The 115,343-nt window shown below is 47.8% G+C and carries 112 protein-coding genes, 1 pseudogene and 3 riboswitches (2 of these 116 only partly in view); of the genes and pseudogenes, 27 read left to right on the plus strand and 86 right to left on the minus strand.

Annotated elements, in window-relative coordinates; genetic code table 11:
- Both pcrA and pcrB read right to left on the minus strand, forming a co-directional pair.
- Positions 1-821, minus strand: partial view of a DNA helicase PcrA gene (pcrA, locus tag AC5W14_RS09270; RefSeq protein ID WP_496194200.1) — the beginning only. The gene continues 1,405 nt to the left of window position 1, outside the view; 821 of the gene's 2,226 nt are visible here — the first part of the coding sequence; it begins with the start codon at positions 819-821; its stop codon lies beyond the left edge, outside the window.
- A 76-nt stretch (positions 822-897) separates the two neighbouring features.
- Positions 898-1,584 carry a heptaprenylglyceryl phosphate synthase gene (gene pcrB / locus AC5W14_RS09275; RefSeq protein ID WP_496060309.1) on the minus strand — a complete coding sequence of 229 codons (687 nt, stop codon included), beginning with the start codon at positions 1,582-1,584 and terminating at the stop codon, positions 898-900.
- Between the two features lie 250 nt (positions 1,585-1,834).
- On the opposite strand from pcrB, the gene AC5W14_RS09280 reads away from it, so the two are divergent.
- On the plus strand, positions 1,835-2,476 hold the full coding sequence (locus AC5W14_RS09280) for an ABC transporter ATP-binding protein (RefSeq protein WP_496060308.1): 642 nt from the start codon (positions 1,835-1,837) through the stop codon (positions 2,474-2,476).
- On the plus strand, positions 2,469-3,248 hold the full coding sequence (locus AC5W14_RS09285; RefSeq protein ID WP_496060307.1) for an ABC transporter permease: 780 nt from the start codon (positions 2,469-2,471) through the stop codon (positions 3,246-3,248). The genes AC5W14_RS09280 and AC5W14_RS09285 overlap by 8 nt, the downstream gene beginning before the upstream one ends.
- A 32-nt stretch (positions 3,249-3,280) precedes the next feature.
- Here AC5W14_RS09285 and AC5W14_RS09290 read toward each other — a convergent pair whose 3' ends face one another.
- From AC5W14_RS09290 to ureA, 8 genes are all read right to left on the minus strand, one after another.
- Complete coding sequence (locus AC5W14_RS09290) at positions 3,281-4,612, minus strand: TrkH family potassium uptake protein (protein WP_496194201.1); 1,332 nt, start codon at positions 4,610-4,612, stop codon at positions 3,281-3,283.
- A gap of 102 nt (positions 4,613-4,714) precedes the next feature.
- A complete protein-coding gene (locus AC5W14_RS09295) occupies positions 4,715-5,512 on the minus strand; it encodes an urease accessory protein UreD (RefSeq protein ID WP_496060305.1) in 798 nt (265 codons plus the stop codon).
- A complete protein-coding gene (gene ureG, locus AC5W14_RS09300) occupies positions 5,502-6,140 on the minus strand; it encodes an urease accessory protein UreG (protein WP_496194202.1) in 639 nt (212 codons plus the stop codon). Before ureG ends, AC5W14_RS09295 begins: the two co-directional genes overlap by 11 nt.
- 18 nt (positions 6,141-6,158) lie before the next feature.
- Positions 6,159-6,833 carry an urease accessory protein UreF gene (locus tag AC5W14_RS09305; RefSeq protein WP_496060303.1) on the minus strand — a complete coding sequence of 225 codons (675 nt, stop codon included), beginning with the start codon at positions 6,831-6,833 and terminating at the stop codon, positions 6,159-6,161.
- On the minus strand, positions 6,823-7,272 hold the full coding sequence (locus AC5W14_RS09310) for an urease accessory protein UreE (RefSeq protein WP_496060302.1): 450 nt from the start codon (positions 7,270-7,272) through the stop codon (positions 6,823-6,825). The genes AC5W14_RS09305 and AC5W14_RS09310 overlap by 11 nt, the downstream gene beginning before the upstream one ends.
- Positions 7,273-7,290: 18 nt before the next feature.
- Positions 7,291-9,006, minus strand: a complete 1,716-nt coding sequence (gene ureC, locus AC5W14_RS09315) for an urease subunit alpha (RefSeq protein WP_496194203.1) — start codon at positions 9,004-9,006, stop codon at positions 7,291-7,293.
- Positions 9,006-9,368: an urease subunit beta gene (ureB, locus tag AC5W14_RS09320; protein WP_496060300.1), complete on the minus strand. Its 363-nt coding sequence runs from the start codon at positions 9,366-9,368 to the stop codon at positions 9,006-9,008. The genes ureC and ureB overlap by 1 nt, the downstream gene beginning before the upstream one ends.
- 18 nt (positions 9,369-9,386) lie before the next feature.
- Positions 9,387-9,689 (minus strand): urease subunit gamma, encoded by a 303-nt coding sequence (ureA, locus tag AC5W14_RS09325; protein WP_496060299.1) that lies wholly within the window; start codon positions 9,687-9,689, stop codon positions 9,387-9,389.
- A gap of 259 nt (positions 9,690-9,948) precedes the next feature.
- Between ureA and urtA the strand changes: the two genes are divergently transcribed.
- Genes urtA through urtE form a run of 5 tightly spaced genes read left to right on the plus strand, consistent with a single transcriptional unit; the run spans position 9,949 to position 14,700 of the window.
- Positions 9,949-11,250, plus strand: a complete 1,302-nt coding sequence (urtA, locus tag AC5W14_RS09330) for an urea ABC transporter substrate-binding protein (protein ID WP_496060298.1) — start codon at positions 9,949-9,951, stop codon at positions 11,248-11,250.
- Positions 11,251-11,264: 14 nt separating this feature from the next.
- The gene (gene urtB / locus AC5W14_RS09335; protein WP_496060297.1) at positions 11,265-12,167 is read left to right on the plus strand and encodes an urea ABC transporter permease subunit UrtB; all 903 of its coding nucleotides are present in this window, start codon (positions 11,265-11,267) and stop codon (positions 12,165-12,167) included.
- 20 nt (positions 12,168-12,187) lie between these two features.
- Entirely contained in the window at positions 12,188-13,276 is a 1,089-nt protein-coding gene (gene urtC / locus AC5W14_RS09340; protein WP_496060296.1) for an urea ABC transporter permease subunit UrtC, read from the plus strand.
- A complete protein-coding gene (urtD, locus tag AC5W14_RS09345; RefSeq protein WP_496194204.1) occupies positions 13,227-14,018 on the plus strand; it encodes an urea ABC transporter ATP-binding protein UrtD in 792 nt (263 codons plus the stop codon). Before urtC ends, urtD begins: the two co-directional genes overlap by 50 nt.
- A complete protein-coding gene (gene urtE / locus AC5W14_RS09350; RefSeq protein WP_496060294.1) occupies positions 14,011-14,700 on the plus strand; it encodes an urea ABC transporter ATP-binding subunit UrtE in 690 nt (229 codons plus the stop codon). Before urtD ends, urtE begins: the two co-directional genes overlap by 8 nt.
- A gap of 73 nt (positions 14,701-14,773) precedes the next feature.
- On the opposite strand, the gene ggt is transcribed toward urtE, so the two are convergent.
- Both ggt and allB read right to left on the minus strand, forming a co-directional pair.
- Positions 14,774-16,384, minus strand: a complete 1,611-nt coding sequence (ggt, locus tag AC5W14_RS09355; protein ID WP_496194322.1) for a gamma-glutamyltransferase — start codon at positions 16,382-16,384, stop codon at positions 14,774-14,776.
- Between the two features lie 16 nt (positions 16,385-16,400).
- Entirely contained in the window at positions 16,401-17,747 is a 1,347-nt protein-coding gene (gene allB, locus AC5W14_RS09360) for an allantoinase AllB (protein ID WP_496194205.1), read from the minus strand.
- A gap of 172 nt (positions 17,748-17,919) precedes the next feature.
- On the opposite strand from allB, the gene AC5W14_RS09365 reads away from it, so the two are divergent.
- The 4 genes and pseudogenes from AC5W14_RS09365 to AC5W14_RS09380 all read left to right on the plus strand — a co-directional run.
- Complete coding sequence (locus tag AC5W14_RS09365) at positions 17,920-19,542, plus strand: PucR family transcriptional regulator (protein ID WP_496194206.1); 1,623 nt, start codon at positions 17,920-17,922, stop codon at positions 19,540-19,542.
- A 165-nt stretch (positions 19,543-19,707) separates the two neighbouring features.
- Positions 19,708-20,232 carry a 2-oxo-4-hydroxy-4-carboxy-5-ureidoimidazoline decarboxylase gene (uraD, locus tag AC5W14_RS09370; protein ID WP_496194207.1) on the plus strand — a complete coding sequence of 175 codons (525 nt, stop codon included), beginning with the start codon at positions 19,708-19,710 and terminating at the stop codon, positions 20,230-20,232.
- 34 nt (positions 20,233-20,266) lie between these two features.
- Positions 20,267-20,623: a hydroxyisourate hydrolase gene (gene uraH, locus AC5W14_RS09375; RefSeq protein WP_496194208.1), complete on the plus strand. Its 357-nt coding sequence runs from the start codon at positions 20,267-20,269 to the stop codon at positions 20,621-20,623.
- 89 nt (positions 20,624-20,712) lie between these two features.
- A pseudogene (locus AC5W14_RS09380) lies at positions 20,713-20,974 on the plus strand (NCS2 family permease); the annotation flags it as partial.
- Between the two features lie 54 nt (positions 20,975-21,028).
- Here the strand turns inward: AC5W14_RS09380 and AC5W14_RS09385 are convergent.
- From AC5W14_RS09385 to AC5W14_RS09555, 35 genes are all read right to left on the minus strand, one after another.
- Positions 21,029-21,955: a metal ABC transporter solute-binding protein, Zn/Mn family gene (locus AC5W14_RS09385; protein ID WP_496060289.1), complete on the minus strand. Its 927-nt coding sequence runs from the start codon at positions 21,953-21,955 to the stop codon at positions 21,029-21,031.
- Positions 21,956-22,107: 152 nt separating this feature from the next.
- Positions 22,108-22,623, minus strand: a complete 516-nt coding sequence (locus AC5W14_RS09390; RefSeq protein ID WP_496194209.1) for a (2Fe-2S)-binding protein — start codon at positions 22,621-22,623, stop codon at positions 22,108-22,110.
- Entirely contained in the window at positions 22,607-24,874 is a 2,268-nt protein-coding gene (gene pucD / locus AC5W14_RS09395) for a xanthine dehydrogenase subunit D (RefSeq protein WP_496194210.1), read from the minus strand. Before pucD ends, AC5W14_RS09390 begins: the two co-directional genes overlap by 17 nt.
- Entirely contained in the window at positions 24,858-25,736 is an 879-nt protein-coding gene (locus AC5W14_RS09400) for an FAD binding domain-containing protein (RefSeq protein WP_496194211.1), read from the minus strand. The genes pucD and AC5W14_RS09400 overlap by 17 nt, the downstream gene beginning before the upstream one ends.
- Complete coding sequence (locus AC5W14_RS09405) at positions 25,709-26,320, minus strand: nucleotidyltransferase family protein (RefSeq protein WP_496194212.1); 612 nt, start codon at positions 26,318-26,320, stop codon at positions 25,709-25,711. The genes AC5W14_RS09400 and AC5W14_RS09405 overlap by 28 nt, the downstream gene beginning before the upstream one ends.
- Complete coding sequence (locus AC5W14_RS09410; RefSeq protein WP_496194213.1) at positions 26,317-27,291, minus strand: XdhC family protein; 975 nt, start codon at positions 27,289-27,291, stop codon at positions 26,317-26,319. Before AC5W14_RS09410 ends, AC5W14_RS09405 begins: the two co-directional genes overlap by 4 nt.
- A gap of 19 nt (positions 27,292-27,310) precedes the next feature.
- Positions 27,311-28,657, minus strand: a complete 1,347-nt coding sequence (locus tag AC5W14_RS09415; RefSeq protein WP_496194214.1) for a 5'-deoxyadenosine deaminase — start codon at positions 28,655-28,657, stop codon at positions 27,311-27,313.
- Positions 28,658-28,892: 235 nt separating this feature from the next.
- Positions 28,893-29,243 carry a Na-translocating system protein MpsC family protein gene (locus AC5W14_RS09420; RefSeq protein ID WP_496060282.1) on the minus strand — a complete coding sequence of 117 codons (351 nt, stop codon included), beginning with the start codon at positions 29,241-29,243 and terminating at the stop codon, positions 28,893-28,895.
- A gap of 122 nt (positions 29,244-29,365) precedes the next feature.
- Positions 29,366-29,668, minus strand: a complete 303-nt coding sequence (locus AC5W14_RS09425; protein ID WP_496060281.1) for a YerC/YecD family TrpR-related protein — start codon at positions 29,666-29,668, stop codon at positions 29,366-29,368.
- 131 nt (positions 29,669-29,799) lie between these two features.
- Entirely contained in the window at positions 29,800-31,542 is a 1,743-nt protein-coding gene (locus tag AC5W14_RS09430; protein WP_496060280.1) for an adenine deaminase C-terminal domain-containing protein, read from the minus strand.
- A 249-nt stretch (positions 31,543-31,791) separates the two neighbouring features.
- Entirely contained in the window at positions 31,792-33,048 is a 1,257-nt protein-coding gene (purD, locus tag AC5W14_RS09435; protein WP_496060279.1) for a phosphoribosylamine--glycine ligase, read from the minus strand.
- A gap of 16 nt (positions 33,049-33,064) precedes the next feature.
- Complete coding sequence (gene purH, locus AC5W14_RS09440; RefSeq protein WP_496194215.1) at positions 33,065-34,603, minus strand: bifunctional phosphoribosylaminoimidazolecarboxamide formyltransferase/IMP cyclohydrolase; 1,539 nt, start codon at positions 34,601-34,603, stop codon at positions 33,065-33,067.
- A gap of 5 nt (positions 34,604-34,608) precedes the next feature.
- Positions 34,609-35,190 (minus strand): phosphoribosylglycinamide formyltransferase, encoded by a 582-nt coding sequence (gene purN, locus AC5W14_RS09445; RefSeq protein WP_496194216.1) that lies wholly within the window; start codon positions 35,188-35,190, stop codon positions 34,609-34,611.
- Positions 35,187-36,224: a phosphoribosylformylglycinamidine cyclo-ligase gene (gene purM / locus AC5W14_RS09450; RefSeq protein WP_496194217.1), complete on the minus strand. Its 1,038-nt coding sequence runs from the start codon at positions 36,222-36,224 to the stop codon at positions 35,187-35,189. Before purM ends, purN begins: the two co-directional genes overlap by 4 nt.
- Positions 36,225-36,243: 19 nt before the next feature.
- A complete protein-coding gene (gene purF, locus AC5W14_RS09455; RefSeq protein WP_496060275.1) occupies positions 36,244-37,665 on the minus strand; it encodes an amidophosphoribosyltransferase in 1,422 nt (473 codons plus the stop codon).
- Positions 37,641-39,866, minus strand: coding sequence for a phosphoribosylformylglycinamidine synthase subunit PurL (purL, locus tag AC5W14_RS09460; protein WP_496194218.1), 2,226 nt, complete (start codon positions 39,864-39,866; stop codon positions 37,641-37,643). Before purL ends, purF begins: the two co-directional genes overlap by 25 nt.
- Entirely contained in the window at positions 39,850-40,533 is a 684-nt protein-coding gene (gene purQ / locus AC5W14_RS09465; protein ID WP_496194219.1) for a phosphoribosylformylglycinamidine synthase subunit PurQ, read from the minus strand. The genes purL and purQ overlap by 17 nt, the downstream gene beginning before the upstream one ends.
- Entirely contained in the window at positions 40,530-40,781 is a 252-nt protein-coding gene (gene purS / locus AC5W14_RS09470) for a phosphoribosylformylglycinamidine synthase subunit PurS (RefSeq protein WP_496060272.1), read from the minus strand. The genes purQ and purS overlap by 4 nt, the downstream gene beginning before the upstream one ends.
- Positions 40,774-41,493, minus strand: coding sequence for a phosphoribosylaminoimidazolesuccinocarboxamide synthase (gene purC / locus AC5W14_RS09475; RefSeq protein ID WP_496194220.1), 720 nt, complete (start codon positions 41,491-41,493; stop codon positions 40,774-40,776). The genes purS and purC overlap by 8 nt, the downstream gene beginning before the upstream one ends.
- Positions 41,494-41,515: 22 nt before the next feature.
- Positions 41,516-42,811, minus strand: a complete 1,296-nt coding sequence (gene purB / locus AC5W14_RS09480) for an adenylosuccinate lyase (protein WP_496194221.1) — start codon at positions 42,809-42,811, stop codon at positions 41,516-41,518.
- 31 nt (positions 42,812-42,842) lie between these two features.
- Entirely contained in the window at positions 42,843-43,976 is a 1,134-nt protein-coding gene (gene purK / locus AC5W14_RS09485) for a 5-(carboxyamino)imidazole ribonucleotide synthase (RefSeq protein ID WP_496060269.1), read from the minus strand.
- Positions 43,973-44,461, minus strand: coding sequence for a 5-(carboxyamino)imidazole ribonucleotide mutase (gene purE, locus AC5W14_RS09490; RefSeq protein WP_496060268.1), 489 nt, complete (start codon positions 44,459-44,461; stop codon positions 43,973-43,975). Before purE ends, purK begins: the two co-directional genes overlap by 4 nt.
- Before the next feature lie 139 nt (positions 44,462-44,600).
- A riboswitch (purine riboswitch) is annotated at positions 44,601-44,702 on the minus strand.
- Between the two features lie 81 nt (positions 44,703-44,783).
- Entirely contained in the window at positions 44,784-44,975 is a 192-nt protein-coding gene (locus AC5W14_RS09495) for an NETI motif-containing protein (RefSeq protein WP_496060267.1), read from the minus strand.
- 227 nt (positions 44,976-45,202) lie between these two features.
- On the minus strand, positions 45,203-48,025 hold the full coding sequence (locus AC5W14_RS09500) for an ATP-binding protein (protein WP_496194222.1): 2,823 nt from the start codon (positions 48,023-48,025) through the stop codon (positions 45,203-45,205).
- Entirely contained in the window at positions 48,018-48,383 is a 366-nt protein-coding gene (locus AC5W14_RS09505) for a response regulator (protein WP_496060265.1), read from the minus strand. Before AC5W14_RS09505 ends, AC5W14_RS09500 begins: the two co-directional genes overlap by 8 nt.
- 25 nt (positions 48,384-48,408) lie before the next feature.
- Positions 48,409-49,818 carry a glycosyltransferase family 2 protein gene (locus AC5W14_RS09510; RefSeq protein ID WP_496194223.1) on the minus strand — a complete coding sequence of 470 codons (1,410 nt, stop codon included), beginning with the start codon at positions 49,816-49,818 and terminating at the stop codon, positions 48,409-48,411.
- Positions 49,815-50,870 carry a HEAT repeat domain-containing protein gene (locus AC5W14_RS09515; RefSeq protein WP_496194224.1) on the minus strand — a complete coding sequence of 352 codons (1,056 nt, stop codon included), beginning with the start codon at positions 50,868-50,870 and terminating at the stop codon, positions 49,815-49,817. Before AC5W14_RS09515 ends, AC5W14_RS09510 begins: the two co-directional genes overlap by 4 nt.
- Positions 50,871-52,475 carry a diguanylate cyclase gene (locus tag AC5W14_RS09520; RefSeq protein WP_496194225.1) on the minus strand — a complete coding sequence of 535 codons (1,605 nt, stop codon included), beginning with the start codon at positions 52,473-52,475 and terminating at the stop codon, positions 50,871-50,873. It lies immediately after the preceding gene.
- A 182-nt stretch (positions 52,476-52,657) separates the two neighbouring features.
- Positions 52,658-53,653 (minus strand): NADPH:quinone oxidoreductase family protein, encoded by a 996-nt coding sequence (locus tag AC5W14_RS09525; protein ID WP_496194226.1) that lies wholly within the window; start codon positions 53,651-53,653, stop codon positions 52,658-52,660.
- A 105-nt stretch (positions 53,654-53,758) separates the two neighbouring features.
- Positions 53,759-55,072 (minus strand): NCS2 family permease, encoded by a 1,314-nt coding sequence (locus tag AC5W14_RS09530; protein ID WP_496194227.1) that lies wholly within the window; start codon positions 55,070-55,072, stop codon positions 53,759-53,761.
- A gap of 129 nt (positions 55,073-55,201) precedes the next feature.
- Positions 55,202-55,302: riboswitch (purine riboswitch) on the minus strand.
- Positions 55,295-56,833, minus strand: a complete 1,539-nt coding sequence (gene guaA, locus AC5W14_RS09535; RefSeq protein WP_496194228.1) for a glutamine-hydrolyzing GMP synthase — start codon at positions 56,831-56,833, stop codon at positions 55,295-55,297. Its footprint overlaps the riboswitch before it by 8 nt.
- A gap of 129 nt (positions 56,834-56,962) precedes the next feature.
- A riboswitch (purine riboswitch) is annotated at positions 56,963-57,062 on the minus strand.
- A 69-nt stretch (positions 57,063-57,131) separates the two neighbouring features.
- Positions 57,132-59,255 (minus strand): transglutaminase TgpA family protein, encoded by a 2,124-nt coding sequence (locus AC5W14_RS09540; RefSeq protein ID WP_496194229.1) that lies wholly within the window; start codon positions 59,253-59,255, stop codon positions 57,132-57,134.
- 12 nt (positions 59,256-59,267) lie between these two features.
- Positions 59,268-60,464 carry a DUF58 domain-containing protein gene (locus AC5W14_RS09545; protein WP_496060257.1) on the minus strand — a complete coding sequence of 399 codons (1,197 nt, stop codon included), beginning with the start codon at positions 60,462-60,464 and terminating at the stop codon, positions 59,268-59,270.
- Positions 60,461-61,426 carry an AAA family ATPase gene (locus AC5W14_RS09550; protein WP_496060256.1) on the minus strand — a complete coding sequence of 322 codons (966 nt, stop codon included), beginning with the start codon at positions 61,424-61,426 and terminating at the stop codon, positions 60,461-60,463. Before AC5W14_RS09550 ends, AC5W14_RS09545 begins: the two co-directional genes overlap by 4 nt.
- A 307-nt stretch (positions 61,427-61,733) precedes the next feature.
- On the minus strand, positions 61,734-63,095 hold the full coding sequence (locus AC5W14_RS09555; protein ID WP_496194230.1) for a sodium-dependent transporter: 1,362 nt from the start codon (positions 63,093-63,095) through the stop codon (positions 61,734-61,736).
- 236 nt (positions 63,096-63,331) lie between these two features.
- On the opposite strand from AC5W14_RS09555, the gene AC5W14_RS09560 reads away from it, so the two are divergent.
- On the plus strand, positions 63,332-63,721 hold the full coding sequence (locus AC5W14_RS09560) for a hypothetical protein (RefSeq protein WP_496060254.1): 390 nt from the start codon (positions 63,332-63,334) through the stop codon (positions 63,719-63,721).
- A 34-nt stretch (positions 63,722-63,755) separates the two neighbouring features.
- On the opposite strand, the gene AC5W14_RS09565 is transcribed toward AC5W14_RS09560, so the two are convergent.
- The 15 genes from AC5W14_RS09565 to AC5W14_RS09635 all read right to left on the minus strand — a co-directional run bounded on the left by AC5W14_RS09565 (position 63,756) and on the right by AC5W14_RS09635 (position 80,739).
- Positions 63,756-64,697: a 2-hydroxyacid dehydrogenase gene (locus AC5W14_RS09565; RefSeq protein WP_496194231.1), complete on the minus strand. Its 942-nt coding sequence runs from the start codon at positions 64,695-64,697 to the stop codon at positions 63,756-63,758.
- A gap of 176 nt (positions 64,698-64,873) precedes the next feature.
- Entirely contained in the window at positions 64,874-65,890 is a 1,017-nt protein-coding gene (locus AC5W14_RS09570) for a TAXI family TRAP transporter solute-binding subunit (protein ID WP_496194232.1), read from the minus strand.
- Positions 65,891-65,914: 24 nt separating this feature from the next.
- Positions 65,915-67,510 carry a long-chain-fatty-acid--CoA ligase gene (locus AC5W14_RS09575; protein WP_496194233.1) on the minus strand — a complete coding sequence of 532 codons (1,596 nt, stop codon included), beginning with the start codon at positions 67,508-67,510 and terminating at the stop codon, positions 65,915-65,917.
- Positions 67,511-67,604: 94 nt separating this feature from the next.
- Positions 67,605-69,575 carry a TRAP transporter permease gene (locus AC5W14_RS09580; protein ID WP_496194234.1) on the minus strand — a complete coding sequence of 657 codons (1,971 nt, stop codon included), beginning with the start codon at positions 69,573-69,575 and terminating at the stop codon, positions 67,605-67,607.
- 36 nt (positions 69,576-69,611) lie between these two features.
- Positions 69,612-70,799, minus strand: a complete 1,188-nt coding sequence (locus AC5W14_RS09585) for a thiolase family protein (protein WP_496060249.1) — start codon at positions 70,797-70,799, stop codon at positions 69,612-69,614.
- A gap of 11 nt (positions 70,800-70,810) precedes the next feature.
- Positions 70,811-71,587 (minus strand): 3-oxoacyl-ACP reductase FabG, encoded by a 777-nt coding sequence (gene fabG, locus AC5W14_RS09590; protein ID WP_496060248.1) that lies wholly within the window; start codon positions 71,585-71,587, stop codon positions 70,811-70,813.
- Positions 71,587-72,735, minus strand: a complete 1,149-nt coding sequence (locus tag AC5W14_RS09595) for an acyl-CoA dehydrogenase family protein (protein ID WP_496060247.1) — start codon at positions 72,733-72,735, stop codon at positions 71,587-71,589. The genes fabG and AC5W14_RS09595 overlap by 1 nt, the downstream gene beginning before the upstream one ends.
- Positions 72,732-73,592 (minus strand): 3-hydroxyacyl-CoA dehydrogenase family protein, encoded by an 861-nt coding sequence (locus tag AC5W14_RS09600; protein ID WP_496194235.1) that lies wholly within the window; start codon positions 73,590-73,592, stop codon positions 72,732-72,734. Before AC5W14_RS09600 ends, AC5W14_RS09595 begins: the two co-directional genes overlap by 4 nt.
- On the minus strand, positions 73,537-73,998 hold the full coding sequence (locus AC5W14_RS09605; protein ID WP_496194236.1) for a PaaI family thioesterase: 462 nt from the start codon (positions 73,996-73,998) through the stop codon (positions 73,537-73,539). Before AC5W14_RS09605 ends, AC5W14_RS09600 begins: the two co-directional genes overlap by 56 nt.
- Before the next feature lie 12 nt (positions 73,999-74,010).
- Entirely contained in the window at positions 74,011-74,790 is a 780-nt protein-coding gene (locus AC5W14_RS09610; protein WP_496060244.1) for an enoyl-CoA hydratase/isomerase family protein, read from the minus strand.
- A 16-nt stretch (positions 74,791-74,806) separates the two neighbouring features.
- Positions 74,807-75,664 (minus strand): 3-hydroxyacyl-CoA dehydrogenase family protein, encoded by an 858-nt coding sequence (locus AC5W14_RS09615; protein WP_496194237.1) that lies wholly within the window; start codon positions 75,662-75,664, stop codon positions 74,807-74,809.
- 4 nt (positions 75,665-75,668) lie between these two features.
- On the minus strand, positions 75,669-77,294 hold the full coding sequence (locus AC5W14_RS09620) for a long-chain-fatty-acid--CoA ligase (RefSeq protein ID WP_496194238.1): 1,626 nt from the start codon (positions 77,292-77,294) through the stop codon (positions 75,669-75,671).
- An 11-nt stretch (positions 77,295-77,305) separates the two neighbouring features.
- Positions 77,306-78,451: an acyl-CoA dehydrogenase family protein gene (locus AC5W14_RS09625; RefSeq protein WP_252314892.1), complete on the minus strand. Its 1,146-nt coding sequence runs from the start codon at positions 78,449-78,451 to the stop codon at positions 77,306-77,308.
- Between the two features lie 264 nt (positions 78,452-78,715).
- Positions 78,716-80,374 (minus strand): sigma-54 interaction domain-containing protein, encoded by a 1,659-nt coding sequence (locus tag AC5W14_RS09630; protein ID WP_496194239.1) that lies wholly within the window; start codon positions 80,372-80,374, stop codon positions 78,716-78,718.
- A gap of 209 nt (positions 80,375-80,583) precedes the next feature.
- On the minus strand, positions 80,584-80,739 hold the full coding sequence (locus tag AC5W14_RS09635; RefSeq protein ID WP_496194240.1) for a hypothetical protein: 156 nt from the start codon (positions 80,737-80,739) through the stop codon (positions 80,584-80,586).
- Positions 80,740-80,939: 200 nt separating this feature from the next.
- Between AC5W14_RS09635 and AC5W14_RS09640 the strand changes: the two genes are divergently transcribed.
- A complete protein-coding gene (locus AC5W14_RS09640; protein ID WP_496060239.1) occupies positions 80,940-81,236 on the plus strand; it encodes a hypothetical protein in 297 nt (98 codons plus the stop codon).
- Positions 81,233-81,592 carry a hypothetical protein gene (locus AC5W14_RS09645; protein WP_496060238.1) on the plus strand — a complete coding sequence of 120 codons (360 nt, stop codon included), beginning with the start codon at positions 81,233-81,235 and terminating at the stop codon, positions 81,590-81,592. Before AC5W14_RS09640 ends, AC5W14_RS09645 begins: the two co-directional genes overlap by 4 nt.
- Before the next feature lie 9 nt (positions 81,593-81,601).
- Here AC5W14_RS09645 and AC5W14_RS09650 read toward each other — a convergent pair whose 3' ends face one another.
- From AC5W14_RS09650 to AC5W14_RS09680, 7 genes are all read right to left on the minus strand, one after another.
- Positions 81,602-81,784, minus strand: a complete 183-nt coding sequence (locus AC5W14_RS09650; RefSeq protein WP_496194241.1) for a hypothetical protein — start codon at positions 81,782-81,784, stop codon at positions 81,602-81,604.
- Positions 81,785-81,802: 18 nt separating this feature from the next.
- On the minus strand, positions 81,803-82,990 hold the full coding sequence (locus AC5W14_RS09655) for a patatin-like phospholipase family protein (RefSeq protein ID WP_496194242.1): 1,188 nt from the start codon (positions 82,988-82,990) through the stop codon (positions 81,803-81,805).
- Between the two features lie 198 nt (positions 82,991-83,188).
- The gene (locus tag AC5W14_RS09660) at positions 83,189-83,830 is read right to left on the minus strand and encodes a response regulator transcription factor (protein WP_496060235.1); all 642 of its coding nucleotides are present in this window, start codon (positions 83,828-83,830) and stop codon (positions 83,189-83,191) included.
- The gene (locus AC5W14_RS09665; protein ID WP_496060234.1) at positions 83,823-84,869 is read right to left on the minus strand and encodes a sensor histidine kinase; all 1,047 of its coding nucleotides are present in this window, start codon (positions 84,867-84,869) and stop codon (positions 83,823-83,825) included. Before AC5W14_RS09665 ends, AC5W14_RS09660 begins: the two co-directional genes overlap by 8 nt.
- Positions 84,866-85,588 carry a cell wall-active antibiotics response protein LiaF gene (gene liaF / locus AC5W14_RS09670; protein ID WP_496194243.1) on the minus strand — a complete coding sequence of 241 codons (723 nt, stop codon included), beginning with the start codon at positions 85,586-85,588 and terminating at the stop codon, positions 84,866-84,868. The genes AC5W14_RS09665 and liaF overlap by 4 nt, the downstream gene beginning before the upstream one ends.
- Positions 85,589-85,650: 62 nt before the next feature.
- Positions 85,651-86,262, minus strand: a complete 612-nt coding sequence (locus AC5W14_RS09675; protein ID WP_496194244.1) for a PspA/IM30 family protein — start codon at positions 86,260-86,262, stop codon at positions 85,651-85,653.
- 13 nt (positions 86,263-86,275) lie between these two features.
- Entirely contained in the window at positions 86,276-86,623 is a 348-nt protein-coding gene (locus tag AC5W14_RS09680; RefSeq protein ID WP_496194245.1) for a lmo0954 family membrane protein, read from the minus strand.
- Between the two features lie 173 nt (positions 86,624-86,796).
- On the opposite strand from AC5W14_RS09680, the gene AC5W14_RS09685 reads away from it, so the two are divergent.
- The 4 genes from AC5W14_RS09685 to AC5W14_RS09700 all read left to right on the plus strand — a co-directional run bounded on the left by AC5W14_RS09685 (position 86,797) and on the right by AC5W14_RS09700 (position 91,331).
- Complete coding sequence (locus AC5W14_RS09685; protein ID WP_496194246.1) at positions 86,797-87,582, plus strand: SDR family oxidoreductase; 786 nt, start codon at positions 86,797-86,799, stop codon at positions 87,580-87,582.
- 124 nt (positions 87,583-87,706) lie between these two features.
- Positions 87,707-88,378 (plus strand): TVP38/TMEM64 family protein, encoded by a 672-nt coding sequence (locus AC5W14_RS09690; protein WP_496060229.1) that lies wholly within the window; start codon positions 87,707-87,709, stop codon positions 88,376-88,378.
- Between the two features lie 326 nt (positions 88,379-88,704).
- Positions 88,705-89,667, plus strand: a complete 963-nt coding sequence (locus AC5W14_RS09695) for an L-lactate dehydrogenase (RefSeq protein ID WP_496194323.1) — start codon at positions 88,705-88,707, stop codon at positions 89,665-89,667.
- A gap of 35 nt (positions 89,668-89,702) precedes the next feature.
- The gene (locus AC5W14_RS09700; protein WP_496194247.1) at positions 89,703-91,331 is read left to right on the plus strand and encodes an L-lactate permease; all 1,629 of its coding nucleotides are present in this window, start codon (positions 89,703-89,705) and stop codon (positions 91,329-91,331) included.
- Positions 91,332-91,391: 60 nt separating this feature from the next.
- Here the strand turns inward: AC5W14_RS09700 and AC5W14_RS09705 are convergent, their stop codons facing one another.
- From AC5W14_RS09705 to AC5W14_RS09725, 5 genes are all read right to left on the minus strand, one after another.
- Positions 91,392-92,369, minus strand: a complete 978-nt coding sequence (locus AC5W14_RS09705; RefSeq protein WP_496194248.1) for a ring-cleaving dioxygenase — start codon at positions 92,367-92,369, stop codon at positions 91,392-91,394.
- A 106-nt stretch (positions 92,370-92,475) separates the two neighbouring features.
- A complete protein-coding gene (locus tag AC5W14_RS09710) occupies positions 92,476-93,771 on the minus strand; it encodes an acetamidase/formamidase family protein (RefSeq protein ID WP_496060226.1) in 1,296 nt (431 codons plus the stop codon).
- 172 nt (positions 93,772-93,943) lie between these two features.
- Positions 93,944-94,999 carry a polysaccharide deacetylase family protein gene (locus AC5W14_RS09715; protein ID WP_496194249.1) on the minus strand — a complete coding sequence of 352 codons (1,056 nt, stop codon included), beginning with the start codon at positions 94,997-94,999 and terminating at the stop codon, positions 93,944-93,946.
- A gap of 258 nt (positions 95,000-95,257) precedes the next feature.
- Positions 95,258-95,824, minus strand: coding sequence for a DUF4256 domain-containing protein (locus AC5W14_RS09720; protein ID WP_496194250.1), 567 nt, complete (start codon positions 95,822-95,824; stop codon positions 95,258-95,260).
- 47 nt (positions 95,825-95,871) lie between these two features.
- A complete protein-coding gene (locus tag AC5W14_RS09725) occupies positions 95,872-96,357 on the minus strand; it encodes a VOC family protein (protein ID WP_496194251.1) in 486 nt (161 codons plus the stop codon).
- Between the two features lie 105 nt (positions 96,358-96,462).
- Here AC5W14_RS09725 and AC5W14_RS09730 point away from each other — a divergent pair, with 105 nt between their 5' ends.
- Together AC5W14_RS09730 and AC5W14_RS09735 are read left to right on the plus strand one after the other, a co-directional pair.
- Positions 96,463-96,621 carry a hypothetical protein gene (locus AC5W14_RS09730; protein ID WP_496060222.1) on the plus strand — a complete coding sequence of 53 codons (159 nt, stop codon included), beginning with the start codon at positions 96,463-96,465 and terminating at the stop codon, positions 96,619-96,621.
- 104 nt (positions 96,622-96,725) lie between these two features.
- Positions 96,726-97,085, plus strand: a complete 360-nt coding sequence (locus AC5W14_RS09735; RefSeq protein WP_496060221.1) for a SpoIIAA family protein — start codon at positions 96,726-96,728, stop codon at positions 97,083-97,085.
- Positions 97,086-97,128: 43 nt separating this feature from the next.
- On the opposite strand, the gene AC5W14_RS09740 is transcribed toward AC5W14_RS09735, so the two are convergent.
- Complete coding sequence (locus tag AC5W14_RS09740; protein WP_496060220.1) at positions 97,129-97,593, minus strand: NUDIX domain-containing protein; 465 nt, start codon at positions 97,591-97,593, stop codon at positions 97,129-97,131.
- 265 nt (positions 97,594-97,858) lie between these two features.
- Here AC5W14_RS09740 and AC5W14_RS09745 point away from each other — a divergent pair, with 265 nt between their 5' ends.
- Positions 97,859-99,607, plus strand: coding sequence for an amidase (locus AC5W14_RS09745; protein ID WP_496194252.1), 1,749 nt, complete (start codon positions 97,859-97,861; stop codon positions 99,605-99,607).
- A gap of 29 nt (positions 99,608-99,636) precedes the next feature.
- Here AC5W14_RS09745 and AC5W14_RS09750 read toward each other — a convergent pair whose 3' ends face one another.
- Together AC5W14_RS09750 and AC5W14_RS09755 are read right to left on the minus strand one after the other, a co-directional pair.
- Positions 99,637-100,206, minus strand: coding sequence for a flavodoxin family protein (locus tag AC5W14_RS09750; RefSeq protein ID WP_496060219.1), 570 nt, complete (start codon positions 100,204-100,206; stop codon positions 99,637-99,639).
- 260 nt (positions 100,207-100,466) lie between these two features.
- A complete protein-coding gene (locus tag AC5W14_RS09755; RefSeq protein ID WP_496060218.1) occupies positions 100,467-101,324 on the minus strand; it encodes a YusW family protein in 858 nt (285 codons plus the stop codon).
- A gap of 171 nt (positions 101,325-101,495) precedes the next feature.
- On the opposite strand from AC5W14_RS09755, the gene cls reads away from it, so the two are divergent.
- Complete coding sequence (gene cls / locus AC5W14_RS09760; protein ID WP_496194253.1) at positions 101,496-102,950, plus strand: cardiolipin synthase; 1,455 nt, start codon at positions 101,496-101,498, stop codon at positions 102,948-102,950.
- 54 nt (positions 102,951-103,004) lie between these two features.
- Here cls and AC5W14_RS09765 read toward each other — a convergent pair whose 3' ends face one another.
- Positions 103,005-104,180, minus strand: coding sequence for a GTP-binding protein (locus tag AC5W14_RS09765; protein ID WP_496194254.1), 1,176 nt, complete (start codon positions 104,178-104,180; stop codon positions 103,005-103,007).
- A gap of 152 nt (positions 104,181-104,332) precedes the next feature.
- Between AC5W14_RS09765 and AC5W14_RS09770 the strand changes: the two genes are divergently transcribed.
- Positions 104,333-104,698, plus strand: a complete 366-nt coding sequence (locus AC5W14_RS09770) for a SpoIIAA family protein (RefSeq protein ID WP_496194255.1) — start codon at positions 104,333-104,335, stop codon at positions 104,696-104,698.
- Between the two features lie 62 nt (positions 104,699-104,760).
- Positions 104,761-105,813, plus strand: coding sequence for an SDR family oxidoreductase (locus tag AC5W14_RS09775; RefSeq protein WP_496194256.1), 1,053 nt, complete (start codon positions 104,761-104,763; stop codon positions 105,811-105,813).
- 210 nt (positions 105,814-106,023) lie between these two features.
- Here AC5W14_RS09775 and AC5W14_RS09780 read toward each other — a convergent pair whose 3' ends face one another.
- The 7 genes from AC5W14_RS09780 to AC5W14_RS09810 form a co-directional block, all read right to left on the minus strand.
- Positions 106,024-106,788: a LamB/YcsF family protein gene (locus AC5W14_RS09780; RefSeq protein ID WP_496060212.1), complete on the minus strand. Its 765-nt coding sequence runs from the start codon at positions 106,786-106,788 to the stop codon at positions 106,024-106,026.
- 4 nt (positions 106,789-106,792) lie between these two features.
- Positions 106,793-108,145: an acetyl-CoA carboxylase biotin carboxylase subunit gene (locus tag AC5W14_RS09785; protein WP_496194257.1), complete on the minus strand. Its 1,353-nt coding sequence runs from the start codon at positions 108,143-108,145 to the stop codon at positions 106,793-106,795.
- Between the two features lie 19 nt (positions 108,146-108,164).
- Positions 108,165-108,398 (minus strand): acetyl-CoA carboxylase, encoded by a 234-nt coding sequence (locus AC5W14_RS09790; protein ID WP_496060210.1) that lies wholly within the window; start codon positions 108,396-108,398, stop codon positions 108,165-108,167.
- 19 nt (positions 108,399-108,417) lie between these two features.
- Positions 108,418-109,395 carry a 5-oxoprolinase subunit C family protein gene (locus AC5W14_RS09795; RefSeq protein WP_496060209.1) on the minus strand — a complete coding sequence of 326 codons (978 nt, stop codon included), beginning with the start codon at positions 109,393-109,395 and terminating at the stop codon, positions 108,418-108,420.
- Positions 109,388-110,275, minus strand: a complete 888-nt coding sequence (locus AC5W14_RS09800) for a 5-oxoprolinase subunit B family protein (protein ID WP_496194258.1) — start codon at positions 110,273-110,275, stop codon at positions 109,388-109,390. The genes AC5W14_RS09795 and AC5W14_RS09800 overlap by 8 nt, the downstream gene beginning before the upstream one ends.
- A gap of 43 nt (positions 110,276-110,318) precedes the next feature.
- Positions 110,319-110,978 (minus strand): GntR family transcriptional regulator, encoded by a 660-nt coding sequence (locus AC5W14_RS09805; protein WP_496060207.1) that lies wholly within the window; start codon positions 110,976-110,978, stop codon positions 110,319-110,321.
- Between the two features lie 161 nt (positions 110,979-111,139).
- Positions 111,140-111,352: a hypothetical protein gene (locus AC5W14_RS09810; RefSeq protein WP_496060206.1), complete on the minus strand. Its 213-nt coding sequence runs from the start codon at positions 111,350-111,352 to the stop codon at positions 111,140-111,142.
- A gap of 156 nt (positions 111,353-111,508) precedes the next feature.
- Here AC5W14_RS09810 and AC5W14_RS09815 point away from each other — a divergent pair, with 156 nt between their 5' ends.
- A complete protein-coding gene (locus AC5W14_RS09815; RefSeq protein ID WP_496060205.1) occupies positions 111,509-112,384 on the plus strand; it encodes an AraC family transcriptional regulator in 876 nt (291 codons plus the stop codon).
- 67 nt (positions 112,385-112,451) lie between these two features.
- Here AC5W14_RS09815 and AC5W14_RS09820 read toward each other — a convergent pair whose 3' ends face one another.
- Positions 112,452-112,904, minus strand: coding sequence for a hypothetical protein (locus AC5W14_RS09820; RefSeq protein WP_496060204.1), 453 nt, complete (start codon positions 112,902-112,904; stop codon positions 112,452-112,454).
- Between the two features lie 177 nt (positions 112,905-113,081).
- Between AC5W14_RS09820 and AC5W14_RS09825 the strand changes: the two genes are divergently transcribed.
- The gene (locus AC5W14_RS09825; protein WP_496060203.1) at positions 113,082-114,515 is read left to right on the plus strand and encodes an amidase; all 1,434 of its coding nucleotides are present in this window, start codon (positions 113,082-113,084) and stop codon (positions 114,513-114,515) included.
- Positions 114,516-114,537: 22 nt separating this feature from the next.
- Positions 114,538-115,343: the 5' portion of a M20 metallopeptidase family protein gene (locus AC5W14_RS09830; protein ID WP_496194324.1), read on the plus strand. 406 nt of this gene lie beyond the right edge of the window; only the first 806 of its 1,212 coding nucleotides appear in the window; the start codon lies at positions 114,538-114,540; the stop codon falls past the right edge of the window.

The following is a 115,343-nucleotide window of genomic DNA, read 5'->3' on the forward strand; positions in this document are numbered from 1 at the left end:
TCGGATTCAAACGAAAGGATATTTGAAATGTCGGCTCCGCGCCACTTATAAATGGACTGATCGGAATCCCCTACGACACAGATGTTGTGGTGTTTTTCAGCGAGCATCTGCACGATCGTATACTGTGCTTTGTTTGTATCCTGGTACTCATCTACATGAATGTACTTAAATTTACGCTGGTAGAATTCCAGCACTTCCGGCACCTGACGGAACAAACGGATCGTTGTCATAATCAGATCGTCAAAATCAAGCGCATGGTTGCGGCGCAGACGCTTCTGGTATTCGCTGTATACTTTTGCCGCTGTTTCTTCAAACGGGCCATACGCGCGTTCTGTCAGCTTTTCCGGAGATTCAAGCACGTTTTTGCTTGATGAAATAACACTCAGCATACTGCGGGCATCGAATTTTTTGGAATCAATATTTTCATCTTTCAGGATCTGGCGGATCACGGAAAGCTGATCGGTACCATCTAAAATAGAAAAGTTGCGGTTGTATCCGAGCCGGTCGATGTCTCTGCGCAGGATGCGGACACACATGGAGTGAAACGTGGACATCCAGATATCTTCCGCTACCGGTCCGACCAGTTTCCCGACCCGGTTCTTCATCTCCCGTGCCGCTTTATTCGTAAACGTAATCGCCAGAATAGCATAAGGCGGGATGCCCTTTTCTCTCATTAAGTATGCGATCCGATGGGTTAGTACTCTTGTTTTTCCACTTCCTGCGCCGGCCATTACAAGCAATGGACCGTCCGTATATAGAACGGCTTCTTTTTGTTCGGGGTTCATGCCCGCGAGCATTTTTTCAATTATTTCTTTTTGCATGCCGATTCCTCCGTATTAATCAGGATAACGATTTGAAACAAACGTGCCGTTTCATTTACCTGCCCCTGGTATCGTTTTATTTTTTTACTGCTTTCACTGTGGAAAGAGCGGCTTTCATGTTTTCATAAATAATATTGCCTACGACAATTGTGTCTGCAAAAGCGGCCATTTCTGCGGCTTCCTCTTTCGTCCGGATGCCTCCCCCATAGAAAAAGCGGGCCTGCTCCAATGCTGCGGCGGTTTTTTTTACGGTTTCTACAGGGCCCAGTACTCCGCTGTACTCAAGATAAAAGACGGGAATGCGGAACAGCTTGTCTGCAAGCTGTGCATAGGCCAGAATATCTTCCTCGTCCAGGCTGTTATTTACGCCGGTGCGTCTGGCTGCTTTCGAATCCGGATTGGCGATACAGTACCCTTCCATAATCATCTCTTCCCATTGTATCAGAGGACCGAGTGCTTTAAGCGCTTCGTGATGGGCTCCGGTGATCCACTTCGGGTCACCTGCATTCAGCACGCTCGGAATGAGGTAATAATCAAATCCCGGCGTTACTGCCTCGAGTTCTGATATCTCCAGGGCACACGCGACCGAATACCTGCGGATTCTGGCCAGAAGATCGAGCGTGTTATCAAGCGTCACACCGTCGGTTCCGCCTACGATGACTGCATCCGTTCCCGATTCACAAAGCTTTTCCAAATTTTCGTCCGATATTTCTTTAGCGGGATCTAATTTAAACACATGCTGCCATTCTGTATATAAAAGCATTTCTGCTCCTCCAAATTCACGCTTCAAAGTAATAAGTCTCAGCCATTAATTATACCAAAACCAAACGCATATTCCTAAGATAATTTCACCCGCCGCTGCAGAGAAAGCCTTATCATTTACCGCTTTTCTCTTTCCGGCGGCTTTTAGTCCCAGGAGCTCTGCGCGCAAAGCCGAATGTTCGACACGTTTGTGTTCCTGCTTTATACTTTTTTCGTTCTATGTAAAAATAAATACCTGAAAGGAGCCGCTTATGTTCACATGCCAAAATGTACAGTATAAAGATATCCTGCAAATAGACAGCCTTACGATAGAGAGCGGTGCCATCACCTGTATTGTCGGAGAAAGCGGCAGTGGAAAGTCTACTTTTTTAATGCTTCTTAACCGTATGATCGAAGCCGACCGCGGGGAGATCTCTTACAATGGAAACCTCCTTTCTTCGCTTGATCCGGTTATGCACAGGCGGGAAGTCGCGATGCTTCCCCAGCACCCGGTGTTATTTGGGGAAACGATACGTGATAATGTTAACGCCGGCCGACGGTTTGCCGGCAAACCATCCGCTGAAGATGAAGCCATTAAACTAATTATGAGCGATTTTTACTTATCTAAAGACCTGGAAACCGAAGCGGAAACTCTTTCCGGAGGAGAAAAGCAGCGGCTCGCGCTCGTAAGGGCTGCTGTATTGGACAGCCCGGTTCTCCTGCTCGATGAGCCGACTTCTGCTCTCGATGACAATCTCGAGCATGAAGTGATGGATCGTTTTGTCAGCTGGGCCCGCCAGCATCAGAAAACCATTATTTTTGTTACCCACTCCCGTTCTATCGGTGAAACATTTTCTGATACATTAATCGACTTTAATCAATATACGCTGCAGGGAGGTGCGCTCAATGGATGACGGCATGATAAGCCTGACCATTTACCAGCTTCTCGCAGCCTATGTGTTTATTATTCTGCTGCTTGTTATCGTACGCATTCGAAAAATACCGCGTGATAAAGAGATTCTTATCGCTACGCTGCGCATGACCATTCAGCTCCTTATTGTAGGCTATGTGCTCATGTATTTATTTGAGAACCCGCACCCTCTTTTCACTATTGGTGTCGTATTATTCATGACGGCTTTTGCTATTCATAACGTTCATAAAAGAGTTCGCGGCACATTGAATAAAGAGCTGAAAAAAGCAGTGGCTGTCTCTATCAGCGTCGGCACATTGACCAGCCTGGTTTACTTTAACTTTATTGTCATCCAGTTTTCTCCCTGGTATGACCCGCGCTACACGATTCCTATTGCCGGAATGATTATCGGCAATTCCATGACCGGCGTGACACTAGGGGTGCAGACGCTTCTGGACAATATGAAAAACCAGCGCCGGCAGGTAGAAGCCGCGCTTATGCTTGGGGCCGATCCAAAAGAGGCCAGCCGGGAAATTGTGAATCAGTCGTTTGATTCCTCCATCCTTCCGACCATTAATTCCATGGTGGGAATGGGTATCGTTTTTCTTCCCGGCATGATGACCGGCCAGATTTTAGCAGGCGCCGATCCGGTCACTGCGATTGAATACCAGATTGCGATTCTGCTCGGCATTACCGGAGCCGTTGCGCTTACCGTTATTATCTTTGCCCGGATGGGGTACAAAGTATTTTTCACGGAAAACAGCCAGCTGAAATAGAAAAAAATCTCCCGTTTCTGCGGGAGATTTTTTTAACCAGTGTATATATCCGCTCTTGGATAACGGACGTTTGATTTTTCCGTTCTTGCCAGGGCAAAAACGATGGTAAGCGGGCCGATTCGGCCAAAAAACATCAGCAGCATCAGAATATATTTGCCCGGCTCCGTCAGCTCATAGGTCAGCCCCATCGAAAGCCCAACGGTACCAAACGCTGAGAACACTTCGAATACGATCACTAAAAACGGCGCCTGTTCTGTGAGCGTTAATAAAAACAGAGCGGTAAATACAAGCATCAGGCTCGTCACCGTAATAATAAACGAGCGGGCAATAACGGCCTGGGGAATCGAGCGCTTAAACAGGACCGGCTCTTCATCCCCTTTAAAAAAAGTAATCATCGCCCAGATGATAACGACAAAGGTGGTTAATTTAATGCCGGAAGCGGTTGAGGCGCTCCCTCCCCCTATAAACATCAATAAAGACATTAATAAAGCCGTTCCTGGTTCTATCTGCGTGATGTCGATCGAGTTAAATCCAGCCGTTCTCGGTGTAACCGCCTGGAAATACGAAGCCCATATTTTATCGCCGAGTGATAAAGAAGCCATCGTGCCGGGATTATTTGTTTCCAGCAGAAAAATGATGACCGCAGCAGACGCGTTTACAATCAACGTGCCGATGATCATGATTTTGGAGTGAACCTGCAGCGACTTGAACCGTTTGTTTTCTATTACGTCATACAGCACGGTAAATCCAATACCGCCTGTAATAAACAGGCCGGTAATAATAACGTTGACGAGCGGGTCCCCAACGTATTTGGTAAGGCCGTCCGGCCATAGGGAAAAGCCGGCATTGTTAAATGCAGAGATAGAATGAAACAAACTCGCAAATAAGCCGTACCGCCATCCATACTCAGGCACCCAGTCAATCGCCAGAAGGGCTGCAGCGAGCGCTTCCATGCTGACTGAAAAAATAAACAGCACTTTCACGAGCTTAACGATGCCGCCAATGGACGTTTGATTAAAGGACTGCTGAATGCGCAGCCTTTCCTTCAGTCCAATCTTTCTACCAAGCAGAATAACAATCATCATCGCAACCGTTAACAGCCCGAGCCCGCCTATTTTTATTAAAATCATAATAACTACCTGGCCGAAAGTGGTATACACGGTTCCCGTATCCACCACAATCAGACCAGTCACCGTCGTAGCGGAGACAGCTGTAAATAGAGCGTCCGTAAAGCTTACCGGTTCAACCGCGGATACTGGAAGCAGCAAAAGCAGCGTGCCTGCCGCAATAGCCGCCAGAAAACTCAACGCTAATATCTGCGGCGGTGTCATATTAATTTTATGGCGGTGCATATACGATGCCATAAGGCAGCCTCTCTCTTCGTCTCATGCTTTCTATTTGAAAGATGTGTCAATTGTATACATATTAAAGACCCATTCACTATAAATGTAAATGGGTCTTTATGACTATATAAAATAAGCAGCTGCGTGCTGCCAAAGCTTTTTTAATGCTATTAAATCTGAAGAGAGGATCCGCATATGAATAATATTATATTCCGGCTTTGTTACGGCAGCGCGCGTTCCTTCCGGAATCGACAGATAACGTTGGAACGTTTCTGCCTCTATCTTTTCTGCCACCGCCCCAGCGGCCCAGAATGATGCATAGTAGTCGCTCCCATCCAACACGCCTATATGATGGGGATGACAAACATCCGGCTCCAGACGCAGGCGGTCCAGGCATTTAAGTTCCTGGTCCATCCATAGAGTAAAAGAAGTATCCAGCTTCTGATACTGCCAGGCTTCCCGGCGTTCCCGCCGTCCCGGGGTTAATATCTCCCCCCAGATTATTGAGGCCTTCTCGTCCATCTTTACTATAGTCCGGCTTGTAAAGGACGCATCTTTATACGGAATTAATGTGTCCGGCTGCAGAATGAGAACGGCTCCCTTTTCTATATTCACCGAAAATTCCTGAATCGTATCCTGCGCTTTCGTCTGCGGGTATACTTTTACCGCTGACTGGGGAATCAGCGTCACCTCCGCGTCTTCTTCCAAATAAATGCGGTAGATGTACGTATCACCCGACACCATTCCGCCGGAAGTCTCCACTAAGTAGGCCACCGCCCGTTCCGGGCTGTCCGGATAAAGCATCCGGCTTACCTTGAGCGGCGGCGACTGATAGGCATCTTTTAAAATCGTGCGTCCTGATTTACGTGAAAACCGAAGATCCAGCTCTCCCTGAAGAGCCAGGCTTGTCTCAGGCCCCACTTTTCACTTCAGCATCAAGCTTGACGTCTTCGAGCAGCAGTGAATGGCGGATCCAGGAAATAACCCCATCCAGGCCCGATCCATCTTTTTGGTTAGCAAAGACGAAAGGTCTTTTGCCTCTGGCATTGCGTGCATCCTGTTCCATCATCTCAAGGTCCACCCCGACGTAGGGAGCCAGGTCTTTTTTATTGATAACGAGAAAATCCGAACGTGCTACACCCGGTCCACCTTTACGGGGGATGTCCTGGCCTTCCGCTACATCTGTTACGTAAATAAACCCGTCTACAAGCTCCGGACTGAACGTCGCTGATAAGTTATCACCGCCGCTTTCAACAAAAATGATATCCAGACCGGGAAATGATTCATTCAGTTCATCAATGGCTGCGAAGTTCATGGAAGCATCTTCACGGATAGCCGTATGCGGGCATCCGCCCGTTTCTACGCCGATGATGCGCTCTTCCGGAAGCACGCCGTTTTTTGCTAAAAACTGGGCATCTTCTTTTGTGTAAATATCGTTGGTAATAACGGCTATATAGTAATCTTCATGCATTCTTCTTGTCAGTTGTTCGATTAAAGCTGTTTTGCCGGATCCCACAGGACCCGCCACTCCAATACGTACTGGACTCATTTCTGAACCTCTCCTTTATTATGAGCTGAATAAGCGTACTTTAATATGTTCGTGTTCCATGGAAGCAAGTTCTATGCCAACCGCCTGATTTCTTACATCTGCAAGCGACAGCTCTTCTACTGCTGCAGCTGCTTTTATGACGGAAGGAAGAAGCGCGGAAATCGTCCGCATGCCGCTTTTCTGTCCCAGAGGAACTGCCCGGACGGCATTGTGTACGAGCGATGTCGTGGTTGAATACAAAAATCCCGTTACGGCTTCCTTTGTGCCAATATTTGTCTGCAGCATATAGAGGGCGTAGACGACACTGTAGTGACGTCTCAGCTGATGAGATTCCATCGTTCTTTTTAGTTCATCGGCCGCCGCCTGCCCTTCTATAGATTCCACCGTCTGCAGAAACTGGCTGCCCATGCGCAGGCTTGCTTCTTTTGTTTCTCTTGCGATTTTCACAGCGTGTGCAACGGCTCCGGCATAAGCAAGGCTTTCCCCGGTGCCGTTCATAATTTCCTGAACGATAATGGCATCACCGTAGACGACATTTTCAAACAAGTAGGATTCACAGAACGCAAGAAGCTCACCGCCGTTTGTAATCCAGTCTGCCTGAATATAGGTTTCCATCCCAAACGACTGCGTATACGATCCAATCGGAAACGCACTGTCATGAAGCTGCATCAGCTTCAAAAAATCAATGTGCATGCGCGTGGCCTTTATATTTGAACGGACGGTCAATCCGTCTCTGCTCCAGCTTATAGGCAACTCCTGTATCTTTAAAAATCGTTTCCAGTGTGCTGTCGTACCTTACGGTTATATTATCGTCTTCTACGAGGCAGGGCGTATGACGGTTGCCCAGTTCAAAAGCAACCTTTCCCATTTCCGTCATTGAAGCCGGCGTGATGACATATACATCTTCCAGCGTGGTGCGGACGGCAATCTGCAGATTCTCGTCTTCATACAGCAGGCCTCCCGTTTCCAAATGCTCACCCGCCTCCAGGGAAATAGAGATATCCCGTCCGGCGGCGGTATCTTTTCTTAAAATACGTTTAGCCAGCTCTTCCCACTCTACTTCCAGCCAGTCCACCTCTTTGGAAGAAGCATCTTTTTCATTAAATCGTCCAGCCATTTTTGTGATTTTCATAACAGGTCTCTCCTCTTTTTAAAATAAAAAATACCGCTGGGCCATCGCTACTTCTTTCAAGGGCTCGCACGTCAGCAAGACGCCGTCGGCCTTTACTTCATAGGTTTCCGGATCGATTTCAATGTTCGGCATTTTATCGTTGGCTTTCATATCCTGTTTGCCGATCGTGCGGCAGTTTTTTACATAGGAGATATTCTTCTGGAGGCTGAGTTTTTCTCCTATTCCATCATCATAGGCCGCCTTTGATACAAATGTCAGACAGGAAGAATACAGGGCACGGCCAAAGCTTGCAAACATAGGGCGTTGAAAGACGGGCTGCGGCGTAGGAATAGACGCATTCGGATCTCCCATCTGAGCGTGGGCGATATGTCCGCCTTTAATGATGATTTCCGGTTTGACTCCGAAAAAAGCCGGGTCCCATAACACAAGATCCGCCCACTTGCCCGGTTCCACCGATCCTATTTCATGGCTGATACCATGGGCTACGGCCGGGTTAATCGTGTATTTGGCTACATAGCGCTTTGCACGCTCATTGTCATTTCCCTGCGCTTTGTCTTCTGCTATAAAGCCAAACTGCTTTTTCATTTTATCTGCCGTCTGCCATGTCCGGATAACTACTTCCCCAACCCGCCCCATTGCCTGGGAATCGGAGGATATAATGCTCATGGCTCCCATATCATGCAGAATATCTTCTGCAGCAATCGTTTCCGGCCGGATCCGGGAGTCAGCAAAAGCTACATCCTCCGGGGAGTTATGATCCAGATGATGACACACCATCAGCATATCCAAATGTTCATCTATTGTATTGTGGGTGAACGGCCGCGTCGGGTTGGTTGAAGAAGGAAGCACGTTCGGGTATCCTGCAATTTTCATAATATCCGGAGCGTGGCCTCCGCCCGCACCTTCCGTGTGATACGTATGAATCACGCGTCCTGCAATTGCATGGATCGTATCTTCTACAAATCCCGCTTCATTCAGCGTATCTGTATGTATTGCTACCTGCACATCCATATCATCCGCTACGCGAAGCGCAGCATCAATCGCAGCCGGCGTTGTTCCCCAGTCTTCATGAAGCTTCAGGCCGATCGCCCCGGCTCTTACCTGTTCTTCAAGCGGCTCCAGGGAAGCTCCATTTCCTTTGCCCAGAAAGCCCAGATTAACTGGAAACCCTTCAGCTGCTTCCAGCATCCGGTGAATGTTCCACTCACCCGGCGTGCAGGTCGTCGCTTTCGTACCTGTCGCAGGACCGGTGCCTCCGCCAAGCATCGTTGTAATACCCGAAGAGATAGCTACATCAATCTGCTGGGGGCTGACAAAGTGAATATGGGCATCAATTCCTCCCGCTGTAACGATCATTCCTTCAGCGGCAATCACTTCTGTAGAAGCCCCTGCTGTCAGCTCCGGATGGACGCCGTCCATTATATCCGGATTCCCGCTTTTTCCGATGGCTTTAATACGACCGTCTTTTACGCCGATATCAGCTTTGTAAATACCGGTATAATCGACAATCAGCGCGTTTGTAATTAATAAATCCACGACTCCCTGGTTCCGAACAGCCCGAGAGCTCTGCCCCATTCCTTCCCGAAGAACTTTGCCCCCTCCGAATTTTGCTTCTTCTCCATAAATCGTATGATCCTTTTCCACTTCTATCCAAAGATCGGTATCTGCGAGCCTGACCTGGTCCCCTGTTGTCGGGCCGTACAGTCCGGCATAGCTTTTTCTTGAAATATCCATTACCGCTCTCCTCCAAACCCTTTTTTCTCTGCAGCTGCCGCCAGCTGTCCCGGCTGATTCACGGCGCCGTTTGTCAGTCCGTTAAGCCCGTAAACCTCTTTTCGTCCGCCGATTTCCACAAGTTCCACTTCATGTTCTTCGCCCGGTTCGAACCGGACAGCTGAGCCGGAGGAAATGTTAAGCCGCATACCAACAGCCAGTTCTCTATCAAAAAACAGGTTGCGATTCACTTCAAAAAAATGAAAATGCGACCCAACCTGTATAGGACGGTCGCCTTGATTGGCTACGCGGATCGCTGCTGTGCGCCGGTTTTCATTAATCGTGACCGGCTCTGTTTTCAATTTATATTCTCCAGGAATCATAACAACGTCCTCCTTTTCTTATTGGATAGGCTGATGAACGGTCACAAGCTTTACTCCATCTGGAAATGTTGCTTCAATTTGTACATTGTCGATCATTTCGGGAATACCCTCCATCACTTCTTCAGCAGTAAGCACATGCTTGCCTTCCTGCATAAGCTGGGCTACCGTCTTTCCTTCTCTTGCGCCCTCCATTAAAAAAGAGCTTAAAATAGCCATGGCTTCCGGATAATTAAGCTTCAGCCCTTTTTCCCTGCGCTGCTTGGCGAGTTCAGATGCCATAAAAATAAGCAGCTTCTCTTGTTCAGTTGGCGTCAATTTCATTTTGTCACGTCCTTGGACTATTTTCAGAATCATAAGACTTTCTTATACGTCGATATTATACCTATCATCACATGTGAACTTCAAGCTGTATGTAAGATTATTTAACATCCTTTATATAGGAGAAACTGTTCATGAATTTTTCTTCTTTTGTGCAACCTGCCTAAATAAATTCTGTGTGATGTAATCTGACAATGACCTCCAAACCCCCTCGTATATATGCTACTTTTACAAACATACATGTTAAGGGGGTTTACATAGAATGTTATATTTTCCCAAAAAGACAGCACTTGCTCTCAGCATGGCCGCTTTATTAACAGCCGCCGGATGCTCCGGCGAAGATGAAGCTGCTGTAGAAGATAGTACCGCAAGCGGGGAAGCCGGCACCTCTACTGAGGCGGATCCCGAGGAAGAAGCAGTGGAAGTTGACGAGGATCAGATTCCGGTAGGCATTCTTCATTCCTTAAGTGGAACAATGGCGATGAGTGAATCGTCGGTCCGCGACTCCGAATTGCTCGCTATTGAAGAAATTAACGAAGCCGGCGGCGTCCTCGGTAAAGAACTCGTCCCGGTTGTGGAAGACGGTGCGTCCGACTGGCCGACATTTGCAGAACGTGCGTCCAAACTGCTTCAGCAGGATGACGTTCCCGTTATATTCGGCGGCTGGACATCGGCCAGCAGAAAGGCGATGCTGCCGGTCGTCGAAAATAACAACGGACTGTTATTTTATCCGGTCCAGTATGAAGGAATGGAATCTTCCCCGAACATATTTTATGCGGGCGCCGCTCCCAATCAGCAGATCACTCCTGCGATTGACTGGCTGATGGAAAATAAAGGCGATGATATCTTTCTGCTTGGCTCGGACTATGTATTTCCACGTATTGCCAACCAGGCCGTCATATCCCAGGTGGATGATGCCGGCGGGACGATCGTAAGTGAGCAGTACACGCCGCTCGGCCATACAGACTACAATACGATTATTTCCCGCATTAAAGAAGAAGAGCCTGATGTTATTTTCAACACATTAAACGGGGACAGCAACGTTGCTTTTTTTAAACAGCTGTATGATGCCGGTATTACATCGGAGGATATTCCGGTATTGAGCGTCTCGGTAGCGGAAGAGGAAATTCAGGGGATCGGCGCCGACGTGCTTGAAGGGCACTACGCCAGCTGGAACTATTACCAGAGCACCGACACCCCGGAAAATGAAGCATTTGTAGAGTCTTTCAAAGACACCTACGGAGACTCCCGGGTAACGGGGGATCCGATAGAAGCGGGATATTTCATGGTTCATCTCTGGGCGAAAGCCGTAGAGGAAGCCGGGACAACAGATGTGGACGCGGTCCGGGAAGCAGCCGATGGTATCACTTTTGATGCTCCCGGCGGTCCAGTTGAAATTAATGGTGACAATCAGCACGTAAGCAAAACGGTACGGATTGGCGAAGTACAGACGGACGGCCAGTTTGAAGAAGTCTGGAATTCCGGCGATCCGGTAGTGCCGGATCCTTATCTGGAAGAATATGATTGGGCAGCCGGTTTAAGCGACGTGCTCACCGACGAATAAAAGGAGGACTCACTGTGGAAGGTATTATTTCTCAGCTGTTCAACGGCATCAGTCTCGGGTCTATCCTGCTGCTGATCGCCCTTGGTCTAGCTATTACATTTGGTTTAATGAACGTTATTAACATGGCACACGGTGAACTGATTATGATTGGCGCCTACGCCACGTTTGTGGTGCAGAGCCTGTTTATCGATTACCTGCCTGAATCTATGTTTAACTGGTATTTTGTTTTAGCGATTCCGGCTGCGTTTTTGACGGCGGCTCTTATCGGCTGGCTCCTCGAATGGACGGTCATCCGTCATTTATACGGCAGGCCTCTTGACAGCCTGCTTGCCACATTTGGCGCCGGCCTTATTCTGCAGCAGGCCGCCCGCTCTATTTTCGGCGCTCCCAATGTTGGCGTGCAGAGCCCGGCCCTGCTATCCGGGGCTGTGGAAATCTTTTCAATCAGTTTTCCTAAATCACGGATTTTCATTATCCTGCTTGTGAGCGCCTGCGTTCTGTTTATGTTTTATTACTTTTACAAAACATCCAACGGCAGAAGAATCCGTGCTGTTATGCAGAACCGCGATATGGCTTCAAGCGTCGGTATTTCTACACGCCAGGTCGACTCTACTACGTTTGCTCTTGGGGCAGGATTTGCCGGCATCGCCGGGATGGCCCTTACCTTAATCGGCCCGATCGGCCCGACATTGGGTACAGCTTACATCATTGATGCATTTATGGTCGTCGTAGTCGGAGGCGTCGGAATGCTTCTCGGCACCGTCATCGCCGCTCTCGGTATCGGGGTATTTAATACCGGCTTTGAATACTTTACGAATGCGTCGATGGGACGCGTACTGTTATTTGTGATTATTATCCTATTTCTGCAGTGGCGCCCGAATGGTTTATTCAACCTTAGGACCCGCAAGCTTGATTAATACAAGAACGGAGGGAAGACATGGGATTATCGAAATGGATTGGGACTAAGCAGGGCATCTTTGCCGTACTGCTTCTCCTATTGGCAGTACTGCCTTTTATACTTAATGATTTTCATACAAATCTGCTGGGCCGCTACCTGGCTTTTGCGATACTCGTTATCGGCCTGGACCTTGTCTGGGGCTATACCGGTATATTAAGCCTTGGCCACGGCATCTTCTTTGGACTTGGCGCCTACATTATGGCGGTTTACGTCACGATTGAGTCAGCCGGCGGTGCGCTCCCTGACTTTATGATGTGGAGCGGGATGACCGAGCTGCCTTTCCTTTGGGAACTGCTCTCCAATCCTGTGGCCGCTATTCTTCTCGGGGTACTCGTACCAATGGCTATTGCCTCGCTGCTTGGATTCTTTACGTTCCGCAACCGGATAAAAGGCGTATACTTCACTATCCTGACGCAGGCTCTTGTACTCGTGACCGTCACGCTTATTGTCAGCCAGCAGCGCTACACCGGTGGATCGGACGGACTGAGCAGCTTACACACAATTTTTGGATTTTCTTTGTCCAATCCACAGACTCAGCTGTTTCTATACTTTCTTACCCTCGTTGTGCTGGCAGCCGTCTTTTACTTCTGCTTCAAGCTCGTAAACAGCCGGTTTGGGAAAGTGCTGATCGCGATACGGGACGGGGAAAACCGCCTCCGCTTTTCCGGTTACAACACAGCGTATTACAAAATGGTTGTGTTCACTCTATCCGCTGGAATTGCCGGACTTGCCGGCATGCTGTTCGTGCTGCAGATCCGCATCATTACGCCGACGATGATTGATATTATTCCATCGATTGAGATGGCCCTATGGGTTGCCATCGGCGGACGCGGTACGCTGCTCGGCCCTGTATTCGGCGCTATTCTAGCAAATGTCGGAACTACATTTTTCAGTGAAACGTATCCGGAGCTGTGGACATACTTTATCGGCCTTGTCTTCATTGTCGTTATCGTATTCCTGCCCGGAGGCCTGATGTCGATTGGAAATAAACTAAAAAGAAAACGGAGGTTATCTGATCATGAAAAAGCAGAACAGCAGGCAGGAGCAACCACTGACAAGCATTCTTAAATGCCAGGATGTCCTCGTAAAATTTGGTGATTTCACCGCATTAAACCGCTTTTCATTCGGTATGGCCGATAAAGAAATCCACTTTCTTATCGGACCAAATGGTGCTGGAAAAACTACGTTTCTTGATGTCCTCTGCGGACTGACAAAAATGAGCGATGGCAGCATTACTTTTCAGAAAAACTATGCACTCGAAGATAAAAAAGAATACGAAATTGCCAGAAAAGGAATCGGGCGGAAGTTTCAGGCCCCTTCCATCTTCCCTCACCTTACCGTGCAGGAAAACCTCGAAGTCGCCATGAAACAGGAGAAAGGCGTATTCTCGATGCTTCGCGCCAAAATGAAAAAAATGGAAAAAGAAAAGATAGACCGTCAGCTCGAAATTATCGGCCTGGCCGGCAAACGCGATATCCTCGCGGGCGGTTTATCTCACGGCCAGAAACAGTGGCTCGAAATAGGGATGGTGATGATGCAGGAGCCGGAACTGCTTCTGCTCGATGAGCCGATCGCCGGCATGACCGAAGAAGAGGAAGAAAAAACAGGCAGCCTTCTCCGGGAACTAAAGCAGGACTGCTCTCTTATTGTCGTAGAACATGATATGGATTTTGTCCGTGAGTATGCCGAAAAGGTAACCGTCATGCATGAAGGCACCCTCCTCAGTGAGGGCACGATGGAGCAGATCCAGCAAAACGATAAAGTACGGGAAGTTTACCTCGGCAGCAAAGGAGCCGATGCTCATGCTTAGTGTGGAAAGCATCGATGCCGCCTACGACGAGAGCACCGTTCTGCGCGGCGTCTCTATTCAAGCAGATAAAAACCAGGTGATCTGTATTCTCGGCCGCAACGGTGTTGGCAAATCAACGCTTATTAAATCGATTATGGGTGTGCTTAAAGTCCAGGAAGGCCGGTTAACATTTAACGATAAAGACATTACAAAAACCGTGCCCGCCAAGCGTGCCCGGGCCGGCATGAGCTATGTGCCGCAGGGCCGTGAGATCTTTTCAAGCCTGACCGTAGAAGAAAACCTGCTGCTCGGACTCGAAGCAAACCCAAACAAAAAAACGACTATATTTGAAACCATTTACAGCTACTTCCCTGTACTCAAAGAAATGAAAAACCGTAAAGGCGGTGATTTAAGCGGCGGTCAGCAGCAGCAGCTCGCTATCGGCCGTGCGCTTGCAGCTGAACCTTCCCTTCTTCTGCTTGATGAACCGGCGGAGGGCATTCAGCCCAACATTGTAGAAGACATTCAGCAGGTGATTATCGACTTAAAGCAGAACACGGAAACGGCGATGATTCTTGTCGAGCAGAATATTGAATTTGCCCGTGCTGTCGGTGACTACTTCTATGTAATGGACCGGGGCCGCATTATGTTTGAAGGACCTGAGCTCATCCAGGAAGAACTTGAAGAGTATCTCAGTATTTGAAAAAGCGCAAAAGAGATTCCCGAAAACTATCGGGAATCTCTTTTGCGCTGCGGATAATAATAAAAAACTATTTTCAATATACCGATATATGGCCGTCCGCACGGGATTCCGTACCCCCGATGTACACTCCGCTTTCCGAATCCTTCCAGATAACCTGCCCGCGTCCAAAGCCGGTTTCATCCGCTGCTTTTCGAATATGATGCCCTTTTCGTTCCAGCGCCTGGGCAATATGGTCGGGAAACAACGGTTCAATTTCAATCGTTTTCTTTTCCGACCATCTCCACCTCGGTGCATCCAACGCTGTCTGTGGGTTAAGGCCGAAATCAATGGTGCTCGTCAAGACCTGCAGATGCCCCTGGGGCTGCATAAATCCTCCCATGACGCCAAAGGCTCCTGCTGCCCGGCCGTCCTTAGTCAAAAAGCCGGGAATAATCGTATGATAGGTTCGTTTAGCGGGCCCTGCTGCATTTACTGCGTGTTCATCCATACTGAAATTACGCCCTCTATTCTGCAGGTTAATCCCCGTTCCCGGAACGACAAGCCCGGAGCCAAAATCCATATAGTTGCTTTGAATATAGGACACCATATTTCCTTCTTTATCGGCAGCCGCTAAATACACAGTTCCTCCCTTTTGCGGTTTCCCCGGTTTCGGCAGCATCGCTTCTTCACCGATAGCTTCTCTGCGTTCTGCTGCGTACTCTTTAGACAGCAGCTCCTCCACCGTTACGTTCATGTCTTTCGGATCTGTAATATAGTGCAGGCCGTCTGTATAGCCGAGTTTCATCGCTTCCATCAGTACGTGATAGGTATCCGGCGATTCTTTTTCCTTCAGCTCCATCTCTTCGAGAATATTCAGCGCCAGAAGAGTGTTTAAGCCATGTCCATTCGGAGGAATTTCCCAAACATCATAGCCTTTGTAGGAAACAGAAATAGGATCCACCCAGTCTGCCTGAAAAGCACTCAGATCTTCTTCTGCGATTAATCCTCCGTACTGTTTTGAAAACGCATCTATCTTCCCGGCCAGCTCCCCTTTATAAAAAGACGCAGCTTTCGTTGCGGCAATATCACGAAGCGTGCGGCCATGATCAGGAAAAGTCCATATGTCTCCTGCCTGCGGGGCGCGCCCGTTTTTCGTGAAAATGCGGAACCATTCCTCAAATTCGGCCCCTTTTAATGTGTCGCTGAATAACTGCACCCCGCGCTTCCAATACTTTGCGACTGCCGCACTGACGGGAAATCCTTCTTCTGCCAGCTTTACTGCCGGAGCCAGCACCTCTTTAAGCGGCAGTACACCAAACGCTTCAGAAAGCTCCGCCCAGGCGCCGGGCGCCCCCGGAACTGTCACTGGAATAAACCCATGGTCCGGCACGTCTGTCAGCCCTTTTTCTTTCAGCTTTTCGAATGTAAAAGCTTTAGGAGACCGCCCGCTCGCATTTAACCCGTACAGTTTTTCCTTCATCCAGACAAGAGCAAAAGCATCCCCGCCTATCCCGTTGGATGTTGGCTCTACTACCGTAAGAGCAGCAGCAGCGGCAATCGCTGCGTCTACGGCATTCCCTCCCTTTTCAAGCATCTGCCGGCCGCAGTCAGCAGCCTGCGGCTGGGATGCGGCTACCATGCCGTTTTTTGCGTATACCGGAAGTCTTGCCGTTCGGTAAGGCTGGTACAGTTCATCAAATGTCATCATGCAAATCCTCCTTTTATGATTCAGGCTGAATCCATTTTCCAATGCCTGTGACCGGCTGGGCCGGTGCCGGAAAAATGGTGTTTCCTCCAAGAATAGTCTGTTCAATCGATGCAGAAAAAGTCATGCCTTCATAGGCACTGTGTTTGTTTTTCATATACATGTTTTCCTTCGTAACGGTGTAGCCTTTATTCATGTTGACGAGCACGAGATCCGCTTCTTTTCCTTCTTTAATTTCTCCTTTCCGGCCAGCAAGGCCGAAGCGTTCCGCAGGAGCAGCTGCCAGCCACTGCGCGACCTGCGGGAGTTCTATATTGTGGACCGCCGCCAGTTCCAGGACGGCCAGAAACGTATACTGCCCCCCGCTGATCCCGCCCCAGGCCGCAAACATGTCGTCTGTAGCCTTCATGTCAGCAGGACACGGAGAATGATCAGAGGAGATCATATCAATTTTTCCCTCAAGCAGCACCTGAATCAATTTCTGCTGCTGGATTTTGGAACGAAGCGGCGGGGCGCATTTAGCTTCCGCTCCTTTTTCAGCGAGCGTTTCTTCTGTAAACAATAAATAATGCGGACATGTCTCCAGAGTCACATCCACTCCTTCCTGCCTCGCCTTCTGTATGTTTTCTACCGCTTCCGCTGTGCTGATATGCACAAAATGAAGCGGACAGTTTGTTACTTTGGCGTAGGAAACAGCCCGGTTCACCGCTTCAATTTCCGCTTCTTCCGGCCGGCTTTTAGAAAAAGAAGCCGCGTCTGTTTGATCTTTGTACCGCTTCTCCAGCCCGTTTACAATCGCTGCACTTTCGGAATGCAGAGCCAGCAGCCTGCCTGTCGGAGCAATCCTCTGCATGCCTTCAAATAGTACAGCGTTATCGGAGCGCTCAAATTCTTTATTTCCTGTAGGGGACATAAACGCTTTAAAACCGATGACACCGGCAGCTGCCAGCGCTTCCAGTTCGTCTTCATTGCCAGGAACAAGTCCTCCCCACAAGCCGAAATCCGCCGCAGATTTCAGTCTGCCTCTTGCCACCTTTTCCTGGAGCGCCTCTACGGAAATAGTGGAAGGTATTCCGTTCAACGGCATGTCGAAATATGTAGTCATTCCACCGGCAGCCATCATCGCCGCCCCTGTTTCAAAACCTTCCCAATGCTCGCGCCCGGGTTCGCTGAAGTGGGCATGCACATCAATACCTCCTGGAAAGACGTGAAGTCCCTGCGCATCGACTTCAGAAACGGCTTTGTTTTTAATAGCGGGATGTATTTTTTCAATGAGCCCGTTCTTTATTGCAATATCTGCGGTGACGACCGTATCGTGCATCACAATCTCTCCCTGGCGGATGATTACATCATAATTGTCCATCAACTATCTCTCCTCTTGTGTTTTTATGTAAGCTTTCTTCACAATGATTGTATATGGCTTTCATTTTACTGGTATTATGACAATTAATCATTAGCATTTCCGGCAATTTCTTTCCCTATTATTGGATATAGTAACTAAATCAGCATATATAGAATAGAAAGGACGATACAGCATGAAAATAAAACATCTATTCCAGACTCCGCTGCTTAAAGAAGCCTTCATTCTTGCCGGTCGGAACGGACAGGACCGCCCCATTACCAATGTCAGTATGATGGACGCCCCCGACATCGGGGACTACTTGAATGAGCATGACCTGCTCGTAACGACCGCCTATCATTTTAAAGATGATTCGTCGCTGCTTACCGATCTTATTCAACATATGAACGACAAAGGCTGCGCAGGCATCGGCATTAAGACAAAGCGCTTTCTTCATGAAGTGCCGCAGGAAGCTGTAGCACTTGCCGATGCGCTTGACTTTCCGATTATTGATCTGCCGGCCCACATCAGTCTGAGCACCATTGCAGCTCACCTTCTCAGCAGTATGCTCGACACACGGACGACCGAACTGCAAAAAGCCATATCCGCCCATCAAACATTTACCCGCCATATAATCAGCGGCAAAGACCTGCAGAGCCTCATCATAAGTGTGGCGGCTACTGTGAATCAGCCTGTGTTTATGCTCGACCATCATGCCAGACTCGTCTCAGCCTCCGAGTCGATGCCGGATGTTATTGAGTCCTTTACTGCCCTGTACAAAATGAATTATCTGTTTTTCCTGGAGAACACGACCCATACCACCTTTTCCCTGCTTGCTTCTCCCTATACACAGATTACACTGTTTCCTATTTATACTCATGAATCCACGTGCAGTTACCTTGCCGTTGCTGGAAAAACGGACAGCTTCAGCAGTGAACTTGTCCTCACCATGGAACAGGCGGCCAACGTTATTGCTTTTGAACGTCTAAAGGAAAATGCCCTGAAACAGCACCAGCAGAAAGCCAGAAATGAGTTTTTTATCAATTACTTGGAAAGTGCTTTTTCAACAAAGGAAGAAATCATTAACCGGGCTAAGGAATTTAACCTTCCGAATGAAGAAAAGTATATCTGTATCGTGGGAAAAGTTGACCGGCAGGAAAAATGGAGAAGCTTTACCCAGTCCCAGCTCGAAACGAGCGCGGTTTTTGATTTTATTCAAGGAGAACTTCCCGGATTTCCGTTTCCTCCCCACTTGTTTATAAAAGGCGAAATGCTTATTATTCTGCTTCAGGCCGATGAACATACCGGCGATGTAGTGCCTGCCATCACAAACGTTCTCAAGTCTCTTCAGCAGGAAACAAAAAACTATTTTCAGCGGACAATATCATTTGGCATCAGCAATATTACCCATCAGTTTCTTGATGTTGATACCGCTTTCCGCGAAGCAAGAGATGCTCTTCAGACCGGTCAGCTGTCCGGTGTCCTTGAATCCGTGCAGGCATACCAGACGAAAGATGTAGCAGAGCTGCTCCGTGTGATCCCTGTAGAAGACTTAAAAGAATTTTATATTCATACGATGCAGCAGCTCGGTCAGGCCGGTAACGATGACCCCACCCTGCTTTACACGCTGGCTGTGTATTTAGAGACCCACTGCCATATTTCCGAGACTGCCAAGCGCCTCTATGTTCACCGTAACACCGTTATCTACCGGCTGGAGAAATGCGAAGAATTAATTGGCAAAAGTCTGAAAGACCCGGAAATCACCCTGCGGCTCCGCCTTGCTCTTCGTATTAGAGCGTCTCTGTCCATGGTCGATTAAATAGAAAATTATCTACACTATTTTCGTTTTATTTAGAGAAACAGCTCATTATTTTTAAACTATTCAGTTATCTCACCCAATGACTTACCCGCCTTTATCCATTACGATAACACTACATCAAAAACGGCCGGGGCGGCAGACTGTACTGCATAAGGAGGCAGAGTCATGAGGTATACCCTTCAGGAACTAAACGACATGACAGAAAGCAGATTCACTGATGCGTTAAAAGATGTGTATGAACATTCGCCCTGGGTAGCTGAGAGAGCTTCTGCCCATCGCCCTTTTTTCAGCCGGAATGATCTTCACAGCGCTATGGTACAGCAGGTTAAAAAAGCTTCATTGGAAGCCCAGACGACTCTTATCTGTGTCCATCCGATACTCGGAGCATCCAAACCAATGAGCAGCGCTTCTGTCTTAGAACAGAAAGGCGCCGGTCTCCAGAGCTTAACCGATGAAGAACAGCATCGTCTTGATGAATTAAATACCCTCTACATGGCACGGTTTGAGTTCCCCTTTATTTATGCCGTCAAAAATAAAACCAAGCGGGATATTTATCATTCCCTGGCAGAGCGGGTTGATCTGACAAAAGAAGAAGAAAGGGACCGGGCACTGGAGGAAATTTTTAAAATTGCCAGCTTCCGCCTCGAAGGCCTTCTCACGGAGGAAAAAGAAAGCCGCCCATTTTCCTGAATCCATTTTGCTTGTAAAAAGGAGGCTCTTACCTATGGCACTCACCACTCATATTCTTGATATCGCCCACGGCCGTCCGGCAGCTTCCGTTCAGGTGCAGCTGTTTTCTATTGATACTGCAGGCACCCGTGTTCTGCTCCGGGAAGACCGGACCAACGAAGATGGCAGATTCGACACCCCGCTGCTCCCATCCAAGGAGCTCAAAACCGGTGAATACGAAATGCTGTTTTATATCGGGGATTATTTTGCTTCCATCGAACAAAGTCCGGCCGAAGAACCCCGCTTTTTACAGCACGTCAACATAAGATTCGGCATATCTGCGCCGGAGGAGCATTATCATATCCCGCTGCTTATTTCTCCCTGGGGCTACCAGACCTACCGGGGCAGCTGAGACGTTACCATCCAAGAAAGAGAGGAACATACGTGAAGAACTGCTTTTCATTTGATACACTACATACTACATACCGGAAAGAGAGCATTGCCGGCGGCCGTACCGGTTTTACGTCTGTTGTGACAGCAGGGGCCCTGTTCTTTTTCCCTCTTTTAGCCGTAGTGACAGAAGGAGTAACCGCCGCTTCATTGAGTGGAGGGAGGAATCGCTGTGCCCGCTTTTCTAACCATTGTTGCGATGCCCCTTACCTACAGCATTGCGACAGGCATTACCTTTGGCTTTATCTTTTATCCCATGCACTGTCAATTGATGATGGCAGCCGGTAAAGCTGTTTATATTCAGGCTTTGTAACAACAAAAAAAAGCGCCGTAAAGGCGCGTTTGCTGAAAAGCATTCCCCGTTTGTTTACTGAAGAGAACCGGCGATCGTATCTATATTATGTCGGAACATGCCTTCATAGGTTCCCTCTTCCGTTCCTTCTTCTCCCATTGCATCTGAATAAAGTTCTCCGCCTATTTCCACTTCATGACCCTGCTGGGCCGCCCCTTCAATAATGGCATTAATCGAGCGGTCGGATACACTGGATTCTACAAAAACAGCATTTATTTCCCGGTCGACAAGCAGGTTCACAATATTGTCCACATCACGCACGCTGTACTCCGAATCCGTGCTCAGCCCCTGCAGTCCTTCTACTTCCATGTTGTAAGCATTGCCAAAATAGCCGAAGGCATCGTGGGCGGTAACGAGCACCCTGCTTTCTTCCGGTATCGTATTCAGCTCTTCTTCCGCATACGTATCAAGCTCCGTCAGCATAGCTTTGTATGCTTCGCCCTGCTCTTCATACAAATCGCTGTTTTCTTCATTCAGCGAAGACAGCTCTTCTGTTACAGCATCCGCCGTATATCCCCACATCTCCGGGTCAAACCAGACGTGCGGATCCGTTGAATCACTGTCTGCTTCGGTCTGCAGCATGTCCTCCGGAATATTTTCTGCTACAGGAACAGCACTTGTTTCGTCTCCTACATTATCAAATACTTCCTGCATATTTCCTTCCAGGTTCAATCCATTATAGAAAATAATATCAGCATTTGCCAATTTCCCTATGTCTTCCTGAGTCGGCTGGTACAGGTGGGGATCCACGCCGGGTCCCATTAACGTTTCCACTTCTACGTATTCTCCGCCGATATCATTAACCATATCGCCTACCTGGGAAGTAGTCGCAAGCACCTGCAGCGGCTCGTCTTCACTTACCGCTTCGTTATCGCCGGTTCCGCAGGCAGATAGTATTCCCACTAATGCTGCCATTCCAATTACGACTCCTGTTTTTTTCATCTTGCTTCCCCCTTGAATTTGCCTATGGGCAAATTTTATAGTAAAAAAATATTATTTAGTTTAAGTCTAAAATGTTTCCCTAAGGAAAGAATAGACTATTTTTTATTTTTCGTCAATTATATTCCTGATTTTTTCAAACAAAAAAGCCCCTATTAGGGACTGTCACTTGATCCTTCGAAAGCAAGGCTGTCGGCTGCCTTTTGGACAGCCCTTATAATACTGGCATAGCCTGTACAGCGGCAGAGATTGCCTGCCAATGCCTCTTGAATGTCTTCCACGGATGGATCGCTGTTTTTGTCCAACAATGCTTTAGCCGCAACAATCATGCCGGGCGTACAGTAGCCGCATTGAAACCCGCCTTCTGTTAAAAAGGCTTTTTGAATCGGATCCATTGCCTCTTTTGATCCAATTCCTTCTATCGTTGTTATGCTGCTCCCCTCTACCTGGCAGGGCATAACCAGGCAGGCATTCATCAGCTCTCCATCTACGAGGATCGAACAGGCACCGCACCGGCCAATGCCACAGGAAAGTTTCGTGCCTGTCTGCTGCAGATCGTCTCTAAGTACATCCACCATTCTTTCGACTGGATTTCCATTGTACGTTACTTGTTCCTGATTCACTTGAAAACGAATGGTTTTTGTCGTTTTGCTGTTATGCGCGGATTTCATCTGCATTCTCCTCTCGGCCCAGCTTCATCAATAGTTCTCTTGAAACCGGAATACTGGTGATATGAGTGCCGATCGCTTGAAACACGGCTTCTGCAATCGCGGGAGCCACAGCTACCGTTCCGATTTCCCCTACGCCGCGCGGACCGTACTTGTCTTGTTCGTATAAATCTTCAATCGCCTCCACCGCCATTACTGCCGGTACATCCTGAATCGTTGGAATCATGTACGTATCCAGATTGTCGGTGTCATACCGGCCGTTTGTCATAGCAGCATCTTCCATTAAACTGTAGCCGACAGACATAACACCTCCGCCTTCTATCTGGCCTCTGTACCCTTTTGGATTTACGACGGGACCGGCCGCTGCCGCATGCTGCAGACCAATCACCTTGACCCTGCCAAGACGTATATCAAGTTCTATTTCCGCCACCACAGCACCAAACGTATATAAAAAATGCCCGGAGTCAATTTCGTCCGGCGTCACCGGAAAATCGAAGGTTGTCTGCACTTCCAGCATTTTTTCTGGAAACGCCTCGAAAAGCTCCCGGTAAGATACGGCCTGTTCTCTTGTTTCCAGTAGATACACTCCGCCTTTTCCTGTATAAAACCCCTCCGTGCTTTTCCCAAGTACAGCTGCGGCCCGTTCAAACAGCTGCTTCTGAAACAAAGGCTTCAGCCGCTGGATGGCATGATAGACCATGCTTGTACCGCGCGAAGCCGTCGTCGAACCGGAAACCGGCACTTTTTCTGTGTCTCCTATCAGAAAGCAGACGTCTTCCCGACTGCATTCAAACGCCTGAACAAGTGTATTTTCAATAACCGCTACAATGCCCTGGCCGCATTCTTCAAATCCAAAAACACCTTCTATTTTCCCTTCCTCATTCAGACGGATCATGCCTCCGGAAGGATCGAGACGCCCGTATCCAAGTCCTCCGCCATGCATGGCCACAGCTGTACCGAGCCCGCGCTTGATATACTTTGCGGCCGGCGGCTTTTCTGCCAGTTCCGTCTGTTTTTCTTTTCTAATACGCTCCGCGGCCTCCAGTACTAACAGTCCGCCGTTTGTCGGTGCAATCCGGTGGCCGAGCGGTCCCGGTGATTCATGCTTTCTCATATTGACTGCCTGGAAATCGTGCAGATCCATGTTAAGTGCAGCCGCCAGCCGGCTGACCTGTCCTTCGAGTGCAAAGGTAACCTGATTTCCACCGAAGCCGCGGAACTCACCGGCTACCCCGTTATTAGTATAGATCGATAACCCTTTTGTACGGACATGCTCAATATCATACGGTCCGGACGCATGTTCTACTGCAAATTCCAGAACAGCCGGTCCTAATGTGGCATAGGCTCCGGTATCTGCCTCAATATACGTCTCGTGGGCGATAAGCTTTCCTTTTTTGTCCACTCCCGTTTTCATTTTAATTTTCATTGCATGGCGTTTAATTCCAGCACGGACCGATTCTTTCCGGCTGTTATGGATTTGAACCGGCTTTCCCGTTTTCAGTGCGAGCAGTGCCGCGTAAGGCTGTACGTTCAACTCATCTTTTCCGCCGAACGAACCTCCTATTGGACTCGATATGATGCGGATACGCTCTTCTTCCATCTGCAGAATTCTGGAGAGTTGAAACCGGTCCTTGAGCCCGTGCTGGGTACCCATGTAAACCGTAATCCCACCGCCTGCTTCCGGGACGACCACCCCGCCTTCCGTTTCCATATAGGTGTGCATCTGCCGGGGTGTTTCATATGTTTCCTCTACGACGACTTCACAGGCAGCGAATGCACTGTCAGCATGCCCGCGCTGCTGCTCTGCCTGATGCAGAATATTTCCGTCTTTATGAAGCGCCGGTGCGTCCGGGGCCAGGCTTTTTTCCATCGTATCTATAATAGGCAGTTCCTCGTACTCGACGATAATCTTCTCCAGAGCTTCCTCCGCGGCTTCTTTCGATACGGCTGCAACGGCCGCGACTGCATCTCCCATATAGCGGACTTTGTCTTCACAAAACACCGGCTGGTTCGGCGTCACGATACCAAACCCATTTAAACCGGGAACATCTGCCGCTGTAATAACGGCTTTTACGCCGGGAAGGGCTTCGGCTTCTTTTGTTTGGATGTGTTTAATCAAAGCATGGGGAGAGCGGCTGCGAAGCACCCGGCCGTAAAGCATGCCTTCTATCCGACGGTCCGTTAAATATTTAAGCGTGCCTGTCACTTTCTCTATGCCGTCCGGCCGGATGTTTCCATCATTTTTCAGCGGCATGGCTCCTATCCTCCTCTTTCCAGATTTCCAATGCAGACTCCAGGATCATGCCGGCAGCCATTTTTCGATAGCCGGATGCTGCAAACACATCGGATACCGGGGCATACTCCTCCAGAATCGTTTCACAGGCTGTTGTCACTGCCGAATGAGTCAGCGTCTGATTTTCCAGGCAGGCTTCTGCGGCAGGCATCCGCTCCGGCGGCTGATCTCCACCGCCTACGGCAATTCTTACGTGTTTCAGACGCCCTGCCGGCGTCCAGTCCGCCGATGCCGCTACAGTCAGGATCGAAGGGCTGAACGTTTCCCGGCTCCCTACTTTTTCAAAAAAAGTAAGTGTTGGTGATGGGAGCGGAAGCTGAACAGCGAGCAGAAGAGCTGCCCGCTCCTGTGTCCGGTTCAGATAGTGGTCCAACGGCAGCACCTTCTCTCCGTCTTCATCCATAAAACGAACCTTGGCATTTAACACGAGCAGTGATGCGGCTGCATCCCCTTTACGATAGCCGATGTTGCCTCCAATGGTTCCCTGGTTTCTGATGGCAGGCGATCCAACAGCACCGGCCGCTCTGCATAATACTGGAACGTGCGCCTTTAAAATAGGATGATCGATACAATAACGAAGCAGTACATTGGCTCCGATAGACAGAAAATCTTCGCCATTTTCTCCCTGTCGTTGAAGCGTCTGCAGTTCCTCGAGCGCCTGCAGCATAATCATATACGATGGAAGCGGAGTACCTTTTTCCCGCTGCAGTTGAAACGTGGTGCCGCCCATCATAAAAGCGGCGTCCGCCCCATATGTTTCTTTCAGCTGCCAGGCCTCCTCTATTGTATGCGGAGTTAAAACGATACTGTTTGCACCAGCCATTGGTAATCTTCCTTTGTGTCTATGTCATAGAAAAGCGCCTCGTTTGCTGCAGAAAGAACAGTTCCCTGCAGGGAATTATCACCACGGAGACAAGATCGTGCTCCTTTATCTCCTTCAAGCTGTTTCAAACGGGAAAACAGCTGCTTTTGCAGCAGAAGCGGCGGCTGCAGGCGGCCCATTGCGGCATAATCCTGGGAAGCATTTTCACAGGTGCTGATTAACTGATTGATTCTTTTTGCAGTAACAAACGGCTGATCTGCCAGCAGTATAACTACCGCATCTGCTCCCGCAGCTTCCGCTTCTTCTATACCGCGCCGCAGGGAATAGGCCTGGCCTTCCTCTGCCCGTCCGGCCACTACGGTTGTCCATCTTTCCCTCCAGGACTCCTGATAAAATAAGGGAGCAATCCACCGGGTATCCGTGCCGGGACGGGTCACAATAATTGTCGTATCGAGTTCCGATAAAAGTGCCTGCTTTAACGCAACACTGCCAAGTGACATGCTTCCTGCAGGCAGATGAAGCTTGTTTTCCTGCATTCGTCTGCTTTCGCCGGCAGCCAGATAAATACCTGTCACCTTTTTCACCTCGCTGCCTCCTTAACGGCAGACTGTTTGGACAACGGAATGATTTCCGCTAAAATACTGACCGCAATTTCTTCTGGTCCCTCTGCTTTAATGGAAAGACCGACAGGAGACGTAATCCACTCCGGAAGCGGTCGTCCGTTCTGCAGCCGTTCCGCCCTCGCTTTGGAACCGAGAATACCGAGATACATCGGACATTTTGGAATCAGATACTCCAGCAGCTCTTTGTCGTATTGAAAATGGTGGGTCATCAACAGCACAAAATCAGAAGGAGCAACCGGCACCTTTGCAGCCAGTTCTTCAGGAAATCCACAGTAGATCGCCTCTGCTGCCGGATGAATCTGTTTCCGGCACCTTTCCACGCGCCAATCAGCAACCGTTACGGAAAAGCCACTCATCGAAGCGATTTGCACAAGCGGTTCCACATCCGTACCAGCTCCAAATATAACCAGCCGCTGTTTAGGCTTGATAACCTGGACGTACATTATTTCTCCGGTGGAAGTGATAAAGCGCCCTTTCGTTTTCACAAGGGACACTTCTTCAGAAGAAACCAATGCCGTTTTCAGCCGGCTCTCTTTTTCCACACGCAGCACGACCGCTTCTTTCCCTTCTTTTAGAAGACCCTCGATTGTAAAAAGCCGGTGGATTTGTTCAGCCCGCAGAGGCTCCATATGAACGAAAACACTTCCATTACAGCCGGTGCCTTCTCCCCAGGACAGCGGATCATACCCGCGCATGTCGTATTCCACCGTACGGTCTCCGTGCTCCCATACTTCTGTGACCCTGGCTGCAATGTCCTGCTCCAGGCAGCCGCCGCTTAATACTCCTGTCATCGCTCCCATGTGATCTACCAGCATGGTAGTGCCTTCTTTTCGATAAGCCGACCCTTCTACGTGAATAATTGTCGCCAGCATGGCAGGCTCGCCGTGATTCATATGACGCAGCGCCTGAATAATCCTATGCAGGTTTTCCATCTGATATCTCCTTTCTTTTTTACGTCACTATCTTTTGAACGGCGGCGAGCATGCGTTTAATGGAAACGTTCGACTGGGTAAGCACATCTGATTTGTTTACAGTCAGATGCTTTTTGTTTTCCATAACAATTTTCCCATCAATAATTGTTGTTTCTACATCCTGGGCCTGCGCTGAATACACTACGCGGGAATACGGATCGACCGTTTCGGAAGGATAGCTGTGAAAATCACGCAGGTCCATCAGAAATAAGTCCGCTTTTTTACCGGTTTCAATGCTTCCGAGTTCATGATCCATTCCTATTGCCTTTGCTCCGCCGCGTGTAGCCATACGAAGTACTTTCGCTGCAGGCATTGCCGTAGGACCGTGAATTGGTTTAGGCAGAAGAGCGGCCAGCTTCATTTCGTGAAACATATTCAGATTGTTATTGCAGGCGGCTCCGTCTGCCCCAATGCTGATATCACAGCCATCGGAGTCCAGGGTGTACGTATCTGCAATTCCAGAGGCAAGCTTTAAGTTTGATCCCGGACAATGCACCATTTTTACCTGTTTTTCTTTAATAATCTGCCTCTCTTTTTCATTGAGCCACACGCAGTGCGCCAGGATAAGGCGCTCGTTTGCCAGCCCAATGTGATCGAGGTATTCGACATTCGGCATGCCGCGCTGCGATTCCACCAGCTCTATTTCGCCTTTGTTTTCGGAAGCGTGGGTATGAACATATACATTGTAATAATCAGATAAATCACGGACTTCCGTCAGCAGCTCTTCCGTGCAGGAAACAACAAAGCGCGGGCTGAAAGCATACTGAATTCGTCCGTTGTCATAGCCGTGCCATCGTTCCAGAAGTTCCACGCTTTCTTTAATAGAAGCCCGGGTATTTTCAAGCAGCTGCGGCGGTACATCGTCGCCGACATCCATCATAACTTTTCCGGAAAGCGCGCGGATGCCGCTTTCGGCAATTGCCTGAAACGCCGATTCGGTGTGATGGACCGTCTCCATATCAACGATGGTAGTCGTTCCACCGCTGATGCACTCTCCAATACCGAGCATCGCCGAATAGTAAATAGATTCCTCGTCGTGGGCAGCTTCAAGCGGCCACAGCCTTTTTTTCAGCCAGTCCATTAATTCCAAGTCATCTGCCTGTCCCCGGAAAATCGTCTGACATAAATGAATATGTGTTTGGATAAAACCAGGAAGCACCGTTTTTCCCGTGCCGTCAATCATTCTCGTCTGGGCCGGATCCAGCTCCTGAATATCCCGGCCTATCGCTGCAATACGTCCATCCTGAATCAATATGTCCCCGTTTATAATATCCATTCCATCATTCATTGTAATGATTTCCGCATTCTTTATTAGAATATCTTTCATGAGAATCCCTTCTTTACTGTGTATTTGGGATAAAAAAGCCGGAGAATTACACAGTCCTTCGACTATGCGCTTCTCCGGCTTCTATTCTTTTCCGACCAGCGGAAAGACAGCTCCCGATTTTTCGATTAAAAGAGACTGCCCGGATAAACAGGCTGTTTCCTTTTCGTTTAATTGTTAATATCGTATGAAAAAAACACCAGTTTGTCTGGTTATTTGTTAGATATCCTTACATATTTTATGTATCAATATAAATAATGGCCGCCGCTTCTTCTGTAACAGGATCAAAGTCTTTTAAAATCGTTTTCACTTTAATCGAAAGCTGCTTTTCCAATTCTGCCTTCAGACGTTCTTTAAATTCTTTGATCAAGGTCGTGTCCACGGTCAACGTAAGTTCCGGATACTTCTTATGAATGGCTTCGAGCGCCGGCACGCGCTGATGCTCCCCAAACACCAGAATCTTGTCCTGCAGCATCTCGATTTTCTGTTTCCTGACCCCGACTTTGTACATATCCTGATTGACTTTATTATAAATCTGCGCCACTTCTTTCCGCAGTGTTTTTTCATCCATTTTGTTATATGCGTTCATGTTGTCCCTCCTCCTATTAGTATAATAAATACTCTCCGGGCTCCGTTCTGTTTGTGTACATAATCTGACAGCTTTTTCTGTAATACAAAAACCGCCCCCGGGCTGAGCCGGGAGCGGTTTCTTTATTTTTCCTGGGTTTCTTTGATTCGGTCCAGCGTCATTTGATAGCTGTCATTTCCATAGTTCAAACAGCGTTTCACGCGGGAAATCGTAGCCGTACTGGCTCCGGTTTCTGTTTCGATTTTATGGTACGTATTCCCGTTCTGCAGCATTCTGGCTACTTCCAGTCGCTGAGCTAAGGATTGAATTTCATTTATGGTACACAGATCATCAAAAAATGCATAGCATTCTTCCAAATCCTTCAATGACAATATAGCCTGAAACAGCTGATCTAATTCTTTTCCACGAAGTTTATCAATCTGCATCCTTTACACCTCACTTTAAAACGAATGTCCAACTTTCATTCCTGCTGTAAAACTGCTTCTCAGACGCTGATACATATGAAAATCAGTGACTTGTTTTGTTAGGTTACCGTTCTGCCCTGTACTTTTACAGTTTAACGCATAATAGAAGGAAAGAGTACCGTTTTCTTATGCACGTCGAAAATTCCCTTTTGGGTCACCCGGATGTAAGGCAGGTGGGTCGAGGAGAAAAACAGCATGCTGTATATAGGGTCATCATGCTTATAACCGCGCTCGCGGAGCTTTGCCTCAATGCTTTCATGCTTGGCAATCACTTCTTCCATCGGTGCAAGCGACATGGCGCCGAACAGCTTCAGCGGAAGGCCTTCAATAACTTCATTGTCTTCGACAAGAAAGATCCCGCCGTCATTCTGCTTGAGTTCTTCAAAAGCACGGAGCATGTCTTTTTTTCGTTTCCCGATTAAAATAATGTCACCGGTATTGGAAAATGTCGTCGCAAGGCCGCCCAGGTTTTCCGCGAAGCCTTTTATGACGGTATTAATACGCCATTTCCCGTGGCGGTCCAGCATCGTAAAAAAGCACTCGTCGTGATCAGGATCGAGCTCATCAATGGCTGCGTCCACGCCTATTTGATACGGCTTTAATATAACCGAATTGACTAATTCAATTCCCATCGGCATGGAAAAATGAAGATCATCGTAGGTAAGGTTCCAATCAAGCATTAATGGATGGACCCCATATTCACTCCAGGAAAAATGCTTCTGCGGATATAGGTTTTCTTCTCCGCGGTACACCCATTTCCCTTTAGCCATCACTGCTTCCGGCTTCGGAATTGATGGATCTTTCAGAAAGTTAATATGAGCAAGCCGGCCGGGCGCAATCATTCCAACGTAATCATCAATGCCAAGATGCTTGGCGGAGTTGTAGGAAGCCATTTCGTATGCTTCTATTTCCGGCACTCCTTTTTCCAAAGCGATTTCGATTGTGCGGTCCATAATCCCATCTTTGTAAAAAGAAGGCGTGGAGCCGTCTGTATTCATCGTAAAGCGGCTGAAGTCGGTAATACCTGCTTCCAGCAGACCTTCCAGCATTTCCGGCAGATCCGGGCGGATGGAAGAATAGCGCAGGGAAGTAGTCATTCCTGCGTCCAGCCTCATTAGCGCCTCATCCGCCGTCATTGCTTCATGGTCGCCTGAAACACCAAGCAGTGCCATTTGGATAATGGTTTTTTCGGAAGCACCGGGCAAATGGCCTTCAATCGGCTTATTTGCTTCTTTCGTCTGCTGCATCCAGTGAAGAATCGTATCATCACCTGTCATGACCCGCGGCCATGCTGTAAGTTCCCCGCCCTGTACGACGAGTGGGTGCTCCAGCCATGACATCATTTTGGAAGGAGAAAAAATAGAGTCTTCTTCCTCCATTTCCGTCTGGGCATCGTATCGCGCCCACCAGTACATGGAAGTCGGGAGATTATCCAGTTCTTCTATAAGTGTAAGCGCTTTCTTTTTATCAACATGCAGAAAGAAAAACATATTGTCATTTACGAGTGTCGTTGTTCCCCGCTGGGAAGCATACGCTGCAAAAGTGTGCGGATTGTAAAGCTGAAACGGATGAACATGTGGCTCTATATAACCTGGCACAAGAAACTGGCCTGTGCAGTCTACTACTTCCGCCTGTTCAGTATTATCGGGAAGGCTGTCTCCTACGTATATAATGCGATCGTCCGATATCCATATGTGGCCTTCCAGCCATTTTTTCCGTGCACTGCTCAAGTACGTTGCATTTTTTAATACTATATCAGGTGAGCGTTGTCCTCTGATAACGGAAAGTTGGTTTCGAAGTGTTTGTTTGTTCCATCTAAATAACCGGGATGCCATATTTTCACCTGCTTTGCTGTATTTTTATGTTTGCTTATTTAGTGCTATCGTATCACACTTTGCCTCTGTACTCCACGAAAGGAAGTGACAACTGTGGGAACTCTGCCCCGGCTTAACGGGGCGGAGCACCCCTGTTACTGTAACAAAAAGAACGGATCTGTTTGGTGTTGTTGAGAAGAAATCTTCCATTGAAATTCACTGCCGGCAATAGAAAAGCCCTCCGCCTGACCGGCAGAGGACTTCAATGCATCAGGTGGCAGCCGATATGGCTTTATGCCCGATGTCTTTACGGTAAAACAAGTGGGTCGTATCAAGATCTTCGAGCTTCGCGTAGACCTTCACCTGTGCTTCTTCAAGCGTTGCAGCTTTTTCTGCGATTAACAGCACGCGTCCACCAGCGGTTTTATACTGGCCGCCTTCCTCTTCAACGCCTGCAAAAAACAGCATATCAGATGACGGTACCGCAGCAATCGGCTGATGTTTTGCATAAGAGCCGGGATAGCCTTTAGAAGCGGCTACTACACCGAGTACCGCATCGTCGGACCAGGAAAGCACCGGCTTTCCGCCGGCCAGCAGGTCCAGAATCACTTCTGCCAGATCAGATTCCAGACGCGGCAGCACTACCTGCGCTTCCGGATCGCCGAAACGGGCATTAAACTCGATGACTTTAGCGCCGCTGTCTGTCATCATCAGCCCGGCATACAAAATACCGGTAAACGAACGACCTTCTTTCACCAAGGCTTTAGCAGCAGGCTCAAGTACCTGCTCCACTGCTTCCTGCACCTGCTTTTCTTTAAACTGCGGCACGGGGCTGTAGGCCCCCATCCCGCCGGTGTTCGGTCCCTGATCCTGGTCATAGGCACGTTTATGGTCCTGGGCGCCTACCATTGGAATCACCGTTTCTCCGTTCACAAAGGCCATCAGCGACAGTTCTTCCCCGCTCAGGTACTCTTCGATCACGACTTCCGCTCCGGCCCCGCCGAATTTACTGTCCACCAGTATATCGCGGAGCGCCTCGCCGGCTTCCTCTTCTGTCAGCGCGACGGTCACGCCTTTGCCTGCCGCCAGGCCGTCCGCTTTGATTACGATGGGAGCACCGATTTTCTGTACATACGCCAGCGCCTTATCATAATCAGAAAACACTTCATAAAAACCGGTCGGTATGTTGTAACGCTTCATAATGTCTTTGGCAAATGATTTACTGCCTTCAATTTTGGCAGCAGCCTGGGAAGGGCCGAAAACGGCCAGGCCTTCCTTATGAAAGCGGTCAGCCAGTCCTTCAAGCAGCGGTACTTCCGGACCGATCACGGTCAGTCCGATATCCTGCTGTTTGGCAAAGGAGACAAGACCGTTCTGATCCGACTCGCTGATCGCTGTACACTCTGCCGCTTCTTTCATGCCCGGATTGCCGGGGGCCGCGAACACTTTATTAGTTTTCCGGCTTTTAGAGAACGCCCATGCGAGAGCATGCTCCCGGCCGCCTCCGCCGATAACGAGTACATTCATAAGTGAATCGCTCCTTTTAATGTTTAAAGTGGCGGATGCCTGTAAATACCATCGTAATGCCCAATTCATCAGCCATCGAAATAGATTCTTCATCACGGATAGAACCACCCGGCTGAATAATAGCGGTTACGCCGGCCGCTCCTGCTGCTTCCACCGTATCTTTCATTGGAAAAAAGGCATCAGAACCCATCGCGGAACCGACAGCTTCCTCGCCTGCCTGTTCTACTGCAATAGCTGCAGAGCCGACGCGGTTCATCTGGCCGGCCCCGATTCCAATGGTTTTATCGCCTTTAGCCAGTACGATTGCATTTGACTTCACGTGCTTGACTATTTTCCAGGCCAGCTTAAGATCCTGCCATTCCTGCTCGGAAGGCTCCCTTTTAGTTACAACGCGAACGTCCGCATCCAAAAAGCCCTTAGCATCCTGTTCCTGGACAAGTGTGCCGCCGTAAATGGAAGTCATTACCGAACGCTCCATTGGGGCTTCGTCCATGGAAACACTCAAGAGACGGATGTTCTTTTTAGCTGACAAAATGTCCAGCGCTTCCTGTGAGAAGTGCGGGGCAATCACGATTTCCAGAAAGATATTCTTCAACTGGTCCGCTGTTTCCGTGTCGACTTCCTGGTTTAATGCTACAATGCCTCCAAAAATAGACACTGGGTCTGCTTCATACGCTTTCTGGTACGCTTCGGCAATCGTTTCTCCGACGCCGACACCACACGGATTCATATGCTTTACGGCTACTGCAGCCGGCTGGGAAAATTCTTTTACCATTTCAAGCGCTGCCTGGGCATCGTTAATATTATTGTAGGAAAGCTCTTTACCATGCAGCTGAAGCGCATTGGCGATTGAACTGATCGGGCCGATCGGCTCTCTGTAGAAAGCCGCTTTCTGATGGGGGTTTTCCCCGTAGCGCAGATCCTGCTTCTTCTCATACGTTACGGTGTACGTTTCCGGATAAAGTTCCCCGGTCTGACCTGTTAAGTAATTGGCGATCATAGCGTCATAGGCTGCTGTATGGCGGAAAACTTTCGCTGCCAGCATTTTCCGGCGCTCGACACTAATTTCCCCGTGCTGCTCCAATTCATGTAACAGCTCTTCGTAATCGTTGGGATCCGTAATCACTGCAACATCCTGATAGTTTTTGGAAGCGGCGCGGAGCATCGTCGGTCCGCCAATATCAATGTTTTCGATCGCTTCTTCGAATGTCGTTTCCGGACGTTCAATCGTTTCTTTAAACGGATACAAATTAACGATAACGTAGTCAATCGGAGCGATATTATGTTCTTCAAGCTGTTTCATATGGCTTTCTTCCGAACGCATTGCAAGAAGTCCGCTGTGAATATTGGGATGAAGGGTTTTTACACGTCCATCCAGAATTTCCGGAAACCCGGTAACATCAGAAATCCCGATGACCTTGACGCCTCCTTCTTTAAGAACGCGGCTTGTGCCTCCTGTAGAAATAATTTCAATGCCGAGGCTTTCCAGTTTTTTCGCAAAGGGGACGATGCCCTCTTTGTTTGATACGCTGATCAGTGCTCTTTTTGTGTACATGCCTGTTAAAAGCTCCTTTCCAATTTTCCAGCGAGTTCATCGATAACTTCCGGATACAATCTATGCTCTATCGCCTGAATGGCGTTCGTTAATGTCTCTTTGGAGTCTGTGCGGCGTATGTTTACCGCTTCCTGCGCAATAATGCGGCCGGTGTCCATGCCTTCGTCCACGTAATGAATCGTCACTCCGGTAATTTTCACCCCAGCTTCCCACGCCTGCCCGATCGCATCTTTTCCGGGAAAAGCCGGCAGCAGCGAAGGATGGATATTAACGATGCGTCCTTCAAATGCGTGGAGAAGAACCGGGCCGATCAGGCGCATGTATCCTGCCAAAAAGACAAAAGAGATGCCATGATGTTCCAATTCCTGTACAATCTCTTCTTCAAACGCCTGTTTGGAACTGTACTGTTTCGGCTGAAAAGAAAATACGGGAATATGCAGTGCTTCTGCTTTTTGAATAACGGCCGCCTGCGGTTTATCACATACAAGCAGGGAGACTGCTGCGCCGAGCCTCCCCTCCTGTTCTGCCCGGACAATGGCTTCGAAATTCGAGCCGCTGCCTGAAGCAAATACTGCTATTTTTTTCATGAAACGGTGCCATCCAGTTCAATCGAACCTCCGTCGGTAACGGAGCCGATCCGCACGGCTGGTTCCTGCCCGGCATGAAGCGCCTGTAGTGCCGCATCGGCATCTTCCGGGCGGACAGCTGCGATCAGGCCGATACCCATATTAAAGGTGCCGTACATATCTTTATCCGACAGACTGCCGGTAGACTGAATCAAGGAAAAAATCTCCGATGTCTTCCAGGCTGAAGTCTGAATGGACGCACCAAGGCCTTCCGGAAGCATTCTTGGTATATTTTCATAGAAGCCGCCGCCTGTAATATGAGCCATTCCCTGCACAGTTACGGTGTTCATTAAGTCACGTACTGCTTTTACATATATTCTTGTCGGGGTTAACAGCTCAAGCCCGAGCTTCTTTTCAAGCGGAGAGTAGATTTCCTGGAGCTCCAGGTTCCCTTTATCAAACAGGACACTTCTGGCAAGAGAAAGCCCGTTGCTGTGAATACCGGAGGAGACAAGACCGATCAGTACGTCTCCTTCCCGGATATTTTCACCGGTGACAATATCTTTCTTTTCCGCCGCACCGACCGCAAATCCTGCAAGGTCATATTCATCAGCATCATACATGCCCGGCATTTCTGCCGTTTCCCCGCCGATCAAAGCACAGCCTGACTGCTCACAGCCGTCGGCCACGCCTTTTACGATTGCTTCGATCTTTTCCGGGACGGCCTTGCCGCACGCGAGATAATCGAGAAAATAAAGCGGTTCTGCGCCTTGAACGGCAATGTCATTAACGCACATAGCGACGGCATCCTGGCCGATCGTATCATGTTTATCCATTTGAAAAGCGATCATCAGCTTTGTGCCGACGCCGTCTGTTCCCGAAATAAGCACGGGCTCTTTGTATGGAAGCGCAGAAAGGTCGAACATGGCGCCGAACCCTCCGAGTCCTCCCATCACTTCCGGACGCATCGTACGGCTTGTATGCTTTTTCATTCGTTTTACTGCTTCATAGCCGGCCTCTACATCAACGCCGGCTTGTTTATATGCATCAGACATCGTCAAGCCCCTTTCTATTCTAGCTGTTCATCACTTTATCATGGGGATGAACGGTGTCTTCGTAAATTTCTGTTGGGTAGTTTCCTGTAAAGCATGCCAGGCACTGGCCGCAGTTCTTATCCTGGCTGCTTCTTCCAATCCCTTCAAGCATGCCGTCGATGGAAATGAAGGCTAATGAGTCGGCTCCCATTTTTTCACGCATTTCTTCCACTGTATGGTTCGACGCGATCAGCTCCGCCTTCGTTGACGTATCGATACCGTAAAAGCAGGGGTGGGTAATCGGCGGCGACGTGATGCGCACGTGTACTTCCAGCGCACCGGCGTCTTTCAACAGCTGAACGATGCGGCGGCTTGTCGTACCGCGGACAATAGAATCATCCACCATGACAACACGTTTGCCGGCCACTACGCCCCGTACCGGGGACAGCTTCATCTTAACGCCCTGCTCACGCAGCTCCTGGGTCGGCTGAATAAAGGTCCGTCCGACATATCGGTTTTTAATAAGGCCAAGCTCGTAAGGAATGCCGCTCTGTTCAGCAAAGCCGATAGCCGCTGAGATGGAGGAGTCCGGAACACCGGTTACGACATCTGCTTCCACCGGCGTTTCCAGAGCCATCTGCTTGCCGAGACTTTTCCGGGCCGTATGCACATTAATCTGATCAACATCCGAATCCGGTCTTGCAAAATACACGTATTCCATACTGCATATCTGTCTGTCCGCCGGTTTGGAAAACAGCTGCGAGCGCATGCCGTCTTTATCGATAATAACAATTTCCCCCGGCTGCACTTCCCGTTCGTGCACAGCGCCTACAGCGTCAAATGCACAGGTTTCCGATGCTACTACGTAGGCATCTCCCATCCGTCCAATCGAAAGCGGACGCAGGCCGTTTGGATCCATGGCCACCATCAGCTTGTCTTCGGTCAACACGGCAAGCGCGTAAGCACCTTTGATCGTGGAAAGGGCATCTTTAAACTGTTCTTCAAGCGTTGGGTGAGGACTTCGTTTAATCAGGTGGGCCAGTACTTCTGTATCGGAAGTGGACTGAAAAATGCTGCCTTCCCGTTCCAGGTCACTTTTTACTCCATTTGCATTAACAAGGTTTCCATTATGAGCGAGCGCCAGTCCGCTTGTCTGGGACTGGAATAAAAGCGGCTGTACGTTTAACAGCCCGCCTCCACCGGAAGTAGCATAACGAACATGCCCTATCGCTGCATGCCCCTGAAGCTTCTCCAGTTCACCTTCTTTAAATGCTTTCGTCACAAGGCCAAGCCCTTTGTGTGTGCTCAGCTTATCCCCGTCGCTTACGACGATGCCGGCACCTTCCTGCCCTCTGTGCTGCAGGCTGTGCAGGCCGTAATACGTTACCTGCGCTGCATCTTTATGTCCCCAGATCGCAAAAACTCCGCATTCTTCATTTAAGCCTTTGATTTCACCAAACATGGAATTGCTCCTTTCCAGGTCTCCTCCAATGTCTTTAAAGGAGCCTGTACCACCGTTTCTCCTGATGCTGATGCAATATGCAGCTGGCTGTTGTCCGTCACTGTGCCAATGAATTGAGCGTCTTCGATCATATCTTCCAACAGTTTCTTTTCGTCGGCCGGTACACTGATAACAAAACGGGACTGGGTTTCAGAAAACAATTCATTTATCGGTTGCCTGGAAAGCGTGACATCTGCTCCAAGCGATGTGCCTATTAAGCTTTCCGTCAATGCTACGCCAAGCCCGCCTTCTGAAATATCGTGGGCGGAAGAAACAATGCCCATTTTAATTGCTTCCAGAAGCTGCTGCTGGCGTTTTTTCTCTACGGCCAGATCCAGCTTCGGCGCCTTGCCGGAGATATAGCCCTGTTCCATTTTCTGCAGTTCACTGCCGCCAAATTCCGGCGCTGCTTCGCCGATCACATACACCGCGTCGCCTGCCTGTTTGAACGTCTGGGTCGTAATATGCTTTAAATCTTCGATCAGGCCTACCATACCGATGACCGGCGTTGGGTATACCGCTCCCTGGCTTGTTTCGTTGTAAAGGGAAACGTTGCCGCCGATGACCGGCGTTGAAAGCTCGGTGCAGGCTTCGCTCATGCCGTCTGTCGATTTTTCAATCTGCCAGAAAATCTCCGGGTTTTCCGGACTTCCGTAGTTCAGGCAGTCTGTCACGCCTAAAGGACGGGCCCCTGAGCAGACAATATTACGCGCAGCTTCCGCTACCGCGATGCGCCCGCCTGTTTCCGGATCCAGATATATATAACGCGAGTTGCAGTCTGTCGTCATCGCGAGAGCTTTGTTTTTGTCTCTTACTTTAATAACGGCCGCATCCGACCCCGGCTGCACGACTGTATTTGTCTGCACCATATAGTCATACTGGTCGTAAATCCATTCTTTGCTTGCAATGGTCGGCTGCTCCAGCAGTCGAAGCAGGGTGCCCTGCAAGTCTTCTACATCCGGAAGCCAGTTGATGCCCTGGTTTTCCTGGTAATAAGCAGGTTCTGAAGAGGCCGGATGATACACGGGTGCATCCTCTGCAAGCGAATCAACAGGCACGTCGGCTGCTACTTTGCCGTTATGAATCAGGCGCAGTACCTGCTCTTCGATTACTTCCCCAACGTTGGCAGAGAGAAGTCCCCATTTATCGCATATATCAATAATTTCCTGTTCACGGCCTTTTTCTACAACGAGAAGCATCCGCTCCTGCGATTCGGACAGCATCATTTCGTATGGTGTCATGCCTGTTTCGCGCTGTGGCACAAGATCAAGATTCATTTCAATTCCTGATCCTGCCTTACTCGCCATTTCGGCGGAAGAAGAAGTCAGACCGGCCGCTCCCATATCCTGTATGCCGACGAGCGCATCTGATTTCACAAGCTCCAGGCATGCTTCCAATAACAGCTTTTCTTTAAATGGATCTCCGACCTGAACGGCAGGACGCTTGCTCTCCGATTCTTCACTCAACTCCTCTGAAGCAAAGGTAGCACCGTGAATACCGTCACGACCGGTGTCGGCTCCGACATAAAGAACCGTGTTTCCAACTCCTTTAGCCTGACCCTTTTGAATGTTTTTATGGTCAATCAAACCTACGCACATAGCGTTAACAAGCGGGTTGCCTTCATAGCACGGATCAAACTGAATTTCACCGCCGACGGTAGGTACCCCGACGCAGTTGCCGTATCCGGCAATGCCGGCGACTACTTCTTCGAGCAGGTAACGAACGCGCTGATTGTCAAGCTCTCCGAAGCGCAGGGAGTTTAACAGCGCAATCGGACGGGCTCCCATGGAAAATACGTCACGGAGAATACCGCCTACGCCCGTGGCCGCCCCTTGATAAGGTTCAATAGCGGAAGGGTGGTTATGGCTTTCGATTTTAAATACTACCGCCTGGTCATCGCCAATATCGATGATGCCGGCACCTTCCCCGGGTCCCTGCAGAACTTCTTCTCCGGTAACCGGAAACTTTTTCAGCACGACTTTGGAGTGCTTGTAGCTGCAGTGTTCGGACCACATAACGGAAAAAAGCCCCGTCTCTGTATAATTCGGCAGACGTCCGAGAATTTTTTCCACCATCGCAAATTCCTGCTCTTTAAGGCCCATTTCTTTATAAATATGCTCTTTCTTAATTTGCTCTGGGGACGGTTCAAGTAGTAACGACATGGGATTTCCTCCAATGATTGAGAATAGATTGAAACAACGGCAGGCCATCAGCGCTGCCAAGCAGGTCAAGAGTGGCTCGTTCCGGGTGCGGCATCATGCCGAGCACATTTCCTTCTTTATTTACAATGCCGGCAATATCGCCGACGGATCCATTAATATCTTCTTTGTACGTGAACACAATCTGATTGTTGTCCTGCAATTCCTGGAGGGTGGCATCGTCGCAGAAATAGTTGCCTTCTCCGTGGGCGACTGGAATCGTAATATCTTGGCCCTGTTCATATTTTCCGGAAAAAGCTGTTGTGTTGTTTTTTACCTGCAGGGTTGTCTGGCGGCAGATAAACTTCAGCGATTTATTCCGCTGCATGGCGCCCGGCAGAAGCCCGGCTTCAAGCAGAACCTGGAATCCGTTGCAGATGCCCAGCACCGGCTTGCCTTTTGACGCTTCTTCGATCACGCTCTCCATTACCGGCGCAAAGCGGGCGATCGCACCTGAGCGAAGGTAGTCTCCGTAGGAAAATCCGCCTGGAATCAGGATGGCATCATAGGCTGCAACGCTTTTTTCGGTGTACCATACTTTTTCTACTTCTTCTCCAAGGCCGTCTTTGATGGCGTAAAACATATCGTCATCACAGTTGGAGCCTGGAAATACGATTACGGCGAACTTCATGAGGAAACAACCTCCTCCATATTGTACGTATAGTCTTCAATAACCGGATTTGTCAGCAGCTTATGGCACATCTCTTCGACTTTTTCCTGCACATCGTCCGTGTTTTCCATATGAAGCTCGATAAATTTACCGGTCTGCACTTCGCTCACTTCGTTATATCCCATCGTGTGAAGAGCGTTATTAATGGCGCTACCCTGCGGATCCAATACGCCGGCCTTTAACGTTACGTAAATCTGAACTTTAACCATGTATAGTGCCTCCCAGTCTTTTTAAAATCTCCTTGTAGCCGTCCTGCAGGGAACCAAGACCATAGCGGAACAGGTCTTTATCGAATTTTTCCCTCGTCGTTTTGTCCCAGAGCCTGCATGTATCCGGAGAAATTTCATCGGACAGCAGGATCGCTCCGTCTTCTGTCGTACCAAATTCCAGCTTAAAATCGACCAGAATCAATTCACATTCGTCAAAATGCTTTTTAAGCGCATCGTTTACTTCCAGCGCCAGCTTTCTCATTTCGATCGTCTGGGCCGGTTCCGCTGCATGCAGAAGGCGGATATGATCATCGTTAATAAGCGGATCGCCCAGCTCATCGTCTTTATAGTAAAATTCCACTACCGGCACATCTACTTCGGTGCCTTCCGGAATACCGGTGCGCTTTTTCAGGCTGCCGGCAACTACATTGCGGACAACGACTTCCAGTGGAATAATCGTTGTTTTATGAACGAGCTGCTCTGTCGCGGAAATTTTTTTCTCAAAGTGATTGCGGATGCCAAGAGACGTCAGCTTTTCGAAAAGAAGAGAAGAAATAACATTATTCAGCTCTCCTTTTCCCTTTAAGATGTCTTTCTTTTCTCCGTTAAACGCTGTGGCTTCATCTTTATATTCCACCCAGAGAAGTCCTGGTGTATCTGTTTCATAAAGCCGCTTGGCTTTTCCTTCATACAGAAGATCCTGCTTTTCCACTCAAAACGCCTCCCTGGTTTATTTACTCAATACCTGCACGCTTAAAGATCGTATCCACTTGTTTCATATGATGATTGTAGTCAAAGCATTCATCGAGCTCTTGTTCTGTGAGCACTTCTGTAATGCGGGGCTGCTGGTCAACAAGCGTCCGGAACTGAACGCCCTCTTCCCATGCCTGCATCGCTGTAGGCTGCACGAGATCGTATGCTTCTTCCCGGGCCATGCCTTTGTTGATTAATGTGAGCATAACGCGCTGGGAATAAATCAGTCCGAACGTTCTTTTCATGTTGGCTTTCATGTTTTCCGGAAACACCGTCAGGTTTTTAACAATATTGCCAAAACGGTTCAGCATATAATTAAGCGCGATTGTCGCATCCGGCAGGATGATGCGTTCTGCCGACGAGTGGGAAATGTCACGCTCATGCCAGAGCGGCACGTTTTCGTATGCTGTAAGCATATGGCCGCGGATGACGCGGGCGAGGCCTGACATATTCTCCGAGCCAATCGGGTTACGTTTATGAGGCATCGCGGAGGATCCTTTCTGCCCTTTGGCGAAAAACTCTTCCACTTCGCGTGTTTCACTTTTCTGCAGGCCGCGGATTTCCACCGCCATTTTTTCAATCGACCCGGCAATAAGAGCAACGGTGCTCATGTAATGAGCGTGGCGGTCCCGCTGCAGCGTCTGGGTGGAAACAGGAGCCGCTTCAAGTCCAAGCTGATGGCAGACATGCTCTTCAATATACGGTGGAATGTTGGCAAACGTGCCAACCGCACCGGACAGCTTTCCAACACGAACCGTTTCTGCAGCAGCACGGAAGCGCTCCAGGTTGCGCTGCATTTCCTGATACCAGAGGGCAAGCTTTAAGCCGAAAGTCGTAGGCTCCGCGTGCACTCCGTGCGTGCGTCCCATCATGACCGTGTATTTATGTTCTTTTGCTTTTTCTTTCAATATGGAAGTGAAGTTCTCCAGATCCTTTAACAGAATCGCATTCGCCTGCTTGAGCTGGTAGGAAAGAGCAGTATCTACAACGTCTGTAGAAGTCAGGCCGTAATGCACCCATTTGCGTTCTTCCCCAAGCGTTTCTGACACGGCTCTTGTAAAGGCCACAACATCGTGGCGCGTTTCCTGCTCGATTTCGTTGATACGTGCCACATCAAACCCTGCATTCTCACGGATTTTTTCCACGTCTTCCTTTGGAATGTCTCCAAGTTCGGACCAGGCTTCGCAGGCGGAAATTTCCACTTCAAGCCAGGCGTTAAAGCGGTTGTTTTCTGTCCATATTTCTCCCATTTCCGGGCGGGTGTAACGTTCAATCATGTTGATTCCTCCACTCTCTCTATCTGCTGCTTTATTTTATATAGGTATTCCATACAGTATTGCTGTCTTCAAGCGCCTGTTCCACGCTGTCGCGCAGCACGGTCCAGTGTCCCATTTTCCGGCCGGGACGACTTTCCGCTTTTCCGTAAAGATGAATGTGCTCTTTGGCAAAATCCTGCAGGCCGTTCATTACCGGCTCCACGTGCTGCCCTAATATATTTGTCATCACGACCGGCTTGAGCAGGCCGGTTGGTCCGAGCGGCAGTCCGCAGACGGCGCGGATATGCTGTTCAAACTGGGATGTTTCACAGGCTTCAATCGTGTAGTGCCCGGAATTGTGCGGCCGGGGTGCCACTTCGTTTACGTAGAGCGTTTCTTCATCTATAACAAACATTTCAATAGCAAGCGTACCAACAAGCTGTAAATGCCCGGCTAATGTTTCAGCCAATGCATAGGCCTTTTCTGCTAAGGTGCCCGGAATCCGGGCTGGAACGATCGTTTGGTGGAGAATATTGTTTTCATGAATGTTTTCTCCGACAGGAAATACAGCTGTTTCTCCTGTCGTCGCTCTCGTAATAATAACGGAGATTTCTTTTTCAAACGGGATCCAGGCTTCAAGGACAAAATCCGCCGGATTCTTTTCTGCCAGGCGGCTGTATGCTTCCTGCAGGTCTGTTTCTTTTTTCAGCACTTCCTGGCCTTTGCCGTCATATCCGCCCCGGCATGTTTTTAAGACAGCAGGAAGGCCGATGGCTTTAACTGCGGCCTTGAGGGAATCATAGTCGGTGACCGGCTGGTACGGTGCCACCGGAACGCCCGCGGCTTCAATAGCTTTTTTCTCACGAAGCCTGTGCTGGGTCGTATGAAGAAGCGCACCGCCCTGCGGAAGGTACATCGTTTCTTCCAGGAAAGAAGCCGTGTCGGCATCAATATTTTCAAATTCATAAGTCAGGACGCTGCAGTGGGAGGAAAGTTCTTCTGCCGCGCTGCGGTCGTCGTAGGCTCCTTTTATTTCCACATCGGATACCTGGCCGGCTGGAGAGCCCGTTGAAGGCTCCAGTACCGCCGTACGGTATCCCATCGGCCGTGCGGCAATTGCCATCATCCGGCCGAGCTGCCCGCCGCCGAGTATACCAATTGTTTTGCCGGGAGGTATTAACGTCATGATGGAAGGTCCCCCGTTTCTATTACTTTGCTGCGCATCTCTTCGCGCCGGTTATCCATTTTTTCAGCAAGCTCCTCATCAAATGCCGAAAGAATCTGTGCGGCAAGCAGGCCGGCATTTACTGCCCCTGCTCTGCCAATAGCTACCGTAGCGACAGGCACGCCGCCCGGCATCTGAGCGATCGACAGAAGCGAATCCATTCCCTGCAGCGCTTTTGATTGGATAGGAACCCCGATAACAGGAAGTGTTGTCTTGGCTGCGGTCATGCCAGGAAGATGCGCGGCGCCGCCGGCTCCTGCAATAATAACTTTCAGCCCTTTCTGACGGGCCGTTTCTGCATACTCGAACATTAAATCCGGTGTCCGGTGGGCAGATACGACCTGTTTTTCATATGCAATATTCAACTCATCCAGCACATCACATGCGTTCTTCATCGTTTCCCAATCGGATGTGCTTCCCATGATTACTCCAACCTGCGGATTCATTCTTCCACTCCTCTACGGCTTTGCTCCGTTGTGTTCTATGTGTTAAAAATCCACGAAAAAAGCCCCGGTAGGTTGACTTTTCTTTATAGAAAGCTGTCAGACGTGCCGGGGCGGAAAGGACACACCACGGACGCAGTGCCGTGGGGCGTTCTTTCCTCATAGTCCGGCGATTTACGGTCACCAGGTAGAAACTTCCGGGCCCTATTCCCGATTTTATATGAGGGTTATATGTCGTTTTCATTCCTCTTACAGCTTAACAAGTTGTCATGAAATCTGTCAACGGAATTCGAACATTATAATTGTATTAAGTTTTAATGTTCGGTTATTGGGGTTTTGCTTCAAAAATGATTTGCTGTTTTAATAATGTATTCTCTTTTTTGCCATTTATGATGGTTTCAGTGAATACTGGTTTTTCTATTCTCCGGACAGGAACAAAGCCTTCCTGCTTTATCCGGTCAAGACAGGCAGCGATCGTTTCTCCGTCCTGCACTTCAAACGTTTTTTTGGCAGCCATACTCTACTCCTATCATCGTATTCCCTTGACCCGGAAGCCGCCGAAAAATGCTTTCGGTTCATGTAAAGTAATGAAGGCTTTGGAATCAGGGTCTTTTACTGGCCGGTAAAGATAATACCTCCCTTTTCTGCTCACTAATTCATTATCGCATATTCATTAGGCCACCGGGAAAGAAAAAAACTGCCCTTTTCAGGACAGTTTCAGCTTAAATATTTTCATTTTTTTAACTATTCTTTCGAAAAAGGGACATAGATCTCACCGGCAGGATTTGTTTTTTTCAATAGGTAACGCACCTGTTCGGACAGCTTCTGCGGTGGGTATGGCTTTGTTAAATAGTGGTGCACTTCCAGCTCCTCCATTTTTTCCGTGTCTTCATTTAATGCGGAGGAAACGATGATAGGAATATTTTTCAGATCTTCTCTGGCTTTTATATGCTGAATAAAGGTCCATCCGTCCATCTCATCGCCGAGCATAACATCGACGATAAACACGTCCGGCTTCAGACCGTTATCAATCGCAGCGAGAGCTGCTTTGGGATTAAAATGAAACGCAACCTCATATTTGGCATGGCGCAGTTCCTCTGATAACAGCAGGCCGAGGCTTCTGTCATCCTCCAATACAAGTGCGGTTAATGTAGAATCCGAATGCGGATACTGAAGCAGTTCCTCCCCATCAAGTGCTGGAAGATGAAAAGTGAACGTACTGCCCTTTCCTTCTTCAGAACTCACTATAATTTTACCATTATGATCTTCGAGTATTTTTTTACATACCGCAAGTCCCAGACCGGTTCCACGGATTTTCTGACGCTTTTCGCCTTCCACCCGGTGGAATTTACTGAACAGCTTCGGCAGTTCTTTTTCCGGAATGCCGAGCCCCTGGTCTGTGACTGATACTGTGACATTGTCCTGGAAATTCTGCATACTGATCGTGATCGTACCGCCATTCGGTGAGAATTTGACGGCATTACTGATCAGGTTGGTCATAACCTGTACAAGCTTATCCTCATCTGCAAAGATTTTCCCGGAGTGCAGCTTATCTTCAATGACAAAAGAATGCTCCGGCTGTCCGGGTTCCATCGTATGCACGACGTTCATCACAATTTCAGCTGCATCCACCCGCTCTTTATCATATGTTTCTTTGCCGGATTCCATCCGCTGCAGATCCAGAAAATCGTTGATCAAATGCGTCAGGCGGTTGCCTTCTTTGTGAATCGTTTCAATATATTTCCGCTGTTTTTCCGGCTTTAATTCTTTCATCAGCATAAGTTCAGCAAAACCAAGAATACTCGACAGCGGTGTTCGCAGCTCATGGCTGACCGTGCTGACCAGGTCTGACTTCATTTTGTCGAGCTCATAGCTTCTCGTATGATCCCGGTGGACGAAAATAGTACCCTGAAGCTTTCCATCACTGAACAGCTGCTCTCCATACACTTCATACACACGGACATCCTCACCGTCGTGAACATGATAATATACTCTATCGATATTCGGTTTTTCTCCTTCACGATAGGAATAAAAGTAAGCTTCCAGCATGGAACGATCTTCTTCCGCAGCATGCGCAAGCAGGCTTGATGTCCATTTTTCAAAAGAGGGCTGCTGGGAATTCTCCAGGCCGCACTTTCCTGCGATCTGATCCATTTTACTGTTGCTGTGAATCATCTTTCCCTTTTCATCAATAAACTGAATACCTTCGTTTACATTATTAATAATCGCCTGGTACAAAGCGCTGTCTTTTTCAGTCGTTTCATGAAGAATAATCCGTTCAAAAGAAATTTTGGACTGGCTCAGCAGGCCGAACATGGCATGCTGCTCTTCCTTTGAAAACGGACGACCGATTCGGTTCATACAGCAGACTCCAATTAAATGCTCCCCTTCGGAAAAAATAGGCATATACAGTTCGTACAGATCCCGTTTCTCCTCTGAGAGCCCCTGCTCTGATAAATCCGCCTGCACCTTTACCATATGAGGTGCCTTTGTTTCATATGTAATCATTGCAGGCGTTTCTTCAATATGCTCCGTTATCCATTTTACTCTGGCATCGCTCATTCCAAGGCTTGCTGTCATCCATTCCGGCTGCATGGTCAAAATCACTGCTTTTTCAAATGGAAACAGCTCTTGAAAATGCGTAAGGATCGTCTGAAGCAGTTCTTTTTTCTCGGATACAGCGGACAGGGAAGAATTAAACTCATTCATGTGATGCAGCCGTGCCCGCTGGAGTTCTAATTCTCCCTGCTGGGATTCAAGCTCCTCGTTGCGGTCGGTCAGCATTTCCTGATTGTTCTGGATGCTTGCAGCCATCTGGGAAAACGTCCGGCTGAGCGATCCCATTTCATCTTTACGTTTTGTATATTTCAGATCAACGTCTTCTCCGGCTTCAATCCTGTCAGCTGACTCCTCTAAATTCTGGAGTGGTCTGGTTAACCAGTATAATAACGTCCAGACACTCACCCCGAGCACAAGAAGAATAAGGAAGAAATAAAGCAGGATGGAATTATTGGCCTGGATCGTAGAGGCAAAATAATCATCGTTTGCAGCAGCACGATCGCTTTCAATAGCGTTGTACTCCTCCGTTGTCTGGGCAATAATATTATTAGCCTGTTCGTTGATTTCTCCTGAAGTAATCTCGTCTATTTCTTCTCCGTCATTCTGGATCTGCTCCACTACCTGCGGAATCCACTCCTGCGAATACTGTGTAAAAAATACATCGAGTTCTTCACTAAATGCTTCATTTTTGCGTTCGCTGTCCAGCGCCTCATACTCTCCGAGAATAGATTCCAGCTTTGTTATTTCAGTGTTCAGGTTCTCAAGGATAGCTTCATCCTGATAGATATAATACCCTCTTCCTTGAATGATCACCTGCTGGAGTGTCGTTTCTATATCAAATAACAGGCCGTCGAGCTCTCGGAGTTCCACTGACTCGCTTCGAATGTCTTCCTGCTCCCCGCTGATCTGATTTAATTGGACAACAGCACCGGCTCCGACGAGAAGAAGCAGGCACACGAAGATTAATAAAAACCTTCGGTGTGCCTTTTCCAGAATATATTTAATCATCAAGAAGATCCTCCACTACGCTTACAAGAAGGGCGGGGCTGAAAGGCTTTGTTAAAAACTCTGTCGCTCCCGCCTTCAAAGCGCTTTCTCTATCGGATTCCTGGCTTTTAGCCGTAAGCATCAGGCTTTTCATCTGCTTCAGCCGCCCGCGCTCCTTTAAATTACTAAGTACTTCCACTCCGTTATAACCCGGCATCATATAATCTACAATTAACAGGTCATATTCTTTCTCGGAAGCCATTTGGAGAGCTTCCGTTCCATTTTCTGCTTCTTCTATGTTATATGCTTCGTCTTCAAGCGTGTCGACGATGAGCATTCTCAGCACATCTTCGTCATCGGCTACTAATATTTGTTTCATAAATCCCGCCCTTCTTTTCGCCATGTTAAGACGAAATTCCTTTTCTTTCCGCTTTTGACCAGTCTTTGCTGCGCCGGATAGCTTTCCAAATCCCTTCCACACGCCAGACGACTGTAAGCGGGCGGTACCAGAAAGATTCTGTCCATGCATACCAGAACAGCCTGTCTAAATCTTTTACATTGGTGTGCTTTCCATTGCCCTGCTCTTCCAGGAGCACAGAGGTAACAGAAAGCAGCGATCCCATAATAACCATTAAGGAAAATAGGATAACGGCAAATACCGTGTTGATTTCCCCAAAAAATAACGCCCAAAATAAGAGGGCATAGCCCAACAATTCAAGAACCGGTCCGCACCATTCAATAAGGAAAAATACCGGCAGGCCGATCCATCCAAGCGCTCCATATTTCTTACGGAAAAACATGCTTTTATGGATCCAGAATGTTTCGGTAAGTCCCTGGTGCCATCGTCTCCGCTGTTTCCGAAGAACAGCTGCGGTTTCCGGCGCCTCTGTCCAGCAGACGGGATCAGGTATGTAGGATATTTTTGATTTTCTGTTGTTCTCTCTTGCCGTTCGGTGCATCCGGACGACAAGCTCCATGTCTTCCCCCACGGTATCGGTACGGTAGCCTCCGGCTGCAATGACGGCACTTTTTTCGAACAGGCCGAAAGCACCTGATACAATAAGCAGAATATTAAAATGACTCATCCCAAGGCGCCCGATGAGAAAGGCCCGGAAATATTCAATCACCTGCATAATGACGATCGGGCGTCTGGATACCGATACATTCATAATTTCGCCCCGCTCGATGGAAGAGGAATTGGCAATACGGATACTTCCGCCAACGGCTATTACTTCGCCATTCCCGTTAATTATCGGCTGTACCGCTTTAATTAAAGCATCGCGCTCCAGCACGGAATCAGCATCTATAGAACAGACGTAAGGATAATTCGATGCATTGATCCCTGCGTTTAATGCATCTGCCTTACCCCCATTTTCTTTGTCAATAAGGTACACATTAGGATGTATCTCTGATTGGTAGACTGCTTTTACAGGCTTGGAAGGCACATAACGGCGGACGACCTGCTCTACTTTTTTCATGCGGAACGCATCAATCGCTGTATGCAGCATGTTATCGGTGGAGCCATCATTTATTATAATAATTTCAAAAGCCTGATAACGAAGACCCAGCAGGGATTTCACCGTTCCCTCCACTGACACCTCTTCATTGTATCCCGGCACGAGTATCGAAACCGGCGGGATATCATCGGCTTGAAGCCTGTCCTGATAAGGTTCTGTTTCATGAATGCCCTCTGTTTTTTTCATGTCACGCATGGCCGTTATTGCTGTAACGATATACCATACAAGCACAAGAACGGTGTAGCTGATAAAACCGAGAACGAGCATGAAAAAAATAACATTCAACACACCTGTCATACTACTTCTCCTTTCATCGTATCCAGCCATTGCCCGGCCATGTCCCTGGCAAAAGGATCATTGCTCGCGTGCTGGATAAAAAGAAGTTCTTCCTCTCCGTTTGGGTGATCGCTGAGTGCCTCTCCTGCATAATATCGGACCCACCAGGAAGAATCTTTAATCAATTCCCGAATGAAATCCTGCACTCCGCGGGAATGGCTGATTTTCCAGAGCCTGGCGGCCATCATTCGCTCCGGCCAGTACTCGGACGCCGCTATTGCGGCAGGAATAATGGTATCGGGCACGATACCGAGTTTCTCAAATCCTTTGTAGGCCTGCAGGCGCACTTCCAGATTTTCATCTTCCGCTGCCTTTTCAAATAATGAAATCGTGTTCCAGTCCCCTTTTTGGGCTGCGATAGACAGTACCGACTCCCTCACTTCCTGATTGGGGTGAGCTGCCAGTCTTTCCATCCATTGCGAAAAGACATCGTCATCCAGTCGGCGGATAACCTCTTTATATAAATAAGGCGGCTCCGCGGACTCTTCATGAAAAAACTGTTCCATAAATACCGGGGATTCAAGAACAGCCAGGGTCCGGGACGCCTGTGGATGCAGATCAGCGTTATTTCTATCTTCTTCATACAGTGTTAATACTTCCGGCTCCAGCTCTGTTAAATGAAAATTCTCAATAAAGTATAAAGCATTCAGCCGGTCGCTTATCTTTCTCGAACGCAGCTGGTTTCGGTAGGTTTCGGTCAGTTCTCCGGCAGCAAGCGTATAGATGCCTGCCATCGTGTGTTCATCATTCATCCAGTTCATATATTCAAGCAGCACATCCTGAACTGCTGTCTGCGACGTTTCTGTGCGTGATTCCGGGAGCCGCGGCTCCCATTTTGTTTCTCCTTCAAGCGCCGCGGCTACAGCCGGACGGATCTCCTTTTTTATCCGCTCCAGGTGTTTTTCTTTTTTAAACCGCTGTACTTTAATAATCCGTAAATATAAATAAAAACATATAAGACTTATCAAAAAAACAAGGAGTACAATGAGCAGCGCCAGTATAAACGGCCCCATTTATAGTATCCTCTGAATAAACCGCCGGGATCTGGCCAGCAGCTCTTCTACTTTAAAAGGCTTTATTAAGTAGTCATCTGCACCAAGCTCCAGCGCACGAATGACGTCTTTTTCTGCTTTGCTTCCCGTCAGCATCAATACGACAATATCAGAAGCCGGAAAGTTTTTGCGGAGGTTTGTCAGCACTTCAAATCCATTCATTCTCGGCATTGTTACGTCCAGAATAATAAAAAATTTCTGGGAGCGCTTGTACCAGTCATCTTCCAGAAAACTTTCTCCTTCGCGGTAATAGGTAACATTGATGCTGTATTTAGGCAGTTCCATCCGCTGAAAACGGTTCAGCAGAAACCCGCCCATCACTTCATCGTCATCCACAATAATAATATTCATCGGCATTTTACGGACTACTTCATTCCCCCGCTGATACGCCCGTATTCGGTTTCTTCCTTCTTCTTTGGCTGTTGCCAGCGCCCGGTCACATTCCTTAAGCAGAACGTCCAGGGACCCGGTGTCGGGCGTTACCGTAGAGATACCGGCAGAAAACGTCAGCGTCATGTCATCAAGAAAGTCGATCACCATTTCGGAATAATTCTTACACCAGCGTTCGGCTGCTTTTACCGCCTGCTCTTTGCCGGTATTTGGAAGAACAACCAGAAATTCTTCTCCGCCAAGACGGATCAGCATATCCTGCGGACGTTTCTGCTGGTCCAGAAAAGCGGCAAACTGCTTTAACACTTTATCGCCGCGGTCGTGGCCAAACGTATCGTTCACTGCTTTAAAGTGATCGAGATCCAACAGAACACCGGAGAATTCTGCTCCTTCTCTTCGATAGGCACCGAAGAAACGGTCACTGGCTGTTTCGAGTATTTTACGGTTAAACACACCGGTCAGCTCGTCAATCGTTATGGCGTTTTGGATTCGTTTTTTGCGGGCGAGCTGGTTGGCTAAAATATGTTTTAACTCACGGATGTCAAACGGTTTTTGCAGAACAAAGGAAGCCCCGTGCTTGTAGGCTTCATATTTTGTTTCAGAGCTGGCATCTGACGTCACCGCGATAACCGGTGTTACGAGCGCTTCAGCAATCTGTGAAACCGTATTTAACAAATAAAATCCATCCTGCTTATCAGGCACAAAAATATCTACAAGCAGGCAGTCGGGATGGTAATGATGATACATTTCAAGGGCTTTCTTTTTATCAGGGGCCAGCAGTACGAGATACCCTTCTTCCTGAAACTGATCTTTTATGTAATTAGCAAAATCTATATCGTCGTCTACGAGCAGCAGAAGCGGTCCATGGCTGGGTTCCTCTTTTACGGACACCAGGGCTGCTGGGACTTTGTTTTTTTCTTCTTCAAATGTCTGGATAAGCGGCGCCAGAAACTCCGAAAGCTTTTCAATGCTCCACCTTGCTTCCTTATTATCATTCAGTTTTTCCATTTTTTCCTCTGAAACAGCGGACAGTTCATTGAGCCCAAGCGTTCCGCCTGTCCCTTTGAGCGTGTGGAGCCAGCGGTATATTTCATCGTTTTCAACGGTGTCCCGCATTTGAAACGCCTGCCACGTCTGCCGTGTCTTTTTTAAAAACAGTGCTTGATAATTCTCCATTAACTTCCTCCCGAACCAAGTCCTTATACAATAATTTACAATTTGCTGTGACTATTACTCTATTATATCTGAATTTAGTTCTCCTGTAGAGTAATTAATTGGTAAAAAGACAGGTCCGGGAGTATAGCCTTATAATATAAAAAAAGCGCCCATAAAATATTATGGACGCTTTCTGACTAATCTTATGAAAAAGTAACCACTTTTCTGCCGCGGATTTTCCCGGAAATAATTTGTTCCAATGTTTCCGGAAGTTCATTAAGAGTAATATCACTGCCAATTTCTGATAGTAAATCTTCTGTTTTTAAATCAGCTGCCAGGCGGTTCCATACTTCTCTGCGCCGTTCCATCGGGCAGTTTACCGAATCAATCCCGACGAGGTTAATACCCCGGAGAATAAACGGAAAGACGGTAGTTGGTACTTTCGTTCCGGCGGTAAGTCCGCTTACGGCCACCGATCCCCCGTACTGCAGGCAGCTTAAAATGTAGGAAAGGGTTTCGCCGCCGACCGGGTCGACCGCTCCCGCAAATCGTTCTTTATCGATCGGCCTGATTTTTTCAGGCACCAGGTCTTCTCTTGCAATAATTTCTTTTACACCGAGCTTTTTTAAATACTCGTGCTCGTCGCTTTTTCCTGTACTCGCCGCTACGTCGTATCCTAGTTTGGAAAGCATGGCAGCCGCCATGCTGCCGACACCGCCCGTCGCTCCCGTTACGAGAATGGTTCCTTTATCAGGCGTAACGCCCTCTTCCTGCAGCCTCATGACAGAAAGTGCGGCTGTAAATCCGGCGGTTCCATAAATCATAGCTTCTTTCAGCGACAGGCCGTCCGGCAGGGGTACGACCCATTCGGAAGGAACTCTTGCATATTCACTATACCCTCCGTAGTGGGAGACACCTAGTTCATAGCTTGTAACGATGACTTCCTGGCCTTTTGAAAAAGCCGGGTCACTCGATTCCTCGATCGTACCGGACAAATCAATTCCCGGTACCATCGGATATGCATTAACGATGTTGCCATTTTCCATAGCAGCCATCCCATCTTTAAAGTTCACGCTGGAATAGTGGACTTTTATCAATACATCACCCGATGGCAGATCTTTCTCGGAAAGCTGCTGAATATCTTTTGATACGTGGCCGTCTTCTGTCTGGTCGACGACCAGGGCTTTAAATGAGTTCATTTTTGTTTCCTCCTTTGGCTGGTTGATGCTTTCTCCGCTTCTATTCCCTGAGGAAATCGTTTCTAATCAAAAAAGCACGCTTCCAGTGGAAGCATGCTTTTTCATTTATTCACCGAGAAAGGCGAAGTAAGCAATAAATACAAAGAACAAAACGTACATAATGGGATTGATTTCCCGGCCGCGTCCTTTAACGAGCATTGTAATCGGATAAAAGATGAAACCGATGGCAATACCTGTTGCAATACTGTAGGTCAGCGGCATCGCTACTACAGTTAAAAAGGCGGGAAGTGCAATTTCAAGTTTGTTCCATTCTATTAACCGGAGCGATGAGGCCATCAGCACCCCTACAATAATAAGGGCCGGCGCCGTTACCGTCTCGGTGACGACCACAAGCAGCGGCGAGAAGAACATAGCCGCTAAAAACAGCATAGCCGTCACGACGGAAGTAAAACCGGTACGTCCGCCTGCGGCCACTCCTGCCGAGGATTCAATATACGCGGTCGTTGTAGATGTACCAAGAATAGCTCCAATAGACGTTGCAGAAGAATCGGCAAGCAGCGCGCGTCCGGCACGCGGCAGTTTATTGTTTTTTACATAGCCTGCCTGATTGGCTACTGCATATAAGGTTCCCGCCGTATCAAAGAAATCCACGAACAGAAACGTTAAAATGACGATAATCAATTGTACAGTCAGCTGGGTTGTCCATTCCACTTCTCCCAAAATGCTGAAAGCAGATCCGAAAGTAGGCGCAAGACTAGGTACAGCTCCTACAATGCCTGAAGGCAGTTCGATAAGACCAAAAATAATACCGGTAACCGCCGTAATCAGCATCCCGTAGAAAATCCCGCCATGGATGCCCTTTACCATCAATATTGCCGTGACGATCAGTCCAAAGCTTGCCAGCAGCGTCAGCGGGGAAGTAATCGAGCCGAGCCCGACGAGGGTGGCTTCGTCCCCTACTACAATACCGGCTCCTTTAAGGCCGATAAAAGCAATAAAGAGGCCAATACCTGCAGCTACCGCATATTTTAGTTCTGCCGGTATCGCATTAATTACTTTTTCTCTTACTCCCAACAGCGTAATGCAGATAAAAATGATACCCGACATAAATACGCCAAACAGTGCAAGCTCCCATGGAATGCCAAGCCCGATGACCACCGTGTAGGCAAAGAACGCGTTGAGCCCCATTCCCGGCGCAAGCGCAATCGGATACTTTGCAATAATTCCCATAATCAGTGTGCCGACCGCGGCGGACAACGCCGTTGCCGTAAACACAGCACCCTGGTCCATACCCGCATCTGATAAAATCAACGGATTGACAAACAGGATGTACGCCATGGAAAGAAAAGTGGTTAACCCCGCCAGGCTTTCTTTTTTTAACGTAGTGCCCTGTTTCGCAAATTCAAAATATCGATTCATTTTCTATACCCCTTATTCTCTGTTTCCGCATGCAAGCGGCTTTATATAGTAAAGAAAAAACTCCGGCAAAGGAACCCTCTGCCGGAGCTGGACATAGAAAAAGACAGCGCAGAAAAAGCGGATCGCTCCGCTTGCTGCTGTCCCTTTCGTAGCCAAGCTGTTCATGGCAGCTGGTAGAAACCTGCGGGCCTTATTCCCGCAATTATACGAAAAGAGTATGAATTATTCCCACTCGATGGTGGAAGGCGGCTTAGATGTTACGTCGTACACGACGCGGTTTACGTGCGCTACCTCATTTACAATACGGGTGGATATTTTCTCGAGCACATCATATGGAATACGGGCCCAGTCTGATGTCATGCCGTCAATAGAAGTTACTGCGCGGATCCCTACTGTATAATCGTAGGTTCTCGCGTCTCCCATAACGCCGACACTTCTCATGTTGGGAAGTGCGGTAAAGTACTGCCAGATTTCACGGTCCAGTCCGGCCAGTTTGATTTCCTCGCGGAGAATCGCATCGGAATCTCTGACGATCGTAAGCTTTTCATCCGTTATTTCTCCAAGGACGCGGATACCAAGGCCCGGTCCCGGGAATGGCTGTCTCCAGACAATTTCTTCAGGCACACCAAGCTCTTCACCGAGCTTACGTACTTCATCTTTAAACAATGTCTTTAACGGCTCGATTAATTCAAAGTGCATGTCTTCCGGAAGGCCGCCGACATTGTGGTGGGACTTAATCGTCTGGGCTGTGTCCGTGCCGCTTTCAATAATATCTGTATATAATGTTCCCTGCGCAAGAAAATCCATATTTTCCAGTTTGCCGGCTTCTTCTTCAAACAGGTAGATAAATTCGTTACCGATGATTTTCCGCTTCTGTTCTGGATCGGATACGCCGTCCAGCTTGCCGAGAAAGCGGTCTTTGGCTTCAATTTTAATAATGTTCATGGAGAACTCGCCAGCGAATGTTTCCATCACGCTGTCCGCCTCTCCTTTTCGAAGAAGGCCGTGGTCGATAAACATACACGTCAGCTGATCGCCGATCGCCTGGTGAATCAATGCCGCTACGATGGAAGAATCCACGCCTCCGCTGAGAGCGCACAGTACATTCTTGTCTCCTACCTGTTCACGGATGATATCCACCTGCTCTTCCACGAAGTTTGCCATGGACCATTCACCGTGGGCGCCGCAGATTTCAAAAGCAAAATTCTTAAGGATGTCATCGCCGAACTGGGTGTTGCGCACTTCCGGATGAAACTGTACGCCGTACATTTTCCGGCCGGCATCGCTCATTCCGGCTACCGGACATGACGGATTGACAGCGTCCACTACAAATCCTTCCGGCGGAGCCAGGATCAAATCGCCGTGGCTCATCCAAACGGACTGCTCTTTCGGAAGATCATGATAAAGGGAAGATCCGTTCTGAACGGTAATCATCGCTTTGCCGTACTCTCTGTGATGAGCCGCTTCCACTTTCCCTCCGAAATGATGAGTCATCAGCTGCATACCGTAGCAGATCCCAAGAATCGGAATCCCCATATCGAATATGGCCGGATCGCAGCTCGGCGCTCCTTCGACATACGCGCTGTTCGGCCCTCCGGAGAAAATAATACCCTTCGGATTGAGTTCTTTCAGTTCGTCTGCTGTGATTTTGTTGGAATGCAGTTCACTGTACACCCCTAAATCTCTTATTCTTCTTGTAATCAGCTGGTTGTACTGGCCTCCAAAATCGAGAACCACAATTGTTTCATGTTCTAATTCCACACCTGCCACCCCATTTTCTATTAGTACAATGCATCAAGACATTCTTAAAGCATAAAAAAATCCGTAACACCCCTTCATTATACATAGAAAACGAAGGCAGTCTTACGGATAGCGGAGCAGTAGCTGCTCTTCTATAAAGACGGCCTTCGTAGTCCAGTCATTAAGGTGCCCGGGTAGATACTCCCGGACCAATTACCGGGGATATACGAAGTATTTATTGTTTGTAATACGGTTCGGCTGCAAGCCGCTGCGTACGATGAAAACATGCCTTTCATTTTATCAGCAGCCTTACAAGCGGTCAAGGCGTTATTCGATGAACCATTTCTTTCCATGTGCTGTTTGCTTTTTCAATGTCCGCCAGTTCCGCCTGTCCCCCATAATAATATTTTTCGAATTCCCGGGTTAAAAATCCCATATCATCTGTCTGGTAATGGTGGTCCATTCGTTTGGCATACTCACGCAGCGTCTCACTGTCTTCTTTTTTCCAGCCGGCATAGCCGAGAAGCCAGAGCAGCGAATAGAAAGATTTCACAAAGGTGCCGGTATCATCCACGTGCCGGTATTTCGCTAATAAATAAGCCGTAATTAATTTCCTGCGAAATACAAATCCCAGTACAGCAGCAATCCCAGCCAGGAGGAAGAAAGGCCAGACCGGCATCATAAACGAATCCCCGGCTGCCTCTTCCCGATCCTCCTGCTCCTCCTGCTCTTCTAATTCCTCGTGATCTTCTTCTTCCTCCGGTGTTTCCGCTTCCGCTTCTTCCCCGTCAGCAAATTCATAGTCTGCTTCTGCGTCAAATCCGCGGGTCGGTTCAAATGGAACCCATCCCGTTCCCGGAAAGTATACTTCCACCCAGGAATGGGCATTGGCATTTGTTACTTCGTAGACTGATTCATCTTCCGAGGACTCCACTACTTCCCCGCTCGTATAGCCTTTCACCCAGCGGGTTGGGATATCGAGAGTCCGGAGCATGACGGCCATAGAAGTAGAAAAGTTATCGCAGTACCCGATCTGTGTTTCAAATAAAAATTGTTCCACATAGTCCGTGCCTTCTTCCGGTACCGCTACATCCTGGGTATTATACGCAAAATCCGGGCCGCGCAGATAGTTTTCTACGGCTTTCACCTGGTCATACCGGTTATCTTCTTCTGCCGTCAATTCCTCTGCCAGTTCTCCGACGGAATCCGGAAGGTCAGCCGGGGTCTGCAGAAACGCCTCATCCACATCGTCCTCATCATCTTCGGTTACCTGCCTCATTTCCTCTACCGGAAATGAAGCTTCCTCGTAAACTACGTCATAGGAAGAGAGCGGAAAGCTTTCTCCGTTCCGGCTTGCGTCTGCCCGGCCGGTATAGCGGTCAACGGAGAAAGATACCTCTTCTTCGGGAGCGTTTATCTCTTCAGCCGACCCCGGATAAAAAGCAAAATCATTGGTCCGCCCTTCTGCCATCGTAACGCTCATCTGCTGTTCTTCTGTCGGTGCTGCGTCATCATAAAAAGAGCTGGCAAGCGTTCCTTCCGCAGAAGTAGAAGTTTCCCAGCCGAGGCCGGTGTATTCGTCTTTTGATTCACCCCGCCAGTAGCCGCTTCCGGTTCCAACAGCTGTAAACACCGGACTGTCATCCATTTCAAAACCGCCGCCGAGGCGTTCATCGTTGGCACCGTATCCAATCCGCTGTGTTCCGCTTCTATCTTCCGTGTCTCCGTCTACGCCGGTTCTTGCCTGAAGAAACGGCACAGGATCCGCCCACTGCGGCTCTGATTTTGGCGCGGCAATACCGATACCGGCCGCGGTTACAAGGACCGCCAGCGTAAGCGCCGCCCAGCGGAGCCAGACTTTTCCTCTTTTTTCCCCTGGAAAGTATTCCGAAAGACGATCCCACTGCAGAAGAGCCAGCAGAACAAACCCAACTGCAAAAATGCGGATAATGGCACCACTCCCATTATAAGGAAGGAAAGTGTCCATAATACCTATATAAATTATCGTGAACACAAAAAAGAATAAAATACGTTTGGCCTGAATCACCCAAAAATAAACGAGGTAGCTCATTAACGCAAGCAGCAGCAGAAACAAAAAGGTCCGGAATGGATCTGTCAGTGCCTGCCACTGCCCATTGAGCATCGTCTCGGTGTTTACCGAAAGCTCATTCGAAAAATTGAGCCACCATGCCGGACTCAAAAAGCTTGTTTCAAAAAACACGGCGTGAAGCGCGTATAAAATACTGCCTCCAATAAGCATCAGATGCAGCCACCACGGAAATCGAAAAAACGTAACAATAAAGAAAAAAGCCGAAGCGGCCATAAACATTGGAACAAATCCTGTATCGGATATTTCAGGAAGGGGAAGCAGCCATTCCATTAACAGAATGTATCCGAGTACATACATAGCAAACATCTTTGGTGTTCGTTCGGAAAGATTCATGCACTTCCCCCTTTATATGAGTTTAATCTCGTCCGCCCGGGGACGCGCAATAAGGACACGCATCCCTTGTTTTCTAAGACTCGTTAACATATCACGGCTTTCCTCTGTACCAGCGATGCTTGTTTCCACAAGACAGATCGTCACTTCGCGGCCGTACCATAAAAAGGACTGCAGCTCTTCTATTCTTTCAGAAGTCAAAGAAGACGTAACGAATAACAAAGCGTTGGAGGAAGGAACCTTTTTAAAGAAAGGGGCACCGCCTTTTTTACCTGATTCGATACGGGCTACAGCAAGCCTTTCGTACATGGCTTTAAAATGAGACATTCCTCCGGCTTCCTCCATGGCGGCATTCGGCTCGGAAGAAAACGCCAGGCCGAGGGAAATGCCTCTGCTCCGGTTTTCATCTGCTAACGCAGCCGCGCATTCAATAACGAATTCAAATGCCTCCTCGTCTTTCTCCTGAAGCATATTTTCAACAATCAGCAGGTAACCCTGTCCTTTCTGGGATTCAAACTCTTTTGTAACAAGCTTTCCTCCCCTGGCTGTTGCTTTCCAGTCAATGCTTGTCATCCGGTCCCCCGGCACGTATTCTCTTGCACCTGCGATGGAATAAGCTTCCTCAGTTGTGCGGCGGGATACCGCGACATCATCGGACTGTTCATCGGACGACGGCTTCCACCCCAGCAGCGGCTTTATTTTCGGAAGAACAAGAAGATTGCTTTTTACCGGGCTTTCATAATCCTTCGTGAAAAAGCCGAACAAGTCGCCGGCCTGCAGATGAATCTGCTTAAACCGGTACTCCCCACGGCGTACACCTTTTACATCGTACTCGTAGGAGACTGTTTTTGCCATGGAAAAAAAATAAATGGTGCCGGAGGGCTTGCCCGTCCCTTCCAATCCGTAAGGCACGTGATCCCATATGCTGATAAATACGAGCGGAAAGGCAAATCGTTTCGTCATCGTCAGCTTCACAGTAATCTGTTCCCCGTGGGCCAGTGTTTTTTTGCTGCACATCCGGTCTATATCAATCCACCGCAGCGGAAACAGCACAAACAGGAGGTTAAATAAAATAACCGTTAAAATGCTGTAAAACAAAAACCACGACACAAAGCCGCCCTGAAACATAGCGTACGCATATAAAGCTCCTGCCAGCACAAGCACAAACAGAAGCTTTGCATATTTAATTACTCCATACCAGACATTCGTCATTTATTTACCGTTTCCGAAGATGACGTTGGAACACGGAGCTTGGAAAGAATATCCTTAATAACATCGGCTCCCTGCCTGTCCATGACCTGCAGGTCAGACCGCAGCATCATCCGGTGCACAAGTGCATAAGGAGCCAGGTATTTCACATCATCCGGCACGACGAAGTCCCGGCCCTGGAGATAGGCATAGGCCTGCGATGCTTTCATCAAAGCGATCGATCCCCGCGGGCTTACGCCAAGGTACACTTCCGGGTGCTCTCTCGTTTCCCTTACCAGATTAACAATATACTGCTTGATCGATTGATCCACGAACACCCGGCCTGCTGCATGCTGCATGGAAAGAATTTCTTCCAGCGACAGTACGTGGTCCAACTCTTCGATTGGATGGCGCTGTTCTACTCTATTTAATACCTCAAGCTCTTCGCTGCCTGAAGGATAGCCCATTCTCATTTTTAAAAGAAAACGGTCAAGCTGCGCTTCCGGCAGGGGATAAGTACCTCCGTGTTCAATTGGGTTCTGCGTAGCCATAACAAAAAAAGGCTCATGGAGCTTTCTTGTTTTTCCATCCACCGTTACGCTGCTTTCTTCCAGGGCCTCCAAAAGAGCCGATTGGGTTTTTGGCGAGGTCCGGTTTATTTCATCCGCCAGTACGACATGGCTCATAATTGGTCCCGAACGAAACTCAAATTCCATCGTTTTTTGATTATAAATAGATACCCCCGTCACGTCCGACGGGAGCAGATCCGGTGTAAATTGAATACGCTTGAATTCGGCACCGATCGAGCGTGCAATAGCACGTACCATCATGGTTTTGCCGACTCCCGGTACATCTTCAAGCAGAACATGTCCTTTAGCTAATAAAGCCGTTAAGCTGAGTTCAATTTCTTCTCTTTTCCCAACGACGACCCGTTCTATGTTTTCCATTACTCTATTTAAGGCGGCGCGCTCTACTGTCACGTTCATTCCCCCAATACTTTACAGCTTCATTTATTATCCTGTATGCTCTTTTATAATATCACAGATACGGTTTCCAGAGATAGAATCACCCTGATACGGCACTTGTTTCAGACTACGGATGAGAGGGAATATTATTCTAGCTGCAGCATACATTTTGTACAAGGCTGAAAGGAGTGATTCGATGATCCGGGGATGCCTTACTTTTATAGGAGCCTGCGTCGTAATAGGGATTATTCTTTTAATAATTCTTTTATAGAACGAATATAGAACGAAAAAAAAGCCGTCTCGAAATGCGAGACGGCTTCTTTTTTTTTTAAAATAATCCGATGGAACTAAGGAAAATCAACAAAATCGCAATTGGTGCAATAAAGCGCAGAATAAACAGCCAGATGTACCCAATCGTCGTCTGTCCGAAATCGGATTCGCGCAGTGCATCCACCGTCTTCCAGCCCCAGCCTACAAACAAAGCAATAACCAGGCCACCGAGCGGAAGGAAGATGTTAGAAGCAATAAAGTCGATTGAGTCCAAAATGCCATTTTCTCCAATAATGGTTACATTTGACCAGGGGCCAAAGCCGAGGGAAGAAGGAATACCAATGAAGAAAATAATTGTTCCAATAACAAGAGCGGCACGCACCCGGCTCCAATTGAACTTTCGCATGAAAAAGGCTACAGCGACTTCCAAAATGGAAATAGCGGAAGAAAGAGCTGCCGCGGCCAGTAGAAAGAAGAAACCGAGCCCGACAATTCCACCGGCTGCAATGTTATTGAATATATCAGGAAGAACCATAAATACCAGTCCCGGCCCCGAACTCGGATCAATGCCAAAAGCGAACACGGCCGGGAAGATCATGACACCCGCCAGAATCGCAAAGCCCGTATCCAGTCCGGCTACGCTGAAAGCAGCGCCCGGGAGCTGTTCTTTTTTGGAAAGATAGCTTCCGTAAGTAATCATCGTCCCCATACCCAGACTTAGAGAGAAAAACGCCTGGCCGAGTGCTGCAAGGTAAACCGCCGGATCAGAGAAAGCTGACCAGTCCGGTGTAAACAGGAAGGACAGTCCTTCCGAAGCGCCTCCGAGCGTCAGGCTGTACCCGGCTAACACAATTAACAGAACCCCAAGAAGCGGCATGAGAATTTTATTGGAAAGCTCTATGCCCTTTTTTACTCCAAGCATAACGATAATGATAACGAGTGTCATGAAAAGGAAATGCCAGAGAATTGACTGCGAAAAGCTGCCGGTAAAAGATACAAAATACCCTTCGTATCCTTCAGCCGGGGCACTCCAGAAGCTGCCGTTCAAATACTGAACAAAGTAGTGCATGATCCAGCCGGATATAACGGCGTAAAAGGACAAAATCATAAATGCTGCAGTTACACCCAAAAGCCCGGCATACCGCCATGCACCTCCGGAAGATAATGATTCAAACGACCCAACAACGTCCTGCTGGGAGCGCCTGCCGATAGTGAATTCGGCCATAATGATCGGGATACCGATAATCAAAATACATAAAAGATAAATCAGAAGAAAGGCGCCTCCGCCATTTTCTCCGGCTACATAGGAAAAACGCCATATGTTGCCCAGCCCGACAGCCGATCCCATTGCTGCCAGAATAAATCCGGTCCTCGAAGCCCACTGCTCCCGAGGTTTGTTAGTATGTAGTGCCACCGTCATCTACTCCCCTTTTTGTATGTGCCCTATTGAGAACCTGCTTCATCTCATTAACGCATTTTATCTTTCCTATATTAAAGCATTAGAGCGCCTTTTTCAGCAATTATTCAAAATAATTTTCTGATTTTTTACGTTTTTATCCAACTATTTTTCCCTTTTAGATACTTTGTACCCATGACTTTATTATATTTTATTGTATACTTTGAGAAAAGATAAATGTTTGGAATAGGAGGAATATTATGGAATTCGGTACAATAGATCCTTCTGCATTGAAGCTCGCTGAACGTTATGTACTTTGCAGACTGCTGCTTGATACAGAACCGAAACCTGTCTCCGCTGCCCTGTCCCCGACGTCTTTTTCTTATTTAACCAACAGCAAATCAGCCTTCCAGCCTATGCTCGAGCGCGACACTTTAGAACTGAAACGGACACTCGATCATTTACAGATTGCTGTAATTATTGACAACCATGTAATCAGGCGGGCTCTGCTGTTTACTGTTGTGTACCGTGAATGCGAAGAAAAAATTATTATGCAGCATGAGATATTAAAGCAGAAGCTGGCTGAACTCGCCAGCTACTACACCCAGGGAAATAACGGCTTTTTTGTCAACCTGCATTCAACTTCCTGACTTTTGTAATTCTAAAAAAACGGCCGCCGGTAATTCATTCTTTTATTTTATGCTCCGGCACCTTTCCTGCAAGAGCGGCCGCACATTGTTCGGCTGCATCCTGGTACATGGCTTCTCTTGTCTCCCTGGTAGCAGATCCAATATGCGGAAGCGTGATGGCAGAGTCCAGGGCAAGCAGCGGATTATTGGGATCGGTCGGCTCCTGTTCATACACATCTATGCCGGCTGCCAGAATTTCTTTAGTTTCCAGCGCTTCTATAAGGTCTTCTTCCTTTACGACGGCTCCACGGGCAGCATTCAAAAAGACTGCTGTCTTTTTCATTTTCTGGAAATGTTCTTTTTGAATAAAGTGTCTCGTATCTTTCGTCAAGGGAGTCATAACAAGTACAAAATCGGATTCTTTCAGCAGCTGATCAAGCTCAGCATATTCAGCGTCCACGTTCTCTTTTTCGCGCCGGTTATGATACAGCACGTTCATATGAAAGCCGGCAGAAGCTCTTCTTGCCACTTCTTCGCCGATCTTCCCCATTCCGATAATACCGAGCGTCTTATGGTGTACATTCACTCCAAAAAAAGACTCATCGCGTTTGTCTTTCCAGCGTCCTTCTTTTACACTTTTGTCTGCCTGCGGGATTCTTCTGGCCGCAGCCAGCATCATTCCCATAATAGTATCTGCGACAGTATCAATAAGTACGTAAGGTGTATTGGTGGCCGTAATGCCTCTTGCGGTAAGAGCCGGTATGTCTAAATTATCGTAGCCGGTGGAAACGTTGCTGACTACTTTCAGGCGCGGCGCTTTTTCCAGCAGTTTCTCGTTAACCGGATAGCCCGCTCCAATTAAACCATCCGCTTCCGGGAGCGCTTCGAGGAATGCTTTCTCGTCTTCATGAGCAGGATGTACTTTTACTTCTGCATGTTTTTCCAAATAAGCCAGAACATGTTCCGGCGGCTTCGTATACGCTACAATTGTCGGCATTTTGTTTTCTCTCCTTTTTTCTGCTTGCTATAGCACACTTTCCATAACCAGCTTCTCTATTCCTGCTTTTTGAGTTATCCATCTAAGAACTTAGTACTATCTGTGCTTCAACAAAAACAGCCTTCCTTATGAAAAAGAGGAAGGCTGTGCTTATGAAAAACAGTGCTGCAAGTTATTTACTCGTCCACTACGCCTTCTTCCTCATAATACTGTCTTGCTCCTGCATGAATATTTTCTTCCGGATTTACCAGGCCGTGGTAACCGGTTTCGACATCAAAATATTCTCCGCGGTTCGGCTGTTCTTCTACAAACCGGTCCTCATTTTCCCAGAGCGATCGTGTTAATTCGTACACTGTTTCATCGTCCACTTCATCGTGAACGATGAGCATCGCCATCGTCGATACTGTCGGCGCGTCTTCTTCCTGGCTCGAATAGGATCCGGCTGGAATACTCATATCTATATCATATCCATAGTCCCCTGCTCCCAGCTCTTCCAAAGCATCATCCGGGATAGGCAGCGGTTTAATAGCATTAGTTGAGTCCAGTTCGTTCAATCCTGTAACGTAGGGAGATCCTCCCTGCACTACCATATCGATGCCGCCATCTCTCATTTGATTATTGGCATCCCCATAGCCATTGTACGTTACGCTTCCTCCATTCGCTTCGATATCTTCAATGGTGTATCCCATGGCTTCAAACACTCTTTCTGCTGTCTGCGAACTGGCATCTTCGGCCTGGCCGGGTACAATGTCTGCTCCGCCTTCAAGCGCTTCTTCAATGGAATTATATGGACTGCTGTCCAGCACAGCAAAGTTCCAAAGAGTCGGGTACAAAACAGCAATTCCCTTAATATTTTCCTGTGGATCTCCTTCAAATGCCCCTCTTCCTTCGACAGCATCAGCGAAATCAGAGGCAAAAGCCATTCCTGTTTTCATTTCAGAACCATCATTGACATCCCGAATATTGCTGATGGCACCGCCTTCAACGACCGTTACGCTGGCTCCTTCAATATCGTCCATCCATATGTCCGTCATCAGTGTAGATAACGGGTACCATCCGGAGGCAGTCGGCCCGGATATATGGGAATGCATTAAATCATCGCCTCCGGTTTCGCCTTCATCGCCTCCGCCGCCTCCACAGCCTGCCAGTACCGCTATTCCTGTCATTCCAATAAAGTATCTCCATTTTTTCATGTCATTTTCCCCATTTCCTTATTTTTATATATTCTGCTTTTCCTCACTCAGCCTGCGCCGCAGTATTTTCCCTACGCTGGTTCGGGGAAGGCTTTCTCTAATTTCAATTTTTGCCGGTACTTTATATACGGCTACATATTCTTTTAACCACTCTCTTAACTCTTCAGGGGTCGTCTGCGCGTCTTTTGTTAACGTCACGGCGGCATATACGGTTTCTCCTCTGTACGTATCGGGTACTCCAAATACGACTGCCTCCTTTATTTGAGAATGAGTGTATAACACCTGCTCAATTTCTACAGGATAAATATTGTAACCGCTTGCAATAATCAGTTCTTTTTTTCTTCCAACTATATAAAAATAACCCTCTTCATCCATTCTGGCTAAGTCGCCGGTATACAGCCATCCATTTCGTAAAGCCTGTTTTGTTTCTTCTTCTCTGTTCCAATAACCCTTCATCACCTGGGGCCCTTTTATGATAAGCTCTCCTACGTCTCCGGCAGCTACCTCCGTTTGTTCATCTTCCCGGCTGACAATCATACAGTCTGTATTCGGAATGGGAATCCCTATACTTCCTATTTTTCTTTTGCCGCTCGCAGGATTCCGATGCGTCGTCGGCGATGTTTCAGACAAGCCGTACCCTTCCAGAATAACGGCACCCGTTTTATCCTGGAACTGTTCCATTACTTCTACAGGCATCGGCGCCGATCCGCACATACACAGTTTCAATGACTGCATCGTTTCCGGTACAGCAAGAGGATGCTGAAGAATAGCAATATATACTGTCGGAACAGCTGAAAACAACGTTGGTTTTTCTTTTTTGATAAGCTTTAAAAAGGATTCCGTTTGATACCTCGGCACACATATAACGGCGGAACCTCTGAAAATACCAAGCAGCAAAACAGCTGTCATCCCATATACGTGATAAAAAGGACTCACTCCAAGCAGCTTTTCCTTTTCCGTGCTGATATTTTTAACTGTAAAATGAACATTTTGATATACATTGGAGAAAATATTTTGATGGGTCAGCATCACCGCTTTCGGCAGTCCCGTGGTTCCTCCTGTATACTGCAGGACGGCTGTTTTGGTGTCCGGATTACATACCGGCGGATCCGATAATGGTCCCTTCCCCTGCTCTATTAAACGTTCAAGACTTGCAAAACCTGCTGTGCTGCTTTTTGAAAGGACACATTTTGTTACTAAACCAGCGGATGCTTCCACGATTTTCTTCTCCTGGTCCGCCGTTCCAAATGCCCATTCAGGCTCAGCATCTTTAAATATCCCGGCTGTTTCAGCTCTTGTATAAAGAGGATTCACCTGGACCACAGTCCCTCCTGCATAGAGCACAGCAAAATAGGTGACTATGTATTCTTTTGTATTGAGGAAAAGAAGAGCAGCCCTGTCTCCTTCTTTAAATCCTATTTTCTGCAGACTGTCCGCCAGATCAATGACGTTTTGATAAAGAGTTCCATACGTCCAGCGAACACCTTCTTCGATTACTGCCTCTTTTTGTGGATATTGAAAAGCAGATTCTTCCAATATCGAAAAAAGTGACTTTTTTGGAATCTCAATCTCATATTCCACATCGTCCGGATAATAGGCTAACCAGGATTTTGTTCTCATTTGTCTGCTCCTTTCCTGTATTACTGCGGGAATCCCTTTCATTTCCCAGGATTCCCGCCTTTCCGTGCCGATACTATCCAATTGTTAATAAAGATCAGTAAGAAGCACGCTTTTCTTCTGAATGAATGATTGTCTTTTCTATTCTATTTGGCCATTGAATAACAAGAATTCCGACAAACAGGACAACACCAATTACATCTGTAATCGGGTCGAGTACGACCAGCAGCACAGCTGAAGTCAGAAACACCAGCCGCTGCCATAAAGACGCATGGGTCACAGCATGCCCTTGAATGAAGCAGGCAAAAGCCAGAAGACCTATAGTAGCCGTCGTGATTCCCAGAATAATCGTCAGCACCGTGTCTCCTTCGAGCAGAAGGGTAGGGTTATAAATAAACATGTACGGCAGAAGAAAAGCTGCAATGCCTATTCTTAACGATTGAAAGGAAGTCTGCATCGGCTGTCCGCCTGCAATACCTGCTGTAATATAAGAGGTGATAGCGACTGGCGGCGTAATACCTGAAAATATTCCAAAGTAGAAAACAAACAGATGTGCTGCCAGCACCGGCACGCCAATCTGTGTAAGACTTCCTACTGCAACAGTCGCAAGAATGACGTAAGCCGAAACTGTCGGCATCCCCATTCCTAAAATAATTGAAGCTACCATTATCATTAAAAGCATAGGAAGCAGTTCTCCACCGGAAAGATCAACCGCCATTCTGGAAAACCTTGTGCCCAGGCCGGTCATTATAACCGAACCGGTGATGATCCCCGCTCCCGCACATGCCATAACAGTCGAAATCGAATTCTGAATACCTGTTTCTATGGCCCCAAGCATTTTTAAAAACGACAGCCTTGTTTCTTTGCGGATTAAACTGATGAGAAGAAGGGATATGATAGCCCACATTCCAGCCCGCATGGGACTGTAACCCTGTACCATCATCACGATAATCAGCACCAAAGGAAGGATTAAATAGCCTCTTTTCAAGACCACATTCCAAAAATTAGGAAGCTGCTCTTTCGACATTCCTTCAAGCCCCTGTTTTCTGGCCTGCAGATAAATCATGACACTTGCCATGAAAAAATATAAAACAGCTGGTACAAGTGCATAACCGGCGATTTGAATAAAAGGAATGCCGGTGTATTCCGCCATAATAAAAGCGGCTGCCCCCATAATCGGCGGCATGATCTGCCCGCCCTGAGAGGCTACTGCCTCTACTCCGCCTGCGAAGTTTCGGGAATAGCCCACTTTTCTCATCAGCGGAATCGTAAACGGTCCCGTCATTGTTGCATTGGCTACACCATTTCCTGTAATGGTTCCCATCATTCCGCTCGACAGCACGGAAGCAAGTGCAGGGCCGCCGCGAATTCGTCCGGTCAGGGAAAAAGCAAAATCAATAAAAAACTGGCCGGCTCCTGTCCGCAGCAGGATGGAAGCAAACAGCAAAAACATAATAAGAACGGTGGAAGCAATATAAATAGGATCAGAAAAGATACCATTTGTAGAAATAAACATCGTATTGATTAAACGATCGGTTCCAAAACCCGGGTGTCCGGCAAGGCCGGGAAACCACGGTCCAATAAATACATAAGCGATAAAAAACAACGTGATGGCAGCCATGGCTGTACCAATCGTCCGCCTTACACCTTCTACAATCAATCCCATCATGAGAAATCCTGCTGTGATGTCATACCATTGCATGGAACTGCCTCTAAACGTAATATCCGGGTAGGCCAAAAACGTAAAGATGACCAGCATACCGGATAAAATAAGCGGTACGATGTCAAACAGAGGATGCATTCCTTTTCTGTCTTTTTTGAAAGGTACATAGCTAAAGCACAACAACAGTGCAATAGAGGTAAAAACCGCTCTGTGCTGCCAGGCAGGCATCCCGCCAAAAGCAGCCGAATAAACAACGTAAACAGCAAGCCCTATACTGACGGCTGATAAAAACAGGCGCCAGATCCGAAAGAGAGAAGTCCATTCTATTTGTTTATCCAACGCTTTTTCCAGGTTGCTTCTTTCTTTTTCCGGTGTATCCAAATCTATTTTTTCATGAGAAGCCATTTTATTCCCCCCTCTATGCCTGTGCTATCTTGCTTTTTATATACTTTCAACCATCATTGCCATTCCCTGGCCGCCGCCTACACATAATGTAGCTATTCCTAAACGCTGTTCACTTCGCTTCAGCTCATGAATCAAAGTAGTTAGAATTCTGGCGCCTGTCGCTCCCAAAGGGTGCCCAAGAGCTATCGCTCCACCATTAACATTTACTTTTTCCGGCGGGAGATTTAATTCTTTCATTACAGCGAGAGCCTGGGAGGCAAATGCTTCATTTAACTCAACCCGGCCTACCTGATCGAGTGATCTGCCTGTCTTTTTTAATAACTGCTGTACAGCCGGTACGGGTCCTATCCCCATGATTTCCGGGCTTACCCCTACTGCGGTCCAGTCAATAATTTTAGCTGTCGGTTTTAACCCTAGTTCTTTTGCCTTGGACTCTTTCATCATAATCAGGGCAGATGCGCCATCGTTTCTTCCACAGGCATTTCCCGCAGTCACCGTTCCTTCTTTCCTAAAGGCCGGCCGGAGCTTTTCCAATGCTTCCGCAGTAGTGGATGGCCTTGGATGCTCGTCTTTATTAAAGATCAGAGTGCTTTTCTTGTTCGGGACTTCCACCGCTGTGATCTCTTCTTGAAATATATCTTTTTCCTGGGCTGCAGCTGCTCTCCGCTGGCTTTCCAGCGAGAACGCATCCTGTTCTTTGCGGCTGATATGATAACGCTCCGCTACATTCTCCGCGGTCATTCCCATTCCTAAATCCGGACCGTATGTTTCCATAGGCTGCTGTCCATTTTCTGAATTCGGATCCACTAAAGCAGGGGGCCCGTCTCCAAATCTGGCCTTGCGAAGGTAATGAGGCGCATCGCTCATGTTTTCCGTACCGCCGGCTGCCACTATTTCGGCGTGCCCGGTCATAAGCTGCTGTACGCCGGATCCCACGGCCTGCATGGAAGAGGCGCACAATCTGTTAATTGTAAATGCCGGCGCTTCCACCGGAATGCCTGCACGCAGGGCGGCTACTCTTGCCACGTTGGAAGATTTCGTCGTCTGCCTCACTTCTCCCATAATTACTTCGTCTACTAATTCTGGTGTTAAAGAAGCTCTGTTCAACGCTTCTTTAATAACAATAGAAGCTAAATACCCCGAGTCGAGAGACTTCAGAGAGCCTCCATATCTTCCTATGGCGGTTCTTACAGAACTGACTATTACTACTGGATCATTTCTCATTCTATCCCTCCTTATGCTTTAGGTCCGCCTGCGACATAGAGAACCTGTCCTGATATAAATGAACTTTCTTCTTCTGCAAAAAACAGGGCAGCGCCGGCAATGTCCTCGGGTTTCCCGCTTCGTCCTACTGGGATCACCTTTGTTTTTTCCTGCACGAATTCTGCAAACGGCACCCCCAGCCTTCTCGCTGTCGCTTTCGTCATATCTGACTCGATAAAACCAGGAGCTATAGCATTACTCGTAATCCCAAACGGTCCCAGCTCCAGGGCTACCGACTTCACAAATCCCTGCAGCCCTGCTTTAGCCGTGGCATAGTTCACCTGGCCTTTGTTCCCAAGTGCCGATACAGAAGAGATCGTAATAATTCTTCCATAGCCGTTTTTAACCATTTGTTTCTGCGCTGCCTGCGTGCAATGAAACGCTCCATTCAGATGCACGCCAATAACGCTCGACCATTCTTCCTGGCTCATTCGAAAAAGAAGCTGATCTTTTGTGATTCCTGCATTATTGACTAATATAGAAACAGGTCCATACCGCTCTTCCACAGCCTGAAACACTTCTTCTACTTTTTTTTGGATTTTCACATCTAAGTGATGACCGCTTGCTGAACCTCCCCGGCTTTCAATAGCGGTAACTGCTTCTTCAATTACACCGGAGTCCCGGTCCATGATGCAGACATGCGCTCCTTCTTTTGCAAACCGTTCGGCTATTGCGCGTCCGATGCCTTTTCCGCCTCCTGTCACACAAGCAACATGGCCTTCTAATGATTGACTGGAAGAATGCGCCATCAGCTGTATTCCTTTCGAAGCTGGCCGCTTATAATGTTTTTCTGAATTTCGGAAGTACCTTCATAGATGCGGGTGATTCGTGCATCACGATAATACCGTTCGATAGGATACTCCTGCATATATCCAATTCCTCCATGCACCTGTACCGCTTTATCCGCTACCCGCTGGTACACTTCTGACCCAAACAGTTTCAGCATAGCTGCTTCCTTGATAACTTTCTGCCCCTGGTCCACCATCCATGCAATACGATAAGTGAAAGACCGCAGGGCCTCTGTATCCATCGCCATTTCCGCTACCATATGCGCCACCGCCTGATGCTCAATGATCGGCACATGAAACTGCTCTCTTTCTTCTGTGAAAGCCATCGATAAATCAATTAACTTCTGACAGGACCCGAGATTTCTTGCGGCGAGCCCAGCCCGGCCGTTGGCAAGAATTTTCAGCGCATTGATATACCCTTCGCCTTCTTCTCCGAGCACATTTTCCAGAGGAACTTCGCAGTCTTCAAAGATTACTTCTGCTGAATAAGATCCTTTTAATCCCATTTTCTTCTCATTTGAACCAATCGATATTCCCGGAAAGCTTTTCTCAACCAGAAAGGACGTAATTCCTTTAGCTCCTTTAGAAGGGTCCGTAACCGCCATGACCGTAAATATATTGGCGATAGGGGCGTTGGTAATATAATGCTTTGTGCCGTTTAAAATATATTTACTGCCTTTTTTTACAGCTGTCGTTTTTAAATTAGTGGCATGGGAACCGGCAGCGGGCTCTGTTAAGCAAAAAGCCCCGATAGAGTTCCCTGCTGCCATATCCGGCAGATACTTTTCCTTTTGCGCCTCGTTTCCCATTTCGACAATGCCTACCGTTCCAATCCCGGTATGCGCACCTATCAGCGTTGTATAGCCGTTATGCGTTTTTCCTATTTCTTCATAGAGAGCGCACTTGCCTACCATTCCTATCCCCAGCCCGCCATACTTCTCAGGAATGCTCATTCCGAACAAACCCATTTCACAGGACTGTTTAAACAAGGAGTCAGGAATGGCGTCGTTCTCTTCGATGCTGTGGCTCTGCGGATCCACCTCTTTTGAAATAAAGTCTTTTATATTTTTTTTAAATAAAAGAATGTCTTCATCTAATTCAAAGTTCATGCTTTCCCTCCTTTCTCATACTCATAAAACCCCCTGCCGGTTTTTCTTCCCAGCCTGCCTGCTTTCACATACTTCACTAATATCGGGCAGGGGCGGTATTTTTCCCCGAGCGTTTGATGCAGGTACTCCATATTGCGAAGCCGCGTATCCAGGCCGACTAAATCAGCCAGTTCCAGCGGTCCCATAGGATGGTTCAAACCGAGTTTCATCGAGGTATCCACATCTTCAATCGATGCGACTCCTTCCATCACCATCGTCATCGCCTCATTGCCTATCAGACAATTCATCCGGCTTACGGCAAAGCCTGGAAATTCATTCACTTCCACAGGTGTTTTGTTTAATACTGCGGCCAGTACCTTCGCCTTTTGAACCGTTTCATCAGAGGTTTCCAGCCCCCGAATCACTTCAATCAGCTTCATTTTCGGCACTGGATTAAAGAAATGCATGGCCAGGCACTGATCCGGCCGGCCGGTCTGCGCTGCCATTTCTGTAGGGCTCATCGTTGATGTATTAGACGCAATCACTGCTTCTGCAGGGGCGTATTTATCTATTTGCTGAAAGATGGATATCTTTAGATCCATCCTTTCCAAGACTGCTTCAATCACGATGTCTGCATGCTTCACCGCTTCTGACAAGGAGCTGGTATAATGGATTCTGGACCGGAGCGTTTGTGCTTCCGATTCGCTCAGTATTTCTTTATCAACTGATTTACCGGCATAGTAGTCGGTGTAGTCGGCGGCTTCCTGGAGAGAGGAATCAGAAACGTCCTGCAGCATCGTCGTCATTCCGGCTTTTGCCGCTTCAAAGCTGATCCCTCTCCCCATCGTTCCAGCGCCGATTATGGCGATCGTTTTCATGCCCGGACCCCTTTCTTAAAATTTTAAAGGTTCCGCTTCCGGTAGCCAGCAGAGTGCCGTGTTGATCTTCCATCACTGCTTCACACACAGCCAGCTTGTACCCTTGTTGAATTACTTTTCCTTTTCCTATACACGTTCCGTCTTTAATCGCTGCTAAAAAGTGAACGTTCATGGTAACGGTGACAATGTCTGCCGGCACCATCCGGCGCAGTGCTACACTCATGGCATTGTCGATCACCGTAGCGTACACTCCACCGTGCAGGCTGCCATTGGCATTAATCAGTTCTGGAGTTATTGGAAGATGAATTTCCATGTCTCCGTCTTGATCGGTGATTAAATGACATCCGGTATGCTGGAAAAAAGGACTTTCATTGAACCGTTGTTTAATAGCGGACACATCATTCATCGGCACGGCCTCCTATTTTCCTGCAAACTCAGGTTTCCTTTTTTCCAAAAAGGCGTTCGTTCCTTCATTTTTATCTTCGGACCCGAAGAGAACCGCCTGCGCAAGCTGTTCAATTAACAGGCCTGTTTTCTGGTCTGTTTCATATCCTGCATGGATCGAAAGCTTTGCCATTTTCAAGGCAAGAGGGCCTTTGGATAAAATGGTTTCAGCAAGTGCTTCGACCGTCTGTTTGAGCTCTGCGGCAGGGACTACCTGACTAACGAGTCCGAAGCGTTCTGCTTCTTCTGCTTTAATCATTTTTCCGGTCATAATCCATTCCATCGCTTTTCCTTTTCCAACGAGCCGCGACAGTCTCTGTGTTCCCCCGGCACCCGGTATGATGGAAAGATTCAATTCCGGCAGTCCCAGCTTTGCGTGTTCCGCAGCTATTCGAATATCACAGCTCATGGCCAGTTCACAGCCGCCTCCCAGTGCGTATCCGTTGATCATAGCGATGGTCGGCTTAGGAAAGCCTTCTATATAATCGTATACTTTCTGCATGCTTTCCGGATTTAAAGCATCCAGGGCACTTTTTTCAGCCAGTTTTCCTATGTCCGCGCCGGCCGCAAACGATTTTTCTCCTGCTCCTGTAAAAATTACGCATTTTACGGAATCGTTCTTCTTTATATCTTCCAGCTTCTCCACCATTTCTTCCAATGTAGGCTGGTCCAGTGCGTTCCGTACCGGTTCGCGGTTTATCGTAAGATAAGCCAGCTGGCCTTCCTGTGAAACAATCATGTTAGAATCCTTCAATGTATCCCACTCCCCTTTACGTATAGCTGTAAAAACCTTTTCCGGTCTTACGTCCCAGCTCACCTTTATTTACTTTTTCTTCTATTATTCTGGCCGGCCTGTCGCTTTCGTCACCCGACTCTTCAAAACGCTGCTTCCGTACATGATAGTGAATATCCAGACCGGTCAGATCAATAAGAGCAAAAGGTCCGATTGTATGATTTAACGCTTTGGTGCAGGCTAAATCAATTTCTTCGGCGGTAGCATATTCATTTTCGTACAAATACAGCGCCTCATTCATTAATTTTCCGAGTATTCTGTTAGCTATAAACCCTGATATTTCTTTTTTGAGCAGAATAGGTGTTTTTCCAAGAGTCCGGGCAAGCTCCATCGAAAGATCTGCCGTCTCCTGGGAAGTGTGTGGTCCTTTTACGACTTCTACCATTTCCATCACTAACGCCGGGTTAAAAAAATGAAAGTTGCACACTTTGTCGGCTCTGTTTGTCGCATCCGCTATTTTAGAGCTGACAATAGTAGAACTGTTTGTTGCTAAAATGGCGTGGGCCGGCGCCAGCTTATCGATTTGTTCAAACAACGACCGTTTGATTTCCACATTTTCCACGACTGCCTCAATAACGTAATCGGTCTGTCCTACTGCTTCGTCCAAAGCGGTCGTCCATGTTATCCGCCCCCAGGCCGCCTCTTTATCTGCATTTGTAAGCTTTCCTTTTTCCACTCTCCGGTCCAGCCGCTTGAGTAATTCCTGCTGTGCTTTCTCAAAGGGTTCTTGTTTCACATCGTAAATATGAACATTAAATCCTGCTAAAGCAGCAACCAGGCCTATCTGCGAACCCATCACTCCCGAACCCATTACACTGATATGTTGGATAGTCACTACATCACCCCTTCGTTTGAACCTCTTTTTTAATTTCTTCTTCTATCAGCTTTCTTCTCAAAATCTTACCTACTGTCGTTTTGGGAAGTTCCTTCCGGATACTGATTTGTTTTGGCACTTTATACGCAGCCATTCGTTCCTTACAGAAAGCAATCAGCTCTTCTTTGTTAAACACCGTGTCTTTTCTTGGAATGACAGCTGCATGCACCGTTTCCCCCCGATAGGAGTTGGGGACGCCGAACACGCAGACTTCCAGTACTGCCGGGTGCTCATATAGTACCGCCTCAATATCAGCGGGGTAGATATTAAATCCGCTGGCAATAATTAAATCTTTTTTTCTGCCGACAATGTAGAAATAGCCATCTTCGTCCATTGTTGCGAGATCTCCTGTGAGCAGCCAGCCGTCGTATAGCGTTTTGGCCGTTTCTTCTTTATTTCTCCAATAGCCCTTCATCACCTGCGGCCCCCGAACGAGAAGCTCACCGACTTCACCGGTGTTCAGCGTCCGGTGGAGGTTCTCCTGGTCTACTATTTTCGCCTCGGTATTCGGGATCGGCAGGCCAATGCTGCCGGGCTTTCTTTTTTCTCCCATCGGATTTCGATGAGACACCGGAGAACACTCGGACAGGCCGTACCCTTCAACTATGGGGGCTTTTGTTTTTTGTTCAAATTCATTCATTCGTTCGAGCGGCATAGGCGCCGATCCACTGATACAGATTTTTAAGCTGCCCATCACTTCCGGGGTAGCTTCGGGCTCATTTAATAAGCCGATATACATTGTAGGGACTCCCGAAAACATCGTCGGGCGCTCCTGCTTAATAATTTCGATTAATTTCCCGGCTTCAAAACGTTCCACACAAATAATAGCCGCCGCTCTGAATACGCTTACATTTAATACCGTTGTTAATCCATACACGTGAAAAAAAGGAGCCACCGCCAGTACTTTTTCTCCCGGTATTTTTAAGTCTCTTACTGTAAAAGTAAATGTCTGGTACACGTTAGCGATAATATTGTAATGAGTAAGCATCACGCCTTTGCTGCGTCCTGTCGTGCCCCCTGTATACTGTAAAATACAGACATCTTCCCGTGGATCAATCTCCACTTCAGGCACTGCTTCCGGCAGGAAAGGTCTGTCGATCATCGTCCAAAAATCATGCCCGCTGGAAGCGGCTTTTTTATCAGCCGGCCGGACATACACAAAGTGAATATCCGACACGTCCAGAGAAGAAAACTTCGGGCTTTGCTGCTCGTGTAAAATAAACCAGGACAGCTGGGAATTTTCTATTAGATACTGAATTTCCGACGATTGGTACATAGGATTAACCTGCACAACAATGCCGCCGAGTTTTTGAACAGCAAAATATGCAATAATATATTCAGCCGAATTCGAGAGCATCAGTGCTGCCCGTTCGCCTTTTTTAAAGCCTTCTTCTCTCATAGAAACCGCAAGGCAGACGGCATCTTCGTACAGCTCTTTATAGGACCATCTCCGTTCGCCATCTATAATAGCTGTATATTCCGGATAATCTTTATACGAGCGTTCCAGCAGTTTAAAAACTTCCATCGTTGGAATTTCTACTTCTGCCGGTACCCCTTCTCCATAAAAGCGGTGCCACGGCTGAACTTCCATGCTTTCCCTCCTTACACTTCGTTTAATACCTGCTTCGCTACGATAATCCGCTGTATTTCGTTTGTTCCTTCATAGATCATTGTTATTCTTGCATCCCGGTAAAATCTTTCAATTGGATATTCCGCAATGTATCCCATGCCTCCATGAATTTGGACCGCTTTATCCGCTACGCGGTTAAATACTTCGGAACCGAACATTTTAGCCATTGAAGCTTCTTTGATCGCTTTTTTGCCTTCATCAATTAAAGAAGCGGCTTTTAATGTGAGCTGACGAGCTGCTTCGGTTTCTGTTGCCATATCAGCAAGCATCCATTGAATGCCCTGATTTTCAGAGATAGGTTTTTTAAATTGAATTCTTTCTTTCGCATAGGTCGCGGACATTTCGATTAGCTTATCGCACGAGCCGACCGCTCTGGCTGCCAGTCCAATGCGGCCTTCTGCAAGAATACGGAGGGCATTGACATATCCCATTCCAACTTCCCCGATCACATTTTCTTCTGGAATTTCACAGTCTTCAAATATAAGCTGGCACGTGTAAGATCCGCGGAGGCCCATTTTTTTGTCCTGCTTTCCGACAATATAACCGGGAAAATCCTTCTCAACGAGAAAAGCTGTAATTCCGCCTTTCGCTCCTTTTTCACGGTCTGTTAAAGCAAATACCGTGACTACATCGGCTATAGGGCCATTGGTAATGTAATGCTTCATTCCATTTAAGATCCATTTATCTCCCTTTTTTTCAGCCTGCGTGGATAAATTGGTAGCATCGGATCCGGCACCCGGCTCCGATAAAGCAAAAGCCCCTAACAGTTCCCCGGTTGCCATGCGTGGTAAGTATTTTTGTTTTAATTCTTCTCCCGCCATTTTCACAAGCCCTGTACTTCCTATCCCTGTATGGGCACTGATTAAAGATACAAAGCCGTTATGCGTTCGTCCGAGCTGTTCTAATATAATCGCTTTTCCTGTTGAATTAAGCCCAATACCGCCATATTCTTCTGGAATGCTGATACCAAACAACCCAAGTTCTTTTGCTTTTTCTACTAAATGGTCTGGAATTCGATCTTCATCTTCTATCTGCTGGGCAAGGGGTTCCACTTCGTTTTCTACAAAATTACGAATCATTACTTTCATCTGCGCTACTTCTTCAGCGATTACTGTCAAAATAAAGCCCTCCTTTTTCTATCTGCTCCTTACTAAAGCAAGTATTGTGCCAACTCTGTAAAATCAGCAGAAGAATTGGTGGAAAACTCCCCATCTGACAGCTTTTCTAATTTTTTGCTCCATGTAAAAAAAGGAAGCCGGGTAAAGGCAGCTTCCTTTGTTATCGTTTCATTCATTCACTATTGAATCAATTACCAATGTAAGTGCTTACAATACATAAAATTCAAAAATGAATGATAATCCAAATATGAATCATTCTATGGTTTATGTGGATAAATTGTATTTATGAAGCTTTCTTACGATCGTTGCCTGACTGGTTTTTAAATAAACCGCTGCATCATACGTTGTTCTGCAAGTATCCAGCGCTTCTTTTAACACGTTGTATTCAGCCTGCTCGACGGCTTCCTTTAACGACATTCCTTCTGATGACTGCATAGAAGGTGACGTTGTATGATACTCTTCCGGCAGATCATTAATAGTCAGTTCTTTTAAAGGCACTGTTAAAACCAGTCGTTCGATCATATTTGATAACTCTCGTACGTTGCCGGGCCAATGATAATAATAGAAATAATCTTTTAAGTCTTTGGAAATCACTTTTGACATATTATACTTTTGGTTATATTCATGCAGAAAGTGATGAATAAGAGGAAGAATATCGTCTTTTCTTTCTCTTAATGGCGGTACATTCAGCGGAATCACATGCAGCCTGTAGTATAAATCTTCCCGGAACTCCCCCTTTTCCACCATGTGCTTTAAATCTTTATTAGTGGCTGTGATTATTCTTGTATCCACCTGAAGTGTTTTGGTTCCTCCTATTCTCTGTATTTCTTTTTCCTGCAGCACTCTGAGCATTTTCACCTGCAGAGGTTCAGGCATTTCCCCCACTTCGTCCAAAAACAGCACACCCTGGTCTGCTTGTTCAAATACGCCGGCTTTTCCTTTTTTTCCTGCTCCGGTAAAAGCCCCCTGCTCGTATCCAAACAGTTCCGCCTCCAGTAAATCTTTCGGAAGGGCGCCGCAGTTTATTTTGATAAATTCACCCGTTTCCGCCCTGTCGCTTTTTTTATAAAGGTGTTTAGCTACAATTTCCTTTCCCACGCCTGTTTCGCCGCTTATAAAGATAGTAGCGTCTACATCCGCGAGTCTATCGGCCGCTTCAAAAAGCTCTATGATTTTATTGCTTTTCAAAACAATATCAGGATCCCGGTTCGATACCTGAATAAGCTTTTGAATTTCCTGTTCGTATTTTTGATTCAACTCTTTTGCTTTGTTTAATTCATCATGAAGTTCATTCAGTTCCGAAAGGTCACGGATATTGGTTACAATTTTCTCTACTTCCCCATTCGTGTCAAAAATAGGACTGCCCGTCAGCATCGTTTCTTTTTTATTAAAATTCTCCTGGACTATATTCACTGGTCCCTTGGTTTTGATAACTTTATCGCTGACAGACTCTTTTAATATCCCTCTATTGATTAAGTCATGGATGTTTTTTCCTATGTAGTATTCCTTAGGAATGCCGGTGATTCGTTCAATCGCCGAATTGGTTTTTAACGTGTTTCCTTTATTATCTGTAATATATATGCCGTCATACGAATTTTCTATAATAGCATCCAGTGCCCTGTTTGATTGACGTAACTGCTCCGTTTCTTCCAGCAGCGCCGTATAGTCTTTTCCGCAGAAAAACAAAATATACGTCATTTCTTCAAAAGTGTTCACTTTATACAATAGAACTTTGTTGTCTTTTATTTTTCCAAATGACCAATTATCGGTGAGCTGCTTTTCATACACGATCAGATCATTCCACCATTTATCTTCTATGGATGTCTCATCAAACCAGCCGGCGGCTTCTTCATTCGCCTGCATCACTATTCCGTCTTTAGATACGAGGGTGCAGGGCAGTGGTATACTATTTAAATTTGTCATATAGAGACTCCTTTTGCACATATTATCTTTATTAAACCGGTTCGAGAGCTGCTGTATAATCTTTGAGATCGTTTTCAGCCTATTATCATGGATACTCTTTTATATTATAACGCAATACTGCCCTGTATATGAATCCGCTTTCAATTATCCTGGTTGATTCTTTTAGATCAGAGACAAGCAAAAACACTCCGTTTAAAGGAGTGTCTCCGCTACATGCGCTTTCCTTTTTTAAAGAAATACTTTTCCATGAGCTGCCGGGTCGTTTCTTTCCGCTCTTCGGTGTATCCCCCCATATAGAGGACTTTGTTTGTCTTTTTCAGGCGGTCCGGATGAGTTGGCGGCTTCTGCTTTTCGGTGCTCACCATCGATTATTCCTCCTTTTATTAAGACAGCTTATTTGTTACCGTTCGTCCTGTTTTCTTAGTTTCATTTTACCGGAGCGGTTCGGCGTTTACAAACAAAATATTCTGAATATTACCAGGAGAGGAATAAACGGAAGCGTGTTACAAACACCAACAGAAAGGGAAACTAATGTATAGTATAGAAACAAAGGAGATGGCTCACCATGAAGGCACTGCTTTTTAAAGTTCCTGAAAAAACATATTCCATTCAGATCGTCGCAAGACTGTTCCGCCCCCAGACACAGAAAAAGGGATCATTTGATGAAGAAGGCGTCTTTTCATTTGAAGACGGACCTATGCTTCCCGGCCGGATTTCTTTTCTGACTTCAGAAAAACTCCGCTATGGATCCACTTATTATATTCAAATGAACAAAAAGGTCTATGCTTTTGAACCGGAAAAAATGCGCGAGCAGGGTTCTAAGTATGTAGTAACCGGCCTCTACACGCATCTCGACCGATGATACTGCGCAGCCGGAAGAAAGAAGAGCCCATTACCCACCCCGAAACAGCCGGTAAATTAAACAAAGCCCGCCGGAAGAAGTCACCTTACTTTGTAATCGAAGGCGGACTCGCTGAAGAATTTAAAAAAGTGCTGCCCTTTCAGAACATAAGCAAAGAAGAGGCAGATACGCTTGATACGAGCTGGACGCCGCGCCATACGGTGAAAAAAGTGACCGGCACTGCTGTATCTGTCCAGGACATTGTCTTTGTCATAAAGCTGAAAGGATTTACCGGCCTGCATAAACTGTTTACTGCCTACCATATTGACATAACAGAACAAGAAAGCGCCCCGGTTATTACGTTCACACGTAAATAAAGGGGCGCTTTACTTTTCTTCTTTTTTCCATTCTTCCTGAATCACCTGCAGGTCTTCTTCTGCCTGCTTTTGATAATCTTGATGAGCACGCTGCAGATCCCGTTCGAATTTCCTTTTTTCATTCCAGGATAAATAAACAGAACCAATTCCGGCCATAACCGCACCGGCTGCCATTACTAGAGGCTTTCGCATAATAATTACCCCTTTCTATTACCAGAATACCCGCTTTTCTCCTTTTTTTAACACTTTTTTCACCTCACTCGTATTTTCAAAAGGAAAGGCAGGAATCTCGTTTCGTTTTTCATTCGGTATTTGATCCGGATAGAGCGACTTCAGCGCCGCATCCATTCTTACTTCTCCCATCCACAGGAGTACGCCAATTTCCACTTCGTTAAATGCATCCAAATCAGTTCGCAGATACCCTGCACGTTCTTCTATCTCTTCATATTCTTCTAAATCCCACGTCTGGTATTGGATTTCCGATTTATAAAGCTGCTCTTCTGCAACCTCTTTCATTTTCTTTTCTAAAATAAGCTGTATCCCACGCCTGTCGTGTTCTTTATCCAATATTTCTCTTCTTAAATAAATCATTTCACTCATGCTTATATTTAGTATTCTCAGAGTACGCGTGGGAAAGGTCGATTTGTATTCAACAGGCCAGACCTTAGCCCTGTCGCTTGCATCCATCGTAATAAAATCCCCATCCTCCTGCAGAATACTGTCCGTCCCCAAATTGTCGAAAACCCCGCCATCCGTGAGATACAGCTTGTCAGGAAGCCTTCCCGGATAGCTCGTCGTTCCATCGGTATCGATAAAAGAAAGCTGTTTCGTGGAGAGACGCACGGGCGCAAAAATCATCGGAAAGGCGGCGGAAACCGCTACAGCAAAGGCAACAGAAATGTTGTCAATATCTGTACTGCGCCCTATCTTCTCTCCTTCCATTGAATAAGCATTAAAATAAAAACCTTTCATTGTATTCAGGCAGGCCGCATGGCAGTTCCATAGTGGAACCCGGGGAAGATCCACCATTTTTATATTTCCGTACAGCTCTTTTTTCAAGACGTCCGGAAACATAGTGCTCAGGTTCAGACGGGGGGCCCACAGCTTATGAGGCCGGCGCAGAAGCCTCCAGAAAAGCTTCCGTCTTATATTCTTCAATCCCACGTCAATCATAGGTTTCGTTACTCTTTTATCAAAATCATCCACCCCTGTAAAAGGGCCGGATGCCAGTGCTGTCATGATCGCCCCCGCCGTAATGCTTCCACCGGAAACAGACGTAATACCCTGTACTTTATGGTCAAGTCCGAGCTCCACCAGCCTCCGGTATCCACCGAGACAGTAATAAGAGGCACGAAAACCGCCTCCGGAAAACCCTATGTTTAAGCCACTCTGTTTCATCTGCTGCTGCCTCCTCTGCCGGTGGTGTATAACCTAATTATACCAGTGCTGGTTTGAAAAAGGCAGAATATGATGCAGGGAACATAAAGAAGAGCGGCACTCCGATTAAAGAGTCCACTCCTATATTGGTCAGATTCCTCTGCGTCCCCTGAAGGAATGCCCCGATGAAAGCTGCCCTTCAGGTACAATGATCGAATACTAATTATCTTCTTTTACGAGGCCGTGCTTAAATGCATATACAACGGCCTGGGTGCGGTCATGTACATCCAATTTTCCGAGGATGTTGCTCACATGAACCTTTGTTGTTTTTAACGCGATAAACAGCTGATCGGCAATTTCCTGGTTGCTCTTCCCTTCCGCCATGAGCTGCAGCACTTCCTGCTCCCGGGCCGTGAGTTGTTCATACAAGTCGGCCTGGACCGGCTTTCGCATCTTATGCAGCATTTTCTCGGTTACTTCCGGTTCCAGAATGGATTCCCCGCCGTAGGCCGCACGGACAGCTTCTGCGATCCTGCCGGCTTTGGATGTTTTCAGCATATAGCTCATTGCTCCTGCTTCCAGAGCCGGATACACTTTTTCATCATCCAGAAAGCTCGTAACGATAATAATCTTTGCTGTCGGCCACTCTTCCATGATCGCTTTTGTTGCTTCAATGCCGTCCATATCTTTCATCACCAGATCCATTAAAATGACGTCCGGCCGGTGTTTAAAAGCTTCTGCCACCGCCTCTTTCCCGCTGGACGCCTCAGCCACTACTTCCATATCAGGCTGTGAAGATAAGTAGGCCGTCACGCCGATCCGTACCATTTCATGGTCATCTGCAAACAGTATTCTAATCACCGATCTGTTCCTCCTTCCGCAGCTGCGGCACTTTCACTTCTATTCGGCTGCCCTCGCCTGGAATGCTTACAATTTTACAGCGTCCGCCCACTTCTTCTGCCCGTTCTCTCATATTCGTCAGCCCATAGCTGTCCGCCCGCGCTTCTGTCGGCTCAAATCCTACACCGTCGTCGCTGATCCGCAGAATAATCGTTTGATCTCTTTCAATCAACAGCACGTGCAGCGTCCGGGCGCCGGCATGCCGGAGCGTATTGGATACCGCTTCCTGCACGACACGAAACAGCTGATCCTCGACTCCTTTTTCAATCGGAAACTCCTCCGTCTTCACGTGAATATCGAGGGGGACTTTCTCTCTAAGCTCTTCTACGAGCTTGGTGACCCCCGTCTGCAGGGATTGTTCCTGAAGAGCCGCCGGCCTTAGGTGCAGAAGGAGTGCCCTCATTTCCACCTGGGACTGGGTAATCATGTCCTCTACGAGCATCCAGCGCTTTTTGACAGCCTGCGTCATTTCTTTTTCCTCATCTGTAATAGCAGAGACCATCATAGATGCAGCGAACAGCTGCTGGCTGACGGAGTCATGCAGTTCTCTGGCAATGCGGGTGCGCTCCTGCTCAATTACTTCCTGCAGGCTCTGCTGCCGCTCCTCTGCTCTTTCGGTGGCGAGCTTCTGGCTCCGTTCGGCCTGGAGGTCCGCCTGTGCTTCAAGCTCTCTGTAGGCTTTCTGAAGCTGTTTTAATTCAGGCAGTGCTTCCTGATCCAGCTTGGGAAGCCTCTCTCCCCGCACCAGTGAGGATGCTTCGATGATCGCTTTCTGCCATTTATGCTGCCAGTATAAGCCGGAAGCCAGGCCGATAGCTACTCCCGCCGTAACGAGCACAGCAGGAACCATTAATGCATAAGGCAGATCCGCTATTCTCGCCTCCCAGAGAATTCGGAGCGACACAGGCTCAAACACGCGGAAAGTTATAACGAGAATGAGCAGCCCTACAAGTAGCGATACCGCAATCCCGATAACCATCTGCTTTATCAATAAGGTCATCTCCGCTTCACCTCCAGGTCTCCGGACAAAATGGAAGTAAAGATCTTCAGATGCACCGCTTCCGTTTCCTCTTCTTCGGAATGGTAGATCATCGATTTATTAAACAACCGTTCTTTTTCTCTTCCCGGTACAAACACATGCCCGAATACCGCACTGTGGTAAAGGCTGAATTTCACTTCATATGGCACATAAATCGTCACTCTTCCGATGCCGTGCCTGACCACAATAACGGCTTCGTCGGGCAGAACCGTATTTGTTGTATCAATGATGCGGTCCCCAAGGCCTCCGGTGATGTTGATATGCTTCCATCCATACGGCTGCTCGAGTGTCCTTTCCCGGCCGAGAAACCTGTTTTTCAAAAGCGGCCGTTCGGATTCTTTCTGCCTTTCCGGCTTTTCCTGAAAAAAAGATGGCGATAGTTCATCCGGATGCTCCCGGGTTTTATAGTTTTGAATCAGCAGCAGCACTAAGAAGGCAACAATCGCAAATCGTATCGAAATCGTACTCAGTGCCGACAGTCCAAGGCCGACAGCCCCTATCCAGAAAACAATTTTCCCCAGCGTTCTTCTCAGTACCCTTTTTCCTAAAAAAAGAAGAACGGCAAAAAACAACAGGGAAAAAATAATGCCGCTGTCTGTAAACAACAATTCTACTGCAAAAAGAATGACAGCAATCAGGCCGACTGTGTTTATCGTTGTAGTTGAAATTCTGGAAAGCATCGCCGTTCTCCTCTCTTTAAGCTGTTATGTAGAAAAAAGGGAGCACTTCGCCCCCCTTCTGACTATTTGTCTTCCAGCCTCGCTACCCGTTCGTCAAAAGACTGATTCTCCTCGTCTTCCTGCTCCCAGTGGGCCAGTCCGTCCAGGTGCCGCTCCATGTCGGAGAAGTAATCGGCCGCAGCGTTTTCTTTTTCATTATACACTTTCTGGCTGTTGTAATTGACCCGGTATACATTTTCTTTTCCCATTAATTCCAGCCGCTTGATATGCATATTTTTAACCTTATGCTTCATGTTTTCGTATTTGAATTCAATCTGCTCCAGCTGTTTTTCTGTTTCTTCTTTCATAGCCGCCAGCTTTTCCGTACGGCTTTCATATTCTTCTTTTTCACGGAGCGCATAGGCATAAAAGTCGTCATTGCCTTTTTCTTTTACTACCTCCGCCTGATAGGTGCGTTTTTCCAGCATGGCGGACGCTTCTTCATATTCTTTTTCAAACGTGTCGACCAGCTGCCGCTGTCTTGCTACGAGAGCGGCCGTTTTTTCTGTTTCCCTTTCTGCCTGCTTAATGTAGCGCTGCAGCATTTCGGCCGGATTGCCTCTTTCCTTTTTTTCCTGCCAGTACTGCATTTCCGTATCCATCGATTCTTTCATTTTCATCCATAGCGTACTCATTTTTTATCCTCCTTTATTTTTGAAGTCGGGACCATTCCCGGTCAAAGCTTGAAAATGGATCATGCTGGTCCTTGAAGCGGCGGGCCTCATTCAGGTCTTTGTATTTCTCCCAGCACCAGTACAGCAGCCATGCAGCCAGCGCTCCCAGAATCGCATAAATGTTGGAGACTGCAAGGACAATACCGGTAATGCCCAGCAGAACCCAGAGCACCCTTCCTCCTGTACTGAAGCTTGTCTGATACTGCACATAGGCGGCATACGCGGCAAACACACCAAGCCCAAGCAGCAGAAGCGGACCGAGGTTAGCCAGCAGGACGACGATCGCGAACAGGGCAAGAATAATCAATCCAAATTTTTTCATTTTTTCTCCTCCTTTCGTTTCGTTAGTTTTATCTTACGTGCAATATTCATTCTGCATCAGCAGCCTCCGCCATATTTATGTCTAAGCCTGGAGGCGTATTTTCATCGTGTTTTGGATAACGGATATACGGGAACCCTATTTAGACGAGCTTGACTACGAAAGGGGATTTTTAAATGAGTAAAACGATATTTATTACAGGGGCAGGAACCGGCCTTGGAAAAGGCACGGCGATTGGCCTGGCCAAGAAAGGCCACCATGTGATTGCCGCTGTTGAGATTATTTCGCAGGTAACGAGCCTTCGTGAAGCGGCGGATGCGGCCGGCGTTAAGCTGGAAGTAATTAAGCTTGATGTGAAGAGCAAACGCGATCAGCAGCTGATCGAGGAATATGATTATGATGTATTTGTCGCCAATGCGGCGATCGGCGAAGGCGGTCCGATTTCGGAAATTCCGGTGGATCGTGTGCGTGAGGTATATGAAACAAACGTATTCAGCACCTTGGAGAATGCCCAGATTGCAGCGAAAAAATTCGTAAACAAAAAACAGGGCAAAATTATCTTCCTCAGTTCTATCGTCGGTATTGTAGCGATGCCTTACCTCGGCGCCTACAGCTCCTCCAAGCATGCCATCGAGGCAATAGCCAAAACGATGAAAGCAGAGCTTGAAGAATTCGGTGTCCAGGTAGCTACAATTAATCCGGGTCCTTTTGAAACAGGATTTAACGACCGGATGTTCGAAGAAAAGTGGAAATGGTACGACGAGAAGGAAAACTTTACAAAGCGGTCTTCCATTGAAGAAACGGAGACTATTCTGGACCAACAGTACGATCCGGAAGACATGATCAGCAAAATGGTGGAAGTTATTGAATCCGACCACCATGCCTTCCGTACAGCCCATCCTCAGGAAACAGAAGATACGATGAAGCAGACTGAAAAAGATAAATGGGAAGAGCGCGTATAACCCAGTAATATAAAACGATGCCGGCTGTAAACCGGCATCGTTTTTTTATAGCGGGTCTTTCTCTTTGCCAGCCCTGTTTATATTCAGTACAGTAGGAGTAGATGATTTCCAACGGGGGTGGCTTATGGCACTAAGGCGGATTGCAGTACTTCTTTTTTATGCGGGACTGTTTTGGCTCATTTATCAATACGGCGGGTCTCTATACAACTGGCTTCAGGTGAACAGCCGGGATTATTTCTTTTTAACCGCAGGGGCAGCTGTTCTGTTTTCCCTGTTTCCGATTATTCCCTATCCGATTATCGGGGGCATTATCGGCGCGGCTTACGGAGCGGTTCTCGGCTCGCTTCTCGTCTGGTTCGGCTCTGCAGCGGCTTCCATTATTATGTTTTTACTCGTCCGATATGGATTTCAGGACGTGGGACGGCGCATCATTAATAAATATGCGGCCCTGGAACGTATAACGGTGCTTTTTGAAAAAAATGCGTTTTTTACGCTGTTTGTCACCCGGCTGATTCCGGTTATTCCAAGCATCATCGTGAATTGTTACGCGGCATTAAGCAGAATCCGGCTGCTTCCCTACGCCGTCGCTTCTTCGCTCGGTAAAATACCGTCGATGATTCTGTTTGCAACAATCGGCACACTTATCACGACGAACCCTTCCCAGCTTCTTTATGCCGCACTGGTGTATGGGGTGTTTCTGATCGTGTTCTACCTGGTCTACCGCTGGTTTAAAAAGCGGGCGGCCGCGGAAGCCATACTTAATAAACCACCGAAACAAAATCCTCCCGCCTCTTAAATACATGCTTATAAGAAAAGCCGTCCGGGGCACCCGGGCGGCTTTTTTGCCGTGTCCTTATAGAAGTACATTATTATTGGATATTAATTTTCTAAATATTATGTTATTTTTAACCCATCCCCTGCTGACGCATCCTTTATTTCCAAAAAAGGGAGGCATGCCATGATGAAACCACACGTTCTCCGCTTTTCTGCCGTTACTTTATTTTTTCAAAAAAACAGAAAAAAATTCAAAAAAATCCCTTGCTAAAGTTTGTGAAATAATGCACAATTAACTTGTGAAGTAATTCACATAAGAAATAATGAGGAGTGATTTAGATGGATACAATGAAAAAAGAAAAAGTGAACCGTGTGGTACTAATAGGCGCAGGTCTTGTCGGAAGCAGCTATGCTTTTGCCTTAATTAATCAGGCAATTACCGAGGAACTGGTCATTATTGATGTAAATCAGGAAAAAGCGATTGGGGACGTGATGGATTTAAATCATGGAAAAGCGTTTGCCCCATCTCCTACAAATACATGGTACGGCGATTTCAGCGACTGTAAGGAAGCAGATATTGTCTGCATCTGTGCAGGTGCCAACCAGAAACCCGGCGAAACCCGGCTCGATCTGGTAGAAAAAAACATGAAGATTTTTAAAACCTTGGTGGATCAGGTTATGGAAAATCATTTTGACGGTATTTTCCTTGTTGCCACCAATCCGGTTGATATTCTGACCCAGGCCGTAAAGATGTTCAGCGGGTTTCCGGCATCCCGTGTAATTGGCAGCGGTACGACGCTTGACACTGCCCGATTCCGTTTTCTTTTAAGCGATTATTTTAACGTATCCGCAAGCAACGTTCACGCTGATGTAATCGGTGAACACGGCGATACGGAGCTTCCTGTATGGAGCAGCGCAACAATTGGCAGCGTGCCGATCACCGACTATTTAAAAACCAACCCAGCCTACAAAACAGAGGATTTGGACAAAATTTTTGAAAATGTTCGTGATGCCGCCTATCATATTATTCAGAAAAAAGGCGCCACCTACTACGGTATTGCGATGAGTCTTGCCCGCGTCACCCGTGCGATTCTAGGTAACGAAAACTGCATTCTTACTGTGAGCGCCTACCTTGACGGAGAATACGGAGCAGCAGACGTATATGCCGGCGTGCCGACAATTGTAAACCGCCAGGGCATCCGTGAAGTTGTACAGCTGGCTCTTTCCGAAAAAGAACAGAAGCAGTTTGACCACAGCATAAAAACGTTGAAGGATACGCTGGAACCAGCGGTCAAAAACCTTACTAACTAATTACACTACACCTTACAGAAGAGAGATGACCCTCCATGTGGTACCAGCAGTATGACCCTTTTGGCAATGAATGGATCAGTGCGCTGATCGCGTTTCTCCCTATTCTTCTTTTTCTGCTGGCGATGACAGTCTTTAAAATGAAAGGCGTATACGCTGCCGCTCTCTCGCTTGCTGTATGTACCGCTATTACTATTCTGTTTTTCGATATGCCGGTGTCCACCGCTTTGTCTGCGGTACTTCTGGGCTTCGGCCGGGCGCTCTGGCCGATCGGCTACATTGTGATTATGGCCGTCTGGTTGTATAAAATTGCAGTGGAAACCGGTAAATTTGATATTATCCGCGGCAGCATCGCTAACATTTCCCAGGATCATCGTTTGCAGCTCCTTCTGATCGGCTTCAGCTTTAATGCTTTTCTCGAAGGCGCCGCAGGGTTTGGGGTCCCGATTGCTATCAGTGCTGCACTGCTGGTCACCCTTGGCTTTAAACCTTTAAAAGCAGCCGGTCTCTGCCTGATTGCCAATGCTGCATCCGGCGCGTTCGGCGCCATCGGTATTCCCGTTATTACCGGCGCTCAGGTCGGAGGATTGGAAACATTGGAACTTTCCCGTATGCTCGCCTGGATTCTTCCCGGCATCAGCTTTGCCGTGCCCTTTATTCTTATATTTATTCTTAACGGCCGGAAAGGAGTAAAGGAAGTTCTTCCTGCTCTGCTTGTCGTAAGCGGTACGTATACGCTCGCACACACTATAACTATTGTGTTTATGGGACCGGAGCTTGCCAATATTCTATCCTCTTTGATCAGCATGGCTGCCCTTGCCCTGTTTCTCCGTATATGGCAGCCTACAACCATTTACCGGGAGCCCGGTACAGAATCGCTTCCTGAAAAAGCACACTACAGCTTTAAACAAATTGTCGTGTCCTGGTCCCCGTTTTACATTTTGACTGCGGTTATTGCCGTATGGAGCCTTCCTTCATTTCAGGCTTTGTTTGCAGAAGGCGGCCGATTTGCTTTCACTACTTTAGCCATACAGATGCCGGCTCTTCATCAGCAGGTTATGCAGCTGCCGCCTATTGCCGCCGTTGAAACGGCCATGGATGGGGTTTGGAGCGTGAATCTTCTGTCTGCGACCGGAACCGCGATCTTTGTTTCTATCTTGCTCACGAGCACATTTTTCCCTTCCCTTAATGGCTTTCAGACCATGCGGGTCCTGGGAAAGACGATTAAAGAACTATGGCTTCCCGTGCTGACGATCTGCCTTGTAATGGCTTTTGCGAACCTGTCCAACTATGCGGGCCTCAGCGCCTCCATGGGATTGGCTTTATCCAATACAGGCATGTTCTTTCCATTCGTAAGCCCCGTGCTTGGCTGGATTGGCGTATTCCTGACCGGTTCTGTTGTGAATAACAATGCTCTGTTTGGAAGCCTTCAGGTCGTAACTGCCAACCAAATTGGGACAAGCCCTGCGCTTCTTCTGGCTGCAAACACAGCAGGCGGCGTCATGGGCAAATTGATTTCCCCACAGTCAATTGCTATTGCAGCAGCTGCGGTGCAGCAGACCGGTAAAGAGTCTGAGTTGTTTAAATTCACACTCCGCTACAGCCTTGCTCTCCTATTTGTTGTCTGCCTGCTCACTTTTATCCTTTCTTTCCTCTTTACCACGTAAAACGCAGGATACAATACGAATAAAAAAAGAAGCGGGAGTGTTTTCCGCTTCTTTTTTTACTTATTCCTTTGTAAATTCTTTTGTGCTCCGTACAGTATCTATTGGACGCACCATTTTTTCGATGTCTTCCCGCTTTGGCTCAAGCATAGGCGGAAGTGACAGTTTTTCTCCAAGCGTTTCATACGGCTCGTCTCCCATGAAACCCGGGCCATCCGTCGCAAATTCAAATAAAATATCCGGTGCCACTCTTGTGTATAAGGATTCAAAGAAGTGACGGTTCACGTAGCCGGAGTGCTGAAAGCCAAACTGATCGAGTCTGCTGATCCACTCTTCGAGCATGGGCCGGTCATCGACGCGGAGAGCCGCATGATGGACGGTTCCATACCCCTGGCGGGCCGCAGGAAGAATTACATTGTATTCTACGATAATCTGGGCCCCGTTTCCGCCCTCCCCTGTTTCAAACAAGTGAAAAGCGCCGTCCTGCTCCGTTTCTCGGAACAACAACACCTTTTCCAGTACTTCTTTCATCTGTTTCACGTTATCCACTCTTACATAAATCGGACCAAGTCCGGTAATCGCATGTTCCAGAGGAACCGGTCCGTTCTGCCACGGTGTTCCTGCGGCCACCCCTTCATTCTGTTCATCGGAGACCAGCTCATACTGCTGGTCGTCAAAGTCTGTAAACGCCAATCTTCTTTTTCCGAAGCGCTCTTTTATGCCGTGATGTTTGACGTTCAGACGGTCAAACCGCTTTACCCAGTAATCGAGCGCCTGATCATCCGGCACCCGGAAGGAGGTTTTGGCAATTTCATTTGTCCCGTGCTGCCCTTTCGGAATTCCCGGGAAATCAAAAAACGTCATGTCTGTTCCGGCACTGCCTTTATCATCTGCGAAAAAAAGATGGTACGTCTTAATATCATCCTGGTTCACTGTCTTTTTCACGAGACGCATGCCAAGCACATACGTGAAAAACTCATAGTTTTTCTCTGCACTGCTCGTAATCGCAGTGACGTGGTGCATTCCTGTTAATTTTTTCATCAGTTTCAGCTCCTTGTTTATCTATCCGTTCTCTATAGTACCCTACCCGGTTTCTTCTTCCAACGAATCAGCCCTGACAAAAAAAGAAGCCCGGAGGCTCCTTTTTTCAGCTTCCATACCGTTCTTTGACAAGCGGCAGCAGGCCGTTCGTTTCCAGATAAGGACGTGGCGCCAAGAATGTTACCGTCACGACTCCCGGGTGGCGGCCGATTTCAATCGATCCCGTAATAGTCGAACGGTTCATCACTTCCGGCACTTCAATACCAAACAGTTTAGCGGCACGCTCCATGCCATTGGTTGTGGCTTCATTTAAGTCCGCGCCCGTGCCGACAAAGGAAATTGGATAGGATTCTTCCAGCTCTGCCACCCCCCATTCACGGCTTAGCGCCAGCGCTTCCTGTTTCTCCTGCTCGCTGAATGGCTTGGCCAGATAAGGAAGGTCTTCTGTGACCGGCAGCAGCACCGGTCCTTCAAGCGCCAGTCCTTTCATCACATGTACTTCGAGAGTAACGATGCCGGAGACGTCCGTCGTATGGCCGGCGATCTCGCCGTCTCCCTGCATCGCGTGCATGTCCCCTAAATATACGCCTCCACCCGGTACTTTTACCGGACAGATGACTACCGCTCCTTCACGCACCCGGTTAATATCCATATGGCCGTCGGTGCGCTCCTCGAGCTCTTCTTTTGTGACCGCAAACTCGTGTGGTGCCCCAATTAAAAACTGACCGAAATCGCCCGCGTTGTGGGAATCCGGCAGTGCCCGGGAAGGCGTGGTGCCAAGCTGGCCGAGAAACGGACGCAGCCGTGCCATCGCTCCTACCAGATCGTGGGGAGCAAACGTAACGACCGGATTCTGGATCGAGTTCTCCGGGGTGTTCATATATTCTTTGGCGCTGCCTGCAATCTTCTCAGCTGCTTCCTGAGGAAGCGTCAGCCCCATCGTTTTCTGCTGGTTAAATGCTATCGTATAGGCATTCGTAAATACGAATGGCGTAATATCTTCCCCGCACGTATTGCAGCGGACAGCCGTCTGGCCTATGCCATCAATCGTTGTCTCCGGATGCATTGTGCCGCACCCCGGACATTTCACCGCCACAAATGGATCTCCGACAAAACGGCCGTCCACCGGTTTATCGTTTCCGGAAGCCGTTGCTGCCGACGTTACTTCAATCGACTGGATCCGGATGACAATCGCATCACCTTCTTCTGCGCCCTCTACATAAACGGGCCTTGTTACTTCATGCCCGCCCCGCAGAGCCGGCGTAATCATCGGTCCCCAGCAGCCAGGCGCCGTATTGGCAATAATGTGCCCTCCATCTTTTACGATGTATTCCATTTCTCTTGCCGGATCCAGTACCCCATCTGTAAATGTATTAACATACACTGTCTGTTTTGCCTTCATCCCTACCCGCTCCTTCTGCCAAAAGTATATAATAATGAAAAGTAACTATCCTTACCTATTCGCTTTCTGCGGCACATAGTCCTTTTCTTTTACCCAAATCCATTTTGGAAAAAAGAAGCTCCCTTACAATAAACACAAAAATACCCTGTCCTTCAGAGGACAGGGCGTTTTATTATCTCGGTATAGTAAGAACCTGACCGACACGGATCACATTGCTGCTTCCAATCTTGTTGGCTGTTTTAATTTTAGTGACTGTTGTATCATATTTACGGGAGAGGCTGTAGAGGGTGTCTCCTGATTTAACGGTATATTTCACCGTAGTCGCTGGAGTCGTTGGAGCCGGTTTAGCAGGAGTGACTGCTTTGCCGGGAATCACAAGTTTCTGGCCGACGCGGATCACATTTGCATTGGTCAGCTTGTTCGCGCTTACGAGCTGGGAAACGCTCACTTTATACCGGTTGGCAATGCTGTACAGCGTGTCCCCGGCTTTCACGGTATAGGTGGTGCCTGTACCGGCAGGCGGAGTGGAAGCTTTTAATTTCAGCAGCTCGGACACGGTGACGAATTTATATCCCTTTGCTTTAAGCTGCTTGATGATCTCCGGCAGTGCTCCAGGAGTTCCGGAGGCACCTGCTCCGGTATGCATTAATACAATAGAGCCTGGTTGAATATTTTTTACGACACGGTTGGTAATATCTGTTTTGGAGTTACCCTTCCAGTCCACAGTGTCAATGTTCCAGTGGATAGTGTGGGTATACCCTGCATCTCCCACTGCTTTTAATACAGAGGAGTTGGTAGATCCAAATGGGGCGCGGAACAGCGGCTTTGTAGACTTGCCTGTTGTGTTCTTCACAATGGTTTCGGTACGACTGAGCTCATTTCTCATTTGAGCGGCGGTCAGCTTAGTGAAATCCGGATGAGTGTAGGAATGATTGGCCAGCTCATGCCCCTGAGCAGCTATATTGCGAATAGCCTGCGGATGATGATTCGTTCCTGATCCGGTCAGGAAAAAAGTAGATTTGATATTGTTCGCGGACAAAGTATTCAGAATTTCAGGAATATTAGTCCCGTCCGCTCCATCATCAAACGTTAACGCGACAACCTTGCTTGATGTGTTTCCTTTCGTCACATACTGAGAGCTGGCAGCATCACCGGGAGACGCAAACGAAAACAGGGTAACAAACAGCAGAAAGAACACCGCGGCGGCCTTCAACAGTTTGATCCACATGACCCTTCACCTCTTTTATTTTTTATGCTAAGGGGCATTAGCATATGTAAAAAAGGAGTATATACTTATATGTATTTTATAGTTCTATTATACTCCCGCTTGTTAATATATTGTATGTATATTTTGGTTTTTTTGTAATAAATATTTGCCCGAAAGACAGGCCGTTCCAGATACATTTACTGCCGGCATTTATGTAGGAAAATCCATAAAAAAAGAGCCCGCCTGTTATAGCTGAGCCCTAAAACTCCCCACATTTATTTATACTCTCAGGGAACCGCGGAAACCTCTTGCAGTATAATAGGAATCCGCTCCATTATGGTATACAAATACAGTGTCGTAGCGGCGGTCACAAAAGAGGGCCCCGCCGAGCTTTCTGATGGCGGCAGGTGTCTTTATCCAGCTCGATGTTTTTAAATCGACGTTCTCCAGGTGCTGCAGCTGCCGGTACTGCTCTTCTGTTAAAAGATTAATCCCCATAGCCTCTGCCATGTCGACCGCGCTGTTTTCCGGCTTGTACTTTTTCCTTGCCTCCAGTGCTTCGCGGTCATAGCATGTTTTTCTGCGGCCTTGCGGGCTTTCCTTTGCACAATCATAGAACATATACTCATTTGTCGTGCTGTCATAGCCGACTACATCGGGTTCGCCGCCTGTTTTTTCCATTTCATACAGCGCCCATAGTTTTTTTGCATCTGCTTCGAGCTTTGTTTCTACATCAGCCCATTTCATTTCCTCATGCCGGTTCATATGCTTCTCAAACCGGGCTTTCAGCGTTCCCATCAGTTCTTCGCGTTGTTCCAGTGATAACTCTTTCATTGTTTCCGTCATAGTAACCTCCCTTTGTGTTCATTCCCTGCTTGCCCAAGACGAAATGGTCAGGCCTGTTCATATGCCTGCTTTAATTCTGCAATATCTATTTTCTTCATTTGCAGCATCGCTTTCATGACCGCTTCTGCTTTATTCGTATTCTTATCCTGAAGCATTTCCGCCAGCACAGCCGGCACGACCTGCCAGGAGACTCCGTATTTATCCTGAATCCAGCCGCATTGATCTTCTCTGCCCTCCTTGGAAAAATAGTTCCAGTAGCGGTCTACTTCCTCCTGGCTGCCGCAGTCGATGACCATGGAAACAGCGGGAGTAAACGTATGGTAAGGCCCCCCGTTCAGCGCCATAAACTCCTGGCCTTCAAGCTCAAAAACAATAGTTAGTACGTCGCCGGTGTTACCGGGACTGCTATCATCGCGATAGCTCGTTTCTTTGATTTTACTATTATGGAAAATCTCCAAATAATAATGCGCCGCTTCCTCTGCCTGTCCGTCAAACCATAAGCAAGGAGTGATTTTTTGAGATGCTGTACTCATATCGGTACATACCTCCTTTCTTTTTATTATACTGCGGAAAGTCCCGTCTGTGGTCGAAATCCACTATTTCGTTTATGCTTAATGTATACGTAAAGGAGGGCTTTTATGACCACAAAGCCTTTTCAACTAAAGCTTGCCGTGATGATTGCGGGCATTGCCTGTGCTCTAATTTATTCCAATGTGCTGTATATTGCTGCGGTCTTCTTGATTAACGCCTGGATTGATATTTCTTTTTGGCGGAAACGAAAAAAGGCCGGCGGATAACCCGCTTTTTCCTCTTCTATAGTTGCTGTTTGCGCTGTTTTTGTTTATTCTTTACCAGATTCGGAAATACTAATAGATAGAATAAGATAGAAGGAGATTTTGCTATGTATACCCTGCTTTATACAGAGGACCCCTCTACGATCGCTGTAGAAATTGAAGGAACCGTAACAGAAGAAGATGCAGAACAGCTCGATGATCATGTGGAAGAACATTTTGGAAGCAGCAGCACGTTTAACGTGTTTGTTATATTTACCGAAGTCGATCGTGCTTCTTTGAAACAAATCGTGGAAGGAAGCACATTCAACCAAAAGCGCCGGGACCAGTTCGATAAGTTCGCTATTCTCAGCGACAAAACATGGCTGAAATTTGCGGCTAAAGCAGGCGGCCTGCTCCCCGGACTTTCCATGAAACATTTCGACAAAGATGATACCGATAAAGCCTGGACCTGGCTTCAAGAATCATAACGCGGAACCCCCTTCCTAAGGCAGGAAGGGGGTTCATTCGTCTTTAGAAAAACGATGCCGCGTGATCAAAATCAGCAAAAAGGGAATCCGGATAAGGAAGCACAAGCTGCGGAATCTCACAGGATGAATAGTAAGCAAGCGTTCCTGCTTCCAATGCTCCTGCATCAAGACGCCCTCCCCGTACGACGCATTCAAAACAAAGCATAACATATTCCACCTGATTACCATTTTCATATGTATGCCTGAAATCCTTTCCGGTAAACACTCCCTGCAGCTGAATTGGCTGGACGTTCAGGCCCGTTTCTTCCCACACTTTCCGAATTAATGTCTGAGAAGGCGTCTCCCCCGGCTCCATTGCTCCTGTAGGCAGGTCCCACTCCCCGTTTTCTGCCTGATGGAACAGGATATCATTATTTTCATTACGAATAACTGCCGCTGTACTCGGCATGTATATCAGCTCTGCCCCTACTTTAGCCCGCAGGCTCTCATAGTACTCCAATGCATCCATACGCGTTTCCCTCCATTTATTATTCCTTTTTCTACATTCCATATTCTTCAGCCTACTCCTTCTTTTTCATCATAATTAAATAAAAAGAAAGTAAATCCAAGTCAATAGATTTAAAAAATAAGTGGAATATCATACGCTTTATGGGCAGATATTAGTAAAAAGCTTGTCCGGTTTTCTAACAGCTTGCTTGTACTGTTTCGAATCCCGAAATAGGATGGAAAGGCAGGATGCTTTTACTTATTATACGAAAAGGAGACGTGATTTGATGAAAGAACCCGTTAACGTGTTTGCCAAAAAAGCCTCTCTTACCGCTTTAGCCGCTGCTTTTGGAGCTTCCATCGCTTTCAGTCCTCTTTCCACTGCCTCTGCAGAAGAAGCTTTTCCGCTTGAAGAAATTACTGCTGCTGAATTAAAGCAGGGCTTTGAATCCGGAGAATATTCCTCCGAAGAAGTCGTACAGTCCTACTTAGACCGAATCGCCATCTATGAAGATACGTACAATGCTTTTACCTTTATGAATACTGATGCGCTGGAGGAAGCAAAGAAAATAGACAGCATGCGTGAAAACGGGGAGCCTCTCGGGGAGCTTGCCGGTGTACCGGTAGTTATTAAAGAAGCCGTTGATGTAGAAGGGTTTCCCACTACTTTTGGATGGGCCCCTCTCAGTGAAGAGGCAGGAGGTATAGGTCTTGCTCCTACATCCGATGCCCCCATCATAGAAGACTTACAAGAAGCCGGCGCTATTATTATTGGAAAGACAAACATGCCCGCCTTCAGCGCCTCCGGTACGAATGCGTCCACCAGCTGGGCCGGGGATACGTTCAATGCTGTAGACCCTCGCCTCGCACCCGGCGGAAGCAGCAGCGGAACCGCTACTTCCGTTTCCGGTAACTTTGCGATGATGGGAATTGCGGAAGAAACCGGCGGTTCCATTCAAAACCCTGCCGCGGCCCAGTCTTTAGCAAGCGTTAAGCCTACCTTCGGCCTTGTACCGACTACAGGTGTAACACCGCTTGCCGGTGGAACACGCGATGTGCTCGGCCCTGTTTCCAGAACTGTAGAGGACGCCGCTTTAATGCTTGACGTTATTGCAGGAGAAAACGACGGTGATCCAAAAACGGAAGCCGCGGCCGGCAAGGTGCCGGAGGATGGGTATTCTGCTTCATTGAATGAGGACGCCCTTGAAGGAAAAAGAATAGGCCTGTACGGAGCCGAATGGCGTGAAGACGGAGAACTCAGCTCAGAAACGCAGGTGCTGTACGACCGTTCTGTCGCAGAACTCGAAGCCCAGGGAGCCGAAGTGATCAGCGATCCCTTTGAAGGAAGTGGATTCGCAGAATTCACCGAAGAAGCAGGCAATGTCGGCTACGATGCGTTTATTTACGACTTAAACAACTACCTGCAGGATCTGGACCCCGGCAATGAATCATTAAATGTACACGATGTATTTGAAAAAGCAGGGGAAGTGCCCTGGACAGAAGAAGGGCCGCTCAGTAATTTAGTAGAACGGGGCGTTGATTTTGAAGGCACCCTGAAAGACCCTGACACAATGCCGGACCAGAGTGAATTTGAGGATATTAAAGCAGAATATGTGCAGATTATAAACGACGTTATGGAAGAACAGGACCTGGACGGCTTCGTATACCCGCAGATGTCAGAAGAAATACCTGCTCTGGCTGATCAGGAAACCAATATTGAAGCTACCACAGTACCGGAAATAAATATCAGCGGCCTTCCGCTCGTAACCGTGCCGGCTGGTTATTATGAGAGCGGCTCTCCATTTTCTCTTGCATTTTTTGGAGAAAATTGGAGTGAAGCCGACCTGCTCGGCATGGCATACGATTATGAACAGGCCACTGATTACCGGGAAGCACCGGAACTAGATGTTCCGGAAGGCGGCGCCCTTCCGGAAACAGCCTCCCACTATGCAGCATGGATGATGAGCGGCTTTGCTGCGGCGGGACTTGGCGGTCTCCTCTGGATAAGAAACAGACGCCGGCACGCGAACGCCTAATGACAAACCCCTTGACCCGGAGCACCGGATCAAGGGGTTTTTTTATGAAGAGAAGGTATTGATTTGCTTTTTTCATTCAGCAGCCTGTTCAGCGCTTTGGCCTGTTTAATGGCCCCTTCATTTTTTTCAACATCTTCCGGCTGGCCTGCTTCGGCAATCAAATAGCCATTAAAGTCCATTTCTGCGGCCCGGCAGATATACTTAAACTGCTGTATGATCGGTAATGCTTTCTTATGAGGATAGTCTTTTCCTGTGATAATTAAATACAGCTGCTTTCCACGCATGGCCTTCATAAAGTGTCTGAAAGGATCTATTTCATCAACTATCGGCCACCTGTCGACAAAGGTTCTCATTAATTCGGACACTCCATAACAGTACATCGGAGTAGCAAGTACGAGCACATCGCTTTCAATCATTTGATCAATAATCCGATGATAGTCATCTTCTCCAGGAGACTGAAGTACTTGATCGCGGCTTTTCATATTATAATCTCTCAAATAAATTTCTGTTACATCCGGCTTTCCTTCAATTACATACTGTGTAAGCACTTCTATGTTTTCAAGTGGTGCTGCGCTTCCGTAAATTACACTGATTTTCAATACTTTTTCCTCCTTTTTTTACCCCTATGGTTATTCATGCATGTAGATGAGAAAACTTCTGTTTTTTCATCATTTTTATCTCTCTTTTCTTTATTTTACCATTTATTCGAATGTTTTGTGTAATTTTATCCATTTTTATGGGCATTTTTTCTTGTTGCAAAAATAATTATTAGTTCTTTAGTCTTTGTTTATCTTTTGCTCTTATTTTATACAGAAAAAAATCCTGCAGGATGGCTAATGCCGCCCTGCAGGACCTTTTTTTATTCTTTGTCATGCTTAAACTTCACGGATTCTCCATTTTCATATTCTACATCTATATCAAAATCCTGTACGTCTTCTTCATTCAGCCCGAGCTCATCAAGTACTTCCTGTTTCATCTCGTCGATCGAGCGATCCATCGTAATGGAAATGTTGTCCAGCAGTGCTTCAGCTTCCTCCACTGCTTCCTGCCCTTCTAATTCTCTTCCATCGCCCTGCTCTATTTCGGCTTCAGGCTCATCTGCTTCATAATCATATTCCCAGTTGTCTCCGTTTGTCAGATCGATGTCCATATCCAGCTCCCGTGCGGAACCAGGATCTCCTCCGCCCGCGGTTTCGTGATCAAATTCAATCGTCTCTCCACCATCATATTCAATTTCGAGATCCATGTCTTCGAGCTCATCTTCAGGCACATCCAGCGTCTCCAGTACTTCCTGTTTCATGTCCATCAGCGGGCGGTCGGTCGTGATATTGATTTGTCCAAGCAGTTCTTCAATTTCAGCTGCTGCCTCGGCTCCTAAAATAGTTTCTTCCCCATCCCGGTCGATTTCCATGTCTTCGCTGTCATCGCGCTCGTATTCATATTCCCATTCTTCATCATTTAAGAACTCAAGGTGAAGGTCAAACCAATATACCCCGGACGCCTGGCCTTCTGTTTCAGCCGCAGAGTCCACCTGTTCTGCTGACTCTTCCTGTTCCCCGGCTGCATCTTCCTGGCCTGCCTGGTCGTCTGCTTCTGATGCTTCCTCCTGGGCGCCCTGTTCTTCACTTCCTGACGATTCCTCTTCCATTTCTACGACTTCATCTCCGCAGGCCGCCAGTAGAAAAACGGCAGATAATCCTACAATTGCTTTTTTCATTTGAAATACCCCCTTTTGTTGTATAGGTGTATCGTATCTTTTCAAAATGAACCTGTCATGAGATGAAGATTAGAATTTGATGAGAAAAAAGAGTCCACGAATAATAGAACCACATCTGTTGTAAATATAATACAATATTAGTAAGAGATGATTCATAAAGGAGAAATGAGGATGGACTGGTTTTCCTGGAGTGTAAATATTCTTTTATTCATTAACCTCGCATTGGCTGTTTTTCTTATTTTTAACGAACGCCGCGATGCTGCGTCTACGTGGGCATGGCTGCTTATCCTATTTTTCCTTCCAATTATCGGCTTTCTATTGTACTTATTTCTCGGCCGGCAGATGAAACAGGAGAACTTCTACCGGCTGACCCAGGAGGAACAGGCCTATCACTCCGGCCATATTCAAACCCAGCTGCGTCAGCTTGATGACCCGGCACCCGGGGCGAAGCTGCAGGTCCACTCCAGCTCAAAGTACGATTCACTCGCTGCGATGAACCTTCGCGGAAGCAAAGCCCTGATCAGCTTTCATAACCGAATTTCCCTGCTTCATGACGGCAACCAGAAGTTCAATAAGATGATGGAGGATATGCAGCAGGCCCGGTCCGAGATTAATATTCAATACTTCATTATTAAGCGGGACCCGCTCGGGCGAAAGCTTCTTGACATTTTAACGGAAAAAGCCAGGGAAGGCGTGAAAGTCCGGATTCTCTATGACGGCATCGGCTCGATGCATTTGAAATCCTCCGATTTTGAAGAGCTCGCCTCCTATAAAGGGGAAGTCCGCGTCTTTTTCCCTTCACTGTTTAAGTATATTAACCTGCGGATTAACAACCGCAACCACCGTAAGCTATGTGTTATTGATGGAAAAGTCGGCTACATCGGCGGCTTTAATGTCGGCACGGAGTATCTTGGTGAAGCCGAGAAATTCGGCTACTGGCGCGACACGCACCTTCGTTTGGAAGGAGACGCTGTCTACCAGATCCAGGAGCGCTTTATCATGGACTGGCATTATGCCGGTTCGGGACGCCCGGATCCGGAGGAATGGTTTGAATTTGCGCCGCACGCGATCGAAGATACGGCGGCTGTGCAGATTGTTGCAAGCGGCCCGAACTCGCGGACGGAGCATTTAAAGAATGCGATGATTTATATGATCTTGAGGGCCGAACGGCGGATTTACATCCAGACCCCCTACTTTATTCCGGATCAGAGCTTTATCGATGCCTGCAAAATGGCACTTCTCTCCGGTGTGGAACTGCATATTATGATCCCCGGGAAAAAGGATCATCCTTTTGTAATGTGGGCTTCCTGGTCGTTTCTGGGAGAACTGCTTGAGTACGGAGCACAGGCTTATTTATATGACGGCGGGTTTCTTCACGCCAAAACCCTCGTTATTGACGGTGAAGCTTCTACCGTAGGAACGACTAACCTGGATGCCAGAAGCTTCCGCCTGAACTTTGAAGTGAATGCCGTTGTGTACAATAACAAGCTGGCGCTCGAACTGGAATCTTTATTTGAAACTGACGCGGCTCAGTGCCGTATGCTCACCAAAGAGGAATATCACAGGCGTGCCTGGCATATAAAAGCAAGAGAAGGATTTGCCCGGCTGCTGAGTCCTATTCTTTAGCTTGAACATAAAAACCTTTCACCCGCATAAAGGAGTGAAAGGTTTTTTTATCTGCTATCCCATGCTTGTCACCTTTTCTTTCACATTCACTTTTGCCATTTCTTCATCGGTTAACAGGCATGTATCCAGTGATGCTTCCAGCCAGCTTTTATCCAGGTCAATACCGATAAACACCGCTTCTGTCTTCCGGTCGCCGTAAGGCTCCTGCTCCAATTCTTTCTGCACCTCCGGATTATCTAGCAGCGTCTGCACCTGTTCTGCTTTTGGCAGGGCATCGACCCAGTAGGCGACAGGTTCCACCACCACGCTTCTTCCAGCCTGAGAGAGCGTCAGCGCCTGCGTGTTATGGGAGCTGATCCAGACAATTCCTTTTGCACGGGCGATTGCATGACCGTTTTCATCGAACCACTGCGTCAGCCGCTCCAGCTGAAACGGCCGGCGTCGTCTGTATATCATGGAGCTGATGCCATATTCTTCCGTTTCCGGCTGATGCTCCTCCTGTTCGAGCTCCTGCAGCCATCCCGCTGATTCACTGGCCGCTTCGAAATCAAACAAGCCTGTGCCAACTACGTTCTGAAGAGCAATCTGCCCATAGTTTGTTTCCATAATTCGTGCCTCCGGCTGCAGTTTACGAAGCAGAGCCAGGAGCTGTCGGCGGCATGGCTCCGGCAGACTGTCGATCTTATTCACAACGAGCACGTTACAGAATTCAATCTGGTCTATTAGCAGATCTACAATCGTGCGGGTGTCTTCCTCATCTGTCCCCTGCTGTCGGCTTAACAGCGTATCGTCCGATCCAAAGTCTTCCCAGAAACGGGCAGCATCAACGACGGTCACCATCGTATCGAGCGTGCAGACCGACGTTAAATCAATGCCGCTTTCTTCATCCACGTAGCTGAGCGTCTGGGCAACCGGCACCGGTTCGCTGATACCGCTTGACTCAATTAGAATGCAGTCCAGCTCTCCGTTTTCTGCCAGCCGCTTCACTTCAACAAGCAGATCCTCCCGCAGCGTGCAGCAGATACAGCCGTTGGAAAGCTCCACCATTTTTTCTTCCGTACGCGAAAATCCCCCCTGTTCAATTAAAGCCGCATCCACATTTACTTCGCTCATATCATTAACGATAACGGCTGCCTTCAGCCCTTCCCGATTGGAAAGAATGTGGTTCATCATCGTGGTTTTCCCGGCTCCCAGGTAGCCGCTTAATACAGTCACAGGTATTTTTTTCATTTTGTTTTCCTCCTTTTATAAATCGTAATAGTTACGATTTGAAAAGTGTACCACAGTTTTTCCGCGATTTGTACCCGCTTCCGGTGTTTGGTTATTTCCTCTAAGGGAAACGTCTGTAATAAGCGGTCTAATAAAAAAAAGGGGACGATACGATGTTTACATTTCTTCCGAGTGAAGATGCCCATACAATAGCCGTAGAAGTAAAAGGAACGATTACCGGAGACGATGCCAGAAACCTCGACGCATTTGTAGAAAAACAATTTGGCAGCGACCAGCCTTTTAACGGATTCGTGATTTTCAACGACGTGGACAAAACGACCCTCAAAGGAATTATAGAAGGCAATATGTTTGATGCCAAACGCTGGGGCCAGTTTCAGAAATTTGCGGTGCTGAGCGATAAAAAGTGGATGGAGACCGCGGTAAATGCCGGCAACGTGCTGCCAGGGATTACCGTGAAGCATTTTGATAAAAAAGACATGACGGACGCCTGGGCATGGATTAAAGAAGAAAACGCCTAGGTTACACTCTCAGCAGGAAAATGGAAAACCAGCGATTAGAATCAAACAAGGAGGAAAGAAAAATGAAAACAAAACAGATTAAAGAATACAAACCATCTGGAAAAACAAAGCAGGTTCTAAAAAAACTGGAGGACCAGGTGATTGTTATTACGGGAGCTACGAGCGGCATTGGGCTTGCAACGGCTAGAATGGCAGCTGCCCGCGGAGCAAAGGTGGCTGCTGCTGCAAGAGATGAAGAATCGCTGAAAGCGCTCGTGCAGGAGCTTACAAACAAAGGACAGGATGCTATTTATGTACAGGCCGACGTAGGAAAACAAGAAGATGTTAAAAAAATAACCGAAGCTGTATTCCTCGCCTATGGTGGCTTTGACACATGGGTTAATAATGCCGGTGTAACCATTTTTGGCGAAGCAATGGACGTTCCAATTGAAGACATGAAGCGTTTGTTTGATACGGACTTCTGGGGTGTCGTTTATGGATCCAAAGAAGCGGTGGCGCATTATAAAGAAAGAAACAGCCCCGGCGCCTTAATCAATATCGGCTCCCTCTTCGGCGGTACCGGTGCCACGCTTCAGTCCATCTATTCCGCCGCCAAATTCGCTGTTCACAGCTGGACGGAAAATATACGAAATGAACTCGCTGCTGCTGACGCTCCGGTCTCCGTCACACTTGTGCATCCGGGCAGAATCGATACACCTTATAACGAGCATGCGGGAAACTACATGGACAAGCAGCCGGCTCATGTTGGGATGATGTACGCTCCCGAAACCGTAGCTGAAGCCATTTTATATGCCGCCGAGCATCCTAAACGCGATGTGTTTGTAGGAGGTCAGGCAAAGGCGCTGGAACTGATCGGCAATCTAATGCCCCGCCTCTACGACAAAATGGCACAGAGTCTGCTCAGCAGAACCCAGCATCTGGACAGAGAGCCGGACGTACGGGGCGCCAACACGCTCCGGGAAGCAGGCGGCGGCCTCAAGGAGAGAGGTCATCATGCCGGCACGGTACGCTCAACCAGCTTTTATATGAGAGCATCCACCTCCCCTTTCCTTACGATAGGCGCAGGAATAGGGATAGGCGCCGCTGTTGCCGGTGTTCTTCTGAAAAACAAATAAGAAACCACCTAAAAAGCCGTTCTGCGGCTTTTTTTGTCTTCCAGGTATATAAAAATAAACCTTTCCGCTATTTATTTCCAGTGCTATACTGAAAATCCGGTGAAGTGAAGCTGGCTGAAGGGGGAATAATCCTTCTTTTAAACTATTGCTGCAGCAAACAACACAGCGGAGTTCCGCTGTGTTGTTTCATGCCCATTTATAGACAGCTATTTATTTCAGGACAGCCTGGGCCGGTGCGACGTCGATATCATTTTTTCTTAATTGGTAATGAATCGTTTTCGCCAGCTCCACGGCTCCCGGGGTGTCCCCATGGATACAGACCGTATCGGCCGTAACATTTACGTCGTTTCCGGTATGTGCGGTGACTTTGCCTTCTTTTACCATGCGAACGACCCGTTCGGCCATGGCTTCCACGTTAGACGCCTCGGCTCCTTTCCTGGTCATAATAATGGATCCTGTTTCTGTATGCTCCCGGTCGGCATAAGTTTCTTTTGCCACCCACACCCCCATCTTCTCTCCCATTTCGGCTACGGCTGAATTATTCATGGCAAATACAATCATATTGTCATTCACTGCTGCGAGCGCTTCAAGAATAGCTCTGGCTGTTTTTTCGTCTTCCATCGCCCGCATGTACATCGCGCCGTGCGGCTTGCAGTGTGCAACAGGCCGCCCGTACTGGCTCGCAAACTCCCGCAGCCCGCCTAATTGATACGTAACGTAGTCTTTAATTTCCTGCGGGGTGCAGTCGAGCTGCCTGCGCCCGAATCCCATCAGGTCCGGGAAAGCCGGGTGCGCTCCGATCTGGACCCCGTGTTCACCCGCCAGCTCCACTGTCTTCCGCATCGTCCCGGGATCCCCCGCATGGTAGCCGCATGCAATATTGGCAGAAGTAATATACTGCATCATCTCTTCGTCGTTTCCAAGCTGATACATGCCAAAGCTTTCTCCCATGTCGCAGTTCAAATCCACTTTCATTTCCTCACTCCCTCCCTGCTTTTCTTGTCTGCAGATAGTTTGTCGTGTAATTGCCATCCCGGAAATCCTTTTCGTTTACGAGCTGTTTGATTAAAGGGAGGTTGGTCGTAATCCCCTCTATCTCAATTCGGTCTAACACACTTTGTAACCGGTCCAGGGCTTTTTCCCGGTTGGTTCCACGGACAATGATCTTGCCCACCATCGGATCATAAAAAGGAGACACGGTGTTTCCTTCTTCATACGCAAAGTCAAACCGCCCTATGCCTTTTGGCAGCTTGAGCTTTGTCAGCTTGCCCGGTGATGGGAAATACGTGTCCGGATCTTCCGCATACAAACGGGCTTCTATCGCATAGCCATTCCTTTTGATATCTTCCTGAGCGAGACCGATATCCTCTCCTGCGGCAATTTTCAACTGCAGCTCCACGAGGTCAATGCCGGTAATTTCTTCTGTGACAGGATGCTCCACCTGCAGCCTTGTGTTCATCTCCAGGAAATAGAAATCTCCGGACTCATCGTCAAAAATGAATTCCACCGTTCCTGCATTCGTGTAGCCGATCTCTTTCACCCCGGTGACCGCCGTTTCACAGAGCTGTCTTCGCAGTGACTCTGTTAAAAAAGGCGACGGGCTTTCTTCGATCACTTTTTGATTGCGGCGCTGGATCGAGCACTCCCGTTCAAAAAGGTGAATCGTATGCCCCATATGGTCTGCGGCGACCTGGACTTCAATATGGCGTGCATGCTCAATGAACCGCTCCAAAAACACCGTATCATCGCCGAATGACGCGCCTGCCGTCTGCTGGGCGGAAGAGAAGCTTTTTGTGAGCTCTTCTTTATTGTAGACAATATGCATGCCGATGCCGCCTCCTCCAGCACTCGCTTTCAACATCAACGGATAGCCAAGCTCCTCAGCAATCTCCAGCGCATGCTCGACGGAATTCAGCTTGCCGTCCCAGCCCGGCACTACCGGGACCCCGGCTTTCTGCATATGACGGCGCGCTTCAATTTTATCCCCCATCAGCTGAATTTTCTCAGCGTTCGGTCCAATAAACGTAATGCCGGCGTCTTCACACAGTTTTGTGAACTTCGTGTTCTCTGATAGAAACCCATAGCCGGGATGGATCGCGTCTGCGCCTGTATCCTTTGCTGCCTGTATGACTTTCTCCATATTAAGGTAGCTCTCTTTGGCCTGTGAGCCTCCGATGTGCCGGGCTTCGCCTGCCTCTTTTACACATGGCGTATCCGTATCGGCATCCGAGTAGACCGCCACCGTTTCAATTCCCAGTCGATGGCAGGTTCTGATAATCCGGCGCGCAATTTCGCCCCGATTGGCAATTAACACTTTTTTAAAATAACTCATACCGCCACTCCCCTGTATGTTATTCCAGTTCTGCCACCACTTGTCCGGCATCCACGACGGCTTTGTCTTCGACTTTAATGCTTTTAATCACACCGTCCGCTTCTGCTTTAACTTCCTGGAAACTTTTCATAACCTCAATCAGCCCGATAGTATCCCCCGCCTTGACTTCATCTCCTTCTTCAACATATACAGGCTTCCCCGGTTCCGGTCTTCTGTAAAATACGCCCGGTAATGAAGATACGATTTCTTTCATCCTTTGCTTCCTCCTTTGGTTAACTCGACTGAATCATTTGTTTCACTTGTTCAAGCTTCCGGTTGTTCTGCTGTCGCGCCTCCATCGCTTCTTCCAGGGTGACAGCAGTAAACTTTATCGTTTCATTCGTTTTTGCCTGGCCGATGCGGTTCAGGTCTGTGCTGATGATTGTAGCCACCGGCGCATACCCTCCGCCCGTTACGGCATCATTTAGCAGCGCAATCGGTTCAATGCCGTCCGGCACTTGAATAGAGCCGATCGGATAGCCGAGGTCCACTACGTTGGACGGATTGCTTCCCGCCCCAAATGGCTGCTCGCGCGGCACAAAATCAAGACGCTCTCCCTTTAAACGGTAGCCGACCCGGTTCGCTTCGGGCGTAATCGTCCACTCGATGTCAAGAAAGCGCTGCTTGCTTTCTTCAGTCAGCCTGTAGCTGCATAAACCGATAATAACGCGTATCTCATGATTCGCGGAGAACTCCGGAATGTACCCGCCGGTCACCCGGGTGCCCAGCTTAACCTCTTTCTCCTGCATGTTTCCGATCGAGAGCACGTCGCCTTCCTGCAGGGCCCGTCCATCATAGCCGCCAATCCCGCACAGCGTATAGGTCGACCTTGAATCCATGATGACCGGCACTTCAATTCCACCGGCTACCGCCAGATAGGCTCTGGCACCCTGCTTCACAAAATCAAAGGTCAAAATGCCGCCTTTTTTTACTTCGATTGTTTCCCACATCGGTACTGCTTCCTCATTGATCTGCGGCGGAATGATGCCTCCTGTCACGGCAATCACCGTGTCCTCCTGAAACTCAAGGGCCGGACCCATATACGTAATCTCGAGCACGGCTGCGCCTTTTTTGTTTCCGGCTAACATATTTGCGACGGCATAGGAATACTGGTCAACGGCTCCTGAGGGCGGCATCCCCGTTTCGTAGTACCCGACTCTTCCATCATCCTGAACCGTCGTCTGCAGACCGGGTTTTAATACTTTAATCATGATATAACCTCCCCAGAACCATTTCAGAAAATGCAGCAGGATCTTTCAGCACATCATCCGGGCGGAACGTAAAGTCTTTTTTATGGTAGGTAAACGTGCCTGCTTCCACGTCGGCTCTTACGGCGTCATATTCTTCACGTGTAATATCGCGGTAGCGGAAAATATCTCCCTGGCGGGGAAAAACGATCGAATCCTGGAAGTCAGGAAGCTTCTGCTCTTTATCAAATACAGGGGACGCCGAAATGCCAAACATCTGGTATCCTCCCGCGCCCTGGACCGGATAGACGACCGAAAACCCGCCGCCAAATCCAAAGCATCGTTCCGGCGTGAAGGTGCGGGGCCGGACGTACTTTGGTACTTCAATCTGCTTTTCCCGCGGCACAATTTGAAAACAAAACGGCAGCCCCGGCACAAACCCGATCATCGATACTAAAAACGGGGAACTCGTCATTGCCTGGATAAAAGCTTCCTTTGAATCATAACCATTAATTCGTGCTGCATACTCGAGATCGGTTGATTCCGGGTCCTGGTGCCGGTCCCTGAACTGCATCACGGCGTCATGCGTCCACGGATCCTCGAACAGGACGGGCACATCGACAAGCCGGGAGTTAATGACAATATCGTCGAGGTTCTGGACAGAGCTTTCGAGACGTTTCAATTCGTCAACCAGCTCCGCTGCCGGAAGCTCGTCCGGGTTGTAGCGGACCATGTAGGACGCATTCGACGGGCAGATATCCAGAATGCCGGGCATCTGCTGCTCTCTCAGCTTTTTCGTTATCGCCATCGCATGAAAGTTCACTTCCAGACTCATTTCTTCGCTGAGTTCAACAAATATAAATTCGTCACCGCCGTAGCTGTAGCGTGTTGTAAAGTCAGTCACTATCAGTCACCTCACTCAAATTTTTCAATGGGCCTGTTTGTCATCAGTTAAAAAGAGAATTCTGTTTGGATAAGTCATGCAGCGTAGATAATAAATGTGCCTTCACGGCTTCCGCCGCCTCATCAGTATCCCGCCTGCGAAATGCTTCAACCATCCGCCGGTGTTCCGGTATCGACTGTACTTCCCCCACTGGCGTCCTGTAAAAATCGTCCTTTAAAATCAGATAGCCGTCGGTCCACTGGTTCAACCTTTCAATCTGCTGAAGCAGATAGAGATTTCCGGACAACCAGGCAGGATAGGCATGGATTTCCCTGTTTATCCGCATAAAGCCTTCAAAGTCTTTCGTCTCATAAGCGGCTTTTTCCTGCTCGAGCTGCCGCTGCATCTGCATAATGTCTTTGTCTGTCACAGCCGCAGCAGCCAGCCGGGCGGCATACATTTCCAGCACAATTCGGAGATTAAACACATCTTCAAGTTCTTTGTTGGACGGGTTATAGACCACCGCGCCTTTGTTGGGAACGAGTTGAATGAGCCCTTCGTTTTCCAGACGCTTGAAGGCCGACCGTACTGGAGTCCGGCTCATGTTTAACTCTGTACTAATCCACGTCTCTGTCAGCCGCTGGCCGGGAAGAAGTTTCTTAAACATAATCGCCTGCTTTACTTTTTCATAAGCAAGTTTTTCGTTGTTCGGTTTATTCTTCATCACGCAACCACCATTGTATTCATAAATTGTATACAATATTCTGATTTATAAGAATTTTAACGCAGTTCTCCTTTTATTTCCAGTTGTTTTTAAGAAACTATCCTTTTTTCCCATAAAAAAAGAGAGACGTCTGCCTCTCTGCTAACCTTCGCTTTCATTGCTTATAACGACAAATATGTCCGGCTCTGCTTTTTAAAAAAGTTGTCCCGCTCCATTGAAAACTGCAGATGCTCCAGGTCTTCGCGGCTGACCGCAATCAGCACTTCATCAAATTCGTAATGCTTCGCATGGGGGATAATGGCTTTATTCGATACAATCATCGGGTAGGAGCCGTCTTTTTTCAGACGGTACCCTTTCATCATGACAGAATCCATTTTGGCCTTCCTCCTTTTTATACAGCATATACGAACATTTGTTCTATTTCAAGTGGTATTTAACTATTTTACATAAATTCAGCCTGCAGAAGATAACACCGATAAGCGGACTCTCTGCCTGCATGGCTGTTATTCTGTAACAAGGAGGTGAAAGGGATGAATCAGCTGAATGATTTAAACAAGGCGTTGACGTATATAGAAGAAAACCTGGATGGCGAGATCGATTACGCAGCCGCTGCCCAAAAAGCACTTTGTTCCGAATTTCATTTTAAACGCATGTTTTCTTTTCTGGCCGGCGTTTCCATCTCGGAGTATGTCCGACGCCGCCGGTTAACGCTCGCCGCGTTTGAGCTGAATCAGAATGCGGTCCGCATCGTGGATGCCGCTGTCAAATACGGATACAGCTCTCCCGATGCATTTACAAGAGCGTTCCAGCAGCTGCACGGCCTTGCCCCGTCCGAAGCCAGACAGAACAGTCAACTGCTGAAAGCTTATCCGCCGATGACCTTTCAGCTTTCTATTAAAGGAGGAGAATCAATGAACTATCGAATGGAAGAAAAATCAGCATTTTATATTGCAGGAATCCACAAACGGGTTTCTATTGTGTTTGAAGGAGAAAATCCGGAAATTACCGCGATGTGGAAATCCCTTTCTAAAGAAAAAATTCAGGAACTGCAGGCTATCAGCAATACCGATCCGAAAGGACTTATTCAGGCTTCAACAAACTTCTCGGAAGGACGCATGCGGGAGGAAGGCGGACTGGACCATTATATCGGCGCCGCTGTCTCAGAAAAACCGGACGGCTCTTACGATGCGCTTCACGTCCCTCCCCTGACCTGGGCCGTGTTTGAAGTGAACGGTCCTTTTCCGGAGACCCTGCAGGAAACATGGGGCCGCATTTATTCGGAATGGTTCCCATCCTCTGTGTATGAGCAGGCCGAAGGTCCGGAAATTCTCTGGAATGAAAACGAAGATGTTGATTCTACGACGTTTAAAAGTGAAATTTGGATTCCGGTTAGAAAAAACCGGTAACAAATGAATGCCTGAAAAAAGACAAGCCTATGCGCTTGTCTTTTTGCGGTTTATCTATGATTTCCAGCTACCCGCCTGCTTCCGTTTGCAGCGCCTGCAGAATCACTTGCTTTACGTAGGGTGTCATGTCCCGTAACTGCTCTACCGTGTACACTCCGATAAAATAATGGATCACCATGCCGTCTACGAAAGCAACAAGAAACGATGCGCCATGTTTATTATGCACCGCAGGATACGCCTGTTCGTGGTCGAGCTCCTGCAGCTTTACCCGGAGATGATCAACCATTTCATTAAACGCGCCAATAAAGGTAGTGGAATACACTTCCCCCATGCTGTAGCGGCTTAAGACGGTTTTGATATTCTCAATGTTCTCATCATTATACGTCCAGGAATCATACAGAAACTGCTCCACAAAGTCTTCTACGCTTCTGCTTTCGTTCTCTTTTACTGCTTTTATATAATCGTCTTCGAGCTTTTTCAAAATCTCGTCCATTCCTTCGTGTGAGATGCGGTCTTTCATGTAGACGTCCTCCTTGTATTTCTCTTTATCCCTGCCCTTCCCTTTATCCAAAAGAAATAAGCAGGTTACAGATTCATTGTCAGAAAATTTGCAACGATCGTTGTTTTCTTATTTTGCTTCCCTTAACATAAACAAATACATACAATACTGACTAAAATCTAATGAAGGAGGAATTGCATGGAAGACACGCTGCTTTATCGTTCTGCTTCGCAGCTGGCCCACATGATTCAACAGCGGGAGCTTTCTTCCCGGGAGTTAATGGCAGCCTCACTTGCACGCACCCGGGCAATTAACCCTCATATTAATGCGATCGTTTCGCTCGATGAGGAGCGGGCCCTGAAAGGAGCGGATGAAGCCGACCGAGCGCTCGCTTCTGACGCTCCGACCGGTCCTTTTCACGGGCTGCCAATCGCAGTAAAAGACACCCACCACGCCGAAGGATTCCCGACTACTTTCGGGTCTCTTGCATTTAAAGATCACATCTCCACCAGCGATGACTTGATCGTGGAGCGGTTAAAACAGGCCGGAGCCATCATCATCGGCAAAACCAATGTGCCTGAGTTTGCCGCCGGATCCCATACGTTTAATAACGTATTCGGCACGACGCGAAACCCCTATGACCTTACAAAAACCGCAGGCGGAAGCAGCGGAGGCGCTGCCGCTGCGGTTGCTTCCGGACTGGTTCCCTTTGCCGACGGCAGTGATATGGGCGGATCGCTCCGCTTTCCTGCCGCCTTTAACAATGTTGTAGGTATGCGTCCCTCTCCCGGGCGGCTTCCAATGTATCCAAAGGCCACCCCCTTTTCGCCTCTTGCAGTCCAGGGACCGATCACCCGAAGCACCGAGGATGCTTTCTTTATGCTCTCCACGCTGGCGGGTCCTGATCCGCGCGCGCCTATCTCTATTGAGGAGCCCGGCAGTGTATTCACAAAGCCGCTTCACGATGACATCTCCGGCATGAAGATTGCCTGGTCGGCAGATTTTGTCGGGCAGCTGCCGGTCGAGCCGGAAATCCAGCGCGTTTTTAAAGAGCAGCTTTCTATTTTTGAAAAAGACCTGGGCTGTGAACTGGAAGAAGCCTGCCCTTCTTTTCAGGAGGCAGAAGAAGCCTTTCAGATTTTAAGGGCCTGGGAATTTGAGCTCACTTATAAAGACATTGTCAACACCCACGGAGAACTGTTAAAAGACAGCTTCATGACTAACTTCCAAAAAGGACAGCGTCTCAGCGGACCGGATATCGGCCGGGCGGAACAGCTCCGCCATAACCTTTACCACCGGCTCCGGCTGTTTTTTGAAACCTATGACGCGCTTTTGCTTCCCGTCAGCCAGGTGGTTCCCTTTTCCGCTGATATTGAATACCCGTCTTCCATTAACGGCCTGCCAATGAATTCCTATCTGGACTGGATGAAGTCATGCTATTACATTTCCGCGGCCGGCAATCCCGCCCTGTCCATTCCGGGAGGATTTACGGCAGACTATCTGCCAACCGGACTGCAGATAGTAGGCCCTCATCATGCGGATTACGAGGTGCTCCGGATCGGCCAAGCTTTTGAAAAAGCCGCGGCCTACGGAGAAAAACGTCCGGTCTTTCCTGCCGTCGCGAACGAATAAACCAAAATAAGGAGCTGTTATGATGCTGGATCCATTATTTAATCAACTCGAAGATCTGCTGCCGGAAATGAGTGCATTCCGCCGGGATCTGCACATGTTTCCCGAGCTGTCGCACCATGAAACAGAAACGCCTAAAAAAGTAGCTGCCTATTTAAGCGAACTGGGACTCGAAGTAAAAACCGGTGTCGGCGGACGGGGAGTTGTCGGCATTCTGCGCGGCGATAAACCCGGAAAAACCGTAGCACTGCGGGCTGATTTTGATGCTCTGCCGATTCAGGAGGAAACCGATGTCCCGTACAAATCACGGATTGACGGCGTGATGCACGCCTGCGGCCACGATATTCATACCGGGGCCCTTCTCGGAACTGCCGCCGTACTGTCTAAAAATAAAGACACACTGGAAGGTACTGTTGTATTTTTGCACCAGTTTGCAGAAGAAGTCATTCCGGGAGGCGCCAAATCCATGATTGATGACGGCTGCCTGGATGGGGTTGATGTGGTCTACGGCGCTCACGTTTCTTCTCTTCATTCGCTCGGCACCGTCGGCCTCAAGGAAAAGAATGCCATGGCATGCGGCGACACGTTCGAAATCGAGATTTCCGGGCGCGGCGGCCATGCGGCAACACCCCACTTAACTATCGATCCATTAATAGTGGGAAGCCAGATGATGATCAACCTTCAGCAGATTGTCAGTCGGCAGGTGGATCCCGTTAAACCGGCGGTCGTTTCGGTTACCGCCTTTAACGGAGGCGAAAGCTATAACGTTATCCCTGATAGTGCAAGAATTCAGGGCACGGTACGCACGTTTGATAATGACGTCCGCGATGC

This window comes from Sinobaca sp. TMA16-18 (genome assembly GCF_059510535.1).

What these genes read in the sequence shown, in the direction of transcription:
- AC5W14_RS09735 (WP_496060221.1), top strand. Translation starts at nt 96,726, where the DNA reads ATGTATACCCTGCTTTATACAGAGGACCCCTCTACGATCGCTGTAGAA.
- purD (WP_496060279.1), bottom strand. Translation starts at nt 33,048, where the DNA reads ATGAATGTACTCGTTATCGGCGGAGGCGGCCGGGAGCATGCTCTCGCA.
- AC5W14_RS09810 (WP_496060206.1), bottom strand. Translation starts at nt 111,352, where the DNA reads ATGGATTCTGTCATGATGAAAGGGTACCGTCTGAAAAAAGACGGCTCC.
- AC5W14_RS09530 (WP_496194227.1), bottom strand. Translation starts at nt 55,072, where the DNA reads ATGAATCGATATTTTGAATTTGCGAAACAGGGCACTACGTTAAAAAAA.
- AC5W14_RS09310 (WP_496060302.1), bottom strand. Translation starts at nt 7,272, where the DNA reads ATGAAAATCACAAAAATGGCTGGACGATTTAATGAAAAAGATGCTTCT.
- AC5W14_RS09400 (WP_496194211.1), bottom strand. Translation starts at nt 25,736, where the DNA reads ATGGCTGGTGCAAACAGTATCGTTTTAACTCCGCATACAATAGAGGAG.
- AC5W14_RS09600 (WP_496194235.1), bottom strand. Translation starts at nt 73,592, where the DNA reads ATGAAAACGATCGCCATAATCGGCGCTGGAACGATGGGGAGAGGGATC.
- AC5W14_RS09680 (WP_496194245.1), bottom strand. Translation starts at nt 86,623, where the DNA reads ATGAAAAAATTTGGATTGATTATTCTTGCCCTGTTCGCGATCGTCGTC.
- AC5W14_RS09630 (WP_496194239.1), bottom strand. Translation starts at nt 80,374, where the DNA reads ATGACAAATTTAAATAGTATACCACTGCCCTGCACCCTCGTATCTAAA.
- AC5W14_RS09385 (WP_496060289.1), bottom strand. Translation starts at nt 21,955, where the DNA reads ATGAAAAAAACAGGAGTCGTAATTGGAATGGCAGCATTAGTGGGAATA.
- AC5W14_RS09290 (WP_496194201.1), bottom strand. Translation starts at nt 4,612, where the DNA reads ATGGCATCGTATATGCACCGCCATAAAATTAATATGACACCGCCGCAG.
- purK (WP_496060269.1), bottom strand. Translation starts at nt 43,976, where the DNA reads ATGACGTTAATACCTCCCGGCAAAACAATTGGTATACTCGGCGGCGGG.
- AC5W14_RS09770 (WP_496194255.1), top strand. Translation starts at nt 104,333, where the DNA reads ATGTTTACATTTCTTCCGAGTGAAGATGCCCATACAATAGCCGTAGAA.
- AC5W14_RS09365 (WP_496194206.1), top strand. Translation starts at nt 17,920, where the DNA reads ATGAAAATAAAACATCTATTCCAGACTCCGCTGCTTAAAGAAGCCTTC.
- purS (WP_496060272.1), bottom strand. Translation starts at nt 40,781, where the DNA reads ATGGTTAAAGTTCAGATTTACGTAACGTTAAAGGCCGGCGTATTGGAT.
- urtD (WP_496194204.1), top strand. Translation starts at nt 13,227, where the DNA reads ATGAAAAAGCAGAACAGCAGGCAGGAGCAACCACTGACAAGCATTCTT.
- AC5W14_RS09555 (WP_496194230.1), bottom strand. Translation starts at nt 63,095, where the DNA reads ATGACGGTGGCACTACATACTAACAAACCTCGGGAGCAGTGGGCTTCG.
- AC5W14_RS09520 (WP_496194225.1), bottom strand. Translation starts at nt 52,475, where the DNA reads ATGGAGAATTATCAAGCACTGTTTTTAAAAAAGACACGGCAGACGTGG.
- AC5W14_RS09305 (WP_496060303.1), bottom strand. Translation starts at nt 6,833, where the DNA reads ATGCACATTGATTTTTTGAAGCTGATGCAGCTTCATGACAGTGCGTTT.
- cls (WP_496194253.1), top strand. Translation starts at nt 101,496, where the DNA reads ATGGACTGGTTTTCCTGGAGTGTAAATATTCTTTTATTCATTAACCTC.
- AC5W14_RS09410 (WP_496194213.1), bottom strand. Translation starts at nt 27,291, where the DNA reads ATGGAAAACCTGCATAGGATTATTCAGGCGCTGCGTCATATGAATCAC.
- AC5W14_RS09505 (WP_496060265.1), bottom strand. Translation starts at nt 48,383, where the DNA reads ATGAAACAAATATTAGTAGCCGATGACGAAGATGTGCTGAGAATGCTC.
- ureG (WP_496194202.1), bottom strand. Translation starts at nt 6,140, where the DNA reads ATGAGTCCAGTACGTATTGGAGTGGCGGGTCCTGTGGGATCCGGCAAA.
- liaF (WP_496194243.1), bottom strand. Translation starts at nt 85,588, where the DNA reads ATGCTTTCCAGAATTTCAACTACAACGATAAACACAGTCGGCCTGATT.
- AC5W14_RS09795 (WP_496060209.1), bottom strand. Translation starts at nt 109,395, where the DNA reads ATGATTAAAGTATTAAAACCCGGTCTGCAGACGACGGTTCAGGATGAT.
- AC5W14_RS09635 (WP_496194240.1), bottom strand. Translation starts at nt 80,739, where the DNA reads ATGGTGAGCACCGAAAAGCAGAAGCCGCCAACTCATCCGGACCGCCTG.
- AC5W14_RS09390 (WP_496194209.1), bottom strand. Translation starts at nt 22,623, where the DNA reads ATGAAATCCGCGCATAACAGCAAAACGACAAAAACCATTCGTTTTCAA.
- urtE (WP_496060294.1), top strand. Translation starts at nt 14,011, where the DNA reads ATGCTTAGTGTGGAAAGCATCGATGCCGCCTACGACGAGAGCACCGTT.
- purN (WP_496194216.1), bottom strand. Translation starts at nt 35,190, where the DNA reads ATGAAAAAAATAGCAGTATTTGCTTCAGGCAGCGGCTCGAATTTCGAA.
- AC5W14_RS09755 (WP_496060218.1), bottom strand. Translation starts at nt 101,324, where the DNA reads ATGAAAAAAGCAATTGTAGGATTATCTGCCGTTTTTCTACTGGCGGCC.
- AC5W14_RS09420 (WP_496060282.1), bottom strand. Translation starts at nt 29,243, where the DNA reads ATGAACGCATATAACAAAATGGATGAAAAAACACTGCGGAAAGAAGTG.
- AC5W14_RS09740 (WP_496060220.1), bottom strand. Translation starts at nt 97,593, where the DNA reads ATGGATGCATTGGAGTACTATGAGAGCCTGCGGGCTAAAGTAGGGGCA.
- ureA (WP_496060299.1), bottom strand. Translation starts at nt 9,689, where the DNA reads ATGAAATTGACGCCAACTGAACAAGAGAAGCTGCTTATTTTTATGGCA.
- AC5W14_RS09785 (WP_496194257.1), bottom strand. Translation starts at nt 108,145, where the DNA reads ATGAGTTATTTTAAAAAAGTGTTAATTGCCAATCGGGGCGAAATTGCG.
- AC5W14_RS09585 (WP_496060249.1), bottom strand. Translation starts at nt 70,799, where the DNA reads ATGAGAAATGATCCAGTAGTAATAGTCAGTTCTGTAAGAACCGCCATA.
- AC5W14_RS09765 (WP_496194254.1), bottom strand. Translation starts at nt 104,180, where the DNA reads ATGAAAAAAATACCTGTGACTGTATTAAGCGGCTACCTGGGAGCCGGG.
- ggt (WP_496194322.1), bottom strand. Translation starts at nt 16,384, where the DNA reads ATGACATTTGATGAACTGTACCAGCCTTACCGAACGGCAAGACTTCCG.
- AC5W14_RS09780 (WP_496060212.1), bottom strand. Translation starts at nt 106,788, where the DNA reads ATGAAAGTGGATTTGAACTGCGACATGGGAGAAAGCTTTGGCATGTAT.
- AC5W14_RS09825 (WP_496060203.1), top strand. Translation starts at nt 113,082, where the DNA reads ATGGAAGACACGCTGCTTTATCGTTCTGCTTCGCAGCTGGCCCACATG.
- AC5W14_RS09500 (WP_496194222.1), bottom strand. Translation starts at nt 48,025, where the DNA reads ATGATTAAATATATTCTGGAAAAGGCACACCGAAGGTTTTTATTAATC.
- purE (WP_496060268.1), bottom strand. Translation starts at nt 44,461, where the DNA reads ATGAATCCGCAGGTTGGAGTAATCATGGGAAGCACATCCGATTGGGAA.
- AC5W14_RS09525 (WP_496194226.1), bottom strand. Translation starts at nt 53,653, where the DNA reads ATGAACTCATTTAAAGCCCTGGTCGTCGACCAGACAGAAGACGGCCAC.
- AC5W14_RS09685 (WP_496194246.1), top strand. Translation starts at nt 86,797, where the DNA reads ATGAGTAAAACGATATTTATTACAGGGGCAGGAACCGGCCTTGGAAAA.
- AC5W14_RS09545 (WP_496060257.1), bottom strand. Translation starts at nt 60,464, where the DNA reads ATGACGAATGTCTGGTATGGAGTAATTAAATATGCAAAGCTTCTGTTT.
- AC5W14_RS09815 (WP_496060205.1), top strand. Translation starts at nt 111,509, where the DNA reads ATGAATCAGCTGAATGATTTAAACAAGGCGTTGACGTATATAGAAGAA.
- AC5W14_RS09285 (WP_496060307.1), top strand. Translation starts at nt 2,469, where the DNA reads ATGGATGACGGCATGATAAGCCTGACCATTTACCAGCTTCTCGCAGCC.
- AC5W14_RS09640 (WP_496060239.1), top strand. Translation starts at nt 80,940, where the DNA reads ATGAAGGCACTGCTTTTTAAAGTTCCTGAAAAAACATATTCCATTCAG.
- AC5W14_RS09820 (WP_496060204.1), bottom strand. Translation starts at nt 112,904, where the DNA reads ATGAAAGACCGCATCTCACACGAAGGAATGGACGAGATTTTGAAAAAG.
- purM (WP_496194217.1), bottom strand. Translation starts at nt 36,224, where the DNA reads ATGTCTGATGCATATAAACAAGCCGGCGTTGATGTAGAGGCCGGCTAT.
- AC5W14_RS09710 (WP_496060226.1), bottom strand. Translation starts at nt 93,771, where the DNA reads ATGAAGGCAAAACAGACAGTGTATGTTAATACATTTACAGATGGGGTA.
- AC5W14_RS09515 (WP_496194224.1), bottom strand. Translation starts at nt 50,870, where the DNA reads ATGGGGCCGTTTATACTGGCGCTGCTCATTGTACTCCTTGTTTTTTTG.
- AC5W14_RS09650 (WP_496194241.1), bottom strand. Translation starts at nt 81,784, where the DNA reads ATGCGAAAGCCTCTAGTAATGGCAGCCGGTGCGGTTATGGCCGGAATT.
- AC5W14_RS09605 (WP_496194236.1), bottom strand. Translation starts at nt 73,998, where the DNA reads ATGAATGATGTGTCCGCTATTAAACAACGGTTCAATGAAAGTCCTTTT.
- AC5W14_RS09745 (WP_496194252.1), top strand. Translation starts at nt 97,859, where the DNA reads ATGAAAGAACCCGTTAACGTGTTTGCCAAAAAAGCCTCTCTTACCGCT.
- AC5W14_RS09280 (WP_496060308.1), top strand. Translation starts at nt 1,835, where the DNA reads ATGTTCACATGCCAAAATGTACAGTATAAAGATATCCTGCAAATAGAC.
- fabG (WP_496060248.1), bottom strand. Translation starts at nt 71,587, where the DNA reads ATGGCGCATTCTTCCAGTCAATCATTAGAAGGCCATGTTGCTTGTGTG.
- AC5W14_RS09720 (WP_496194250.1), bottom strand. Translation starts at nt 95,824, where the DNA reads ATGACGGAAACAATGAAAGAGTTATCACTGGAACAACGCGAAGAACTG.
- AC5W14_RS09425 (WP_496060281.1), bottom strand. Translation starts at nt 29,668, where the DNA reads ATGCAGATTGATAAACTTCGTGGAAAAGAATTAGATCAGCTGTTTCAG.
- AC5W14_RS09540 (WP_496194229.1), bottom strand. Translation starts at nt 59,255, where the DNA reads ATGAATCTTTCCGAACGAACACCAAAGATGTTTGCTATGTATGTACTC.
- AC5W14_RS09665 (WP_496060234.1), bottom strand. Translation starts at nt 84,869, where the DNA reads ATGACCTTATTGATAAAGCAGATGGTTATCGGGATTGCGGTATCGCTA.
- AC5W14_RS09620 (WP_496194238.1), bottom strand. Translation starts at nt 77,294, where the DNA reads ATGGAAGTTCAGCCGTGGCACCGCTTTTATGGAGAAGGGGTACCGGCA.
- AC5W14_RS09580 (WP_496194234.1), bottom strand. Translation starts at nt 69,575, where the DNA reads ATGGCTTCTCATGAAAAAATAGATTTGGATACACCGGAAAAAGAAAGA.
- purH (WP_496194215.1), bottom strand. Translation starts at nt 34,603, where the DNA reads ATGTACACAAAAAGAGCACTGATCAGCGTATCAAACAAAGAGGGCATC.
- AC5W14_RS09725 (WP_496194251.1), bottom strand. Translation starts at nt 96,357, where the DNA reads ATGAGTACAGCATCTCAAAAAATCACTCCTTGCTTATGGTTTGACGGA.
- purQ (WP_496194219.1), bottom strand. Translation starts at nt 40,533, where the DNA reads ATGAAGTTCGCCGTAATCGTATTTCCAGGCTCCAACTGTGATGACGAT.
- pucD (WP_496194210.1), bottom strand. Translation starts at nt 24,874, where the DNA reads ATGCCGCTGAAAAATGATGGAAACATCCGGCCGGACGGCATAGAGAAA.
- AC5W14_RS09790 (WP_496060210.1), bottom strand. Translation starts at nt 108,398, where the DNA reads ATGAAAGAAATCGTATCTTCATTACCGGGCGTATTTTACAGAAGACCG.
- AC5W14_RS09560 (WP_496060254.1), top strand. Translation starts at nt 63,332, where the DNA reads ATGGAATTCGGTACAATAGATCCTTCTGCATTGAAGCTCGCTGAACGT.
- AC5W14_RS09655 (WP_496194242.1), bottom strand. Translation starts at nt 82,990, where the DNA reads ATGAAACAGAGTGGCTTAAACATAGGGTTTTCCGGAGGCGGTTTTCGT.
- AC5W14_RS09695 (WP_496194323.1), top strand. Translation starts at nt 88,705, where the DNA reads ATGAAAAAAGAAAAAGTGAACCGTGTGGTACTAATAGGCGCAGGTCTT.
- AC5W14_RS09550 (WP_496060256.1), bottom strand. Translation starts at nt 61,426, where the DNA reads ATGAACGTGACAGTAGAGCGCGCCGCCTTAAATAGAGTAATGGAAAAC.
- AC5W14_RS09730 (WP_496060222.1), top strand. Translation starts at nt 96,463, where the DNA reads ATGACCACAAAGCCTTTTCAACTAAAGCTTGCCGTGATGATTGCGGGC.
- purF (WP_496060275.1), bottom strand. Translation starts at nt 37,665, where the DNA reads ATGTTTGGTGAAATCAAAGGCTTAAATGAAGAATGCGGAGTTTTTGCG.
- AC5W14_RS09645 (WP_496060238.1), top strand. Translation starts at nt 81,233, where the DNA reads ATGATACTGCGCAGCCGGAAGAAAGAAGAGCCCATTACCCACCCCGAA.
- AC5W14_RS09575 (WP_496194233.1), bottom strand. Translation starts at nt 67,510, where the DNA reads ATGAGAACAAAATCCTGGTTAGCCTATTATCCGGACGATGTGGAATAT.
- AC5W14_RS09510 (WP_496194223.1), bottom strand. Translation starts at nt 49,818, where the DNA reads ATGACAGGTGTGTTGAATGTTATTTTTTTCATGCTCGTTCTCGGTTTT.
- AC5W14_RS09705 (WP_496194248.1), bottom strand. Translation starts at nt 92,369, where the DNA reads ATGAAAAAATTAACAGGAATGCACCACGTCACTGCGATTACGAGCAGT.
- AC5W14_RS09595 (WP_496060247.1), bottom strand. Translation starts at nt 72,735, where the DNA reads ATGAACTTTGAATTAGATGAAGACATTCTTTTATTTAAAAAAAATATA.
- AC5W14_RS09570 (WP_496194232.1), bottom strand. Translation starts at nt 65,890, where the DNA reads ATGAAAAAATGGAGATACTTTATTGGAATGACAGGAATAGCGGTACTG.
- AC5W14_RS09715 (WP_496194249.1), bottom strand. Translation starts at nt 94,999, where the DNA reads ATGTGGATCAAACTGTTGAAGGCCGCCGCGGTGTTCTTTCTGCTGTTT.
- purL (WP_496194218.1), bottom strand. Translation starts at nt 39,866, where the DNA reads ATGTCGTTACTACTTGAACCGTCCCCAGAGCAAATTAAGAAAGAGCAT.
- AC5W14_RS09565 (WP_496194231.1), bottom strand. Translation starts at nt 64,697, where the DNA reads ATGCCGACAATTGTAGCGTATACGAAGCCGCCGGAACATGTTCTGGCT.
- AC5W14_RS09430 (WP_496060280.1), bottom strand. Translation starts at nt 31,542, where the DNA reads ATGGCATCCCGGTTATTTAGATGGAACAAACAAACACTTCGAAACCAA.
- AC5W14_RS09415 (WP_496194214.1), bottom strand. Translation starts at nt 28,657, where the DNA reads ATGAAAGATATTCTAATAAAGAATGCGGAAATCATTACAATGAATGAT.
- pcrB (WP_496060309.1), bottom strand. Translation starts at nt 1,584, where the DNA reads ATGCTTTTATATACAGAATGGCAGCATGTGTTTAAATTAGATCCCGCT.
- purB (WP_496194221.1), bottom strand. Translation starts at nt 42,811, where the DNA reads ATGATTGAACGTTACACCCGCCCGGAAATGGGAGAAATATGGACAGAA.
- AC5W14_RS09700 (WP_496194247.1), top strand. Translation starts at nt 89,703, where the DNA reads ATGTGGTACCAGCAGTATGACCCTTTTGGCAATGAATGGATCAGTGCG.
- AC5W14_RS09805 (WP_496060207.1), bottom strand. Translation starts at nt 110,978, where the DNA reads ATGAAGAATAAACCGAACAACGAAAAACTTGCTTATGAAAAAGTAAAG.
- urtC (WP_496060296.1), top strand. Translation starts at nt 12,188, where the DNA reads ATGGGATTATCGAAATGGATTGGGACTAAGCAGGGCATCTTTGCCGTA.
- AC5W14_RS09495 (WP_496060267.1), bottom strand. Translation starts at nt 44,975, where the DNA reads ATGGCTGCCAAAAAAACGTTTGAAGTGCAGGACGGAGAAACGATCGCT.
- AC5W14_RS09675 (WP_496194244.1), bottom strand. Translation starts at nt 86,262, where the DNA reads ATGAGTACGCTATGGATGAAAATGAAAGAATCGATGGATACGGAAATG.
- uraH (WP_496194208.1), top strand. Translation starts at nt 20,267, where the DNA reads ATGGCACTCACCACTCATATTCTTGATATCGCCCACGGCCGTCCGGCA.
- ureC (WP_496194203.1), bottom strand. Translation starts at nt 9,006, where the DNA reads ATGGATATTTCAAGAAAAAGCTATGCCGGACTGTACGGCCCGACAACA.
- allB (WP_496194205.1), bottom strand. Translation starts at nt 17,747, where the DNA reads ATGGACAATTATGATGTAATCATCCGCCAGGGAGAGATTGTGATGCAC.
- AC5W14_RS09775 (WP_496194256.1), top strand. Translation starts at nt 104,761, where the DNA reads ATGAAAACAAAACAGATTAAAGAATACAAACCATCTGGAAAAACAAAG.
- ureB (WP_496060300.1), bottom strand. Translation starts at nt 9,368, where the DNA reads ATGATTCCTGGAGAATATAAATTGAAAACAGAGCCGGTCACGATTAAT.
- AC5W14_RS09690 (WP_496060229.1), top strand. Translation starts at nt 87,707, where the DNA reads ATGGCACTAAGGCGGATTGCAGTACTTCTTTTTTATGCGGGACTGTTT.
- uraD (WP_496194207.1), top strand. Translation starts at nt 19,708, where the DNA reads ATGAGGTATACCCTTCAGGAACTAAACGACATGACAGAAAGCAGATTC.
- urtA (WP_496060298.1), top strand. Translation starts at nt 9,949, where the DNA reads ATGTTATATTTTCCCAAAAAGACAGCACTTGCTCTCAGCATGGCCGCT.